The organism is Alkalihalophilus lindianensis, assembly GCF_032843265.1.
GTDB lineage: Bacteria > Bacillota > Bacilli > Bacillales > Bacillaceae_D > Alkalihalophilus > Alkalihalophilus lindianensis.
Window position 1 is genome coordinate 112,838 of record NZ_JAWJBA010000001.1, and the last position, 115,343, is coordinate 228,180.

The 115,343-nt window shown below is 39.5% G+C and carries 123 protein-coding genes (2 of these 123 running past the window's edge); 98 read left to right on the top strand and 25 right to left on the bottom strand.

The features are described 5' to 3' along the window. From gucD to RYX56_RS00835, 33 genes are all read left to right on the top strand, one after another. A protein-coding gene (gucD, locus tag RYX56_RS00680) for an alpha-ketoglutaric semialdehyde dehydrogenase GucD (protein WP_317120215.1) crosses the window boundary here: on the top strand, positions 1-159 show its final stretch. 1,305 nt of this gene lie to the left of the window's left edge; only the last 159 of its 1,464 coding nucleotides appear in the window; the start codon falls outside the window, past its left edge; it ends in the stop codon at positions 157-159. 94 nt (positions 160-253) lie between these two features. After that, positions 254-1,615: a glucarate dehydratase gene (gudD, locus tag RYX56_RS00685; protein WP_317120216.1), complete on the top strand. Its 1,362-nt coding sequence runs from the start codon at positions 254-256 to the stop codon at positions 1,613-1,615. Positions 1,616-1,627: 12 nt separating this feature from the next. After that, the gene (locus RYX56_RS00690) at positions 1,628-2,584 is read left to right on the top strand and encodes a hydroxyacid dehydrogenase (RefSeq protein ID WP_317120217.1); all 957 of its coding nucleotides are present in this window, start codon (positions 1,628-1,630) and stop codon (positions 2,582-2,584) included. A gap of 45 nt (positions 2,585-2,629) precedes the next feature. Next, a complete protein-coding gene (garD, locus tag RYX56_RS00695; protein WP_317120218.1) occupies positions 2,630-4,156 on the top strand; it encodes a galactarate dehydratase in 1,527 nt (508 codons plus the stop codon). 45 nt (positions 4,157-4,201) lie between these two features. Continuing rightward, positions 4,202-5,533, top strand: a complete 1,332-nt coding sequence (locus RYX56_RS00700) for a hypothetical protein (RefSeq protein WP_317120219.1) — start codon at positions 4,202-4,204, stop codon at positions 5,531-5,533. 291 nt (positions 5,534-5,824) lie between these two features. Beyond that, complete coding sequence (locus RYX56_RS00705) at positions 5,825-6,280, top strand: hypothetical protein (RefSeq protein WP_317120220.1); 456 nt, start codon at positions 5,825-5,827, stop codon at positions 6,278-6,280. 362 nt (positions 6,281-6,642) lie between these two features. Continuing rightward, positions 6,643-8,418, top strand: a complete 1,776-nt coding sequence (locus tag RYX56_RS00710; RefSeq protein WP_317120221.1) for a solute:sodium symporter family transporter — start codon at positions 6,643-6,645, stop codon at positions 8,416-8,418. Between the two features lie 3 nt (positions 8,419-8,421). Beyond that, positions 8,422-9,444: an inositol 2-dehydrogenase gene (iolG, locus tag RYX56_RS00715; protein ID WP_317120222.1), complete on the top strand. Its 1,023-nt coding sequence runs from the start codon at positions 8,422-8,424 to the stop codon at positions 9,442-9,444. Positions 9,445-9,467: 23 nt separating this feature from the next. Further along, positions 9,468-10,298, top strand: coding sequence for a sugar phosphate isomerase/epimerase family protein (locus RYX56_RS00720; protein WP_317120223.1), 831 nt, complete (start codon positions 9,468-9,470; stop codon positions 10,296-10,298). A 118-nt stretch (positions 10,299-10,416) separates the two neighbouring features. After that, positions 10,417-11,223 carry a 5-deoxy-glucuronate isomerase gene (iolB, locus tag RYX56_RS00725; protein WP_317120224.1) on the top strand — a complete coding sequence of 269 codons (807 nt, stop codon included), beginning with the start codon at positions 10,417-10,419 and terminating at the stop codon, positions 11,221-11,223. 67 nt (positions 11,224-11,290) lie between these two features. Further along, positions 11,291-12,286, top strand: coding sequence for a 5-dehydro-2-deoxygluconokinase (gene iolC / locus RYX56_RS00730; protein ID WP_317120225.1), 996 nt, complete (start codon positions 11,291-11,293; stop codon positions 12,284-12,286). 18 nt (positions 12,287-12,304) lie between these two features. Continuing rightward, complete coding sequence (locus RYX56_RS00735; RefSeq protein ID WP_317120226.1) at positions 12,305-13,168, top strand: class II fructose-bisphosphate aldolase; 864 nt, start codon at positions 12,305-12,307, stop codon at positions 13,166-13,168. Between the two features lie 18 nt (positions 13,169-13,186). After that, positions 13,187-14,647 (top strand): CoA-acylating methylmalonate-semialdehyde dehydrogenase, encoded by a 1,461-nt coding sequence (locus RYX56_RS00740; protein ID WP_317120227.1) that lies wholly within the window; start codon positions 13,187-13,189, stop codon positions 14,645-14,647. Between the two features lie 98 nt (positions 14,648-14,745). Further along, entirely contained in the window at positions 14,746-16,668 is a 1,923-nt protein-coding gene (gene iolD, locus RYX56_RS00745; RefSeq protein ID WP_439108446.1) for a 3D-(3,5/4)-trihydroxycyclohexane-1,2-dione acylhydrolase (decyclizing), read from the top strand. A 17-nt stretch (positions 16,669-16,685) separates the two neighbouring features. Further along, positions 16,686-17,582: a myo-inosose-2 dehydratase gene (gene iolE / locus RYX56_RS00750; RefSeq protein WP_317120228.1), complete on the top strand. Its 897-nt coding sequence runs from the start codon at positions 16,686-16,688 to the stop codon at positions 17,580-17,582. A gap of 4 nt (positions 17,583-17,586) precedes the next feature. Next, positions 17,587-18,636 carry a Gfo/Idh/MocA family oxidoreductase gene (locus RYX56_RS00755; protein WP_317120229.1) on the top strand — a complete coding sequence of 350 codons (1,050 nt, stop codon included), beginning with the start codon at positions 17,587-17,589 and terminating at the stop codon, positions 18,634-18,636. Positions 18,637-18,755: 119 nt separating this feature from the next. Next, on the top strand, positions 18,756-19,802 hold the full coding sequence (locus tag RYX56_RS00760) for a LacI family DNA-binding transcriptional regulator (RefSeq protein WP_317120230.1): 1,047 nt from the start codon (positions 18,756-18,758) through the stop codon (positions 19,800-19,802). Between the two features lie 115 nt (positions 19,803-19,917). After that, positions 19,918-20,385 (top strand): GNAT family N-acetyltransferase, encoded by a 468-nt coding sequence (locus RYX56_RS00765; protein ID WP_317120231.1) that lies wholly within the window; start codon positions 19,918-19,920, stop codon positions 20,383-20,385. A gap of 16 nt (positions 20,386-20,401) precedes the next feature. Next, complete coding sequence (locus RYX56_RS00770) at positions 20,402-20,632, top strand: membrane lipoprotein lipid attachment site-containing protein (RefSeq protein WP_317120232.1); 231 nt, start codon at positions 20,402-20,404, stop codon at positions 20,630-20,632. A 13-nt stretch (positions 20,633-20,645) separates the two neighbouring features. After that, positions 20,646-20,828 carry a hypothetical protein gene (locus tag RYX56_RS00775; protein ID WP_317120233.1) on the top strand — a complete coding sequence of 61 codons (183 nt, stop codon included), beginning with the start codon at positions 20,646-20,648 and terminating at the stop codon, positions 20,826-20,828. A 30-nt stretch (positions 20,829-20,858) separates the two neighbouring features. Further along, complete coding sequence (locus tag RYX56_RS00780) at positions 20,859-21,089, top strand: hypothetical protein (RefSeq protein ID WP_317120234.1); 231 nt, start codon at positions 20,859-20,861, stop codon at positions 21,087-21,089. Between the two features lie 12 nt (positions 21,090-21,101). Next, a complete protein-coding gene (locus tag RYX56_RS00785) occupies positions 21,102-21,326 on the top strand; it encodes a hypothetical protein (protein WP_317120235.1) in 225 nt (74 codons plus the stop codon). Between the two features lie 328 nt (positions 21,327-21,654). Then, entirely contained in the window at positions 21,655-22,863 is a 1,209-nt protein-coding gene (locus RYX56_RS00790; protein ID WP_317120236.1) for an efflux RND transporter periplasmic adaptor subunit, read from the top strand. Continuing rightward, entirely contained in the window at positions 22,847-23,536 is a 690-nt protein-coding gene (locus tag RYX56_RS00795) for an ABC transporter ATP-binding protein (RefSeq protein WP_317120237.1), read from the top strand. The genes RYX56_RS00790 and RYX56_RS00795 overlap by 17 nt, the downstream gene beginning before the upstream one ends. Next, complete coding sequence (locus RYX56_RS00800) at positions 23,529-24,755, top strand: ABC transporter permease (RefSeq protein WP_317120238.1); 1,227 nt, start codon at positions 23,529-23,531, stop codon at positions 24,753-24,755. Before RYX56_RS00795 ends, RYX56_RS00800 begins: the two co-directional genes overlap by 8 nt. A 125-nt stretch (positions 24,756-24,880) precedes the next feature. After that, on the top strand, positions 24,881-25,405 hold the full coding sequence (locus tag RYX56_RS00805; RefSeq protein ID WP_317120239.1) for a DUF1572 family protein: 525 nt from the start codon (positions 24,881-24,883) through the stop codon (positions 25,403-25,405). Beyond that, positions 25,402-26,073, top strand: coding sequence for an HAD family hydrolase (locus RYX56_RS00810; RefSeq protein ID WP_317120240.1), 672 nt, complete (start codon positions 25,402-25,404; stop codon positions 26,071-26,073). The genes RYX56_RS00805 and RYX56_RS00810 overlap by 4 nt, the downstream gene beginning before the upstream one ends. A gap of 9 nt (positions 26,074-26,082) precedes the next feature. Beyond that, a complete protein-coding gene (locus RYX56_RS00815) occupies positions 26,083-27,288 on the top strand; it encodes an MFS transporter (RefSeq protein ID WP_317120241.1) in 1,206 nt (401 codons plus the stop codon). A 268-nt stretch (positions 27,289-27,556) separates the two neighbouring features. Next, positions 27,557-27,724 (top strand): putative glycolipid-binding domain-containing protein, encoded by a 168-nt coding sequence (locus RYX56_RS25785; protein ID WP_369293540.1) that lies wholly within the window; start codon positions 27,557-27,559, stop codon positions 27,722-27,724. A gap of 163 nt (positions 27,725-27,887) precedes the next feature. Beyond that, positions 27,888-28,145, top strand: coding sequence for an RNA polymerase sigma factor (locus tag RYX56_RS00820; protein WP_317120242.1), 258 nt, complete (start codon positions 27,888-27,890; stop codon positions 28,143-28,145). 39 nt (positions 28,146-28,184) lie between these two features. Then, positions 28,185-28,466: a hypothetical protein gene (locus tag RYX56_RS00825; RefSeq protein ID WP_317120243.1), complete on the top strand. Its 282-nt coding sequence runs from the start codon at positions 28,185-28,187 to the stop codon at positions 28,464-28,466. Positions 28,467-28,670: 204 nt separating this feature from the next. After that, complete coding sequence (locus RYX56_RS00830; protein WP_317120244.1) at positions 28,671-29,213, top strand: RNA polymerase sigma factor; 543 nt, start codon at positions 28,671-28,673, stop codon at positions 29,211-29,213. Beyond that, entirely contained in the window at positions 29,206-30,498 is a 1,293-nt protein-coding gene (locus RYX56_RS00835; protein ID WP_317120245.1) for a DUF4179 domain-containing protein, read from the top strand. The genes RYX56_RS00830 and RYX56_RS00835 overlap by 8 nt, the downstream gene beginning before the upstream one ends. A 54-nt stretch (positions 30,499-30,552) precedes the next feature. Here RYX56_RS00835 and RYX56_RS00840 read toward each other — a convergent pair whose 3' ends face one another. After that, entirely contained in the window at positions 30,553-31,365 is an 813-nt protein-coding gene (locus RYX56_RS00840; protein ID WP_317120246.1) for an STAS domain-containing protein, read from the bottom strand. A gap of 217 nt (positions 31,366-31,582) precedes the next feature. On the opposite strand from RYX56_RS00840, the gene RYX56_RS00845 reads away from it, so the two are divergent. The 28 genes from RYX56_RS00845 to RYX56_RS00975 all read left to right on the top strand — a co-directional run bounded on the left by RYX56_RS00845 (position 31,583) and on the right by RYX56_RS00975 (position 53,986). Continuing rightward, on the top strand, positions 31,583-32,143 hold the full coding sequence (locus RYX56_RS00845; RefSeq protein WP_317120247.1) for a peptidoglycan-binding domain-containing protein: 561 nt from the start codon (positions 31,583-31,585) through the stop codon (positions 32,141-32,143). Positions 32,144-32,337: 194 nt separating this feature from the next. After that, positions 32,338-32,679 (top strand): YflT domain-containing protein, encoded by a 342-nt coding sequence (locus tag RYX56_RS00850; protein ID WP_317120248.1) that lies wholly within the window; start codon positions 32,338-32,340, stop codon positions 32,677-32,679. A gap of 284 nt (positions 32,680-32,963) precedes the next feature. Continuing rightward, positions 32,964-34,502, top strand: a complete 1,539-nt coding sequence (locus tag RYX56_RS00855) for a pyridoxal phosphate-dependent decarboxylase family protein (protein WP_317120249.1) — start codon at positions 32,964-32,966, stop codon at positions 34,500-34,502. Positions 34,503-34,515: 13 nt separating this feature from the next. Then, entirely contained in the window at positions 34,516-36,348 is a 1,833-nt protein-coding gene (locus RYX56_RS00860) for an IucA/IucC family protein (protein WP_317121284.1), read from the top strand. Then, positions 36,335-36,913 (top strand): GNAT family N-acetyltransferase, encoded by a 579-nt coding sequence (locus tag RYX56_RS00865; RefSeq protein WP_317120250.1) that lies wholly within the window; start codon positions 36,335-36,337, stop codon positions 36,911-36,913. Before RYX56_RS00860 ends, RYX56_RS00865 begins: the two co-directional genes overlap by 14 nt. Then, positions 36,879-38,195 (top strand): lysine N(6)-hydroxylase/L-ornithine N(5)-oxygenase family protein, encoded by a 1,317-nt coding sequence (locus RYX56_RS00870; RefSeq protein WP_317120251.1) that lies wholly within the window; start codon positions 36,879-36,881, stop codon positions 38,193-38,195. The genes RYX56_RS00865 and RYX56_RS00870 overlap by 35 nt, the downstream gene beginning before the upstream one ends. Beyond that, the gene (locus RYX56_RS00875; RefSeq protein WP_317120252.1) at positions 38,196-39,392 is read left to right on the top strand and encodes an MFS transporter; all 1,197 of its coding nucleotides are present in this window, start codon (positions 38,196-38,198) and stop codon (positions 39,390-39,392) included. 25 nt (positions 39,393-39,417) lie between these two features. Further along, positions 39,418-41,220 carry an IucA/IucC family protein gene (locus RYX56_RS00880; RefSeq protein WP_317120253.1) on the top strand — a complete coding sequence of 601 codons (1,803 nt, stop codon included), beginning with the start codon at positions 39,418-39,420 and terminating at the stop codon, positions 41,218-41,220. Positions 41,221-41,345: 125 nt separating this feature from the next. Then, a complete protein-coding gene (locus RYX56_RS00885) occupies positions 41,346-41,552 on the top strand; it encodes a hypothetical protein (RefSeq protein ID WP_317120254.1) in 207 nt (68 codons plus the stop codon). A 43-nt stretch (positions 41,553-41,595) separates the two neighbouring features. Further along, the gene (locus RYX56_RS00890; protein ID WP_317120255.1) at positions 41,596-41,730 is read left to right on the top strand and encodes a hypothetical protein; all 135 of its coding nucleotides are present in this window, start codon (positions 41,596-41,598) and stop codon (positions 41,728-41,730) included. Continuing rightward, the gene (locus tag RYX56_RS00895) at positions 41,723-42,169 is read left to right on the top strand and encodes a DinB family protein (protein WP_317120256.1); all 447 of its coding nucleotides are present in this window, start codon (positions 41,723-41,725) and stop codon (positions 42,167-42,169) included. Before RYX56_RS00890 ends, RYX56_RS00895 begins: the two co-directional genes overlap by 8 nt. Before the next feature lie 242 nt (positions 42,170-42,411). Continuing rightward, complete coding sequence (locus RYX56_RS00900) at positions 42,412-42,768, top strand: cupin (RefSeq protein ID WP_317120257.1); 357 nt, start codon at positions 42,412-42,414, stop codon at positions 42,766-42,768. 55 nt (positions 42,769-42,823) lie between these two features. Continuing rightward, entirely contained in the window at positions 42,824-43,024 is a 201-nt protein-coding gene (locus RYX56_RS00905; RefSeq protein ID WP_317120258.1) for a hypothetical protein, read from the top strand. 65 nt (positions 43,025-43,089) lie between these two features. Then, positions 43,090-43,662 (top strand): sugar O-acetyltransferase, encoded by a 573-nt coding sequence (locus RYX56_RS00910; protein ID WP_317120259.1) that lies wholly within the window; start codon positions 43,090-43,092, stop codon positions 43,660-43,662. 97 nt (positions 43,663-43,759) lie between these two features. Then, positions 43,760-44,179 (top strand): DUF1801 domain-containing protein, encoded by a 420-nt coding sequence (locus tag RYX56_RS00915; protein ID WP_317120260.1) that lies wholly within the window; start codon positions 43,760-43,762, stop codon positions 44,177-44,179. A 102-nt stretch (positions 44,180-44,281) separates the two neighbouring features. Beyond that, entirely contained in the window at positions 44,282-44,737 is a 456-nt protein-coding gene (locus RYX56_RS00920; RefSeq protein ID WP_317120261.1) for a MarR family winged helix-turn-helix transcriptional regulator, read from the top strand. A 2-nt stretch (positions 44,738-44,739) separates the two neighbouring features. Then, positions 44,740-45,084, top strand: coding sequence for a DUF1904 family protein (locus RYX56_RS00925; RefSeq protein ID WP_317120262.1), 345 nt, complete (start codon positions 44,740-44,742; stop codon positions 45,082-45,084). A gap of 32 nt (positions 45,085-45,116) precedes the next feature. After that, complete coding sequence (locus RYX56_RS00930; protein ID WP_317120263.1) at positions 45,117-45,851, top strand: sulfite exporter TauE/SafE family protein; 735 nt, start codon at positions 45,117-45,119, stop codon at positions 45,849-45,851. Positions 45,852-45,994: 143 nt separating this feature from the next. After that, positions 45,995-46,885 carry a TIGR01777 family oxidoreductase gene (locus RYX56_RS00935; protein WP_317120264.1) on the top strand — a complete coding sequence of 297 codons (891 nt, stop codon included), beginning with the start codon at positions 45,995-45,997 and terminating at the stop codon, positions 46,883-46,885. Positions 46,886-46,911: 26 nt separating this feature from the next. Continuing rightward, positions 46,912-47,445: a GNAT family N-acetyltransferase gene (locus RYX56_RS00940; RefSeq protein ID WP_317120265.1), complete on the top strand. Its 534-nt coding sequence runs from the start codon at positions 46,912-46,914 to the stop codon at positions 47,443-47,445. 223 nt (positions 47,446-47,668) lie between these two features. Continuing rightward, positions 47,669-48,994 (top strand): alkaline phosphatase, encoded by a 1,326-nt coding sequence (locus RYX56_RS00945; RefSeq protein WP_317121285.1) that lies wholly within the window; start codon positions 47,669-47,671, stop codon positions 48,992-48,994. A 190-nt stretch (positions 48,995-49,184) separates the two neighbouring features. Beyond that, on the top strand, positions 49,185-50,444 hold the full coding sequence (cypC, locus tag RYX56_RS00950; RefSeq protein ID WP_317120266.1) for a CYP152 family fatty-acid peroxygenase CypC: 1,260 nt from the start codon (positions 49,185-49,187) through the stop codon (positions 50,442-50,444). A 26-nt stretch (positions 50,445-50,470) separates the two neighbouring features. After that, positions 50,471-50,830, top strand: a complete 360-nt coding sequence (locus tag RYX56_RS00955) for a SpoIIAA family protein (RefSeq protein ID WP_317120267.1) — start codon at positions 50,471-50,473, stop codon at positions 50,828-50,830. Positions 50,831-50,963: 133 nt separating this feature from the next. After that, positions 50,964-51,365, top strand: coding sequence for a DUF4181 domain-containing protein (locus RYX56_RS00960; protein ID WP_317120268.1), 402 nt, complete (start codon positions 50,964-50,966; stop codon positions 51,363-51,365). Between the two features lie 115 nt (positions 51,366-51,480). Next, entirely contained in the window at positions 51,481-51,801 is a 321-nt protein-coding gene (locus tag RYX56_RS25790) for a DUF4181 domain-containing protein (RefSeq protein ID WP_369293541.1), read from the top strand. Positions 51,802-51,946: 145 nt separating this feature from the next. Continuing rightward, on the top strand, positions 51,947-52,225 hold the full coding sequence (locus tag RYX56_RS00965; protein ID WP_317120269.1) for a hypothetical protein: 279 nt from the start codon (positions 51,947-51,949) through the stop codon (positions 52,223-52,225). A gap of 24 nt (positions 52,226-52,249) precedes the next feature. Further along, positions 52,250-53,023 carry an SDR family oxidoreductase gene (locus RYX56_RS00970; RefSeq protein ID WP_317120270.1) on the top strand — a complete coding sequence of 258 codons (774 nt, stop codon included), beginning with the start codon at positions 52,250-52,252 and terminating at the stop codon, positions 53,021-53,023. Positions 53,024-53,242: 219 nt separating this feature from the next. Beyond that, positions 53,243-53,986 carry a PAS domain-containing protein gene (locus tag RYX56_RS00975; RefSeq protein ID WP_317120271.1) on the top strand — a complete coding sequence of 248 codons (744 nt, stop codon included), beginning with the start codon at positions 53,243-53,245 and terminating at the stop codon, positions 53,984-53,986. A gap of 56 nt (positions 53,987-54,042) precedes the next feature. On the opposite strand, the gene guaC is transcribed toward RYX56_RS00975, so the two are convergent. Continuing rightward, entirely contained in the window at positions 54,043-55,026 is a 984-nt protein-coding gene (gene guaC / locus RYX56_RS00980; RefSeq protein ID WP_317120272.1) for a GMP reductase, read from the bottom strand. 238 nt (positions 55,027-55,264) lie between these two features. Further along, complete coding sequence (locus tag RYX56_RS00985; protein WP_317120273.1) at positions 55,265-55,993, bottom strand: MerR family transcriptional regulator; 729 nt, start codon at positions 55,991-55,993, stop codon at positions 55,265-55,267. A gap of 172 nt (positions 55,994-56,165) precedes the next feature. On the opposite strand from RYX56_RS00985, the gene RYX56_RS00990 reads away from it, so the two are divergent. The 3 genes from RYX56_RS00990 to hpaB all read left to right on the top strand — a co-directional run bounded on the left by RYX56_RS00990 (position 56,166) and on the right by hpaB (position 59,253). Then, positions 56,166-56,660 carry a hypothetical protein gene (locus RYX56_RS00990; RefSeq protein ID WP_317120274.1) on the top strand — a complete coding sequence of 165 codons (495 nt, stop codon included), beginning with the start codon at positions 56,166-56,168 and terminating at the stop codon, positions 56,658-56,660. 18 nt (positions 56,661-56,678) lie between these two features. Then, the gene (locus RYX56_RS00995) at positions 56,679-57,578 is read left to right on the top strand and encodes a phosphotransferase (protein WP_317120275.1); all 900 of its coding nucleotides are present in this window, start codon (positions 56,679-56,681) and stop codon (positions 57,576-57,578) included. Between the two features lie 229 nt (positions 57,579-57,807). Next, on the top strand, positions 57,808-59,253 hold the full coding sequence (gene hpaB, locus RYX56_RS01000) for a 4-hydroxyphenylacetate 3-monooxygenase, oxygenase component (RefSeq protein ID WP_317120276.1): 1,446 nt from the start codon (positions 57,808-57,810) through the stop codon (positions 59,251-59,253). A gap of 67 nt (positions 59,254-59,320) precedes the next feature. Here hpaB and RYX56_RS01005 read toward each other — a convergent pair whose 3' ends face one another. The 3 genes from RYX56_RS01005 to RYX56_RS01015 form a co-directional block, all read right to left on the bottom strand. Beyond that, positions 59,321-60,934 carry a hypothetical protein gene (locus RYX56_RS01005; RefSeq protein WP_317120277.1) on the bottom strand — a complete coding sequence of 538 codons (1,614 nt, stop codon included), beginning with the start codon at positions 60,932-60,934 and terminating at the stop codon, positions 59,321-59,323. A gap of 185 nt (positions 60,935-61,119) precedes the next feature. Next, entirely contained in the window at positions 61,120-61,416 is a 297-nt protein-coding gene (locus RYX56_RS01010; protein ID WP_317120278.1) for a hypothetical protein, read from the bottom strand. 16 nt (positions 61,417-61,432) lie between these two features. Then, on the bottom strand, positions 61,433-61,708 hold the full coding sequence (locus RYX56_RS01015; protein WP_317120279.1) for a hypothetical protein: 276 nt from the start codon (positions 61,706-61,708) through the stop codon (positions 61,433-61,435). A 600-nt stretch (positions 61,709-62,308) separates the two neighbouring features. Here RYX56_RS01015 and RYX56_RS01020 point away from each other — a divergent pair. The 5 genes from RYX56_RS01020 (at position 62,309) to RYX56_RS01040 (ending at position 67,765) form a co-directional block, all read left to right on the top strand. Further along, complete coding sequence (locus tag RYX56_RS01020; RefSeq protein WP_317120280.1) at positions 62,309-64,093, top strand: L-lactate permease; 1,785 nt, start codon at positions 62,309-62,311, stop codon at positions 64,091-64,093. A 5-nt stretch (positions 64,094-64,098) separates the two neighbouring features. Then, the gene (locus RYX56_RS01025; protein WP_317120281.1) at positions 64,099-64,833 is read left to right on the top strand and encodes a (Fe-S)-binding protein; all 735 of its coding nucleotides are present in this window, start codon (positions 64,099-64,101) and stop codon (positions 64,831-64,833) included. 7 nt (positions 64,834-64,840) lie between these two features. Next, positions 64,841-66,301: a LutB/LldF family L-lactate oxidation iron-sulfur protein gene (locus RYX56_RS01030; RefSeq protein WP_317120282.1), complete on the top strand. Its 1,461-nt coding sequence runs from the start codon at positions 64,841-64,843 to the stop codon at positions 66,299-66,301. Continuing rightward, entirely contained in the window at positions 66,270-66,962 is a 693-nt protein-coding gene (locus tag RYX56_RS01035; RefSeq protein WP_317120283.1) for a LutC/YkgG family protein, read from the top strand. The genes RYX56_RS01030 and RYX56_RS01035 overlap by 32 nt, the downstream gene beginning before the upstream one ends. A gap of 68 nt (positions 66,963-67,030) precedes the next feature. Continuing rightward, a complete protein-coding gene (locus tag RYX56_RS01040) occupies positions 67,031-67,765 on the top strand; it encodes a FadR/GntR family transcriptional regulator (protein WP_317120284.1) in 735 nt (244 codons plus the stop codon). A gap of 70 nt (positions 67,766-67,835) precedes the next feature. Here RYX56_RS01040 and ulaA read toward each other — a convergent pair whose 3' ends face one another. From ulaA to RYX56_RS01055, 3 genes are read right to left on the bottom strand one after another with little or no spacing between them, the layout of a single operon-like run. Further along, entirely contained in the window at positions 67,836-69,098 is a 1,263-nt protein-coding gene (gene ulaA, locus RYX56_RS01045; RefSeq protein WP_317120285.1) for a PTS ascorbate transporter subunit IIC, read from the bottom strand. A 2-nt stretch (positions 69,099-69,100) separates the two neighbouring features. Further along, the gene (locus tag RYX56_RS01050) at positions 69,101-69,376 is read right to left on the bottom strand and encodes a PTS sugar transporter subunit IIB (RefSeq protein ID WP_317120286.1); all 276 of its coding nucleotides are present in this window, start codon (positions 69,374-69,376) and stop codon (positions 69,101-69,103) included. Between the two features lie 19 nt (positions 69,377-69,395). Beyond that, on the bottom strand, positions 69,396-71,465 hold the full coding sequence (locus tag RYX56_RS01055; RefSeq protein ID WP_317120287.1) for a BglG family transcription antiterminator: 2,070 nt from the start codon (positions 71,463-71,465) through the stop codon (positions 69,396-69,398). A gap of 262 nt (positions 71,466-71,727) precedes the next feature. Between RYX56_RS01055 and RYX56_RS01060 the strand changes: the two genes are divergently transcribed. From RYX56_RS01060 to RYX56_RS01075, 4 genes are all read left to right on the top strand, one after another. Further along, entirely contained in the window at positions 71,728-71,907 is a 180-nt protein-coding gene (locus RYX56_RS01060; RefSeq protein ID WP_317120288.1) for a hypothetical protein, read from the top strand. Between the two features lie 27 nt (positions 71,908-71,934). Further along, positions 71,935-72,132, top strand: a complete 198-nt coding sequence (locus RYX56_RS01065; protein ID WP_317120289.1) for a hypothetical protein — start codon at positions 71,935-71,937, stop codon at positions 72,130-72,132. 142 nt (positions 72,133-72,274) lie between these two features. Continuing rightward, positions 72,275-73,456, top strand: a complete 1,182-nt coding sequence (locus tag RYX56_RS01070; RefSeq protein ID WP_317120290.1) for an iron-containing alcohol dehydrogenase — start codon at positions 72,275-72,277, stop codon at positions 73,454-73,456. A gap of 259 nt (positions 73,457-73,715) precedes the next feature. Beyond that, on the top strand, positions 73,716-76,442 hold the full coding sequence (locus RYX56_RS01075; RefSeq protein ID WP_317120291.1) for a M14 family metallopeptidase: 2,727 nt from the start codon (positions 73,716-73,718) through the stop codon (positions 76,440-76,442). 377 nt (positions 76,443-76,819) lie between these two features. Here the strand turns inward: RYX56_RS01075 and lepB are convergent, their stop codons facing one another. Further along, positions 76,820-77,437, bottom strand: coding sequence for a signal peptidase I (gene lepB / locus RYX56_RS01080; RefSeq protein ID WP_317120292.1), 618 nt, complete (start codon positions 77,435-77,437; stop codon positions 76,820-76,822). A 106-nt stretch (positions 77,438-77,543) separates the two neighbouring features. On the opposite strand from lepB, the gene RYX56_RS01085 reads away from it, so the two are divergent. After that, positions 77,544-77,714 carry a hypothetical protein gene (locus RYX56_RS01085; protein ID WP_317120293.1) on the top strand — a complete coding sequence of 57 codons (171 nt, stop codon included), beginning with the start codon at positions 77,544-77,546 and terminating at the stop codon, positions 77,712-77,714. Between the two features lie 106 nt (positions 77,715-77,820). Here RYX56_RS01085 and RYX56_RS01090 read toward each other — a convergent pair whose 3' ends face one another. From RYX56_RS01090 to RYX56_RS01120, 7 genes are all read right to left on the bottom strand, one after another. Then, the gene (locus tag RYX56_RS01090) at positions 77,821-79,380 is read right to left on the bottom strand and encodes a sensor domain-containing diguanylate cyclase (RefSeq protein WP_317120294.1); all 1,560 of its coding nucleotides are present in this window, start codon (positions 79,378-79,380) and stop codon (positions 77,821-77,823) included. A 106-nt stretch (positions 79,381-79,486) separates the two neighbouring features. Beyond that, positions 79,487-80,293 (bottom strand): SDR family NAD(P)-dependent oxidoreductase, encoded by an 807-nt coding sequence (locus tag RYX56_RS01095; protein WP_317120295.1) that lies wholly within the window; start codon positions 80,291-80,293, stop codon positions 79,487-79,489. Further along, a complete protein-coding gene (locus RYX56_RS01100) occupies positions 80,290-80,676 on the bottom strand; it encodes a MaoC family dehydratase (protein WP_317120296.1) in 387 nt (128 codons plus the stop codon). Before RYX56_RS01100 ends, RYX56_RS01095 begins: the two co-directional genes overlap by 4 nt. Further along, positions 80,669-81,115 carry an FAS1-like dehydratase domain-containing protein gene (locus RYX56_RS01105; RefSeq protein ID WP_317120297.1) on the bottom strand — a complete coding sequence of 149 codons (447 nt, stop codon included), beginning with the start codon at positions 81,113-81,115 and terminating at the stop codon, positions 80,669-80,671. Before RYX56_RS01105 ends, RYX56_RS01100 begins: the two co-directional genes overlap by 8 nt. A 12-nt stretch (positions 81,116-81,127) precedes the next feature. Beyond that, positions 81,128-82,273 carry a thiolase family protein gene (locus RYX56_RS01110; protein WP_317120298.1) on the bottom strand — a complete coding sequence of 382 codons (1,146 nt, stop codon included), beginning with the start codon at positions 82,271-82,273 and terminating at the stop codon, positions 81,128-81,130. 5 nt (positions 82,274-82,278) lie between these two features. After that, a complete protein-coding gene (locus RYX56_RS01115; protein WP_317120299.1) occupies positions 82,279-83,751 on the bottom strand; it encodes an AMP-binding protein in 1,473 nt (490 codons plus the stop codon). 60 nt (positions 83,752-83,811) lie between these two features. Further along, complete coding sequence (locus RYX56_RS01120; protein WP_317120300.1) at positions 83,812-84,387, bottom strand: biotin transporter BioY; 576 nt, start codon at positions 84,385-84,387, stop codon at positions 83,812-83,814. 268 nt (positions 84,388-84,655) lie between these two features. Here RYX56_RS01120 and RYX56_RS01125 point away from each other — a divergent pair, with 268 nt between their 5' ends. From RYX56_RS01125 to ppc, 14 genes are all read left to right on the top strand, one after another. Then, on the top strand, positions 84,656-84,763 hold the full coding sequence (locus RYX56_RS01125; RefSeq protein ID WP_317120301.1) for a putative holin-like toxin: 108 nt from the start codon (positions 84,656-84,658) through the stop codon (positions 84,761-84,763). Positions 84,764-85,150: 387 nt separating this feature from the next. After that, positions 85,151-86,542, top strand: a complete 1,392-nt coding sequence (locus tag RYX56_RS01130; protein ID WP_317120302.1) for a M28 family peptidase — start codon at positions 85,151-85,153, stop codon at positions 86,540-86,542. A gap of 316 nt (positions 86,543-86,858) precedes the next feature. Beyond that, positions 86,859-87,137: a YwqI/YxiC family protein gene (locus RYX56_RS01135; RefSeq protein ID WP_317120303.1), complete on the top strand. Its 279-nt coding sequence runs from the start codon at positions 86,859-86,861 to the stop codon at positions 87,135-87,137. A 3-nt stretch (positions 87,138-87,140) separates the two neighbouring features. Beyond that, entirely contained in the window at positions 87,141-88,571 is a 1,431-nt protein-coding gene (locus RYX56_RS01140; RefSeq protein WP_317120304.1) for an LXG domain-containing protein, read from the top strand. 12 nt (positions 88,572-88,583) lie between these two features. After that, on the top strand, positions 88,584-88,919 hold the full coding sequence (locus RYX56_RS01145) for a hypothetical protein (protein ID WP_317120305.1): 336 nt from the start codon (positions 88,584-88,586) through the stop codon (positions 88,917-88,919). A gap of 329 nt (positions 88,920-89,248) precedes the next feature. Beyond that, on the top strand, positions 89,249-90,040 hold the full coding sequence (locus RYX56_RS01150; protein WP_317120306.1) for a YfjC family protein: 792 nt from the start codon (positions 89,249-89,251) through the stop codon (positions 90,038-90,040). Between the two features lie 11 nt (positions 90,041-90,051). Continuing rightward, positions 90,052-90,630, top strand: a complete 579-nt coding sequence (locus tag RYX56_RS01155; protein WP_317120307.1) for a PH domain-containing protein — start codon at positions 90,052-90,054, stop codon at positions 90,628-90,630. Beyond that, positions 90,615-91,454: a YfjC family protein gene (locus RYX56_RS01160; protein ID WP_317120308.1), complete on the top strand. Its 840-nt coding sequence runs from the start codon at positions 90,615-90,617 to the stop codon at positions 91,452-91,454. The genes RYX56_RS01155 and RYX56_RS01160 overlap by 16 nt, the downstream gene beginning before the upstream one ends. Continuing rightward, complete coding sequence (locus tag RYX56_RS01165; RefSeq protein ID WP_317120309.1) at positions 91,447-91,833, top strand: YwqH-like family protein; 387 nt, start codon at positions 91,447-91,449, stop codon at positions 91,831-91,833. The genes RYX56_RS01160 and RYX56_RS01165 overlap by 8 nt, the downstream gene beginning before the upstream one ends. Positions 91,834-92,073: 240 nt before the next feature. Further along, positions 92,074-94,317, top strand: coding sequence for a molybdopterin-dependent oxidoreductase (locus RYX56_RS01170; RefSeq protein WP_317120310.1), 2,244 nt, complete (start codon positions 92,074-92,076; stop codon positions 94,315-94,317). A gap of 138 nt (positions 94,318-94,455) precedes the next feature. Next, complete coding sequence (locus tag RYX56_RS01175; protein ID WP_317120311.1) at positions 94,456-95,535, top strand: endospore germination permease; 1,080 nt, start codon at positions 94,456-94,458, stop codon at positions 95,533-95,535. Continuing rightward, the gene (locus RYX56_RS01180) at positions 95,532-96,989 is read left to right on the top strand and encodes a spore germination protein (protein ID WP_317120312.1); all 1,458 of its coding nucleotides are present in this window, start codon (positions 95,532-95,534) and stop codon (positions 96,987-96,989) included. The genes RYX56_RS01175 and RYX56_RS01180 overlap by 4 nt, the downstream gene beginning before the upstream one ends. A gap of 2 nt (positions 96,990-96,991) precedes the next feature. Then, positions 96,992-98,167 carry a Ger(x)C family spore germination protein gene (locus RYX56_RS01185; protein ID WP_317120313.1) on the top strand — a complete coding sequence of 392 codons (1,176 nt, stop codon included), beginning with the start codon at positions 96,992-96,994 and terminating at the stop codon, positions 98,165-98,167. 393 nt (positions 98,168-98,560) lie between these two features. After that, positions 98,561-101,314, top strand: a complete 2,754-nt coding sequence (ppc, locus tag RYX56_RS01190; protein WP_317120314.1) for a phosphoenolpyruvate carboxylase — start codon at positions 98,561-98,563, stop codon at positions 101,312-101,314. Positions 101,315-101,358: 44 nt separating this feature from the next. On the opposite strand, the gene RYX56_RS01195 is transcribed toward ppc, so the two are convergent. Continuing rightward, complete coding sequence (locus RYX56_RS01195) at positions 101,359-101,571, bottom strand: YrzA family protein (protein ID WP_317120315.1); 213 nt, start codon at positions 101,569-101,571, stop codon at positions 101,359-101,361. Positions 101,572-101,698: 127 nt separating this feature from the next. Between RYX56_RS01195 and mtnN the strand changes: the two genes are divergently transcribed. Both mtnN and RYX56_RS01205 read left to right on the top strand, forming a co-directional pair. Then, on the top strand, positions 101,699-102,394 hold the full coding sequence (mtnN, locus tag RYX56_RS01200) for a 5'-methylthioadenosine/S-adenosylhomocysteine nucleosidase (protein ID WP_317120316.1): 696 nt from the start codon (positions 101,699-101,701) through the stop codon (positions 102,392-102,394). Between the two features lie 84 nt (positions 102,395-102,478). Continuing rightward, entirely contained in the window at positions 102,479-102,715 is a 237-nt protein-coding gene (locus tag RYX56_RS01205; RefSeq protein WP_317120317.1) for a YrhC family protein, read from the top strand. 280 nt (positions 102,716-102,995) lie between these two features. Here RYX56_RS01205 and RYX56_RS01210 read toward each other — a convergent pair whose 3' ends face one another. The 3 genes from RYX56_RS01210 to RYX56_RS01220 form a co-directional block, all read right to left on the bottom strand. After that, positions 102,996-103,568 (bottom strand): YIP1 family protein, encoded by a 573-nt coding sequence (locus RYX56_RS01210; protein ID WP_317120318.1) that lies wholly within the window; start codon positions 103,566-103,568, stop codon positions 102,996-102,998. A gap of 94 nt (positions 103,569-103,662) precedes the next feature. Continuing rightward, positions 103,663-105,312, bottom strand: a complete 1,650-nt coding sequence (locus RYX56_RS01215) for a sodium:solute symporter family transporter (protein WP_317120319.1) — start codon at positions 105,310-105,312, stop codon at positions 103,663-103,665. Then, entirely contained in the window at positions 105,313-105,591 is a 279-nt protein-coding gene (locus RYX56_RS01220) for a hypothetical protein (protein WP_317120320.1), read from the bottom strand. It lies immediately after the preceding gene. Positions 105,592-105,825: 234 nt separating this feature from the next. On the opposite strand from RYX56_RS01220, the gene RYX56_RS01225 reads away from it, so the two are divergent. Further along, complete coding sequence (locus tag RYX56_RS01225) at positions 105,826-107,295, top strand: MDR family MFS transporter (protein WP_317120321.1); 1,470 nt, start codon at positions 105,826-105,828, stop codon at positions 107,293-107,295. Positions 107,296-107,317: 22 nt separating this feature from the next. Here the strand turns inward: RYX56_RS01225 and RYX56_RS01230 are convergent, their stop codons facing one another. After that, complete coding sequence (locus RYX56_RS01230) at positions 107,318-107,932, bottom strand: NUDIX hydrolase (protein ID WP_317121286.1); 615 nt, start codon at positions 107,930-107,932, stop codon at positions 107,318-107,320. A 164-nt stretch (positions 107,933-108,096) separates the two neighbouring features. Between RYX56_RS01230 and RYX56_RS01235 the strand changes: the two genes are divergently transcribed. Then, complete coding sequence (locus tag RYX56_RS01235; RefSeq protein ID WP_317120322.1) at positions 108,097-108,537, top strand: MarR family winged helix-turn-helix transcriptional regulator; 441 nt, start codon at positions 108,097-108,099, stop codon at positions 108,535-108,537. A 227-nt stretch (positions 108,538-108,764) separates the two neighbouring features. Here RYX56_RS01235 and lplA read toward each other — a convergent pair whose 3' ends face one another. Further along, on the bottom strand, positions 108,765-109,754 hold the full coding sequence (gene lplA, locus RYX56_RS01240) for a lipoate--protein ligase (protein WP_317121287.1): 990 nt from the start codon (positions 109,752-109,754) through the stop codon (positions 108,765-108,767). 179 nt (positions 109,755-109,933) lie between these two features. Here lplA and RYX56_RS01245 point away from each other — a divergent pair, with 179 nt between their 5' ends. From RYX56_RS01245 to RYX56_RS01255, 3 genes are all read left to right on the top strand, one after another. Next, positions 109,934-110,644, top strand: a complete 711-nt coding sequence (locus RYX56_RS01245) for a DUF4397 domain-containing protein (protein ID WP_317120323.1) — start codon at positions 109,934-109,936, stop codon at positions 110,642-110,644. Position 110,645: 1 nt separating this feature from the next. After that, positions 110,646-111,203, top strand: coding sequence for a class F sortase (locus RYX56_RS01250; RefSeq protein ID WP_317120324.1), 558 nt, complete (start codon positions 110,646-110,648; stop codon positions 111,201-111,203). A 109-nt stretch (positions 111,204-111,312) separates the two neighbouring features. Further along, complete coding sequence (locus tag RYX56_RS01255) at positions 111,313-111,786, top strand: GNAT family N-acetyltransferase (RefSeq protein ID WP_317120325.1); 474 nt, start codon at positions 111,313-111,315, stop codon at positions 111,784-111,786. A 17-nt stretch (positions 111,787-111,803) separates the two neighbouring features. Here RYX56_RS01255 and RYX56_RS01260 read toward each other — a convergent pair whose 3' ends face one another. Next, positions 111,804-112,457: a phosphatase PAP2 family protein gene (locus tag RYX56_RS01260; RefSeq protein ID WP_317120326.1), complete on the bottom strand. Its 654-nt coding sequence runs from the start codon at positions 112,455-112,457 to the stop codon at positions 111,804-111,806. A gap of 162 nt (positions 112,458-112,619) precedes the next feature. Between RYX56_RS01260 and RYX56_RS01265 the strand changes: the two genes are divergently transcribed. From RYX56_RS01265 to RYX56_RS01275, 3 genes are all read left to right on the top strand, one after another. Then, positions 112,620-113,639 (top strand): STAS domain-containing protein, encoded by a 1,020-nt coding sequence (locus RYX56_RS01265; RefSeq protein ID WP_317120327.1) that lies wholly within the window; start codon positions 112,620-112,622, stop codon positions 113,637-113,639. Positions 113,640-114,164: 525 nt separating this feature from the next. Continuing rightward, complete coding sequence (locus tag RYX56_RS01270) at positions 114,165-114,524, top strand: nuclear transport factor 2 family protein (RefSeq protein WP_317120328.1); 360 nt, start codon at positions 114,165-114,167, stop codon at positions 114,522-114,524. Between the two features lie 16 nt (positions 114,525-114,540). Then, positions 114,541-114,732, top strand: a complete 192-nt coding sequence (locus RYX56_RS01275; protein WP_317120329.1) for a hypothetical protein — start codon at positions 114,541-114,543, stop codon at positions 114,730-114,732. 41 nt (positions 114,733-114,773) lie between these two features. Here RYX56_RS01275 and RYX56_RS01280 read toward each other — a convergent pair whose 3' ends face one another. Further along, positions 114,774-115,343, bottom strand: partial view of an MFS transporter gene (locus RYX56_RS01280; protein WP_317120330.1) — the end only. It continues 672 nt past the right edge of the window; the window shows 570 of its 1,242 coding nt (coding positions 673-1,242); its start codon lies beyond the right edge, outside the window — the gene reads right to left on this strand; it ends in the stop codon at positions 114,774-114,776.

Sequence of the window (115,343 nt, forward strand, 5' to 3'; positions counted from 1 at the left end):
GATATGGAAGCGGGTCTTGTGCGCGTGAATTCAGAAAGTGCTGGTGTAGAACTACAAGCTCCATTTGGAGGCATGAAACAATCGAGTTCTCATTCTCGTGAGCAGGGGCAAGCAGCAAAAGAGTTTTTCACTTCCATTAAAACTGTATTTGTTAAATAAGTGAGCGTGACCAAAAGGATCATTATTCCTTTTGGTCACGCTTGAACTAGTGTATCAATCTGTATTTCTTACATTATGTAGAGGTGGGATCGGGATGCAAATTCAACATATAAATAACGAAAAAGCAACATCAACTCCAATGGTAACAGAGCTAAAGGTAATTCCTGTTGCGGGTCACGATAGCATGCTCTTGAATCTAAGTGGAGCACATAGTCCATTTTTTACACGAAATATCGTTATTTTAACAGATAGCTCCGGAAATATTGGAGTAGGTGAAGTGCCAGGTGGAGAGGGCATTAGAAAAACATTAGAAGATGCCACTCCTTTAGTTGTTGGGAAATCGATTGCTAGGTACAATACCATCTTAAACAATATACGGACTCAATTTGCTGATCGTGATTCGGCGGGTCGCGGACAGCAGACATTTGATCTGAGAATTACGATTCATGCTATTACTGCGCTTGAGTCTGCTTTACTAGATTTGTTAGGTAAGCATTTACATGTACCCGTTGCTGAATTACTTGGAGAGGGTCAACAGCGAGATAAAGTAGAGATGTTAGGCTATTTATTCTATATAGGAGATCGCACTAAAACCGATCTTCCATATTTAAGTGATCCTAATGGCGAAGATGCATGGGCTGTGCTCCGTCATGAAGAAGCAATGACTCCTGAATCGATTGTTCGATTAGCTGAGGCTGCACATGAGCGCTATGGGTTTAATGATTTTAAGCTCAAGGGAGGCGTATTGGGCGGGGAAGAAGAGATGAAGGCTGTAACGGCACTTGCAGAACGTTTTCCAGAAGCTCGAATTACTCTAGATCCAAATGGTGCATGGTCGCTTGATGAAGCAATCAATCTATGTCGTGATAAGCATGATGTCCTTGCCTATGCAGAGGATCCTTGTGGTGCCGAAAATGGCTATTCCGCGCGTGAAGTGATGGCTGAATTCAGGCGAGCTACTGGATTGAAAACAGCTACGAATATGATTGCGACAGACTGGAGACAAATGGGGCACTCGATCTCATTGCAATCAGTTGATATCCCATTAGCAGATCCGCATTTCTGGACGATGCAGGGGTCCGTTCGTGTGGCTCAAATGTGTCATGACTGGGGGTTAACATGGGGATCACATTCGAATAACCACTTTGATATTTCACTTGCCATGTTTACACATGTCGCAGCGGCAGCACCAGGTGAGATCACGGCTATTGATACTCATTGGATTTGGCAAGATGGGCAAGAGCTCACTAAAAATCCATTAAAAATAAAAAATGGAATGGTTGATGTTCCACAGCAGCCAGGGTTGGGTGTCGAGCTTGACTTAGATCGCATTGAAGAAGCTCATAGTCTTTATAAAAGGGAAGCCTTAGGAGTACGTGATGATTCGGTTGCGATGCAATATTTGGTGCCAGGTTGGCAGTTTGATAATAAGCGTCCATGTCTAGTTAGAGACTAGGGAGATGAGGCTATGAGTTACAAGGTAGTGATAGCAAAGGGTGTTTCAGAGGTTGGAAAAGCATATCTACTAGAGAGGAACTATACAGTCATAGCTGATGCCACACCAGAGCGCATTCGTGATGAAATAAAAACGTGTGATGCTATTTTAGCAAGAACAGAGGTTTACACTCCAGAAATGTTAGAAGAAGCAAATCATTTAAAAGTCATTGCAAAAAACGGTGTTGGTTATGATAACTTTCCATTAGAAAAAGCAACGGAGCGAGGTATTTATATTACAAATGCACCTCATTCTAACGCAGTATCGGTCGCTGAGCATACGTTAAGTCTGATGATGGCCCTGGCTAAAAATCTACTAATCAGTCATTCAAACTTACAGATTGGAAACTTCGATGTGCGAAATCAAATCGTGAACTGCGAATTAGAAGGAAAGGTGCTAGGAATTATTGGCTATGGAAGAATTGGTTCGATCTTAGCTAATAAAGCGTCGAATGCTTTAAATATGAATGTGATTTGTTATGACCCTTATGTTAACCCAAAAGCAGTCATACCAGAGGTCAAAGTAATAAATCAACTAGAAAGGGTTCTTTCACGTTCTGATTTTATTAGCTTACATCTCCCTCTAACCAATGAAACAAAGGGCTTGATTAGTGGAAGAGAACTGAGTGTGATGAAGAAAACTAGCTTCTTACTGAATGCCGGAAGAGGTGGGTTAGTGAATGAAGCTGATTTATTCTTTGCTCTAAAAGAAAAAATCATTGCTGGTGCTGCAATAGATGTGTTTGAGGAGGAACCACCAGCTCCTGATCATCCGTTATTATCTCTAGACAATATTCTTGTAACGCCTCATAGTGCGGCTCTTACTGTAGAGGCAAAAGATCGAATGGCCCTTCATGCAGCAATTGGAATTGATGAAGTGCTATCTGGCAGACAACCAAGTTGGCCAGTCAATCAACCTGATCTATCATAGTGAATGGGTAACTAGATAAATAGAAAAATGGAAGGAGAGGATCTCATGACTGGAGATAAAATAGTAAATGAAATCCCACTCTATATCACAGTCCATTCTAACGATAATGTCGCAATCATCGTTAATCCAGGTGGTCTAAAAAGAGGAACTGAGTTTCCATGTGGATTGAAGTTAATAGAGTTTGTTCCTCAAGGACATAAAGTTGCTTTGCGAGATTTAGAGCCAGACGAACCGATTATTCGGTATGGGGAAGTAATAGGGTATGCAGAGGCTTCAATTCAAAAAGGGAGCTGGATAAAGGAGTCATTGATAGCTTTACCTACTGCACCGATATTAGATGAGTTATCACTAGCTACAAGAAAAGTTGATTCTCCTGCTCCTCTTGAGGGCTATACATTTGAAGGGTACCGTAACTCAGATGGAACAGCTGGAATCAAAAATATATTGGGGATCACGACAAGTGTTCAATGTGTAACGGGTGTTCTCGATTATGCAGTGGAAAAAATAAAGAAAACCATTCTTCCACAGTATCCAAATGTTCATGATATCGTCGCGCTCAATCATGCGTATGGGTGCGGAGTGGCCATCAATGCTCCTGAGGCAAAGATCCCCATTCGTACGATCCAAAATATCGCCACTCACCCTAATTTTGGTGGAGAGGTTTTAGTTGTTGGACTAGGCTGTGAAAAGTTACAGCCAGAGCGATTAAGTGACCAATCTAATATACTATCTCTCCAAAATCAACCCGGATTCAATTCGATGGTCAATGAGATTATTAAAATGGCAGAAGAACGTCTCGAAAAGCTTAATGAGAGACAAAGAGAATCGATCCCGGTGAAGGACTTAGTTGTTGGCTTACAATGTGGGGGAAGTGATGCGTTCTCTGGAGTTACGGCAAACCCAGCTCTAGGATATGCAGCAGACTTGCTTGTCAGAGCAGGTGCAACGGTACTGTTTTCAGAGGTGACGGAAGTTCGAGATGCCATTCATCTATTAACCGAAAGAGCAGTCAATAAAGAAGTCGGACGCTCACTCATTAAGGAAATGAGATGGTACGATCAGTATTTAGAAAAAGGCGATGCTGATCGCAGTGCGAATCCTTCTCCTGGAAACAAAAAAGGCGGGCTTTCAAATGTGGTGGAAAAGTCTCTTGGATCAGTAGTGAAGTCTGGAACGAGTCCGATATCAGGTGTTGTCCCTCCTGGTGAAAAAGCAACAGAAAAAGGGCTGCTTTTTGCTGCTACTCCAGCAAGCGACTTTGTGTGTGGCACCCTTCAATTAGCAGCGGGAATGCATCTTCAGGTTTTTGCGACTGGTAGAGGAACACCGTATAATCTCTCGATGGCCCCTGTGATTAAAGTATCCACTCGTAATTCTTTAAAAGAAGAATGGAATGATTTAATAGATATTAACGCAGGTACTATTGCGACGGGCGAAGCAACAATTGAAGATGTTGGTTGGGAACTTTTTCACTTTATTTTAGATGTGGCTAGTGGCAAAAAACAAACATGGGCAGATCAGTGGGGCATCAGTAATGACCTTAGCCTATTTAACCCGGCTCCAATTACTTGACTTTCAAATGCTTGTTAGCTGAATTTGTCGGGAAAGGGGGAGCTGGTGCGTAGTTATCTCATTTTAACGATGTGTTTATTATTTTTAATGTACTATTTTGTAAATAGTACATGGTTAGGATATCTCGTCGTTATCATTGCCATATTAGCGTTTTTAACGAGTGCGTATTATTCTCGTGGATTTCCTAGAATAATAGGGTCTATCATGATGGGGGTAGGGATTACATTAGAATTGAATAAAGGAGCAGGTATAGAAGGGGTAAGTCAAGGAGTGTTGCTTATTTTGCCCCTTCTTTGTTTGGTCACACTCTCTCCCTTGCTCTCTATGCCTTTAAAAATAAGTGGCTACTTCAAGTCTGTTGAATCCTTACTCCAAAACTTATTGCACCACCCTAAGAAGCTATTTTTTGGAATCACGAGTTCCCTATTTATTTTAAGTCCCATTTTAAATTTAGGCTCTATAAGAATCATTAGTGAATTTTTAGAAAACCTAAAACTACCTGCGGCTATGTCTGCCAAAAGCTACTTGATTGGCTTTTCATCTGCCCTTATGTGGTCCCCGTACTTCGCTTCGGTTTCTCTTGTTTTGTATTATTTAAATATGCCTGTTGGACGGTATATTTTATATGGGCTATGTCTATCCTTTCTTTCATTATTAATTGGCAATCTTTTATTTTTCGTGTGGCAGAAGAAACACTCTATTTCTACAAGTGGGCATCCTGAAAAAAGCTTAGACTGTACACATAAAAAGCAACTTGTGAAACTAGTTTTATTTGTTATCTTGATCATGATCTCCTCCTTAGCAATTGAATATGTGACGAAGTGGTCGATGGTTATTATCGTAAGCTTAATTTCAATCACGCTGCCTCTAATATGGGGGATCTTATCTAATGGTTGGAAAAAGCTCAACCCTTTATTAAAAGTCTATCGTGATCAATCTGTTCCGATGCTAAATAATGAAATCATGCTCTTTATGAGTGCAGGAGTATTAGCACATGCCATTCAAGGGACGACACTAGCAAATCGAATAAGTGATTCACTAACCATCATAGCGAATCAATCCTTCTTACTATTTGCTTTAGCTGTTATGGGTATAGTATTAGTCATCACATATATTGGCGTTCATCAAATTGCTGTTATTGCCGCTTTGGCCATGCAACTGAATGCTGATGAACTTGGAATTAGCAATCTAGCACTTGCAATGCTTTTATTACTTACCTGGTCCATATCTGCTTCTCTCAGTCCATTTTCAGGGCTAAACTTAATGGTGAGTCGCCTTGTTGGCATGACCGGAGTTCAGACAGGCTTACGAACAAATGGCGCCCATCTGATCGTTTTAGCCATCTTAGGTATAAGCTTTGTGATATTTATGAAATGAGTGAAGTAGATTGCTAATCTAAAGCTGTTTGATAAAGTCTTGTACCTTAATAGGTACGAGGCTTTTTGTTTTTTCTTCCCTCTATAAAACGAATTATGATATGTTTATAGGGAATGAATTCCAGTTTATTCTGTTAGGTATTGGTGGTTTACATTAATATTTCGGGATATGTCTTATTAATAATCCAAGTTTTCTACATTACTATCTAAACTTACTTAATGATTCTATTGGTTTGTCGGACTTGAGATTCCATTAAAAAAATCCAAAAAACCTAACATAGAGGTGAGATGATTGTTTAATGTATTCAAGAAGAAGCAAAAGAGAGAGGAAACAACTCAATATAGCCTTGTCATTATAACTGAAAAACTAATGGAAGATTCAGTGTATGATGAAGTGTTGAATAGGTTTGACGATCATGTAGGAAATATTGGCTTCTCCGGCAACTTAACGAGGGGTGTAGACAGAAGTGTTTATATCCAAAAAATCGAGGATCATATCAACATCACAGCCTACCCAGAGCCTTTCTTTGTAATCGTTCGAATTGACTTCGAGGAAATCAAGGAGAAAGAAAAAGCATTGGAGAAAAAACATAAATGGAAAAAGTTCTTTGATACGATCCCTTTAACAGAATACATAACGATCTATGATGAAGTCCATACAAAGCCTGAAAATATCGTTTTCCATACGGGTGATATGGATGAAGCGATCGCGTTTTTGAAGGAACAGGAACATACTCTTGATAATTAGAATCCTTGATCTCTCTTTTTAAAGGAGAGGTCAAGGATTTTTAAATTTTAAAAAAATAGATTGATTTTTTTAAAGTAAGTTACTATAATCTAGTTAAGCGCTTACTTTTAGAAAATTTAAACTTCTCATTAGTGTACTCACCTTTTGCAATAAATAGTGTATTTCCGTCTAGAAAGTGCTTGTATTAATGATTAACTTATGCAAATGAAGTTTGAATATATAATTTAAGCCATTTTTTTTGATGAGTTAATTAAGCGCTTTCCTAAATTGTCGGACCTAGATTCTATTAATTGTAGGAGAAGTAAGTGTAACTTTTTATGATGCAAGTTGCTTCTTAAATTAACACTTATAGGGGGGATTGGATGTTTTGGGTAATCTTAGCTTCATTTTTGATCTACACATTGTTTGTCATGTGGTTTTCATGGTACAAGACTAGAGGTACAGATTTAAGTAGTTCTGATGGTTACTTTTTAGGGGGAAGAAGTTTGACTGGGATTGTAATTGCCAGCTCCTTAATATTAACCAATTTATCTACAGAGCAAATAGTAGGATTAAATGGTCAAGCGTATAGTGAATCGATGGCGGTTATGGCTTGGGAAGTAACAGCCCCTCTAGCGCTAATCTTCATGGCAATCATTTTTTTACCGAGGTATTTGAAAACAGGGATTGCCACAATTCCAGATTTTTTAGAACAACGCTTTGATCTAAGGACAAGGCAAGTTGTATCTGTACTCTTTTTAATGGGGTATGCAACTGTATTTCTTCCAACAGTATTGTATTCAGGTTCGTTGGTCATTGATGGGATCTTTGGTTTAACAACCCTAACTAATTTAAGTACTTTTCAAATTGTGCTATTTATTTCACTAATGATTGGTTTAATTAGTTGTGGCTACGTTATTCTAGGGGGACTTCGTGCAACCGCTTACAGTGATACGATTAATGGTATAGGCTTAATAATTGGTGGCTTGACCATTCCGGTACTGGCGTTAATTGTTATTGGTAGTGGTAATTTCTTTGAAGGGGTAGGCCAGTTAATCGATGCAAATCCTACCAAACTTAATGCACTAGGGAATCATGAATCTCCTGTTCCATGGAGTATCTTAATTACTGGTATGTTTTTCAACAATCTTTTCTATTGGTGTACGAATCAATCGATTATTCAACGTTCATTAGCAGCAAGAAACTTAGCGGAAGGGCAAAAAGGTGTACTTTTTGCAGGCATATTTAAGATTTTCGGTATGACGTTCTTAGTTTTACCAGGCATTATTGCTTATTTGCTATATGGTAATACTTTAGCGAATGCGGATACTGCTTATCCAACGTTAATTACAGATGTAATGCCAGTCGTGCTCTCGGGTTTTCTAGCAGCTGTATTATTTGGAGCGATTTTAAGTTCATTTAATAACGTTATCACAAGTTCAATAACGTTATTTACATTAGACATTTTCAAGCCTATTTTCAAGCCAAACGCGAAAGAAAAAGAACTTGTTAAAGTGGGTCGAGTATTTGCTGCTTGTTTAGCAACAGTGGCTGTATTAATTGCACCTTTAATCATTTATGCACCAAGTGGTTTATTTTACTACTTAAATGAAATGAATGGGTTTTATAGCTTACCTATTCTTGCGATGATTGTAGTTGGTTTCTTCACTAAACGAGTACCAGCACTGGCTGCAAAAGTAGTGGTAGTCACTCATATCTTTTTCTATGGAATCAGTAAGTTTATCATTCCAGATGTGAACTTTCTATATGTATTAGCGGTGCTATTTCCACTTAATGTTTTAACAATGTTAATCATTGGTAGATGGAAACCGATGGAAGTACCTTATGAGATGCGTGATTCTCAAGTAGTCGATGTTACACCATGGAAACATGTTAAGTGGTTCTCAGCATTAATTGTTGTTTTAATGGTAGGAGTATATGCGCTATTCTCTCCAATTGGAATAGCTGCTGCTGAAGAGGGTTACTATTCACCATGGTCAGTTGTATTTCTTGGGCTTTCATTGTTGTTTGTTGCAGTTGTTATATGGTTTTGGCGTGATACAAATCATAAATTAGACAGAAAATTTAATTATGAGCAAGTAGACAAAAAGGAAATTGATTTTGAACAAACCATTACGATGGAGAAAAAGGGGTCTTAACGAATGAGTAAAATAACAGTTGGAATTATTGGTGCAGGTCGTATTGGACAATTACATGCAGACAATATCTTACGTTCAGATTTACTAGAAGTGAAATATTTAGCAGATGTATCAATTAATCACCTTAAAGGTACTCACTATGAAGATAATATTCCTGTAATCACTGAAGATCCTGAGAATATCTTTAGAGATCCTACAATTCAGGCTGTGTTTATATGTTCATCGACTGATACACATGCTGAATTTATTAAAAAGGCAGCGAGAGCAGGAAAGCATATCTTTTGTGAAAAACCAGTGAGCTTTAATGTTGAAGAAACGAAAGAAGCGTTAGAGGTTGTAAAAATTTCTAATGTGAGATTGCAAGTTGGATTTAATAGAAGGTTCGATAAACATTTTAAAAAGGTACGTGAAGTTGTAATGGAAGGAAAAGTAGGTCAACCACAGTTAATTAAGGTCAGTTCCAGAGATCCTCAAGCCCCCCCGGAAGAATATGTGATGCGTTCAGGTGGGATGTTTATGGATATGACCATTCATGATTTTGATATGGTTCGTTATCTTAGTGGTAGTGAAGTTTTAGATGTGACAGTGAAGGCTGCCAATTTAGTAGATCCGATGTTTGGTCGTCACGGGGACGTGGATACAGCTATTATTACATTGACGTTTGAGAATGGGGCAATCGCAGTCATTGATAATAGTCGTCAAGCTGTATATGGCTATGATCAGCGAATTGAAGTTTTCGGTGACAAAGGTACAGTAGCAGCTGAGAATGAAGCACAAACTAATGTTCAAATTTCTACAAAAGATTGTGTTTATCTCGATAATCCTAAACATTTCTTCCTAGACCGTTATAAAGAGGCATACATCATTGAGATTGAAGAATTTGCAAAGGCAATTAGTGAAGGTAAGGAAGTTGTTTGTACAGGTGAAGATGGTTATCGTGCAGAGCTCCTAGCCCTTGCAGCATCTATATCTTGGAAAGAAAAGAGATCTGTTTTAATGGCAGAATTATTAACTGTTGAAGTATAGCTTTTAGTCGAAGGAGGAGTTATATGAAAATTGCTTATAATCAAGCAACTACATTGCCATCATCCACCCTTAAAGATGATCTGCGTTTTTGTGAAGAGAATGATTATGATTTTATTGAAATACGTATTGATAAGCTTAAAGAATATCTAATAAACCATACCGTCGGTGACTTAAAACACTATTTTTGTCACTCAAAGATAAAACCTTTATCATTTAATGCAATCGAAAGTTTTACCTTTCAACACGAGACCAAATTTAATCTGTTGAAAGAAGATGTGCGTTTAGTTGAGTCTATTGGTAAGGAAATTGGATGTGATATGGTGGTGGCTGTACCTAGTTTTGATGTCGGTGATCGATCATGGAGTGAAATTAACCAAGAAACTCAAAGGTGTTTAAATGAATTTTTAAGCATTACGAATGAATCCCAATTAAGATTTGCAATAGAATTTGTTGGATATCCACATTGTTCTATTAATACACTAGACCGTGCTCATGAAGTTGTACGTGAAATGAATGACCCGAGGGTTGGGTTAGTCATTGATTGTTTCCACTTATACGCAATGAATTCTAACTTATCTATAATAGGTGAATTAACAAAAAAAGAACTGTTTTTATTTCATATTGATGATGCCGAAGATATTCCGCCAGGGATGATACGTGATCAACATCGAGTTTGGCCAGGAGAAGGAGTAATCGATCTTGAGAGAATTATAAAAGCAGTTAAAGATATAGGATTTGAAGGGCCGGCTTCAGTTGAATTATTTCGCCCTGAGTATTGGAATATTGAGCCACAAGAATGTATCAGAGTTGCTAAGATGAAAACCCAGGATTTGTTGAAGGAGTTAAACATTTAATCATCACAGAAAAAGTATTTGCATAATTCAAATTTATCAAGTAAGATATCTTTAAAGAAGTTAAGCGCTTACCTTTGTTATTTAGTTAAGCGCTTAACTAAATCTTGGAGGGATTGGAATGTCTAAGTTACTTGTTAAACCGCAAGCACCAAATCAGCAGGGGAAAATTCTAGACGTAACTCCTGAATCAGCAGGGTGGAAGTATGTAGGGTTTGAAGTATATACTTTGAAATCCGGTGAAAGCATTGAGAATCAAACGGAAGATAAAGAGATTTGCTTGGTATTATTAACTGGTAAAGCAACTGTTAAAACAAGGAATGAAGTTTTTGAAAAGGTCGGTAAGCGTTTAAATGTATTTGAGAAAATCCCGCCATATTCGATTTATATTCCTAATAATGATTTCTATCATTTAGAAGCTTTAACAGAAGTGAAGGTTGCTGTTTGTTCAGCTCCAGGTAAAGGAAACTACTCCGCTCGATTAATTGGACCAGAAGATGTTGGTATGGAAGATCGCGGTTCTGGAAAGATGTCACGTAAGGTTCATAACATACTACCTGAAACGGAAGAGGCCGATAGCCTATTAGTGGTTGAGGTTTTCACTCCAGATGGAAATACTTCAAGTTATCCGCCACATAAACATGATCAAGATAATTTACCAGAGGAATCATACCTTGAAGAAACTTATTATCATGAGCTTAATCCAAGTCAAGGGTTCGCCTTTCAACGAATCTATAATGATGATAGGAGCTTAGATGAAACAATGGCTGTAGAGCATCAGAATGTAGTATTAGTACCAGAAGGATATCATCCCGTTTCTTGTGTACCAGGATATGAATCTTATTATCTTAATGTCATGGCAGGCCCAATAAGAACATGGAAGTTTAATAATGAGATAGCCCATGAATGGTTGTTTGTAACAAAATAAATCAATGAAAAAAATTTTAAAATATAAGTTAAGCGCTTAACTATTTAAGCGGTTAGGAGGTATGATTATGTACAACTTAAATTATCAAGCTGATCGTCCGTTGGATTTGATAGGAGTCGGGAGATTATGTATCGATTTGAATGCAGACCAATTTAATTGTCCTATGGAAGAAACGAGTTCTTTTACAAAATATGTTGGCGGTTCACCTGCAAATATTTCCATTGGAGCTTCAAGGTTAGGTCTTAAAACGGGTTTTATTGGGAAGGTCTCAGATGATCAAATGGGTCGCTTTATTGTTAACTATCTAAAGAATGATCACATTGACACGACGAATGTAGCAATCGATAAAACTGGTGCTGTAACTGGTTTGGCATTTACTGAAATTAAGAGCCCTGAAGATTGTAGCATTTTGATGTATCGAGATAACGTAGCTGATTTAAAACTAAGTACAGATAACATCTCTGAAGATTACATTAAATCTTCAAAGGTATTACTTATATCAGGTACTGCTCTTGCAGCTTCTCCTTCAAGAGAAGCGGTGTTTCTTGCTCTAGAACATGCAAGGAAACATGGTGTAGTTGTAGTATTCGATCTTGATTATCGTCCGTACACATGGACATCTGATAAGGAGACGGCAACATACTATAACCTTGCAGCTGAAAAATGCGAAGTGATTATTGGGACGCGTGAAGAATTCGATATGATGGAACAATTCTATACTGAAAAGAACACAGATAAACAAACTGCTTCTAAGTGGTTTAGCCATCATGCCGAGATTGTGGTAATTAAGCATGGTGCAGAAGGCTCTATTGCTTATACCAAAGATGGTGAATCATATACAGGTGGAACCTTCAAAACAAAAGTGCTTAAAACTTTTGGTGCAGGGGACTCCTATGCATCTGCGTTTATATACGGATTAATGAATAAGTGGGACCTACCAAAAGCAATGGAATTTGGAAGTGCATCAGCAGCCATTGTCATTTCTCGCCATAGTTGCTCAGATGCGATGCCTTCTGTTAAAGAAATTAATAAATTTATAGATCATTCAAAAACGAATGTTTAAGAGAGAGGTGAAGTAAATATGCTTGTTACCCTTACAGATGTCTTAAAAGATAGCAAAGAAAAAGGCTATGCCGTACCTGCTTTCAATGTGTTTGGTTATGAGGATGCAAAAGCTTGTATATTGGCAGCCGAAGAATTAAATGCACCAGTTATTTTAGCGACAAATAAAGTGGCCATTTCTCATATGCCGATCACAATCCTAGGAAGCATACTTACGCAACTTGCTGAGTCCTCATCTGTCCCAGTGGTTGTGCATTTAGATCATGGTAAAGATTTTCAAACTGTAGCGCAAGCTCTGAAGGCAGGGTACAGTTCCATTATGTATGATGGCTCACAGTTGTCACTTGATGAAAATATTAAAACAACCAGAGAAGTAGTGAAGCTTGCACATGCGTTAGGTGTTCCCGTCGAAGCAGAAATTGGTGCAGTTGGTTATAGTGACCCTAATTTAGGAGTGAGGGCTATACTTACAAACCCTGAGGAAGCGAAAGTATTTGCAGAAGGTACAGGAGTTGATGCATTAGCAGTTGCGGTAGGAACGCTTCATCGTATGGAAGAACAATCAGCAGAAATTCGCTATGACTTAATAAATGAGATTGAAACGTTGGTGTCTGTGCCTCTCGTTATGCATGGATCGACTGGGATTCCAGATGAAGATTTGAAGAAGATAGCCAAGACGAATTTCGGAAAAGTGAATATTGGTACAGCACTTCGTATGAAATTTGGTCACTCGCTCCGTGAACAACTCGATAAGAATCATGATGTATACGACCGTATTGAACTTTTTGGCAAAGCGATGGACGAGGTGAAAGAAGAAGCAATCCAAAAAATGCGCTTATTAAATACGCAAAACTACCAACCTAATACATTAGTACTTAATTAAGAATATGGAGGGATTTTGATGACAACAACTACAGTGAAAACGTTAAAGAATTATATTGGTGGAAAATGGATTGAATCAAAATCAGATAAAACAGATGAAGTTGTGAATCCTGCAACAGGTGAAGTAATTGCTCATGTTCCACTTTCTTCTTCAGAAGATGTAGATTATGCAGTTCAAGTGGCTCAAGAGGCATTTGAAGAATGGAAAGAAGTTGCCGTTCCTAAGAGAGCACGAATTCTATTTAAGTATCAACAATTACTTGTTGACAACTGGGATGAGTTAGCAGGATTGATCACTCTTGAAAATGGCAAAAACTTAACCGAAGCAAAAGGTGAAGTTCAACGTGGTATTGAAAATGTTGAATTTGCCGCAGGAGCCCCAACATTAATGATGGGAGATAACTTACCTTCAATTGCTACTGATCTTGAATCCGGTGTATACCGTTACCCAATTGGAGTAATTGGTGGCATTACGCCATTTAACTTCCCGATGATGGTTCCCTGTTGGATGTTCCCAATGGCCATTGCGACAGGAAACACGTTTATCTTAAAACCATCAGAGCGTACACCGCTGTTAGCGAATCGTTTAGCTGAATTACTTGAGGAAGCGGGTTTACCTAAAGGGGTTTTTAATATTGTTCATGGTGCTCATGATGTAGTGAACGGTATTCTTGACCACAAAAAAATTGCAGCTATTTCGTTTGTTGGATCTCAACCAGTAGCAGAGTATGTGTATAAAAGAGGAACAGATAATTTAAAGCGTGTTCAGGCACTTGCTGGTGCAAAAAATCACTCGATCGTTTTACAAGATGCAAACTTGGAAAATGCAGCTACTCAAATTCTAAATGCGGCATTTGGTTCAGCTGGAGAGCGTTGTATGGCTGCCTCAGTAGTGACGGTAGAAGAGTCAATTGCAGATGAATTTGTTGCAAACTTAGTTCAAAAAGCTAATGAAATTACCATTGGTAACGGAGTAGATGAGGGCATTTTTCTTGGTCCAGTTATTCGTGAACAACATAAAGAACGGACACTACAGTATATTGAAGCGGGTAAGAAAGCAGGAGCCACATTAATTCGTGATGGACGAGATGACACAGCTGCTATGGAAAAAGGCTATTATGTAGGGCCAACTATCTTTGATCATGTAACAACAGAAATGCAAATCTGGCAAGATGAAATTTTTGCACCGGTCTTATCTGTTATTCGTGTAAAAAATTTAGACGCTGCGATCGACGTATCAAATGAATCAAACTTTGCAAATGGTGCTTGCATCTATACACGTGATGGTGGGTCTGTGCGTAGATTCCGCGAGAAAATTCATGCTGGAATGTTAGGAGTAAACCTTGGGGTACCTGCACCAATGGCATTCTTTCCTTTCTCAGGTTGGAAGGATTCGTTTTATGGCGACCTTCATGCTAACGGAAAAGACGGAGTTGAATTCTACACTCGTAAAAAAGTCGTGACTACTCGTTGGGTATAAAAAGGAAATGGGTTGTCGGGTAAAAAGGAGTCTTGACTCCTTTTATCCGGCTTTATTTTTACCTTCTAAAAAAACGTTATAAATATGAGGTGAGATCAATGAAATTAACAATGGCACAGGCTTTAATTAAATTTCTAAACAATCAATATATCGAAGTGGATGGGGAAAAATCACCACTCTTCAAAGGAATCTTCACTATATTTGGACATGGAAATGTACTAGGGATTGGTCAAGCGCTCGAAGAAGACCCAGGTTACCTTGAAGTGTATCAAGGACGTAATGAGCAAGGGATGGCACATGCTGCAATGGCCTTTGCAAAACAAAAGCATCAAAAGCAATTAATAGCGTGTACCTCTTCTGTTGGACCAGGTTCAGCAAATATGGTTACAGCTGCAGCTACTGCGAGTGCTAATAATATTCCTCTTTTGCTCCTGCCAGGTGACATTTTTGCTAGTCGTCAACCAGATCCAGTCCTTCAACAAATTGAACAAACCTATGATTCTTCTATCACTACAAATGATGTCTTTCGTCCTGTAAGCAAGTATTGGGACCGAATTACAAGACCAGAACAACTAATGTCTGCAATGCTTCAAGCTATGCGAGTACTGACAAATCCCAAAGAGACCGGTGCGGTGACAATTGCATTGCCTCAAGATGTTCAGAGTGAGGCTTATGATTATCCAGCATCTTTCTTTAAAAAGAGAATTCATAGATTTTCGCGAAACACCCCACTTATTGAGGAAGTAAAGGATGCAGTAGCTCTAGTTAAAGGTAAGAAAAAGCCACTAATCATTTGCGGTGGGGGAGTTAGATACTCAGAAGCTGCACAAGTTTTAAGTGAATTTGCTGAGACATTCAACATTCCTATAGCAGAAACACAAGCAGGAAAGAGCGCGTTATCTTCCACGCATTTTTTAAATGTAGGTGGGATTGGCGTGACTGGAAATGCATGTGCCAACCAACTTGCAAAACAAGCAGATCTCATTATTGGAGTGGGGACTAGGTTTACTGATTTTACTACTTCATCAAAGCAGTTATTTCAAGAGGAGTCTGTTGAATTTTTAACAATCAATATATCAGAGTTTCATGCAGGAAAACTAGATGCTACTAAACTCGTTGCGGATGCCAAAGTAGGTATTCAAGAGTTGACTTCCAACCTAAAAGAGATTGGCTATCAATCTACTTATACAGATGAGATTTCGACCTTGAAAAAAGAATGGGAAAATGAACTCGAGCGTTTGTACAACGTGAATTATCAAACTGAAGCATTTAAACCAGAGGTTAGTGGGCACTTGGATGAAGCTTTACCTGAATATGTAGAAGCACTAGACTCATGTTTAACTCAGACAACAGTAATTGGCAAGGTTAATGATTTGATTGATGAAGATGCAATCATTGTTGGAGCTGCTGGAAGCTTACCAGGTGATTTACAACGGATGTGGGTAGCACGAAAACCTAACACTTATCATATGGAATATGGGTACTCATGTATGGGTTATGAGGTTTCAGGAGCACTTGGGGTGAAAATGGCTGAACCTGAAAAAGAAGTGTATGCCATGGTTGGTGATGGTAGTTACTTAATGTTGCACTCAGAACTCATCACAAGTATACAAGAAAATAAAAAGATAAATGTACTTCTATTCGATAATGCTGGGTTTGGGTGCATTAATAATTTACAAATGGGTCATGGTATGGGAAGTTTCGGGACTGAATTTAGAAAGCGTAATCAAGATAATAGACTAAATGGTGAACTAATGTCAATTGATTTTGCGCGTTCCGCTTCTGGGTACGGGGTTGTAACATATACGGTTAAGACACTAGAAGAATTGGAAGCTGCTCTTGAAGATGCAAAAAAACAAACTGTTTCAACTTTAATCGATATTAAAGTTCTGCCTAAAACGATGACGGATGGCTATGATGCTTGGTGGCATGTTGGGGTTGCGGAAGTATCTAAGAAAGAATCGACTAAACAGGCTTATAAGCGAAAAGAATTAGATTTACAAAAAGCTAGAAAGTATTAATTTAGGAGGATACAAAGATGTTTACTGAGAATGCAGTTAAATTAGGGATTGCTCCAATTGGCTGGACGAATGATGACATGCCAGAACTAGGTAAAGAGAATACCTTTGAACAATGTATTAGTGAAATGTCTTTAGCTGGATTTATAGGTACAGAGGTTGGAAATAAATATCCACGTGATACAAAGGTATTGAAGAAAGCTTTAGATCTTCGTGGGATGGAAATAGCTAGTGCTTGGTTTAGTTCATATTTAACAACAAAGCCATTTGAAGAAACAGAAAAAGCATTTATTGAGCATCGTGATTTTTTGCTTGAGCTAGGGGCAGAGGTTATCGTGGTTTCAGAACAGGGGCGTAGCATTCAAGGAGATATGAATGTTCCCTTATTTGATGAAAAGCCTGTCTTTACAAATGAGGAGTGGATTAAATTAGCAGAAGGGCTTAATAAGCTTGGAAGATTAGCTAATGAGAAAAACATGTCGCTAGTTTATCATCATCATATGGGCACTGGTGTGCAAACGGCTAAGGAAATCGATCAATTAATGAGTATGACTGAAGAAGACTTTGTTTCTCTTTTATATGATACTGGTCATTTGTACTTTTCAGGAGAAGATCCTTTAGAAATATTGAAACGGCATTTAAAGCGAATCAAACATGTTCATTTAAAAGATGTGAGAGAAGAAGTCGCTGAAAAAGTAAAGGATAAGAAGATGAGTTTTCTAGTGGGCGTACGTGAAGGAGTGTTTACCGTTCCAGGTGATGGGAATATTGATTTCACAGAAATATTTATCTGTCTATCGAACTCTGCTTATAAAGGTTGGTTATTAGTAGAAGCTGAGCAAGATCCAGCAAAGGCAAATCCATTTGAGTATGCATTAATAGCTCGTCAATATATAAAAGAAACTGCAGGGGTGTGATCAAATGCAGAAAAGAAAAGTAAAAGTAGGAATTGTAGGACTAGGTAGATTAGGGTATCAACATGCTGAAAATTTATCTTTTCGTATACCATTTTGCGAATTGACAGCAGTTTGTAGTATAAATGAAAAGGAAGTAAAAAAGGCACAAGAAAACCTAGAAGTTCCCTATGGGTATACAGATTATGATGAGATGTTAACAAATAAAGAGCTAGATGCTATTTTCATTGCTTCTCCATCTGGATTTCACTGTGAACAAATTATAAAGGCACTTCGTGAGGGTTTCCATGTATTTAGTGAGAAACCACTAGGTTTATATATTGAAGAAACTCAAAAGGTTGAAAAGGTAGTAATGGAACATCCTGACCAAACTTTTATGCTAGGGTTTATGCGCAGGTATGATCGCTCATATGCTTTAGCAAAAAAGAAAATTGAAGAAGGGGCTATTGGTCAACCGACCCTCATTCGTTGCTATGGGATTGACCCTACCAAACAATTAGACGGATTTATAAAGTTTGCAACTAAAAATTACAGCGGTGGTTTATTTCTTGATATGTCTATCCATGACTTTGATTTAGCGCGTTGGTATTTAAGTGCAGAAGCAAAAGAAGTGTGGGCAGTAGGTGGAAGTTATTCTAGGACTGAATTTAATGAATTAAATGATGCTGAAACAGGCGCAGCAATGATTCGTTTTGATAATCAAGCTATTGGAATTTTTGTAGCGGGAAGAAATTGTGCACATGGCTACCATGTAGAAACAGAGATCATCGGAACAAAAGGTACACTTCGCATTGGTACAGTACCAGAGAGTGATCAAATTGTTTTATTTAATGATAATGGGGTCATTAATGAATGCTTTGATGGCTTTATTAGTCGCTTTGAGCAAGCATATTTAAGTGAAGTTGAAGAGTTTGTCAATTGCATTATTGAAGGGCGTCAACCAGCTGTATCAGTAAGAGATGGAGTTGAATCGACGAAGATTGGCTATGCGTGTAAAGAGTCATTTGAAAATGGTCAACTTGTACACGTGCAAAATGATCGATTTGTTTCAAACTAATCTTATACTTTAGGTTAATCTGCTTATTCTAGGCTGTTCTCATTACTAGAAAAGGAATATTTATGATATTCTATAAAAAAAGAACGGTGTAGGAGTAAAAGTAGAAATGAGGCAAGGATATGAAAGCAACTATATACGATGTAGCAAAAAAAGCAGGTGTATCCATCGCCACTGTTTCAAAAGTGATCAACAACACAGGGAACATGCGAGAGTCAACTAGACAACGTGTGATAGAAATTATGAAAGAGATGAATTACCGTCCCAATATGGCAGCGTCGGCCTTAACTGGTAAAGGAACGAAAACACTAGGGTTGTTAATTCCTGATATTTCAAACCCATTCTTCTCGGAGATGGCCCGAACGATTGAAGATCGTGCCCATGAATTAGGAATGAGCGTTATCATATGTAGTACGGATGAAAATGATGAGAAAGAAAAAAAGTATGTCGAGTTGTTAAGAGATAAAAATGTAGATGGATTTATTGTTGGTGCAAGCTTCAAAGATAAGCGCGTCCTACAGTCGTTAATTAAAGATCATATTCCTTTGGTTCTATTAACACATGATGATGTATCACTCGATATTACCAGAGTCTCCATCGATGACTTTAAAGGTGGTTATGAAGCCACTTCGCATCTTCTAGCTCAAGGTCATAGAAATATCGCCATCATTGCTGAACACGCTTACAGCAGTAATATCCGCATTACCGGTTATAAGGAAGCTCATAATATATACGGAGATACATGTAAGGAAGAGAACATTTTGAGGACTTTTGCATCGATTGAAAATGGAAGGTCTTGTTTTAACCAATTATTCAATCGCACAAATCCAAGTCCCCCAACTGCTATTTTTGCATGTAATGATCAACTTGCTATCGGTGTAATTCAAGGGGCTAAGGAGAAAGGAATAGATGTTCCAGTTGATTTGTCAGTAATAGGATTTGATAACACGATTTTAGCTACGACGACGGTTCCTGGATTAACTACTATATCTCAACCCATTTCTGAAATGGGGGAACGAACAGTCGATTTATTAGTAGAAGAAATTAAAAGAGGGGAATCATTGAAAGAAAGAGTCGTCTTTACCCCAGAACTGATCATTAGAGGAACTACATCCAAAGTAAATAAAAATAATAAATGGAAACAAAATATCTACCTTGAAAATGGATAACTCTGAAGTATAACTATTAGAAAGAACGGTCTTAATGACCGTTTTTTTGATTTTATAAATACAAAAATTAGATATTGATGTAAAATTAAACCAACATGAGAAAACAGGTGATTCAGTGATACGTGCATTTGAATTAGAGGATAAGGACTACATCATAAACTCGCATTATCAGGTATTTAATCGAGAGTTCCAATACGATTTATCGTTCAAAGCCTTTATTGCAAAACGTGTAGAGGAGATTGTAACTAGGTCCGATTCAAAAGAACAAATTTGGATAGTAGAGGTTGATGGTAAACAAAAAGGTTCAATCTGTTTGATGAAAAAAGACGAAGAAACAGCTCAGCTCGGTTTGTTTTTAGTAGAACCTACGCTTAGAGGAGCGGGATATGGCCAGCAGTTAATCGAAGTGGCAATCAATTTCTCAAAGAAGGTAGGGTTCAAAAGAATGATACTCTGGACCAATAGTGAATTAACTTCAGCTCGGAAATTATATGAAAGAAACCGATTTACGCTAAAAACCACACAAATTCAAACATTATCAAATAAAGAACTGATTGAAGAAATGTGGGAACTGACTTTATAGGAGAGGTCGATGCTAGTTGAAGAAAACAATCATGCTTCTGTTTACCTTACTTGTTCTAGCTGGGTGTAATGTAGAAGAAAACCCTGAAGATTATACCGTTATTTGGGGTGAATCACACAATGCAGACTTACATGAATCAGCTATTAAAAGGCTAGAAGACGCAAAAATTAAGTACCGAATGGATGAGAACAATCAAATGTTAATCAAGGAAAAGGATTTGAATAAGGCTGTGATGTGTTGTTCTTAGAGGGGAGTGAGAAATGAGAAACTATTCAAAAATCATACTTAGTGTTCTAACCATTTTAATTGTATTTGTTGGTGGTTTTCTAACAGCAAAATTGATCTATAATGTACCAACGAAAGAGATTTTGGCAGGGTATGATCACCCTGAACAAGAGGGAAGGATTGATTATCCAACGGTCATAACAGATATAGAAGAATAAGGGACAATCGATAATATACAGCAAATTTTGATGTATAGTGAACAAATTGACGTTGATCAGGTTAACCGAGAAGGTGTAGATGTCCATCTCATCATAAAGAGTCCCAAAGCTGCTATTAGTTTGGTGGACGCAAAGGTTTGGTTTGAGGTAGATGGTGCCCTTATAAAGATGGGTGAGGCAGATTACAGGAGAATAAATCATGTAGATGCTGAAGTATTAAAGCGTATGATTAATTATGTTAAAGTAATCTCAAAAGAGTAAGGGGGCTTTAAAATGAAAACCTTCTTTGTCGCTTTCCTCTCATTTGTTGTGATTAGTGGTGTGTTGTTGTTTGTTGGTTATTTCTTTCAAGTGAATCAACTGATGTTTCGTTTTTACAACGAAACGGCTACAGGCTTTGAAGCGGGGGGTTCGGTGATTCCGTTCATAGTCGCGATTATTTGCAGTTATTTTGTTGGGAGTTCTTATGAAAGGATAATGCAGAATAAAGTAGGTTAAACTAAGTGGTAATTAATTTTGGTAGGCTTATTTTTGAAAATGAATTATCAACTCAGCCTATACTTTTTGAAAGTATAGGCTGAACTGCTCTATTGCAAGAAAAGAATGATGGAGATTAATACAAAATCCTTATCAAGAAGAAAGGGAGACGGAAATTTTATACGGAGCGATATAACTATAAAGATTGAACCAAGCGTGGGACCTTTGCTTGGTTCTTTTTGATTTTATCAAAGAAACACTATTTGAATAAAATTCTATTGATAATATTTGGAATATAATAGATAATATTTCTAGTTATTTGAAATATTTTCTATTAGGCAGGGGTCAGATGATGAAGAAGAAAACAAGATTGATTGTTGGAATTAGTGCTTTAGGTCTCGTATTAGCTGGTGGAATTGGGGGAGGGCTTTACTTTACAGGAGATCGTGAAGTGAATGCGATGTTAGATGAACCTTGGGTCGAGCAAGTAGGTAATATGACGTTCTCCGAAGATTTCTCAGCTTCAGCTTTTTCAGGGAAGGTTGAGCCTGAAAAGCATGAAAAAATATACTATGAACCAGATAAAGGAACGATAGAGGAAGTGTTTGTTCAAGAGGGAGAGTTGATTGAAGAAGGAACCGAGCTTTTTGTCTATGAGCCACTAGAAGATTCGACGTTAGAACTCGAACAATTGAAGATGCAGCTTGATATGTCTTATCTTCAAATTAACCAGAGTGATAAGAAAAAGAAAAAACTAGAAAAGAGCTTGAAAGAAGCACAGGATGAAGAAGAGAAAGAGTTAATTCAAGAAGAACTGGACCAACTTCAATTTGACTTACGAATGAGTAATCTTGAAGCAGGTCAACTGCAAAAGCAAATTGCGAGTTTGGAAGAAGAAGCAGGCTCTACGGCTGTTGTAAGTAAAAGTAAAGGGATTGTGCAGTCAGTAAACCAAGATGTGATTGATGGAGCTAGCCTTGAACAGTCCCCAGGAGCCTTCATCCAAATTGTCTCGACTGGTTCCTACTTAATAAAAAGTCAAATTAACGAGTTTTTATTAGATTCAATTGAAGTAGATCAAAAAGTTAAAATTACCAAAAAAGTTGGAGGGGAGGAAGAATGGATCGGGACCATCAGGGAAATTGGTAAACTACCAGTTGGAGACGATCAAGGTGATCAGATGATGGATTATTACGGAGAATCAAACCCCCAATCCTCAAATTATCCTTTCACCGTTTTAATAGAGGACCATGAAGGATTAGAAATTGGTTTTCATGTGAATGTAGAACCGATCTCGGAAGAAGTGGGAAATCAAGCTTCAAATGTTGTACGAGTGATGCAGGATTTTGTAGTGTTTGATGAAGATACTCCGTATGTATGGCTAGTGAATGAAGAGGAAGAAGCAACCAAACAAGTTGTCGAAACAGGGGCAGAGTTTGAAGAGGATTATACGATTGAAATAGTAAGTGGCGTTACATTAGAAGATTATTTGGTCTATCCAGACGAATCTGTTACAGAGGGAAAGAAGGTAGCCATTTATCATGATTCATTTGAATAAGATTTACAAATCCTACAAGCTTGGTAAAGAGGAAATAGCGATACTAAAGGATATCAATTTGACGGTTGATTCAGGTGAATTCCTTGCCATTATGGGCCCTTCAGGCTCGGGTAAATCTACCCTAATGAACATATTAGGGTGTCTGGATAAACCAACTTCAGGTGAGTATCAGCTTGATGAGGCTGATGTGTTAGCTAGTCGCGATGGTTTGCTTGCTGATATTCGCAACCAGCAAATTGGTTTTGTATTTCAAACCTTTCACCTTCTACCAAGGCTAACTGCTTTACAAAATGTCGAGTTGCCCTTGATTTATAGCAAGGTTAAAAAGAAGGAAAGAAGAGAACGGGCATTAGAGGCTCTAGGTAAAGTAGGCTTGAGTGACCGAGTGTCCTTTTTGCCAACACGTCTTTCAGGTGGACAAAAACAACGAGTAGCCATTGCACGTGCGCTAGTTAACCAACCGAAATTCATTCTAGCTGATGAGCCGACTGGGGCACTAGATTCAAAGTCAAGTGCTCAAATCTTATCTTTATTTAAGGAGTTAAATGAAGAAGGCGTTACGATCATTATGATTACTCATGATCGTGAAGTGGCAGAAAAAGCAGATCGAGTCGTATATATTCGAGATGGTGAATTACTTTTAAGTGAGAAGGGAGTGATCCCAAGTGCTTGAGAATATTCGAATTTCGTTTCAATCTATTTTTGCTCATAAGTTACGATCAACCCTTACAATGCTCGGCGTCATAATTGGGATTGCTGCAATTATTGCTATCGTTTCAATGATTGAAGGCCAAAGCGAGGCACTAAAAAGCAATTTAGTCGGAATGGGTAACAATACGATTAACGTTGTGTATGAGGAAAGCAGCATGATGGGGGAAGGGTTTTATAACACCTCATCCTATCTTTCTGCTCCACCTGTAAAAGATGAGACGATTGAACAAATTCGCAGTCTTGATATGGTGTCTGGCATTTCGATGTATCACGAATCATGGAGTGCTCCTGCTTTTCATTTGACTCACTTTTCTTATCCCCAGTCGATTGGGGTAGATGAGGCATATTTTGACCTTTTTCCAGTGACGCTACTTGAAGGAAGACAGCTCACTGAAAAAGAGCTTTCAGGTACAGCGCAAGTGGTGATGATTAATGAAGATGTTCAAAGTGAGTTGTTCCCTGAAACAAGTCCAATTGGTCAATTTATTGAAGTGAAAGAGATGCCATTTCGTGTAGTGGGAACCTTTACGGATAAAAGTGAGGATAGTTTGTTTTATGGGGACTGGACGGAACCTAAAATGTACTTTCCAAGAGGTGTATGGCCACTAATTGAAGGCTTTGATGCGCCGACTCAGATTGCTGTTCAAGCAACATCATCTGAACATATTCAAGAGGCGGGAATGTTAGCTGCTGACTTTTTAAACAATGATTTATCAGCATTTGATATGGAGACGGCGATGTATAATGTGATGGACTTGCAGGCAATAGCTGAAGAAATCGCTGCTTTTAATATGGCGTTTGCGCTCTTACTGGGTGGTATTGCAAGCATCTCCTTACTTGTAGGTGGTATTGGCGTCATGAATATCATGCTCGTTTCTGTGACTGAACGCACGAGGGAAATCGGCATTAAAAAGGCACTCGGTGCTAAACGACACATCATCCTCATGCAATTTTTGACCGAAGCGATCGTGTTAACGAGTATTGGTGGTATACTGGGGATTGCTGGAGGGATAGGAATTGCGAAGATCATCTCAACCATTATCGGAATGCCGTTTATGATTTCCATTCCTGCCATTATTGGTTCACTTGTCTTCTCGATGCTAGTCGGGATTGTATTTGGAATCTTGCCATCTGTGAAAGCATCAAATTTACAACCTGTAGACGCTTTGAGATATGAATAATCGCGTAAGTAACCGGCTCAACTATGAGTCGGTTTTTTTCTATGATATTCTTTATCAAAAATATTATATGGTATAATATGGTTGTGTGAAATGTGCTTTAAGTCGACTACTAGGAGTGAGTATGTATGAAACAAACTCAAGGCGCGGATTTTTCAAGCGAGTACGTTAGAGTCGTAACATCGCGTTTTCTAGAAATGAAGAAGACAGCTGAGAAAGCATTTGAACAAGTGGAGGAAGACTTTCTTTGTTGGAGTCCGAATGAAGAGTCAAATAGCATCGCGGTAATTGTTCAGCATATGAGCGGAAATATGATCTCCCGTTGGACGGACTTTTTAACGACTGACGGAGAAAAGAAGGAACGTAATCGCGATCAGGAGTTCATAAATACCATTGAAAATAAGGAACAGCTTTATGAGGTTTGGAATAGAGGTTGGGGAGTCTTATTCCATGCATTAAAGGATTTGAAAGAGGAAGAGCTACTACATACCGTTTTTATCAGGAACGAACCTCATACAGTGATCGAAGCAATCGAACGGCAAATGTATCACTATTCCTATCATACAGGGCAAATCGTTTACATAACGAAGCAGGTAGCAGGAGAGGAATGGACGAGTTTAACGATTCCAAAGAAAAAGAGTAAAGACCTATGATCAAAGGAGTGCTATTTGACTTAGATGGGACATTGTTAGATCGAGATTCATCGGTTAAAAAGTTCATTCATGATCAGTATGATCGCTTGCATCTGCATGTGGGTCATATTCCAAAGGATGAGTACGTGGCGCGATTTATTGAGTTAGATCAACGCGGCTATGTATGGAAAGACAAAGTCTATCAGCAATTAATCAAGGAATATGGCATCACCGGAATGAAGTGGGAGGAGCTGCTTGAAGATTATCTAAATGATTTTAAGTTTCATTGTGTTCCTTTTCCCAATCTTACTGAGATGCTAGAACAATTAAAGAATCACAACCTTACACTAGGCATGATTACAAATGGAAGAGGGCAATTTCAGTTGGATAATATCAAAGCCTTAGGGATTGAACCGTACTTCGATCGCATCTTCATATCCGAATGGGAAGGGATGAAGAAGCCTGACCCGACATTGTTCCGACACGCTCTAAATACATTGAATGTTCAAGCGAATGAAAGTGTATTTGTAGGGGATCATCCAGGTAATGATGTGAGAGCTGCGAGGGATGTAGGGATGAGAGTGATCTGGAAGGAAGATCGTTTTTGGAGTCATGCAGATGCAGATGCCACTGTGAATGATCTATCTGAGATTCCTTTGTTAATCAAAGAGCTAATCCTAGCTCAATAGGAAGGTGCTATGATCAAAGATTTCAAGAAAATCGTTGTGGCTTTTTTTCTATCAGAGTTTGGGCGTGCTATGTACTTTGTCTCGATCACTTGGCTACTCTATCAATTAACAAATGATCCTATGTATACAGGGTTATTAGTTAGCTTAGGGTTTCTACCTGGTCTTGTTATGAATGTGTTTTTCGGTGTAGTGGTTGATCGCTTTGACCGTAAGAAGCTATCTGTGCTGGCTAACCTTCTAAGTACAACGGCGATGCTAAGCTTACTGATCTACTTTCTTTTTGGTGTCGTAGAGCCATGGTTTATCATGGGTGTACATATGGTACTACAAATGTCAGGCTCACTATTCCGTCCAGCCATTCAAGCCTTTATGGCCGAACGTTTTCCTAAAGAACAACTACCTAAGGTGTTTTCGCAATCGTCATCAGCTGCAATTGTTGGCGGATTATTAGGAGCCTCACTTGGTGGCCTAATAATTAGTATGATCTCGATATCTGGTTCCATGGCCATTGTCACAGGGAGCTTTGCGATTGCTTCCATAGCGTTACTTTTGATTCAACATGTGGCGAAAGAAAGAGCAGAGGCTGTAGTGGAAACATCAATCATTACTGACATCGTAGAAGGTTTCAGCTACCTAAAGCAGAATCGCTTCTTATTGGGCCTTTTTGTGATCATGTTCAATGGTCAACTTGTGTTTCATACAAGTTTAGGCTTTTTATCTGTGTATACGATCGATTATTTGCAACAAACAGCAGCCGTTTATGGATTATTAGATGCCACGATCTCCGTGGGCGGAGTAATTGCTGGACTACTTGGAACGTGGTGGTGGAAAGTAGGAAAGAACAGATTAGCCATCTACTCTTTGCTCCTCGTACTAATAGGGTTATTAGGTGTGGGAATGGCACAGGCTCTACCCATCGTTTTCGCCGGGATCTTTCTGATTGGTCTTGGGACAACGTGGATTCGAGTCTTGCTACAAGCCGTCCAGCAAATGGCGACGGACGCTAATTATCATGGAAGAATGGCTAGCTACCGCATGATAGGCAATCAAGGGTCGGTCGTAGTAAGTGCCCCCATTATTGGGTGGATTGCGGCAGAATACGGAGCGAATTATATTTATTTAAGTTTAATGCTTCCCATTTCTTTATGCATACTGTTTGCAATCTTTCAATCAAGGCAGAAATCATTCATCCAGATGACGAATCAAGCAGCCTGAAGAAGCGGAATTGGAGTGTTTAGTGAGACGTTTCTGACAATCAGGAACGTTTCTATTTGTAGAAGAAATAAGAATTTTAGAGGATTCTGTTGATAGGTTATAGAACGTGTAGGGAAGAGAAAATTTTTGAAGGATAAATCGCAAAAAAATTGTCCGTTTTTCAAACCAATTGATTCCCCATGACGCCTTTTTCAAATTCTTTGCCGATTAACCGAATGATCAATTGGGAGAAAAATAAGCAAAAACATTTTGATGTGGTTTTATATCTATTCCCACTTTAGAAACAAAAAAGGTCCCACAGACGTACACGTACTTATATCAGGAAGGTTCACTGAGATTTTTCCATTACCGTTGCTATTCTTATCAGACGACAATTAGTGTCGATGAAGAGGGCTTAGTCATCAGCTATCCGAACGTATTTCATAAAATGGTTTAATGGTTCATGTAAGTAGAGAGGGATTTGATATAGGTTCAACACTCGGATTTTTCGGATTCGAGTGTTTTTTTATAGAATTTGTAGAAGAAAATCCTTTTTTTGGAGCATCTTTTCACATAGCTTGTTGTCTATAAGTAGTAGATAGATAGAGGGGGTTAACGAAATGAACGATCATGAGCTCCTACAGGAGATTCTTGCAGGTGATCAGCATGTCATGGAAAAGCTTCATGAACGATATGTGGATCGCATTTTCCATTACATATACATTCAGACAAATAGCTATCATGATGCAGAGGAATTATTACAAGATGTCTTCTTCAAAGCTGCAAGGCAACTTGAGCGTTTTGAAGGGAGGGCTTCCATTAAAACATGGATTTTTAAAATCGCACGCAACATTGTAATTGACTATTATCGCAAGTAAAATAAAGAACGCCAATCGATTTCAATGGAGCAGGAGGTATTGGAGGACATTGTTGGGAATGATGAATCTGCGGAGAAGACCGTTCTTCGCACGATCCATATGGATGAAGTGCTAGAATTGATAAACTACCAAGCCAATACAGGTTATGGCTATGGTTATTATAGTGGAATGGAAGACGAATTTATTGATGGATACGTTCAACTATTTGAAAGCCCTAACGGATGGTATTACCATCACAAACATGCAGACAAAGAAGATTACAACGGGGGTGTGTACACACAACGCTTACGAATGTTTATTGATTCAATTGAATGGCATTAAGAAGTGTGGGAGAGTTGCGGTGATTCGCAGCTCTCTTTTTTTGCTTAATCATTTGAAATCAATGGTAAAATCAAGTTGGATTTTACCATTGATTTCAGTTAAGTGAAGAAGCTAAATGAGCGAGGTTATATATGAGAAATTTTTTTGTAATAAAGTGAACGTTTTCTGCTTGTGAAGACTCTTATAGGGGAGAGAGGTGAAGGGATGAATGTGAAAAGGCTGGTTGGCAAAGCGAAGAAGGGTAATAAAGAGGCATTGCTTCAATTAATCATGACCGAAAAAGACGACTATTATCGGCTTGCTCTCACCTATTTGGGGAATGCACATGATGCGATGGATGCCATGGAGGACATGATTGTAAAGCTCTACGAAAAAATCGATCAGCTTCAAAAAGAGGATGCCTTTTATAGCTGGAGTAAAATGATTCTTGTGAATCAGTGTAAGACCTTACTGAAAAAGAAAAAGAAACTGGTATTAATAGATGATTGGAAGACGAATGAAAATGGAGGAGAACCATCTACTACGAATGATCCTTACCAGCAAAGCATGCACCACATGGAGCTTCAGGAGCTATTGCTTTATCTAAATAAACACCAAAGAGAAGCGATTCAATTAAAGTACTTTCGCGACTTGGATTATGAAACGATTGCACGAATGACCGGAGTACCGATTGGGACCGTTAAATCAAGGGTCTCCCAAGGGTTAAAGAAAATGCGAGATCATATAGGAGGTGGCTTGAATGAATGAGATCGAAAAACGATTAGTGGAAGAACGAAAGCGGTTAGAATCAGTACATGCTCCTGATGAATTAGAAAGTCGATTACGGCATGCCCTAGGGCAGATACCTCCTAAAAAGAGAAAGCCGACTAAGTCAATTTGGAAGCTTGCGACGGTTGTGGCATTATTTTTTATAGTGATTGTCGGTTATCAATTCAATGGATTCGCTTATTACGGGAAGAAGCTTCTCGGATTTGAAGAGGTCGCCTCAGGGACGTTGAATGATTTAAATGATGCAGGAATGGGGCAAGTCATTGATAAAAAAGTTGAGCTTAAGGACGGAACGACTCTCGTGATTGATGGAGTGATGACGGATGCCAATCAATTGATTATGTACTACACACTTCATAATCAGACTGGACTACAGGGTGATGTGTACGAGATGATAAGCATCGATCGAATGACTGGTTTTTTAACGAATTCTCATGTAGAGAGTGGTACGTCGATCATGAATGATGACGGAACAGAAATTAAAGGAATGATGACATTTGAGCCAGTCAGTGCCTTTTCTAAACAATTAACGCTTCATTATTGGCAGTATGATGAGGGTAGTCTAGTGAATGAAAATCATTTAACTTTTGCCTACAATCCAAATCAAGCGATGCAAACTGAAATTAAACAATCAATCAATGAAACGTTAGAAGTCGATCGGGGGAGGATTACCTTTAAAACAATCACAGCGACGCCAACGGTTACGGTGATTGAAGGATCGTTGAATGTTGATAATTATGATCGTGTGGACTTTGCTTTTGAGGGAGTCGAGCTAATGGCGAATGGAGAGCGAGTTGAATTAAAAGGGCATAGCAGTAAGTCTACAATGAGAGGAAATGACTTTGATATTCGCTATGATGCATTACCGGAGCAACTCGATTCATTGGAGATAGTGATGAATAAATTTGTCGGGTATGCAGCGGTCGATGAAAAGATTTCACTTGCTCATGCCGAGAGTACACCACTTGTCCTCGGTGAAAGAGAACTACTTGTAAACGAAGTAGTAGCGACCGAACAAGGGATCGAAGTGAAGCTTGCTACGGATGATGATGTCATGCTTGATGGTGTATCAATTGAAGCTGAAGATCAATGGATTCCTCTTACAACGACACTCAATCAAACGTATTTTATCGATGAAAACGGCCGTGAATGGAAAGAGCGTACGCTTTTGTTTAAAGGACTGCAAGCGCCTGATTTTCTTGTGATTGAAGGTATGCACTATATGAAGGTGTATGATGTAGGATTTGAGATACCTGTTCAATAAGATGTTTCATAAAAAAACCGTTCAGATCATTTGTCTGAACGGTTTTAATTATAACTATATAGTTTCTAACGCTTGCTTCACACTTGAATAAGCCTTCATATTTTCCATATCTAATCCACCTTTGACAGATGTTAAGGCTAATTTAGGATTGATTCCCGTCGTAATAAGATCGATACCGAGTAAACGAAGAACACTCCCGATTTGGTGAATATGGTGGGCAGTTAGCTCATCCATTGTTGATATTCCAGAAAAGTCAACAATCAAATAGTCTAGGTTCAATTGTTGAACTTTAGGCACAACTTTTTCTAAAAGGTAATCTGCACGATTGGAATCGATTTTTCCCATCAATGGTAGAACAGCAATGGCTTCTCTCACTGGAACGATAGGAGAGGAGAGCTCCTCCATTTCCTTTTGCATTTCTTTTTTATATTTTTCAGTTAAACGCTCGTAAGCAATCACTGTTTTATCTAAGCTAATATCGAGCATTTCATTAATGCGTGTGAAGACATATAAGGAGTCACGTAAAGAGAGTTCAAATTGACTACTAAGTTCTTCTACCAATTCAGCAAATACTTCCCGTGTGGGTGGGTAACGAACGATAATATCAGAAATCTTCCCTTCAGCTACGACGATCGCTTCAGCATTCTGTTTACTCCATTCGATTAAGGCAGTAGGGACCCCTTTTTCACCACTTTCAAGCGTATCCCCTATAAATGACATGAATGTCGTATACATAGAAATGGCAGTAGCGTGTTCTTCCGTTGATATCGTCAGTTGAATCTTATTAAGCACATTTTCTACCACTTGCTCTGCAAGTAATGAAGCGTTCTCTTTAAAATGATTTGTAAGATTTGATAATGATGACATGGTTCTTTAAACCTCACTTTCTTGTTTTATTATAGTACAAGAAATACTAATGTAAAGGCTAATTTAGGCAATATGGACTCTATTTATATACCAATTATAAATGACTTATTTTACTTATTTACCAAAGTTTTATAAATATTTCAAAATAATTGAAACTTTCTCGAATGACCACGCGTCTTATAGTCGTAATCAAAAATTTTTATGGGAGATGATTTCTTTGAAGAAATGGAAAAAGGTATCGGCAGCGATTTTGACAGCTTCAGTTTTAATGGTTGGTGTACCTGCAGGAGTTGGCGCACAGGAGAATATTCCGTACATTTTTGATCTATCTCAATCTGGAACATTAAAAGAAGGTTCAAAAGGAGAGAATGTTAAAATCATGCAACGTGCATTAAATAGAGAAATGGGAGCGAAGTTAACAGAGGATGGCGTATATGGTCCAAAAACCAAAACAGCTGTGTTTGCGTTTCAAAAGTCAAAATCAGAATTAACGAATGATGGAATTTACGGACCTAAAACACATGCAGCTCTTTCAATAGAATTCAATACATTTGGGTTTGCAGATGAGGTATTAAGAGAAGGCAGTCGTGGTGAAGCGGTTAAGACGCTGCAAAGAGGGTTAAACGATATGAGCTACAATGTCTCAGTGGATGGCGTTTATGGACCAAAAACGAAAGAAGCCGTCATCAAATTCCAACAACGATTTCCTGATTTAGCGAACGACGGTATCTTTGGTCCGCGAACTAAGGATGTAATGGATAAAGTGTTGAACAGTTAAAACGAATGACTAGGAGAAGGAGCACCTGAATGCTTTCAGGTGCTTTTTTAGGTTATTGATAAGTGACCTTTTTTCTCCTTCTTTTTTCTCATATTTCAAAGTTGAAGATTTGAATGAGTGAGGAAGGGTACATAAATGTTAAGAAGCCATTAAAAGTAGCTTATAAGATTAAACAACTTAAGGAGGAAATGAAATTGAAACCATTATTTAAAGTATTCCACAACGACGAAACAATGGAAAAATCAATCGGCAAATTAAGAAAAGATGGTGTGAGGGATGATGATATTTATGTCCTTTCCCATGATAACGACCATGAAAGAAGAAGTAGAAAAGAAACTGATGCAAATAAGATCGGAGTTAGTGAAACAGGCGTCGGAACAGCCTTAAAAAATGTCTTCCGTAGCAAAGGAGATACACTTCGTTCCAAAATGAAAGAAATTGGCTTTGAAGCTGACAAAGCGGACGAACTAGAAGAAGAGTTAGATAAAGGGAAATCATTACTCGTGGTCACGAACCAAGAGAGAGTTGAATTTTAAAATTTAGCTAATCTGAAACTGCTTAGAGTGATATCTAGCATAATAAAAAGAACGTGTGTTGAATCTATTTTATCACACGTTCTTTTTTGTGTGTTAAGTCCCGTGCCAAAGTACGTGAATGAGAGTAATAAAAGTATTTTTTTAGAGAATGGGTGACAATCTTACTGAATTGCCAAACTTAATTGACAATGATTATCATTTCAACTAACATAGCCAACAAGAGTTATTGATAATGATTTTCATTATCTTTTATTTTAAAATAAGATTATCCAGGAGGTATAAGTATGGGACTAAGTCAAGTTGACCTTAGATATCCACTTACACAAGTTACGGAACATCAACATAGATTTGATCGCTATTTTCTACATAACCAAGTAGAAGGAATAGATTACTATCAATTGGCAATGAGATCAGCTGAGGCTGCTTTAGTCGAGCAGTATGCAACTAATGAGAAGCCTTATAGTGGACTAGCTCCTACTAAATTTGTACATATCTTCGACGATACATTTGATGAGATGTTACCAGAAGAGGGGGCTTCCATTGAGAATCTATTAAAAAAGGTGGGAGAAACGATTGTGGCTCATTCAATTCAAGTTGCTAACCCGAGGTGTTTGGCTCATCTTCATTGCCCGCCATTAAGTTCAGCACTTGCAGCAGAAGTGTTGATCAGCGGAGGCAATCAATCAATGGACTCGTGGGACCAAAGTGCTTCCGCTACAATCGTTGAAGAAAAAATGGTGCGCTGGTTGAGCGATTTATTTTTTAAAGAAGACCGAGCTGATGGAGTATTTACAAGTGGTGGGACGCAATCTAATTTGATGGGATTATTACTGGCTAGAGACCGCTTCTTACAACAGGAACTGAATTGGAATGCACAGCGAAATGGTCTCCCGATAGAAGCTAGTAAATTACGAATCTTGTGCTCAGAAGCTGCGCACTTTACCGTTCGTCAATCTGCTTTTTTACTAGGCTTAGGAGAGCAAGCGGTTATTCCGGTTGAAACCGATGAGCATCAGCGTATTTCCATCGAAAGCTTAAAGCATCACTTGAAGCTAGCAAATGAAGAGGGACTGCTTCCATTTGCCTTGGTTGCAACTGCTGGTACAACCGATTTTGGGAGCATTGATCCACTTAATGAATTGGCGAGAATAGCTGATGAGCATCACATGTGGTTTCACGTCGATGCAGCGTATGGAGGGGCGTTGATGCTAAGTGAGAACCACAAGCATAAATTAACAGGAATCGATCACGCTGACTCAATCACTGTTGATTTTCATAAATTATTTTATCAACCAATTAGTTGTGGGGCCTTCCTATTAAAAGATCGTGCAAACTTTGATTCTCTTAAACTTCATGCAGATTATTTAAACCCTGAAGATGATGAGGAAATCGGTATTCCGAATCTCGTGACTAAGTCGATTCAGACAACTAGACGATTTGATGCATTAAAGTTGTTTGTCTCATTTCAAGCCTTAGGAAGAAAGATATTTGCTGAGATGATAGACTATACGATTGATTTAGCAAAAGAAACAGCATCAATTCTTGATGATGATTCTCAGTTTGAACTAGTTACCCAGCCTGAGATCAATGCCGTGGTCTTTCGCTACAACCCCGAAGAAGAGAAAAGTGAAGAGGGGTTAAATCAAATCAATGCTTTTATACGGAGTCATTTGTTAGAAGAAGGCCAGGCGATTTTGGCACGAACCCGAGTAAATGAATCTGTTTACTTGAAATTGACGTTGTTAAACCCACGAACAACGATTGAGGATATTCATGCAATCTTTAACCAAATCAAGCAACTAGTACAAGTAGAAGCAAAATGATAAGGGGGACTTGATTATGAATACAAAGCAAATGGCTGAACATGCAACGATTCAATGCTTTTTAAACTGCTACTTAAGAGAGGCAGGTGGATATAAGCTCGTTCAAAAGAGTGATCTTGCAGGAGAAGTTGCGAATCGACTGAAAACAACGGACGTAGAGCAAGTAATTGATTGTCACCTAGCTCAGCAAGGAATTCACTTGTATATTCCTCTAGCTTATTGGTCGGTAACGGAGCGGCATATCTTTTCTTATCCACTCTATTATTCTTCAAGACTAGATGAGGTGCTTGAGCTAGATTACATCACACTAATCAGCCTACTTATAAAAGAGCTGAACCTAGTAGCAGGTATGACCTCTGGTGTGACGAGTCATCAAGATGAACTGATGTTACGAGTCATTTTAAGCTGCCAAAACATCGAGCATTTTATTCAGGAACGATTAGAGGAAAGTGATCGTCTTTATCAAGCAGATCAGAGTTTTATTGAAGCGGAGCAAGCATTAATTTTTGGACATCTCTTACATCCTACACCGAAAAGTCGTCAAGGGATTGCGGAGTGGGATGTACCGAGCTATTCACCAGAGCTAAAAGGGCAGTTTCAATTGCATTATTTCCTTGTCCATCACTCGATTGTCTACCAGCGTTCAGCTCTCCATCATTCAGCCGAGCATCTCGTGAAAGAACAATTGTTAGTAGACCCTGAAGTACCAAGCGATTTTAAAACGGAGTATTGTCAAAACGATGAGTACGTACTTTTACCGATACACCCGTGGCAGGCTGAATTTTTAATGAGGAATTCATCTGTTCAAAAGCTAATAAAGCAAGGGCTAATAAAGAGTGTAGGACGACAAGGCAAGAAGTACTACCCGACATCATCAGTACGAACCGTTTATCATCCAGAAGAGAAGTTCATGTTTAAGTTCTCCTTAAATATAAAAATCACAAATTCCGTCCGAGCAAATAAAAACATGGAACTCGAACGAGGGGTGGAAGTGAAGAATCTACTTAAGAGTAAGATTGGTTCGGAGCTAGGGGATCGTTATCCTGATTTTCAAATCATATGTGACCCGGCCTTTATGACAGTGAAGATAGACGGTGAGAAGGAATCTGGTTTTGAAGTCATTTTAAGAGAGAATCCATTTTATCTAGATCAGGCTTTAAATGCTACGCCTGTAGCTTCCTTATGTCAGGATTCAATGAATGGACAAACCTCAAGACTATCAGAAATCATTAAGCAATTGGCAGAGAAGGAAGGACGTACGACTGAGGAAGTGAGTGTAGATTGGTTCGAACGCTATCTTAATCGATCGCTCCAGCCGATTATCTGGCTATTTTTGAATAATGGTATTGCACTTGAAGCGCATCAGCAAAATAGTATCATTCAGTTAAAAGACGGTTATCCAGATCGCTTTTTTTACCGTGATAATCAAGGCTACTACTTTTCTGAATCGTATTATGAGCAGCTCAATCAGCTCTTACCAGGAATTAGCGAGAAGAGTAACACCGTTTGTTCTGACGCGATTGCCGATGAGCGTTTGCGCTACTATTTCTATTTCAATCACTTACTCGGCTTAGTAAATGCCTTTGGAGTTGGCGGGTTAATTGATGAGAGAAAGCTAGTAGATAAGCTGCGTGATCATTTGGCTGATATCAATATTCCTGAAGAGAACTCATCCCAACTGATTGAGAGTTTGCTAACGTATGAGACATTACCATGCAAAGCAAACTTGCTGACTCGCTTTCATGACATGGATGAATTAACTGGTTCACTTGAAACGCAATCAGTGTATATAGAGGTTAATAATCCCTTGGCAGAAAAGGAGTTGGTCAAAAATGAATCTCTTTGATGAGCAGATTGGATATGAAATCTCTTTTCGCGAAGTCGAGCTAGAGAAGGACTTAGAGAAGTTGCATCAGTGGCACCATCAAGATCATGTCATTCCCTTTTGGAAGCAGAACTTTATGCTGCCTGACTATAAGGTTCACTTACAAAAGCTTTTAGCTGATCAACACCAAACCTTATATATTGGTCATTTAGATGAAGAGCCGATGAGCTATTTTGAACGCTATTGGGCAGAGGATGATGTGATTGCCAATTACTATGACGCAGAAGTAGGAGATCAAGGGATTCATTTATTGATTGGTCCTGACGCCTTCTTAGGAAAAGGCTTAGCTCTACCATTAGTACGGGCGATGACGGCTTTGGGGTTTCAACACGCAGGAACAAAGAAGATAATTGCAGAGCCTGATATTCGCAATAAAAAAATGATTCATGTTTTTGAGAAGTGCGGCTTTAAGGCAGTTAAGGAAGTAGACTTGCCTGATAAAAGAGGCTTGCTGATGTTTTGCGATCGTGAGGAATTTTTAAGGAGGTGGGATGGTGTCTACTATATACAACCATCAGATGCTTGATGTTATTGGAATTGGGCTTGGACCATTTAATTTAGGTTTAGCGGCCATGATGGAAGAGAGCACAAATATCCAATCGCTGTTCTTTGATCAGAAGCCCCACTTTGAGTGGCACGGAGGATTATTAATAGAAGAAACAACTCTTCAAGTACCCTTTTTGGCCGATGTGGTTACGATGGCAAACCCTAAAAGTCATTACAGCTTTCTTAACTACTTACACGAACAAGAAAGGTTATATAAATTCTATTTTCTCGAGCGATTTCATATTCCGCGAAGAGAGTACAACCACTACTGCAAGTGGGTATCTGAACAACTATCAAACTGTCGGTTTGGAAAGAAAGTGACGTCGATTGAATGGGAAGAAGAAGGTGTTTTTAGAGTTGAAACAGAGGACGTTGAAACAGGAGAGTGTACGTACTATTATGCGAAGCACATTGTCCTTGGAATTGGGAGTGTTCCGAACGTACCTAAGAATATGGTAGGTCATTCAAACGAGCGAATCTTTCATTCAGCCCAGTTTCTACAATATCGTGAAAGATTACGCCAAGCTGAATCGATTAGTGTAGTTGGATCAGGTCAAAGTGCAGCCGAAGTGTTCTTAGAACTATTAAAGGAGCAGCCAATCTACAACTATCAATTAGACTGGTTCACACGCTCAAGAGGTTTCTTTCCAATGGAATACTCTAAGTTAGGCTTGGAACATTTCTCTCCTGACTATACGCATTATTTCTATAGCTTATCCCAAGAGAAAAAGGATGAGCAGCTGCCAAAGCAAGACTTATTATACAAGGGAATCAGTCCGACGACAATTTCAGAGATTTACGATCTTTTATATGAGCATTCAGTCGGAGGAGAGAACCCTCCTGTTCGGTTGCTTGCTAAAACTGAAGTCACTGAAGTAGTAGAGGTAGATACAGATGCAAAATTACAGCTGCAATGCAATCAATGGGAGCTTGACCAATCGTTTACTCACGAGAGCGAGTTTGTTGTCGCAGCCACTGGTTACAAACATCCGATTCCCAGCTTTCTTCGCAATGTGCAATCGCTTATTGATTGGGATGAGAAGGGCAGATATCGTGTCGGGGAAAACTATCAGTTGAAGCTAACGGATGATGTGGCCAATAACATCTTTATTCAAAATGGCGAGATGCATACACATGGAGTAGGAGCACCGGATTTGGGCTTAGGTGCTTATCGAAATGCAACAATCATTAATCAGCTAGCTAATCGAGAAATATTTCGAGTGCGTAAGCGTAATGTGTTTCAACAATTTGGGGTTCATTAAATGCCTTCTATGAAGGTAACGCAGACGGTGTTATTTCTTCTCATTTTCTACTTTGTTTTTGCAGATGTGACACTGTCACCCTATTATCCTCAATTTTTTTCAAAGGTGTTTGGGGTTAAGGATTTGGATTATACAGCGTTTTATATTTTTATTGCGCGTCTAACGGTCATCATCGCTGTGCCGATATGGGGAGTGCTTTCGAGATATATCGAAGTGAAGCACTTGCTTTATATAGGTCAATGGATTTCCTTTGTCATCCTTATTTTAATGGCGACTGCTCAAGATGCCCAGCAGTTTTTAACGTACACCATTTTTCTATTAGTAGGAAAAAGTAGCTTCTTTCTCCTCTATCCATTACTGATTGAATTAAATGGGCAAAAAAGGCGGTCGGCTGTTGTCGGCGCCTATCATATGGTTTTTCACGGTGCGATTATAGTAGGGACCTTATCAGGGGCATGGTTCATCCGCCTTGAAAACCCATTACTCTTATTCTACGGACTAGCAGTGGTGGAGTTGATGCTGTGGCTTCTTTCCATCTTTACTTTCCGGTCACTATCTACAAGAAAAAAAGCGGTGGCGAGGAAAGAAGCACCTACTTACTCTACGAAAAGGCAACTAGCTTTTTTAGCCCTAATGGGTGTCGTTATTTTTGCTTTTCACACAGCAAATAACATGATTCGTCCGTATTTCACCACCTATACAATGAATGATTTTCATCTCTCAATTGCTGAGAGCAGTGTCTTATTTATGGTTCCTAGTGCGATGGCGATACTTGCTTATCCGGTTATTCGAAAGTTTTACTCCAAAGAGAGAGTACCTTTTATTTTTCTACTGGCATTAGGCGTCTTAACAATTAGTCTTCTCGTTCAAGGAATGACGGGTAGTTTTATGGTGCTTGTGATCGGCCGAATTTTCTACGGATTTTTCTTAGCGATCGCCCAATCAGCTCTAGAACTTTATTTGTTTAATCGAAGCAGCAACCATTTACAAGTGTATACGGTTGCTTCATCGTTTCAAAATGCAGGGTTGCTAGTGGCACCATATCTCGCATCAGCGACTCTTACATCTTATAGCCTAGCTGCACCATTCGTTTTTGCAGGGGCCATTTGTTTAGGGACTCTTCTTGTGGCTCGTTTATCAATGTCAATTGAAGCAAAGCCACCTTTTCAAGAAAATAAAATGAAAGAAGCGATGTAACTAAATACATAAGGAGTGTGGAAGCATGAGACAAGATTATCAAGTTCAGGATATATTGACTGCGGAAATTTGGGATGAAGTAGGTTTGAGTTTACTTGCTAAGATGATTTCTGAATTTATGTATGAAGAGATTATCAAACCAGAGGTGGTAGAGGAAACGGGTGAACGAACTTTCTATCATCTGCCGCTTGCTAAAAAGGACGGAAAAGAGGTTCACTATCGATTTGAAGCGAAGAAACGTCTCATGAATAGCTATCGTGTGTATACAGAGTCGATTCAGGTGAACAGAAATGATCAATGGGAAAGGGCTCTCAACCCCATTCAATTTATCTTAGACATTCAAGAAACAGTTGGGATGAAGCCGCTGACGACTGGACATTTAATCAAAGAATACAATAATACGTTACTAGCAGATGCTCATATTCTACAGAAAAAGAAAACATCAGATGAATTAGTAGATATGGATTATGGAGAGCTTGAGGGTGAAATGGAAGGCCACCCATGGATCACTTACAATAAAGGGCGAATCGGCTTTGATTATCAAGATTATCTTGCGTATTCACCAGAACAAAAGAAGCAAGTGAAATTATCCTGGGTTGCTGTTGATAAGAAGTATGCGACATTTCATTCCGTTTCTGAAGTCCATTATGAGACCTTACTTCGTGAAGAACTAGGAGAGGGGCAATATCACTCCTTTATCGAACACTTGGAGAGTGAAGGATTAGATGCATCAACCTATTTCTTTTTACCAATTCATGAGTGGCAATGGAACAATGTCATCATTCAATATTTTCCGGGTGATATTGCTGAAAAAAGGATTGTCCCACTTGGAGCCGGTGAGGATAACTATCTCCCGCAGCAGTCAATTCGGACATTTGTGAATACAAGTGATAAACAAAAGCATCATGTGAAGTTGCCGATGAGTATATTAAATACGCTAGTCTACCGTGGACTTCCAGCTGAACGAACGGTAGTGGCTCCAATTATTACAGACTATATTCATCGCATTCGTGAACAAGACTTATTTTTAAAAGAGGAGTGCCGGATCATCTTGCCTGGGGAAGTGGCGAGTATGAATTATAATCATCCCTACTATTCAACTTTAGAGGGAGCTCCGTATCAATATCTTGAAATGCTAGGCAGTATTTGGCGCGAGAGCATCTATTCCTTCTTAGAAGAAGACGAACATGCGATTACATTGGCATCACTCCTGTATGTAGACGATGCCGGAAAACCGTTTGTAGCTTCCTTAATTGAAAAGTCAGGCTTAACAGTCGAGCAATGGACCAAGAAGTTATTTGATGTTACGCTACCACCACTTCTACATTTTCTTTATAAATATGGCACGGTCTTTTCACCGCACGGACAAAACACCGTCGTGATCCTAAAAGATCACGTCCCGCATCGTTTAGCAATGAAAGACTTTGTCGATGATGTCAATATTAGTGGAGAGGCACTGCCTGAATTATTGAATTTGCCAGAGGAATTAAAGCCAGTCCTTCGTAGTGAAGGAGCAGATGGATTGTGTCAGTTTATTTTCACTGGGCTCTTTGTATGTCACTTCCGATACTTAGCGGATATTATCGATGTTTATTACGCATATGATGAAGAGCAATTTTGGCAGTTGTTGCGAGAAACGATTCTTGCGTACCACAAACGTTTCCCGGAGTTAGAGGATCGTTTCCGACTGTTTGATTTACTACAGCCAACATTCACAAAGCTATGCTTAAACCGTAATCGAATGATTGATTATGGCTATGAAGACGATGATGATCGTCCACATGCATCTGAATTCGGATATGTCCGAAATCCTCTTTACAAAGATTAAATACCGAAGCGTTTCTGTTGTAAGCAGAAACGCTTTCTTTTATTTTGGTAAAAAGAAAATAATACCATTTAACCCAAGTGCAAGGGGATTCTTGGTATGATAGAACAATAGAAGAGGGGGTCAGGATGGATTCAAAGACGGTTGTTCATTATGTGTTGATTGCGGTATTCTTTTTTACATATATGAGGATTCTCAGCTTTATTGGGAACAGATTGATTCCTTTTCAGTCTTCACTTTCTGTGTTAATCGTGTCGGTATTGTTCCTCATTCTTGCGCTCGTTTTATCAGTGATGACTACAAATAAAATAACCGATGTTCTGAGGTCGAAGTAATAATATTAGAGCACTTAAACGAAAAAGAAAGATGGGATTAGAAATGTTTATCTTTTGGTTGATTGCTTTTCCGATTTTAATGTTTACATTATTTTCGATTGAAAAGAAACTAAGTAAGCTCAATGAACAGAATAGTGAGCTGATTGAATTGTTGAAAGGAAGAGATAAAGATGAATGAAACACTAACTCAATTAGGAGAAACGGTTACAGTGATCGCGAACTTAAAAGATCAAGAGGATTCTCAGCTTCTAGCCCCTATTAAACAGGGGAAGTGGTCTATTAGAGAAATTGTCGCTCATCTATATTATTGGGATCAATTCAATTTAGAGAGTATGATTCCCTACATGAATGATGGAGCGAGTTTACCTCCATTTCCAGACCATGATGCACATAATCAAGAGGCTATAAATGACGTACATGGTCAGTCTGTGTACGCTATTATTGATCAATTTGTAGCTGCAAGAGAAAAATTCATGGAACATTTAGAGAGCATAGGAGAAGATGTACGTTTTACGATTGGAGGGGGCAAACGAACGTTCTCCGTAGAAAGCTTTGCAAAGGTCTTTCTCAAACACGACATTCACCATTTGAAACAAATTGAAGAGAAAGTAAAGTGAAAAATAGGGGTGATTCGTGAAGAGACAAAGATGTTATAAATGCGGTGAGAAATTCACATGGGGTGAAATCTTCAAATCACTTTTGAGGTTGAAGGAAATATGATGCAGTGCCTGTGAAACAAACATTATCTAAATATGATTGGAGCTGTGTTAGTAGGGTTAGTATGTCTATTAATTACCCCGTTTGTGACGTTCTATGATGCTGGGAAAAAGTGAATAGGAATGATTGAGGAGGAAGAACTATGATCATTTATCGATTTGATAAAGAAGTAGGGAAGCAGGTGACTCACTTCGATTCCAATTTCATCATGTCAAAAATAAGTAGACTCGATCAACCAGTGCAGATCGGCTGCATGTATCTCGAAGAAGGCGGATTAATCGGCTTTCATCAAGCAACCGTTCCACAGCTTCTCTTAATTATTGAAGGGGAAGGGTGGGTACGAAGTGACATAGAAGAGAAGGTAAAGGTTCAAAAGGGAGATGCTGTTTTCTGGGAGAAGGGCGAAGGTCATGAAACCGGAACACACGAGGGACTGGTTGCGATTGCGATTGAATCTGAAGCATTAAATCCATCTGAATTTATGGTGGAAAGAGGATAAGGTCAACTGGTAAGATAGAAGAAGTCTTATTATTTTGATTGAAGTGAGGTTTCCTATGATTGATTATGGTGTGCGAGCTTTATCTGGATTTTTGATTCTAATGTTTCTACTATTTGTAGCTCCTCTTACTAACATTGAGTGGCTACAGCCAGGACATCCCTATCGTTTTATTATTGTGCCGATTGCATTAATTGGAGGCTGGGGTTGTTTGTTCTTATATAAGAAGGTAAAGAAACAAAAGACGGAGAACGTATAAGACAAGTTGCCAGCCATGTTGCTGGCTTTTATTTTATTTACATATAGAGCCTTGGAGGATTAACGATGAAAACAGAAAAACAAAAAATGCTTGATGGCGAATTATACGAGCCTTGGGATGCAGAGCTAATGAAGGAAAGGGAGAAAGCAAGGTACCTTACTCGGATGTTTAATCAGACAACAGAAACTGAGCATGAGGACCGTAATAGGGCAATTAAAAAATTATTTGGGTCAACGGGAGAAAATGTCTACATGGAGCCGAACTTCAGATGTGATTATGGCTACAATATTCATGTTGGGAATAACTTCTTTGCGAATTTTGATTGCGTTATTCTGGATGTGTGTGAGGTTCGTTTTGGAGAGAATTGCATGCTTGCCCCTGGTGTACATATTTATACGGCGACTCATCCTGTAAATCCTTTTGAACGTATTAAAGGACCTGAATTCGGCAAGCCAGTCTCAATTGGTGACAATGCATGGATTGGCGGCGGGGCCATCATTAATCCAGGAGTGACGATTGGAGATAATGTGGTGATTGCTTCTGGTGCAGTAGTCACAAAGGATGTTCCCTCAAATGTGGTAGTAGGAGGAAATCCGGCTAGAGTGATTAAAGAGATTGACATAGAGGATAAGAGCTAAGAGAATTAGTTGGAGGTTCTTGAAAAAGAGGAATTTCTTGATCAGCCCGAGAATCCTCTTAGGTGTGAACATTCGGATGGAGGGGGCTTTTTACACGATGTACGAACTGAAAACAAAAGAACACGATGGTAGCGTAATTGAGTTTATTGAGCAAGTTGACAACCCTAAAAAACGAGCAGATGCCTATCAATTATTAGACATTTTTACAGAAACGACTGGTTACGAAGCGAAAATGTGGGGGCCGAGTATTATTGGATTTGGCTCATATCATTATAAGTACAAGACGGGTCATGAAGGCGATGCGCCACTCGTTGGCTTCTCGCCACGTAAATCGAAAATCAGTTTGTATTTTGCCACCGGTGATCCAGATCGAGAAGCGTTATTAGAGAACTTTGGAAAACATACGACTGGAAAAGCATGTGTGTACATTAACAAGATTGCAGACATTGATGTTGATGTCTTAAGAGCCTTGATCAAGCAATCGATTTCATTTTTACAAGAGACGTATCCGGAATAAGTGCATGTTTGACCTGAGCCATTCTTCTGCCGGAGGTATGGCTTTTTCATTTGCAAAGATTGGTAGTATGATATAATTACCTAGGTAATGAATAATGAGGTGATGAAGATCGATACGAATCTTACGTTATTTCACAGACTAAACCAGATCTCACGTTTGCTAACAAAGCGAGCGAATCAAGCACTGCAACCATTTGATTTGTATAGCGCCCAGTGGACTGTCATCTATACGTTGAAAACGAAAGGCACGTTAACTCAACGTGAGCTGTGTGAGTATTTAGCTGTAGAGGCACCGCCTTTAACACGAAACGTTCAACGACTTGTGAAAAAAGGGTTAGTTAGACAAGTCTGTGGCAGAGATAAACGCACGAAAAGAATTGAATTAACCGAAGTGGCACAAGCCCAGTACCCAATTTGGGAACGGACGATGGCAGAAGTGAAACAGCAGTTGATGGATGGAGTTTCATCAGACACCGAAGAACAGTTAGACAAGCTCTTAGTAGATTGGTTAAGCACGATTGAACAAGAGACTTGTCATGAACAACGAGAGGAGAGGTAAGCATGCCATTTTTACGGTTTAAAGGGTTTGATAAAAGCGTACTAAAAGATGCGTCGACCGCTTTGGCGGAGCAAATGTCTATCATGGCGAATGTATCACCAGAAACGGTGAAGATCGAACTGATCCAAGTTGACCAAATTACTGAAACACCATGTTCAGTGGAAATTTTTATGTTCCAAAGAGAACAAGAAACGCATGACGCGATTGCAGCAATGATCGATCACTTACTGAAAGGTTATGGATACTCTAACATCCATATCTTTTATATGATTTTAAATCCGGAGCTTTATTATAAAGAAGGAATTCCGTTAAACGAGATTCCTCGAAATGTACAACTGACTTTTTAACCGTGACAAATACTTGATAGGGATAGATGTTCATGCTTTGGGAAATAATTTTTCTCTTTTTGATTGTGTTAGTAGGAGGGTTTATACAAGGTGTGAGTGGCTTTGGGTTTGGCTTAGTGGTGATGGGCTTTTTACCGCTTTTTCTTACGTTAAAAGAAAGCACCTTAATCGTGATTGCCCTACTCTTAGTTGCCTCCTGCAGTATTCTCTTGAAAATTTACAAATGGATTGATGTAAAAGGCTTAATCGTCATTGTAGGTTCAGCTCTAGTAGGACGAATTCTCTCCTTTTTTGTTCTAAGTACATATGGGGATATGGATATACTAAAGCAAATTCTCGGATTCTTTTTAATCGGGATGGTCATTTACTTATTTTTTAGTAAAAAGAGTTCGTCCACAGAAGCGAAAATGAGCCCAGTCATTCCAATTGTGCTAGGGTTTTTGGGAGGTTTTATTGGAGGAATATTCGCAGTTGGTGGTCCTTTCTTTGTGTTTTATTTTTTAATGCTCTATAAGGACAAGCATACATACCATGCCAATTTACAAGTGTCAGTTGTGATCACGAGTTTAATGACGATCATTCTACATGGTGTAAATGGAGATTTCCATTCGACAATGCTTAGCTATTTAATAGTAGGAATCATAGGTGTGTTTATCGGAACCGCACTAGGTATGAAGTGGTTTGAAAAGCTCCCCCGAACCTTTATAAAAAAATTAGCCATGTCCATCGTTTTGGTTGCGGCTTTAAATTTAATATTCGTTAGTTAAAGCAACAAGCGATCTTGAGTAGATAACTTAAGCTCGCTTGTTTTGTATTTATAGGTTTTTCCATGTTGGATATTGTTTTATAATGGAAGGGGTATAGGATCATCAACCAAGAATAGAAACAGACAGGATGGGAGACGGTCAACGTGAAAAAGAAAGTCGTACTAGCTGGTGGAACGGGATTTATTGGTCAGTATTTTGCTAAAAAATTTGAAAAGGAAGGGTACGAAATACATATCATCTCAAGGCAAGCACAGCATCTATCATGGAATGATCAAACCGCTATTGTAAAAGCGTTAGATGGTGCTGAACTCCTCATAAATCTTGCTGGGAAATCAGTGAATTGTCGCTATAACGAAGCAAATAAAAAGGCGATCATGGATTCAAGAACAGAGACAACAACCATACTCGGAGAGGCGATCATGGCATGCGATACCCCGCCAAAAGTTTGGATGAACTCAAGTACAGCAACGATTTATCGACATGCAGATGATCGTCCAATGACTGAAGATGGTGGGGAGATTGGTTCAGGCTTTTCTGTTGATGTGGCAACAACGTGGGAGGAAACGTTCTTCTCATTCGACTTATCAAGCACCAGGCAGATCGCACTAAGAATTGCGATCGTATTAGGAAAAGACGGCGGAGTGATGACACCTTACCTGAATCTCGTTAAATTTGGACTCGGAGGGATTCAAGGGTCAGGAAGACAGATGTTTAGTTGGATCCATGTTGAAGACTTATTTCAAATTGTTCTCTTCTTGCGAGGTAGGGAGGATCTAACCGGTGTATTTAACTGTGCAGCTCCAGAACCTGTTAGCAACCGAGAGTTAATGAGTCAGTTACGTACAACAATGAATGCACGCTTTGGTTTGCCTGCTCCAAAATGGATGCTTGAGCTTGGCTCCGTATTCTTAAGAACGGAAACAGAATTGGTCTTGAAAAGTCGTTGGGTCATTCCAAAGCGATTAGAGCGGGAAGGCTTTATATTTACGTATCCTACACTTCGTGAAACATTGGAGAATATTATTAACGAATGATGATGACATTTCAAAGGGGATAAGCTATGTTTACATCAAATAGAGTGCAACTACGCAAAATGGTTCCAGAAGATATTGAAAGGTATCATACATGGCGAAACGATATAGATGTGATGAATTCAACTAGTTTATCACTAGATATTTACTCTCTTGATGAAACGAGAGCATTTGTAGAGAACGTTATGTTAAATGCCGGCTCATCTAAAAGTTATCTGATTGAGGAGAAGGAAAGCAAGCTGTCATTAGGGGTTACTTCACTAATCCATATTGATTATAAAAATAGAAATGCTGAATGCATTATTGATATAGGAGAAAAAGATTACTGGGGGAAGGGTTATGCTACTGAAGCATTAAAGTTGCTGCTCGATTATGCCTTTCTCGAGCTTAATTTACACCGCATCTCATTGAAAGTATTTTCATTTAATGAAAGAGCGATCGGTGTATATTGTAAACTAGGTTTTAAACAAGAAGGGGTTAGCCGTCAAAGTTTATATAGAGAAGGAAAATGGCACGATATTATACATATGGGGATATTGAGAGAAGAGTATCACGTAAACTAATGATAAGGCATGTTTCTGTTTAACAGAGGCGTGCTTTTAATTTATTTAAACGATAGCTACCTTAGCTACTGCTTGTTCACTTTTTACATTGTAAGACTCTTGTAAAATAGTTAATGGATCCTTTATAAACATTTACGCTAGCTACATTAGGAGTTGATATTAACCTTCTATACTAAATACTGTAACCTAATCTATTACGTTATAGGAGGAGTTAGTATTGAAGATGTTTAAGAGATTTGTGGCAACGGCGTTATGCTCGGCTTTGGTGGTGTCAGGGTTCAGTTATGTTCATCATGTTGATGCGGGCCCTCCGCCTCATTCAAATGCGAAAGTAGAAAACGTGATTTTTATGATCCCAGATGGCTATTCCTCAAGCTATGCTACAAATTATCGTCATTATAAAGGGGAAGCAACGATCCTTGATTCGATGCTTGTCGGCATGATGAAGACAGATTCTGCAGACAATCGTGTCACAGATTCGGCAGCTGCAGGTACAGCGATGGCCACTGGTGTGAAAACGAATAATGGAATGGTCAGTGTAACACCTGATGGAGAAGCGGTGGATACCATTCTTGAAGCAGCTAATGATGCAGGGAAAACGACAGGGCTTGTTGCCACCTCTACCATTACCCATGCTACACCTGCCGTTTTTGGTGCTCATGTAGAAAGCAGAGGGAGCGAAGCTGATATTGCATTACAATTAATAGATGAAGTAGATGTTCTCTTCGGTGGTGGGAAAAATAACTTCTTACCTAAATCTCTTGGTGGACAACAAGCAGATCGTCATTTGATAGAGGAAGCGAAGGCGAATGGCTACCAGTTTGTTGAAACAAGAGATGAGTTACGATCTCTTAATGGAAAAGGCGACAAAGTATTAGGGTTATTTGCAGCTGGAGGCATGGCGCCAGAGTTAGATCGTGATGAAACAAATGAACCAAGCTTGGCAGAAATGACAAAGGGTGCGATTGATACACTTTCAAAGGATAAACAGGGATTTTTCTTAATGGTTGAAGGAAGCCAAATTGACTGGGCAGGACATGCACATGATGCAGCCTGGGCGATGAAAGACTCCGAAGCTTTTGAAGAGGCTGTAGAAGAAGCATTGGAATTTGCAAAGAAAGACCGTAAAACGTTAGTCGTAGTAGCTGGAGACCATGATACAGGTGGGATGACGGTTGGAGGATACGATGAATATCTATCTAAAGTGGAAATCCTTCATGATGTTACAGCTACTGGTGATTACATGAGCAGTCAATTAAATGAAGATCGTAGTAATGCAAAAGAGATTTTACGAACATATGCGAATATTGACCTAACTTCTGATGAGGAAGAGCGTATCCATACAGCAGGAGCGGACGATATTGCCTTTACGATTAACACGATTATTAGCGAACGTGCTTATGTCGGCTGGTCGACAACTGCACACTCCGGAGTAGATGTTCCTCTCTATGCTTTCGGACCGTCATCCGATTCATTTAGTGGCTTACTAGATAATACAGATGTACCAAAAAGGATTGCAGAAGCAATGAAAATTGATTTTGCTCAATAAAATAAAATCCTTTGACTAAACGCTTCTGTTTTTCAGCAGAAGCGTTTTTTACATACATACGCAATAGGATAGTGAGATAGATATCTTTAACACATACTAAGAGAATCGAAAAAACGTTTTAATCATCTTTAAAAGGGAAGAGGTTTACTAACATCATTTGATAATCATTTACATAACTGGAGGGAATATCATGACTGAACATCAAAGCATGCCAAAAGAAGGTGGATTGGATCATAGCTTAAAGCTATTAAAGGAAGGGTATCAATTTATTTTGAATCGTCGACATACGTTTCAATCTAATGTGTTTGAGACCAAATTATTGGCTGAGAAAGCGATTTGTTTAACAGGAAAAGAAGCGGCTAAGGTTTTCTATGACAATGATAAGTTTACAAGGGTTGGAGCTGCTCCTAAACGGGTTCAAAAGACGCTTTTTGGCGAAGGTGGAGTTCAAGGCTTAGACGGAGAAGAACACCATCACCGCAAACAAATGTTCATGTCACTTATGACAAAGGACTCGCTTCAAGAGGTCATTGAACTGACGCAAAATGAATGGAGTGAAGCTACAGCTAAGTGGGAGTTAGAAGCAGACAAAATTGTCTTATATGACGAAGCGAAGAAAATCCTTACTCAGGTCGCCTGTAAATGGACAGGAGTCCCTGTAAAAGAAGGGGAGCTTGATCAATTAGCTGAGGAACTTGGAGAAATGTTTGAAACGGCTGCAGCCCTCGGTCCTAGTCATTGGAAAGGAAGAAGAGCACGGTCTAAAATTGAAGATTGGATGGAAGAACTCGTACAAAAAGTACGGGATGAAGAAGTGAACCCACCGAAGGATAAAGCACTTTATACGTTTTCATTCCACCGTGACTTAGAAGGTAATTTGTTACCAAAAGAAGTTGCAGCTGTTGAGCTAATTAACTTACTACGTCCAATTGTAGCTATATCGGTTTATATTGGATTTACAGCGCTTGCGGTGCATCAATATCCAGAAGAAGTGGAAAAGCTTAAGTCGAACGATGATGATCACCTACAACGTTTCGTCCAAGAGGTTCGTCGCTTTTATCCGTTCTTCCCATTCACTGCAGCACGTGTGAGAGATGATTTCACATGGGAAGGATACGAGTTTAAAGAAGGTACGATGACACTCCTTGATTTATATGGAACGAATCATCACCCTGAAGATTGGGAGAATCCTGATCGTTTTGATCCTGACCGCTTTAAAACATGGGATGGCAGCCCATTTGATTTCATTCCTCAAGGTGGAGGCGAATTTGACATTGGCCATCGATGCGCAGGCGAATGGATTACGATTGATATTATGAAGGTGAGCTTAAGTCATCTCGTCAATCAAATGACTTATGATATGCCAGAACAAGATTTAGCCTTTAGCATGACGGATATACCTAGTTTACCTAAGAGTAAGATCGTGATGGACCATATAAAGCGTGTCTAACATCAATCTTTATGGAGGTGCTTCTTATGATTCGTAAACTTTCCACAAGTAAGGAGAACATTGTCGAGTATGAAGTCGATGACAAAATAACGGAAGAAGAGAACGAGCAAGTACTAGAGGAATTAAAAGGGTTGATTAATGAGTATGGTCAGATTAGGTTGCTCGTTCGCCTGAATGAAATGGCGGGAGTAGAACTTTCAGCCATTGATAAGAGAGTGAAATTTGCGAAAGAGCATTTATCTCAAATCGAAAAATATGCATTAGTTAGTGATTCCAATTTAGCAGAGTATGTATCTAAAGTAAGTGATAAAATGACGAATATGGATATGCGACATTTTGCAAAAGATGAAGAAGAAATGGCTAGAAGCTGGGTTCGGGACGACTAAATATTGAGGTGAGGAGCGTTTCTACTTTAGTAGGGACGCTCTTTTTGTGTACGCATTTTCTCAGATTATGGTAATGTTTAGGTAGAGCTACTAATTATGGGATAAACAAGCTGCAACAAGGGGGAAGGTCAGAGTGGGTTTTGAACTAAAGGACCTAGTCGTAATTGGTTTATTACTAATTCTTCTGAGTGCTTTTTTGGTCTGTGAGTTTTGGATGAGAAGAAGAAAACAACAATCATTTCGTGAACAATTGTTTAAAACGCAAAATATGCTTAAAGATCGGAACCAAGTTATATTAGTTGTGGAAATTCATTTATTTGTTGCTTTTATTGTATGTATGATTGTAAGTGTAGTAACAGGATTACTCATGCTACAATCTTTTATCATGCTAATGTTTTTCTCTATTCTCCATTTTTTACGAGGAATAGAGCATTGGAAGTTTAAAAGAAAAGTGAATGAATATCAACATTATTGGTTGGCTTCTTTCTTTACTTTCTGTAGTGCGCTTGTTATTTTGTTCGGTAGTATCATCTAACAAATGAATAGTGTTGAAACATCTTTATGCTTGAATCGTATATAGTGGAGCGCAAGGGAGCTGATCGTACTTTATATGTTACTTTTAAAAAATAATTTATTTTATTCTAGCTATTATTCTAGCTAAGCAAGTAGATAGGGGAGCTAGGAGACTTTTAAGGGTAGGGGATACGGACTCATTCAAGTTAAGCAAGAAATCACATAAGTGGATAGACAGTATTCTTTATCTAGCTTTCATCTTTTCAATGGTCATTGCGATGGACCTCTACCGTGAGTCGTTAATCTGGTTTATACTAATCCCTTTTTCTCTCCGGATAGCTTTTTTAACATATACAGAATATCGTTATAGTGCTGAACCAAAAGCATATAAGCTAAGGATGATTATGGGTGTGTATGGATTAATTGTGATTTTACTTGGAGTGCAGATTGCCTTTTAGATTAAAATTTCATAATTTGATAAGGTTCCAATAGACGTTTCTGCCCATACAGAAGCGTTTTTTCTATATGAGATTTACCCACACTTTTTGTAGAGGATTGACCTTTTAACTATGGTAAGATAAACGAATGAAGGAGGGATATTTTTTGAAGCTTTCTGCTAAGATTTTTTCGATTATTAGTGTGTTATTTGCTATTATCTTTATCTATGAAAGGCTTATGTCAAATACTACTTTGCCTATTCTCTTTGGGGAGATGCTTTGGTTTGCCCCATTAGTGATCTCCATATTTAGTTATATGATCGCAGTGACAATTAACAAAGGCTATAATAAATCTCTTAAACTAATCGGGTTTGCATATATTGGCATAGCAGTCGTAGGCATTTGTTGGTATTTTGTTGTCGTTGTGATGATGGTGACAGCTTAGGTCAAGTCATATTGGAGGACATGTATGAAACCATTGGAAGGGAAAATTGCGATTGTAACAGGGGTCAGTCGGCTAAAGGGAATTGGTACAGCGATTTGTAAGGAGTTAGCTGAAGCTGGTTGCCAGATCTTTTTTACATATTGGACGAATTATGATAAGGAAATGCCCTATGAGGTTGCTGTAGATGAGCCGATGATGATAAAAAAAGAGTTGGAGAAGTTGGATGTACAAGTGGCATGTATGGAACTCGACTTATCGGAGACGATCGCACCTGATCAGCTATTTCAACAAGTCCGGGCACAGATTGGAGCTCCGGATATCTTGATTAACAATGCCGCTTATTCTACCAATTCGGATTTTACTACTGTTACAGCAGAAGAATTAGATAATCATTATTTGGTTAATATTCGTGCGACGACCTTATTGAGTAGTCATTTTGCGCAAACGTTTACGAAAAAGAGGGGTGGCCGCATTGTCAATTTAACATCAGGGCAATTTCAAGGTGCGATGCCTGGTGAATTAGCCTATGCGACCACTAAAGGAGCCATTGATGCATTAACTCTCACACTCTCAGCAGAGGTCGGCCATTTAGGGATTACAGTTAATGCAATTAATCCAGGGCCAACCAATTCAGGATGGATGACGGAAGAAATCAAGCGTAATCTAAAGCCGATGTTTCCTTCTGGGAGAGTGGGAGAACCTAAAGATGCAGCAAAAGCGATTAAGTTCCTTGTCAGTGAAGATGCCGAGTGGATTACCGGTCAGGTGATTCATTCAGAGGGTGGATTTAATAGATAAGCACCAGAGGCGGTTGCAATTATACCGACCTCTTTTTTTATGGCAATTAATGGGTGAATGGATTCTAACCCAAAGAGTGGTAGCAAGATTACGCTTCTGCACGTTGATAAACCATATAAAAGTAACAATATAATAAAATAATGTAGATTTAGTGGTTTTAATGTATCATAATTAATGTAGAGATATTACTAGTAGGTTAAAGTAGAAATGAGGATTGCCATGTATCGTACAGCGCTTGATCTAATAGAAGAAAGCATCATCATTACAAATGGGCAATTAGAAATTGAATACATAAATAAAGCATATGAAGAATTATTCGAGGTGCAATCAAGTGAGGTCGTTGGCCTGCATCTACATGAATTATTTCCTGATGTGCAAGAGGATCTTCGGATTGCTACAGAATCAATCAAAACCAGGAAAGATGTCGAATACAAACACGTCCCTTTTCACTGGAAGGGCCAAGATTTAATATTGAAAGTCTATACGAAAGTTAAATTCCATGATGACGGCGAGATTCATTTACTGATTACAAAAATTGAGGACGTGACGGAGCAGGTCCGTGCATCGCAGAAGGCAGAAGAGTTAATTAAGCAATTGACGATCAATGTTATTCCCCTTACCAAGCAAATTGGGATTCTACCACTGCAAAGTGTTTTACATGATTCTCAAAAGGAAATCATTTTACACGATACGGTCATGCAATGCCAAGCCTTAAAGCTCGACTGTCTGGCAATTGAATTTTCTTCTCTCAGATCAATAGATGATGAACTAGCAGAAATTATTGATCACTTAGTCAATACGTTGGCATTTATGGGGGTCACCGTCTTCTTATGTGGCTTGCATCCTACCATTGTACCTTCCATCCATAAAAACTACTCTCACTTATCCAAATTCCCAACATTCTCAAAACTGTACCAAGCACTTAATTATTTCAAGAAAGTAGAAGCTGATAAAAGCAATTAAAACAAAATAAGCCAGCCTTCCTAAACGTAAGGGAGGCTGGCTTAAACTAACAATAATTAAAAACTTTTATCACCGTTAAAAATGGAATTCTTCACAACAACATAATCTACATGACGAATGGCTTCTAGCGTCTTACCACCTGCATAAGAGATAGACGATTGGAGGTCTTGCTCCATTTCAACTAATGTATCTTTTAGTGAACCTTTATGCTCGACAATCATCTTCTTACCTTCAACGTTTTTCTTTTCACCTTTTTGGAACTCTGAAGCTGAACCAAAGTATTCTTTGTAGAGCTTTCCGTCTTTCTCAATTGTAATACCTGGGGATTCTTCGTGACCTGCAAAAAGGGAACCGATCATCACCATTGAAGCTCCAAAACGAATTGATTTCGCAACATCACCATGTGTACGAATTCCGCCATCGGCAATCACAGGCTTACTTGCTGCCTTTGCACACCAACGAAGAGCGGCTAATTGCCAGCCACCAGTTCCAAATCCAGTCTTGATTTTTGTGATGCATACTTTCCCTGGTCCTATTCCGACTTTCGTGGCATCGGCACCAGCATGTTCAAGCTCTCTTACAGCTTCTGGTGTACCAACATTACCCGCAATCACAAAAGTTTCAGGTAAGTGCTTTTTAATATGTTGAATCATCTCTATCACTGCATTTGAGTGACCATGTGCAATATCAATGGTAATAAATTCAGGAACTAATTGATCTTTCGCTAATTGTAAAATGAAATCATATTCATCCGCTTTAACTCCGACGCTAATTGATGAAATCAATTCACGTGACTTCATATCTTGAATGAAAGCGACTCGCTTTTCAGGTTCAAAACGGTGCATGATATAAAAGTATCCATCCTCTGCTAACGCAACCGCAATCTTTTCATCTATTATCGTCTGCATATTCGCAGGTACTACTGGCATTTTAAATGTATGTTTACCTAATGTAACAGTTGTATCACACTCAGAGCGACTATCTACTATACATTTTGCTGGAATCAGTTGAATATCTTCGTAATCAAAAACATTTTCCATGGTTACACCCCTAAAAACGAATATTTGAATTAGATCAATAAAAAATCGTTCGTACATTTGGTAATTTACATCATTTTCTATGAAAAGTCAAAGCATTTTTGGAGATTCATTCATAAACAGAAATAGACTGAGCATAAAAATTCCTTTGATGGGGATCTATTAAGAATGACCTCATGGGATGATCATTCCTCATAAAAAAGCTATACAGATCAGAATCTGTATAGCTTCTAAATAGTGGTCACGCTTTTCTTTTATCCGCATAAATTCCCATCGCATCACACATAAACTGGGCTAGGCCCACACCGAATTGATCGATGTTTTTTGTGAAGCGCTCATCTTGCACATACATTTGTCCCAAGCCTTTAAAGGCGTCTAGCGAGTAGGTACCGATTTTATTTAATAATGTAAACCATTTCCCAATCGCTTCTTGTGCCTCATCAGTAGAAGGGTCTAAGTGGCGGATCGCTGCAAGCTCACGGTAGAGGTTATTGATCTCATCTTGCTTTTCTTTTGAGAATCCTTTTGCTTTCTTATTCGCTTCATCAACAGCGTGATCACCATAGCGTTCGCGAGCCTCTTGTTCATAAGGATTATCACTAAAGTCAAAGCCTTCAAATCTTTCTTTTTTCGTCATCTGAATCTCTCCTTTCATATGTTGAATCGTTTTTTCCACCGTTTTAATCATTTGATCAAGTCTGTGCCGTTTTTCTAACAACATTTGTTTCTGGATGATGAGCGCCTCTTCATGGTCAAAGGAAGGGTCATCAAGAAGACCCTTAATTCGTTTTAGAGAGAAGCCAAGCTCTTTAAAAAACAAGATTTGCTGAAGGGTCTCTAAGTTTGCATCTGAATAAAGCCTGTAACCAGAGTCCGTAATGGTCTCAGGTTTAAGCAAATCCATTTCATCATAATGATGGAGGGTACGTACACTGATGCCCACGAGTTCAGCGACTTCCTTTACTCTCATTTATATCCAACCTCCCTTCAGAAATCATGTTAAGCTATCACGTTACGTGAGTGTCAAGAAGTGATGTCATATTTATTTTTGGAAGAAGAAACATATTACTTCATCTGTTCGTCTTATTGATAGTAGCGCATTAATGGGTCTTTATCCTATTAAAATCAAGGCGGGTGGTCAAATGGAAATACATCCTATTTTAGTCGTCTGTTTCATTATTGTCGTTGTCGGACTGGTCGGCTACTTACAAGTTGATCGAGTTATTGTTCAACCGACGATAGCTGAGGAAGAACAAGTATTTAGAGCCCCTCCTGAAATAACGATCACGATTAATAATGAGACTTATGAAGCAATTCAGGGAACTTACAGCTGGACTTACAAAAACAAAGATGGCTCAATCACAGGGAGAGAAGCAGATTCGGATGTGCCTTCAAGGTATATGGTAGATTATGAAGCATGGAATGTTCAGGCAGATACAGAGGTCGAAGTGAACTTTGACCGTCAACCAATCGACTATCATATTAAGAGGTGGGATGAGGATACACATACTTCAGAAAGCCATGAGACGATCGATTTGACAGAGCAAGAGGGAATCGCAATTTATGAAATCGTCGGACGTTGGCCAGAAGGTACAGCGAGTTATGCGTTTAAGTTAAATGTAGAAGAAATAGAATAGAGAGCAGGATGTGACCGAATGAATTCATTTATGAAAGAAAGCATTACTTTTTTAAAACAAGCGACTTCTATCATTCCTATTAAGAAAGGATTTTCTAGTGACGAGAAATTTGTCATTAATGAGACGTATTTGCTAAGGGTCTTCCCGAGCATGGATCTAGATAAAAGAAGAGAAGAGTTTGAGACGATTGATCAGTTAAGCACGTATTCTTCTTATATACCAAAAGCGATTGAGTTTAATGTGCTTGAGGAGATTGATAGAGCTTATATGGTTCTATCTTATATTTCAGGTGAAGACGGAGAAGAGGCATTAGCTCAATTGACTCAAGATGAGCAATACGAAGCTGGCTTTAAAGCAGGAAGAGAGTTGAGAAATCTCCATCAACTAGGAGCCCCAGCTCATTATCCATCATGGTATGAAATTAAAAAGAAAAAGAGTGATCGCTACTTGCAAGAATTACAGGCTGTTGATGTGGATGAGAAAGTAAAAGAAATGCTAGCATCCTATATAAATAATCACGAATTTCTTATGCAAGGTCGACCTAATATGTTTCAACATGATGATTTTCATCCATCTAATCTACTCATTTGCGATAAACAATTTACAGGCATTATTGACTTTCAACGGATGGACTGGGGAGACCCGATTCATGATTTGCAAAAGTTAGGATTCTTTTCAAAACAGGTGAGTGTACCTTTCACAAGAGGAAACATCGATGGTTATCATCAGCATGAAGAGATCGACGAAACCTTTTGGAAACTATACGGGCTATACAGTGCGATGCATGTTGTATCTGCCCTTGTGTGGGGATTGAAAATGAGCCAAAAGCAATATGATCTGTTGTTAAGTCGCTCGATGGAAGTCATTAGAGATCATCATCAGTTTAAGGCTGATATTCCTAGTTGGTATGAGGAATGATCAAGAGTGATGAAACAATACACGAGGCGTAGCTGACTAAAACGGGAAACGAACGCTTAATTTGAGTCAGCTTTTCTTTTTGGTATGAACGATTTATATTTCTACGGTTTTACATACAAATTGTATTTAAGCCTTATTAAAGAATACTTTATAAAAACAGTAATAATGTAGTAAAGGAGCAGTTTTAGAAAGTACGCAAGAATAGAAATCTTGTGGTGAGGTGAAGTGATTGGGTGTTATCAACGGGTCGGAATACATCAAGAGAATTAATCAATTAAATAGTGAGGTGTGGATCGAAGGTGAGAGAGTAACTGGCAACATATCCGAACATGCTGCATTTAAAGGAATTATCAAGAGCCAATCAAGATTATATGATCTGCAACACAACGAACCTTTAAAAAAGATGATGACGTATGAATCTACAAAGAGTGGAGAACGAGTGGGTGTATCTTTTTTACTTCCAACAACTAAAGAGGATTTAAAACAGCGTCGTTTGATGATTCAGGAGTGGGCAAAAACAAATGCGGGAATGATGGGAAGAAGTCCTGATTATATGAATACGGTCTTAGTCTCACTCGTTGCCTCCAAACGAATTTTTGAAGAAAATGAAAATTGCTTTCCTGAAAACGTTCTCTCATTCTATGAAAAGGCAAGTGAAAATGATTGGTCGTTTACCCATACTTTTATTAACCCACAAGTCGATCGCTCACCCTATCATCTTTTCGATGGTTCTGAAGAGCTCATTGCAGCGAAGATTGTAGATCGAAACAAGGAAGGGATTGTGATAAAAGGGGCTAAACTTCTTGCTACACAAGGTGGAATCACGGATGAAATTATTGTGTATTCGATAGCAGGGATCATTGATAAGTCCTATTCATACTCATTTTCAATTCCGAGTAACTCACCAGGGCTAAAGTTTATTTGTCGTCAACCGTTTGGTCAGAGTGATTCAACCTATGATTCGCCTTTAGGTGCTCGGTTTGAGGAGAGTGATGCATTAGTGGTATTTGATCATGTATTGGTCCCTTGGGATCGAGTATTTTATTATGACAACATCGAGGTAACAGACACCTTGTCGCTAAAAGGAGCCTTTGCAAAACTAGCCTTGCACCAAGTCGTATCTCGCCAAGTGATAAAAGTAGAATTTATTCTCGGTGTTGCTCAAATGATGGTTGATACCATAAACTCAGGTAATTACCAACATGTACAAGAAAAAATTGCAGAGATAATCGTAGCCCTTGAGACGATGAAAGCTTTTTTAATTGCTTCTGAGGCCGGTGCGACAAAAGAGAATGGATACATGCTGCCTGACCTGAATCCATTATACGCAGCCATTAATACCTTCCCACGTTTATATCCAAGACTTACCGAAATCCTTCAACTTTTAGGAGCGAGCGGGTTAGTCTCAATTCCCTCAGAAAGAGATTTTCAGTCTGAAATAAGAGAAGATATTGATCTATACTTACAATCTACCACCAAGAGTGCAAAAGAACGGGTGAAGCTGTTTCGACTTGCTTGGGATACATGCATGAGTGCATTTGGATCAAGACAAACATTGTATGAGCGTTATTTCTTTGGAGATCCGATCCGCTTATCCAGCATGTTATACCAAACGTATAATCGAATTGACCTTATGGAACGTGTGGAGAATCAATTTTTATCTGAAGACTATTAGCTAAAAAAGGCGTGCTCGATCGAGTAGATGTAGCCACGCCTTTTTATGTTTGTATCAAATTGCTGCTCTACTTCAATTCAAGTCCAAACACCAACCCGCCGCGACTTGCCACGACGATATAGTTTTCATAAACAGCTGGGGTGGCTTCGATATTTGAACCAAGATTGACAACATCTTTCACTTTTCCCGTCGATCCTTCAGTAAGGTGCATATTTCCTGCTGAATCGGCTTGAATAAGCATTGCTTTCCCGTCCTCTGTATAGACATCAACAGGGGAGGACCAGGCGTAGTGATCCATAGTGAGTCGCCATTCTTCTTCCCCTGTTTTTTTATTCAAAGCAATCATCAACCCGCCGTGTAACGTCTCATAGCGCGCAATGGTGAAAATAACTAGATGCTCAATTTCTTCTTTTCCGACAACCGGTGTTGCGAGCATGCCGCCATTTACAGCTGAAAGGGAGTAGGCCGGGTATTCCTTACTCCAAATGATCTCCCCTGATAGACCATCTATTTTTCGAATCAAGCAGTTACCGAAGGAGCCTTGCTGGTCCACTTCCGTCCCTGTATACAAAAACGGATGGTTGTCTTCCGCCTCAACAACAATGGTGGCATCGGTATCATCCGTTGGCTCTAGAGCGAATAGCGGTTTATGTTCGACTAGATCAATCGCTAAAACACTGCCGCCATTATCAGCAAAATAAGCAATGTTTTTATAGATGGCAACCGAATTTTCAATACCTTGATAGTGATTTCCTTGCACGTTATAACGAGCTTTCATTATATCTGGATCGACGGAAATCGTCTTTTCTTGAACGTTAAATTTTGTATGGAGGTTGGCATGATAAAAGAGACCGTTTTCACCGCCAAGGACCAACTGATCACTTTTCCGGTTAATTAAGGCAGCGCCATCAAATGCACCCCAGGCTCGGTGTGCAAAAGGGTCAACGCCTTTAATGAAATGAAGTTCTGAGCCGTCGATTAAGCTGAAAATCCGGTAGCCAATCTCGCTCTCTGGTATCCCTTGCCCTACATAGAGCAAGGGATAGCCACGGGGGTCAATCGAAACCGATCCTTTAATCGGCCCCCCAACTTTTATAGGTGGACGAGTGGCTTCGCCGGACTTTAGTTCAGCAAAATAAACGGAGCCATCGAGAGATCCATAGATGACTTCTGTAAAATTTTCTTGCTCTTTAAAATGATCATGAATATTCATGATGTCCCGTACATCTGATTTCCATTTCACAATACTTGGTTGGCCCGTCCACCCAGCTCCGCCTCCCCATTTGCGGTGAGTAGCGGTTCGAAAGCTCCATGCTGTATCGAGAGTGTAAGAAGAAAGGGATACCTTCCCGTATGAAGGAGCCGTGCGGGAGTGATTGCCCCGAAAGGTCAGAATCCCTGGAATGTCTGTATAGGTTTCAGGAAATAAAGTCGCTTCAAAATCTACTTCTCCATTTACTTCATATGTTAGAGTAGGAAGAATTTCTTTTTCGATATCAATTTCAGCGTAGGATGGTTTTATAGGTAAAAGCTTCTCTCTTATGTCCTCCTGCTTTTGCGCATGGTTATGAACAATTAATTTTTCATCAGCAGCAACACGCTCGTTAACAAAGGTGATTTGACTACAGCCGGCTAAAAGAGCTAGGCTGAAGCCTGATATAAGTAAAGGTCGCCATCTCAATAAAATCTCTTCTCCTCTCAGGTGAACATATTCTAATATATTGTAAAGGAAGGTTAGAGAAAAAGGTGACGAAAATTGTAAGGCGAGTATAAAAATTCATTGTATAGGTTTGAAAGGGTAGGGAAGTGGGTAAAGGGGTGGGAAAAATGATTAGACCGAGCATGAGCGCGCTCGGTCTAATGAAGTTATCTTAAACGCCTTGAAACAGCTTGAATGAATCTTACTAACAATCCAACGATCCATATACTTAATCCGAACATCAGCATCAAGACCCCGATAAATCCAGCACCGTACGTTTTTGTTTCACCAGGATTGACTACGTTTTGTACATACCCTGCTGCGAATCCTAGAAAAGGAGCTAAAATGGCAATCATGGCTCCCCAAACAATCAGGTTGATTTTCTCTTTAGAATAAAGAATGAAGCAACAGATGTTTAAAAGGAAAACGATCGCAATGAACAACCAGAGGAGATGAATATCCATAGCAACCTCCTAATCTTTAATAAAACGCTGCCATTGTAAAGAACACGATATAAAATAGCAGCGGACCGCCCATCATGAGTAAGCCTACATGAAAATACTTCTTGAAAAAATGAATGATGAACCCGACAGCCCATAACACAACTGGAATTAAGTAGCCAGGGGCAATAAACATCGGAGCGTCATCACCGTACTCCCCAATAAACCCAGTTGCAAACCATAACGAAAGAGGAACAATAATAAAGCTTGTTACAATTAAAAGTACACGTAGCACCATAGCTAAAGTAGAATTCACCGAACCCCTCCTTTTATCTATATATTACCATTTATACGGTAGTGTTCCATTTAAATGCTTGGACGATATCGAATGATGTAGCAATATAAATAGAATAAGCACAACCACCAAGGTTGTGCTTTGTGAAGCTTATTTTGTAAATTGTGTTAGAGCCTCTACTTTTTCAGGTAAATGCTTTTGATCAAAATGGTGGAGCTCTTTGAAATTTGTGGCACTGAGAAGATAGATACGATTGTTTCAATATGATTCATCAGGTTGGTGGATGAAAATTAGACATTGGCATGCTACAAGATAGAACAAGTACAATGTAGAATTTCCTTGTTTATGCTTTTTCAAACTAACGCAAGCTAACAAAAAAGTACTTCCAACAAAACTCCCGATAATTCTAGCAAATCCCCCAATTATTTTGCCTGTACATCAAATAGATGAATAATAAGAGTCGGCACACCCAGCCAACGATCATTCCCCAAGAAATAATTCCCACTTTTTAAAATCTACTATTGAAAATTCATACTATTTCATATATATTGAAAGCACTTACATATAAGGTCATCAGATGACCTTATGATCGTTTTGTGGTATAAAGGGGAGGGAATGCTTATGGGATTAGGTATATTATCATTGTTTGCACTTATTCCAATTTTGACTGTCTTATTGTTTCTCGTTATTTTCAGGTGGCCAGCTAAGCGTGCGATGCCAATTGCTTTTGTTGTAACTGTGCTTGTCGCGTTGTTTGTTTGGGAAGTGCCGGCTAATCAAATTGCAGCCGCAAGTACAAAAGGCGTGGTGACGGCACTTGAGGTGCTATTTATCGTCTTTGGTGCCGTACTCATGCTCAATACGTTGAAAGAAAGCGGTGCAATTCAGACGATTCGTCAGGGGTTTATTGATATTTCACCAGACCGACGTGTTCAAGCCATTATTATTTGTTGGTTGTTTGGCTCTTTTATTGAAGGAGCATCAGGCTGGGGGACACCAGCTGCGGTGCTCGCGCCATTACTTGTAGCTATCGGATTTCCAGCTATGGGTGCTGTTATGGTGGCACTCATCATTCAATCAACTCCGGTTTCATATGGAGCTGTAGGGACGCCGATTCTGATAGGGGTTCAATCGGGCTTAACCGGTTCAGAAAATGTAACGAATGCCGCTGCGTCTCTTGGAATGACATTTGAAGCGTATATCAAAATGATTGGTGGTCAGATTGCGATTTTCCATGGTGTTGTCGGATTGTTTATCCCACTGATTATGGTAACGATGCTTACATTGTTCTTTGGAAAAGAAAAATCAATTAAAGCAGGCATGGAAGTGTGGAAATTTGCATTATTTGCCGGGCTTGCATTTACGATTCCGTATGCATTAGTAGCGAATTTCCTCGGGCCCGAGTTCCCATCATTATTCGGTGGATTGGTTGGTCTTGCCATTGTTGTTCCAGCCGCGAAAAAAGGATTCCTTATGCCAAAGCGTACCTGGGATTTTGAGCATTCTTCAAAATGGGATCCAGAATGGACGGGTACGTTATCCGCCACTCGTATAACAAAAGCAACGATTAGTCCATTTAAAGCATGGTTCCCTTATATTTTAATGGGATTTTTACTTGTGATCACGCGTTTGAATACCCTTCCGTTTGGGGATTGGTTAAAGATGGTAAGCATTAAAGTTGAAGGCGTATTCGGGACACCTATTGATATTGCGAGTACACCGTTTTTCTTACCAGGATTTATTATGGTATTAATGTCTATTATGGGTTATTTCTTATACAGCATGAATCAATCCACATACGGAACAGCCGTTAAAAATTCAACAACGATGATCATTAGTGCCGCTCCGGCTTTATTATTTGCCGTTCCGATGGTGCAAGTGTTTATCAACTCAGGAGTAAACGCAACAGGATACACAAGTATGCCACTTATGCTTGCTGAAGGGGTATCGGAGCTAATGGGTCAAAATTGGCCACTTGTTGCACCAGCGATCGGTGCACTTGGAGCGTTTGTAGCAGGAAGTAACACAATCAGTAATATGATGTTTGCGATGTTTCAATTTGGTACAGCTGAAAATGTTGGGATTAATCCTGCTACCATTGTCGCCCTACAAGCGGTCGGTGGAGCAGCGGGAAATATGATCTGTGTTCATAATGTTGTTGCCGCGTCTGCAACAGCTGGCTTAGTAGGAAAAGAAGGAACATTGATTCGTAAAATGTTGATCCCGACGTTCTATTATGTCTTCTTTGCCGGAGCGGTCGGTTACATTGCCATTAACGGAATTGGGCTCAATATCGGTACGTTAATGGCGGCAATGGTATTGACCACGATCATATTCATTATCATCAAAGAGAATCGTAGAGAGAAGCACATAGAGGATATGAAACAACAGAAGTTCGGAGGTTGATCGATATGAAGGTTTCATTATTTATCACGTGTTTAGCTGATGTATTTTATCCAGGAGTGGGGAAAGACACGGTTGAAGTATTAGAGAGATTAGGGTGCGAAGTTGATTTTCTAGAGAAACAAACCTGTTGTGGGCAGCCAGCTTTTAATAGCGGCTACCACAAGGATACAAAAAAAGTAGCAAAGCATATGATTGAGACATTTGCTCATTCAGATTATGTTGTGATGCCATCGGGATCTTGTGCATCAATGATTTTTGAGTACGGTGAGTTATTAGAAGAGGAACCTGAGTGGCAAAAACGAGCTGAGGATTTAGCGAATAAGACGTATGAGTTTACACAATTTCTCGTACATGTCCTAAAAGTAGAAAAGGTTGATGCTAGTTTGAATGCGAATGCGACCTATCACACCTCTTGTCATATGACTCGCTTATTAAAAGAGAAGGAAGCGCCTTTTAAACTATTAGATCAAGTAGAGGGGCTTAATCTTGAGACATTGCCAAATCGTGAGGCTTGCTGCGGATTTGGTGGTACATTTGCGGTGAAAATGTCTCCGATCTCTGAACAGATGGTAGATGAGAAAGTACGCCATATTGAGGAAACAAAAGCTGAAGTCCTAATTGGTGCTGATTGTGGGTGCTTGATGAATATCGGTGGACGGATTGAGCGTAACGGTAAACCAGTTAAAGTGATGCATATCGCACAAGTGCTAAATAGCCAAGAGAAAGTCATGAAGGGGTGAGTGGACAATGCCAATGAAAATCGGGGACCCGAATTTTGATAACCGAGTGGAAAAAGGGTTGAAAGATACCTTTATGAGGCAGGCAGTCACATCTGCTCAAGAACGACTGAAGATGGCTAAATCTAAAGCCGAAGATGAGCTTGGTAATTGGGAAGAATGGCGTAATCTATCAGAAGAGATTCGTACCCATACTTTAGAAAATATTGATTATTATTTGCATCAATTAAGCGAAAACGTCAGCAAGAATGGTGGATATGTTTTCTTTGCAGAAACAGCAGAGGAAGCCAATGCGTACATCAAGGAAGTAGCAAAAAAGAAAAATGCGAAAAAAGTGATTAAGTCAAAATCAATGGTCACTGAAGAGATTAGTATGAATCAAGCGTTAGAGAGTGTAGGTTGTGAAGTGATTGAGTCAGATTTAGGTGAATACATTCTTCAGATTGACGATCATGATCCTCCCTCACATATTGTGGCACCTGCTCTACACAAAAATAGAGAACAAATCCGTGAAACCTTTCAACAAAAAAAGGGCTACACGAATTCCTCTAAGCCAGAAGAGCTCACTCTTTTTGCAAGAGAGCAGTTACGTAAGGAGTTCCTAGAAGCCGATATCGGGGTCACTGGCTGTAATTTCGCTGTTGCTGAATCTGGTAGCATTTCGCTCGTAACGAATGAAGGAAATGCAAGGTTGGCAACGACTCTGCCCAAAACACAGATTACCGTGATGGGGATGGAGCGGGTTGTGCCGACTTGGGAAGAGCTAGATATTTTGGTGAGTATGCTTTGCCGAAGTGCCGTTGGTCAAAAGCTAACAAGCTATATCACAGGTTTAACAGGGGCAAAAGAAGAGGGCGACCTAGATGGTCCAGAAGAATTCCATCTCGTTATTGTGGATAATGGTAGATCAAAAATCCTTGGCACCGAGTTTCAATCGGCACTTCATTGCATTCGTTGTGCAGCTTGTATTAATGTATGCCCGGTGTATCGTCATGTTGGCGGCCACTCGTATGGATCCATTTATCCAGGTCCGATTGGGGCAGTGTTAACGCCGCTACTTGAAGGATATGATGATCATAAAGAATTGCCATATGCCTCAACTCTATGTGCAGCCTGTACGGATGCGTGTCCGGTTAAGATTCCACTCCATGAATTACTCGTTAAGCATCGCCGAAACATTGCGGAAGAAAAGCGTACGACTTTATCTGAAACGCTTGCTATGAAAGGGTTTGGAATGGTAGCGAGCTCACCATCGCTTTTCAATATGAGTACACGAACAGCTCCAATGATGCTATCCCCTTTTACCAAGGATGGTTCGATCAAGAGTGGTCCAGGGCCATTGAAGTCATGGACCGATATCCGAGATTTTCCGGAGAGTAAAAAAGAGAGATTCAGAGATTGGTTTAAGCAACGTGAGAGCAAAAAGGGAGGGACTCATCATGATTCAACATCGCGAAACATTTCTCAATAATGTAGCTGAAAAGTTAGGAAGAGAGCGTCGAACAACAGGAGTCGTTCGTCCGAATTATCGCTATAAGCCACAGCTTGATGTGATGAAAGATCATACACCTGATGAGCTCGTCTCCGTTTTGAAAACGCAGTGTGTAGCGATTCATACAGACTTTAAGGAAACGAAGCGCGACGGTTTGGAAGCTGTGATTGATGAAGTGCTTGGTGAGTTTCAGGCGACCTCTGTTATTACATGGGATGACCCAAGATTTAGCGAGTATGGATTGAGTCATTTCCAAGCAAGGGAAGAAGTTGACGTATGGGATACAGGTAGTGAGAGTCAATCGGTGGAACTCGCTGAGAAAGCTGATATTGGGATCACCTTTGCCGATTACACATTAGCTGAATCCGGGACGGTTGTCTTGATTAGTGATCAAGGAAAAGGACGTTCGGTCAGTCTGCTTCCAACGTATTATATTGCGATCATTCCAAAGAGTACACTCGTTCCTCGTATGACTCAAGCAACGACGGCGATCCATAAGATGTCTAAAGACGGCAACCGGATCCCTTCCTGCATTAATTTCATTTCTGGTCCTAGTAATAGTGCCGATATTGAGATGAACTTAGTCGTTGGCGTCCATGGTCCGATTCGAGCTTGTTATATTTTGGTCGTCGATATGTGAAAAGGAGGCTAGTAGTGCGATGCCACTGCTGGCCTTCCTGCGTTTATGCTATAATGAAGGTAACTGAAATGAACGAGGTGCAAGGAATGGCATTTAAACAGGTGCAAACAAAAAAGGTATCCGAAGTAATTCGTGAACAGCTAGAAGAAATGATCCGTGAAGGCGAAGTGAAGCCTGGAGAAAAGCTTGATTCAGTTGAAAAGTTGGCAAAAGAATTTAACGTCAGTCGTTCTGCTGTAAGAGAAGCACTTAGTGCACTGCGCGCCGTTGGATTGATCACGATTCGCCAAGGCGAGGGGACCTTTGTTAATAAATATGATTTCTCTAATATGTTCGCTCCAGTGACGGTGGAGCGGATTATCTCAAAGCAAGAGATGCTTGAGCTGTTTCAAGTACGAAAGATCATCGAAGTCGGAGCGGCAAGCCTTGCTGCTTTATACCGGACCGAGGAAGATCTTCAAGAGATGAAGACGGCTCTAGTGGAAATGGAGCAGGCTGCTGGAAATGAAGACCTCGGGGAGAAAGCAGATGTGAAATTTCATCTCGCATTAGCAAGAGCAACCGGCAATAGTATCTTAAAGGATATGATGCAGCAGCTATCAGATACATTAGGCAAAACAATGTATGAAAGCAGACGAATTGGCTTGTTTTCAGATAAGCCAACCTTTGACCGTCTACAAGTCGAACATGAAGCGATCTTTGAAGCGATCGAAAATCAAGACGCAAACAAAGCAAATGAAAAGATGTTAGAGCATTTGAAGAATGTGGAGAATACATTAATTGCTTATCATCAGGATAAATAAAGAACAAGCATCAGTCGAGTGACTGATGCTTGTGTTTGTTTGGTGAATCTCTACTTTTTAACACGTGTATTTAATTAAACAGACTCATAATCCATCCAAGTAAAATACCCACAATACCAAAATCGGAATCTCCAAAAGTTGTTCCCTCAAACCCTATTGAACCAAGGACAGGTAAAAGGAGAGCGGGTAAGAAACTAATCAGAATTCCATTGGTGATCGCTCCCAAAATAGCGCCACGTCTACCACCCATCGCATTACCAAATACTCCGGCAGCTGCTCCTGTAAAGAAATGAGGTACTAACCCAGGAACAATTAATGCCAGACCGAACACAGGTAAGATGAACATCGTTCCTAATCCTGCCATAAAACTAAAGAGAAATCCGATAATCACTGCATTTGGAGCAAATGGAAAGACAATAGGTGCATCCAAAGCAGGTTTTGCATTTGGAACAATTTTGTCAGCAATTCCTTTAAATGCTGGAACGATTTCAGCAAGTAGCATACGAACCCCTGCAAGAACAACATATACACCGGCTGCGAATGTAATGGCTTGCATGAGCGAGAAGATAATGAAGTTCATTCCCTCACTTAGTTCAGTTTCAACGTAACTGGCTCCGGCGAATAAAGCAACAATGATAAATAAAATGGCCATAGTTAAGGAAACAGCTACGGACGTATCTCTTAAAAATCCAAGTGATTTAGGTACTTTAATATCTTCAGTTGTTTTTTCTTTATTTCCAAAGTACTTCCCGATCGTACCTGATACAAAGTAACCCAAAGAGCCGAAGTGACCTAGTGCTATATCATCGTTTCCTGTTATTTGTCTCATGTATGGTTGAAGGATCGCAGGGAAGAATACCATTAAGGAGCCTAAAATAATCGATCCTGTTACGACTAAAGGTACGCCACTCATTCCACCTGTACTTAAAATAACGGCAATCATACAAGCCATAAATAGTGTGTGGTGTCCTGTTAGGAAAATATATTTAAATGGGGTAAGACGAGCAATAAGAATATTTGCCACCATACCAAATAACATAATCATGGCTGTTTCGGTACCAAAAGCTTGTTGAGCAACAGCTACAACGGCTTCGTTGTTAGGAATAACCCCTCTAATATTGAAAGCCGTTTCAAACATTTGTGAAAAGAAGTCAAGAGAGGAGATAAGCACTCCTGCACCTACCCCAAGAATGACAAAACCCATAATGGTTTTTAATGTGCCAGAAACAGTATCAGCAGCATTCTTTTTTTGGAGTAGTAGGCCTAGTAGGGCGAATAGCCCTACTAGTATGGCGGGAGTTCCTAAGATGTCATTCATGATTAATTCAGCCATTATTATCCCTCCGTAACGATGTGTTTTTGTAGTGCATCCTTCAATTCTTGCTGGTTTAACAAGTTAATAAGTGGAATAATCTTACGATTGCCATCATCTAAGTTTGAGATGATATCTTGAGAACCAATATAGTAATCTGCTGGTTCCGTTTTAGAAGTAGTTAGGTCAGTGTGAGAAACGTCTGCTTCAATTCCTAACTCACCTAAAGCTTTCTTTACATTCATTTCCACGATAAAACTACTTCCTAATCCATTTCCACATACAACTAAAATTTTCATTTGTAATTCCCCCCTGTAATTAATTTGAATAGCTATCTATTAAATTTTGAATTTCAATGACATCTTCACTATGAAGCAACTTCTCGATATTTCCCTCATCAGATAATAGGGTTGTTAATTGAGATAGGGCTTTTAAATGTGTTTCATTATCTGTAGCGGCTAATACGAAAAGTAGCGATGCTTGGTGCCTTTCTTCTTCGGAAAAAGCGATTGGCTCATTCAGCTTAAGAAGGCTCATACCTAATTTACTAACACCTGCTTCGGGTCTAGCGTGCGGAATAGCGACATGTGGTGCAATAATGACATAAGGTCCTAATTCATCAATGTTTGCGATCATCGCGTCAATATACTTTTGACTGATTGAGTTGTTTTCAAGTAATGGAGACGATGCAACCTCTACCGCCTCTTGCCAGCTACTAACTTTATCTACGATTTGAATAGATGAGCGATCAATAATTTCGTTTAGCATAGGTTTGTAAAGCTCCTTTATTTGTAGATGCTTATTAGAAAGAATGTGTTCAATCTCGATTAGCAATTGTTTTTCGTTGTGGATATGAGCGTGCTTTTCAATTGCTTGTAACAGTTGATTCACCTGCTCTGTTCTAGAAGAGGATTCTCTTTGGTATAACAACCTATTTACATTTGTTAAAAGACGTTCTTTTTCCACATCATTAAGAATCGCATTCACATGAAATGTAGGTAAGGTTTGTTTTTTTAGGGAAACGGTTGTAAAAATAAGTTCAGCATTATTTAATGTCTCGTCTAAAGATGTCACGACTTCAAAGTCAAGCGTTGAGAATAATGCTTCTAACTGACTTTTTAAAATTTGAGACGTTCCAATACCACTTGAACATACGATCAATGCGCGTTTTCTTGTCGCCGGTTGACTTCCTTCTTTTCTCATCCATCCACCAAAGTGCATCGTGATGTAGGCTATTTCATCCTCATTGATTTTTGTGCCAACAAAAGTTTCGAGATGAGAGATGACTTTTTTAGTGAGTTCAAAAACATCACCATACTTTTCTTTAATTGAAGCAGTTAAAGGGTTTTTAGCTAAAATTCCATACTTGAGGCGATAATAAGCTGGCCTGATATGAATTAGTAAATTTTCTTCAACTGCTCGGTAATGCTCAAACTCGATACATGAATATCTCTGGAAATCAATGACCATCTTTCTTACAACATCTTCGAGTCCGTTGACAGTGCCAAGAGGACTTTCTGATTGACTTCGTAAACTTAGCAAGAAAATCGTGAAATAAAAAATTTCTTCTTCAGGTACACGAATTTGATAGGAATTGAGTATTTCCTTACTTAGTAATTCAGCTCCCTTATAAGCGGGGCTTGACTGTAATGCTAGTTTTTCATCACTCTCTACTGAGATGTTTTGCTCTTGCTTGATACGCTGTAAGATAAAAGCGATATGCCATAAGAGCTCGCCAGTTGACTCTGGGTTTAGCTGAACATTTAATGTAACCTGCATAACTGTTAATAAGTCAGCATTACGCTCAACAGTTTCTAATAAACTTGGATTTGCTTTTTTCCAAACTGATATCAAATTCTTGGAAAATTCATTTTCATTTTGAAACTCAAAAGCATCAACAAACCATTTACGAAGCTCAAATTCAGGTCCATTAATAAAGTATCCTTTACTACGCTCAAAATGGATGGTTAGTCGAAATGGTTTTGACTGTTGCTTAATAGCTTTTAAATCATTTAGACAAGTATTTCGACTAGTTTGTGTTACAGCCATAAAATCTTTTAAATAAACAGGGTCACTACTAGTAAGAAGCATGAGTAGAATTAATTTCTGCCGCTCATTTGCAGTATAATAATAATGAACTTCTTTATTAATCTTCACAGAGTTTGGTATTTTTTCTTTTGCAGAGCTTGTTATAAAAATACCTACAGATTTTACATGTTGAACTTCATCAAGCTCATTTTCTTTTAGCCAATCATTTACTTTTTCAAGATTGTAATAAATTGTTCTTCTTGAAACACGCAAACTTTTGCTTAGCTCTAAAATAGACACGGGAGCCTCTTTTAGCACAAGAAGTTGCAGTAATTGGGTACTTCTTTGATCTAATGCCATATAAATCCATCACCTTTTCCGTATATGCTAGCTAGCTGTTAGAGATTAGGTAACTGAATTGAATTGCTTACTCTAATCATAATTGAATATAAAAAGTTTGGAAGTCCGAATGATGAACAACAGAGTGTGCAAAATTGGACTGATACAAACAATAATCGGATACTATAGGTTTTACAATGACAGCGTACTTTTCATTCGGTATGATAAGTAAAGAGATGTTATTATTTCTCAAAAGATCCTAGATTATTAGAAGGTGGTCAAATTGAATAAAAAACTTACTATTTTACTTTCGGTTATAGTCGTCTTTAACAGTATTAGATACATAATGGCGATCCAAGGCGGTTCAGACTCTAATTATGATTACGTCATGTTAGCTATTAACTTACTTGCCTTACTGTTTTTTGCATTCAGCTTACGAAATAAAAAGTGTGAAGAGAAGTAAGCTTTTACATATTGAAGGAGAGGTTGGATGAAAAAGAATCTACTAGTCATGTTACTGGTGCTTAATGTGGCGGTGCTTGTCGCTGTATTCCTCCTTGGCACCCAATCCTATTTTCATAGTAAAGAAGTACAGAGCCTTACAGAGGGGTGTCGCGAAGTTGGGGGAACACCTCTATTGGAAATTGACACATTTGTGTTAGCGTATTCGTTTTCTTGTGAGAAGTAAGAAAGGGTTCTATCGTTTTTTAAAGCATGAAGAGGGTTTGATAGTAACTAAATAGAATCTTTTTATTGAGTGAGTCTAAAGGTTTAAACTGATTAGATAGAATCCACTTTTAAAAACACAAAGATTGAAAGGTGGGAGTGCAATGAGTTTTTCAAAATTGGTTTTTACTCCATTAAGCTATGTAGGTTGGGGGTCTTTAGAGCAATTAGTACCAGAAGTGCAAAACTATCAACCAAATAAAATTTTAGTTGTTACAGATCCACTCCTTGTGAAAATGGGTATCGTTGAACAAGTGACTTCACCACTTGAGGGATCAGGCTATGAGATTACATTGTATACAGAGGTAGTACCTGAGCCGCCGTTACAAACGAGTGAGAAGCTTGTTTCATTTACAAGAGAAGGTCAATTTGACATGGTCATTGGGATAGGAGGTGGGAGTGCATTAGATTTGGCAAAGCTAGCTGCCGTCTTAGCTGTTCATGAGGGGGAAGTGGCCGACTACTTACATTTATCCGGAACGAAGAAGATAGATAAGAGAGGATTGCCTAAAATCTTGATTCCGACCACATCTGGGACAGGGTCAGAAGTAACCAATATTTCGGTCCTTTCGCTTGAAACGACTAAAGATGTCATTTCACATGATTACTTACTAGCTGATGTGGCAATTGTCGATCCGAAACTGACAATTTCAGTGCCACCGAAGGTAACTGCTGCAACAGGAGTTGACGCTCTTACCCATGCAATTGAAGCGTATGTTTCTGTCCATGCAAGTCCGGTAACAGATGGGCTTTCCCTACAAGCCATTCGCTTAATCGGACGTTCTCTTCAAATGGCCGTGCATAACGGGGAAGACAAACAGGCGAGAATCGATATGAGCAATGGAAGTTATTTAGCCGGTCTTGCCTTTTTTAATGCGGGTGTTGCAGGCGTTCATGCTTTGGCTTATCCACTTGGCGGCCAATTTCATCTTTCACACGGGGAATCAAATGCGGTGCTTCTGCCTTATGTATTGGCCTATATTCGTAGAAGCTGTCCTAAGCGGATGGTTGATATTTTAGAGGCATTAGGAGGGACTGCTTTCAGTTTATCCACTGAAGAAGCTTCGTATATATGTGTTGAAACGTTGAGGAATTTGATTGACGAAGTAGGCATCCCTTCTAAACTAGCTGACTTCAACATACCAGAAGCAGCACTAGATGGCCTCACGAGAGATGCGGCAAAGCAAAAGAGATTATTAGCCCGCAGCCCACTTCTGCTTAGTGAGGAAGACATTCGTATTATTTATCAAGCAGCTTTTGAAGGGGTTATTAAGGAACGATCATAGGAGATGGAGAGACTTGTGAAAGGTCTCTCTTTTTTTCGTTATACAAACAGGTGCATATATTATGCAGTCAGATAAACAATAAAGTCTTGTAATTAATTGTTGAAATAGAGTATTCTATGTCGTTCATTATACCTATTTTTGTATATTAATGCAGTTAAAAAGTACCTTTTGTCACTAAAGTTATTACGGATTCCGGAATGTTCTGCTATATTTTAATAGTTCAGAATCTATTAAACGGTGTGAAAGGTAGGGTAAATCTATGAATATAAAAAAGGTAATGATAGGCTGGTTAGCACTTGTTATGGCGATAACATTTGTTTATCCTACATCCCTTACGGCAACGGAACAAACGGTTGTAGAAGCTAGTGAAGTAATCGAATTAGACGTAAGTAGGTCACTCTTTTCTTTGACTGAATTACGCACAGTCGAAATAAGTGCGGATTTCGGTGAAGAGGTCGACCTAGAGCAACTTGAGATTCAGTTTGGTGGAAAGAGTCTTTCTGAGTGGAAGAAATGGAGTGGTGGAAGCAATTATGAGGGTGAGCCTTTCATTAACGTCATTGAAGGTCCTTCGTATGTGGATGGTACAACAGAGGTAGGGGCTACTGTAGAGTTTGGCTTACTTTATAATACGTCAAACCTTTCTAACCGTACGATTCGTACACAGTACCAAGACTTTATTGGAGACTATGAATTTGCATTAGTTGATCCGATAAGTGGAGAGAAAGCTGCAACGACTGTTACGTTAAATGTGTATGATGAATTTTTGTTTTATGATGAATTAAAGCCGGCGATTGATGAAGTGTTTGCTAGTGTTGAAGCAGACGGTGAGAATGATCGTTATCTTGAGTACCAAAAAGTAGGTGAGTCTGTTGAAGGGAGAGACATTCATTTTGTCATCCTTGCAAGAGACGAGGCAGCAGTGGATAAATACTTAAATGAAACATTGCCAACAGCGTTAGAAGACCCAGCACAGTTACTAGAGAAACTAGAAAATGGCACAATGGGAGATTACCAGATTCCGATTTGGTTTAATAATATTCACCCTGACGAAGTGGAAGGGGTGGACGCACAAGTTGAACTGTTAAAGAAATTTGCATTAGAAGATGAGGTTACATTTACAAACACAGATGAAAACAACAATGAGTCTCCAGTGACGTTACATATGGATGGCGTTCTTGATGATGCGATCTTTTTATACATGTTCACCAACAATCCTGATGGGCGTGTGGCGAACACAAGATCCAATGCTGAAGGATTTGATTTGAATCGTGATAATGCCAATCAAACGCAAGTTGAAACACAGCAAGTAAATGAACTCATTTCAAAGTGGACACCATTATCATTTGTCGATATGCACGGGTATGTTAATGGATTTTTAATTGAGCCTGGTACACCGCCTCATAATCCAAATTTTGAGTATGACTTACTGATTGATAATATGTTAGAGCAAGCACATGCGATGGGAAGAGCAGGTGTTGGAAGTTCTGATTTAACCTCTTATTTTATTGCGCAGCTTGAATGGGAGGACGGCTGGGATGATATGACACCAGCTTATACGGCGATGTATGCCATGCTTCATGGATCTCTTGGACATACCGTAGAGGTTCCAACATTGAGTCAAGATTCACTTCGTGCCATGGTAGGAGTGGGACTTGGATCCACTTTATACGTAACTGAAAATAAAGATGAGTTGTATAAAGAGCAACTTGAGATTTTCAAGCGTGGTGTAAACGGAGAAGATAACCGTGCTGTAGATGAGTACTTTGTTAACGCAGCCGGAGAGTCAATTGGGCGTGTACGAAATGGGGACGATAGTTTCTTCCCAGATTATTATGTGATCCCAACGGATGATAAGGCTCAGAAAAACATTCTTGAAGCTCATAAAATGGCTGAGTATTTACTTCGCAATGGAGTAAAGGTTGAAGAGACGACTCGTCAGGTTCAAGTAAACGGGACAACGTATCCTAAAGGCACGTATATTGTACCGATGAATCAAGCGAAACGCGGATTAGCTAACGCGGTTCTTTATAGTGGAGATAACGTATCAGACTGGAATGCGATGTATGACCCAGTGGTCGTAAACTTCCCTGCATTACGCGGCTTTGATATGGATGAAGTAAGAGAAGAGGGACTATTCAGTGGGAAGACAGCGGAGGTAGCTGAGGTTGTCGTTCCAACAAGTACAATTAAAGGAAATGGTCCAAAACAAATAATTAAAAACTCAACAAATGACACGGTGAAATTCGTCAACGCTGTTCTAGCTGATGGCAAGTCGGTTGAAGTGGCGACTGAAAGTAAAGGGAATATCGTAAAAGGTGATTACCTTGTAGAGACTGAAGACGTGCGTGCGTATGCGAATCAATATTATGTTGAATCTCATCCAGCAGGTAAAGGAGCAAATGTAGAAACACAATCCCTGACTCAACCAAAAGTGGCTGCTACAGGGTCTGATCAGTTACACTTCTCACTGAGACAGCTTGGGTTTGAACTAGTGGACGCTGGAGATGCCAATGTCATTGTAAGTGATGGAAGCAATTTTAATAGTGAACAGATTGCAGGAAAATCATTTATTGGCATTGGAGGTCGTGCTTTAAGAGTGGTTGAAGAGAGTGGCCTATTAACTGATTTTACAACGGCTCAAACGAGAGGGAATCACGAAGGTCTTGTAAAGGCCGATGTGAATGACCACCCATTAACAGCAGGCTATGAGGCAGAAGAGTTGCTTTATGTAACGACTGGAACATGGATTACAGACGTTCCGGAAGAGGCAGAGGTACTTGCTTCATTTAGTGAAGAGGATGATTTTTATCAAGCGGGATGGTGGCCAGGACATGAGGGAGCTAAGGGTCAAACGATGGCTTTTACTACTCAAGTGGAGAACACTACCTATACACTATTTGCCAACGATCTAGCCTTTAGAGGGCATACGGAACATAGCTATCGTCTATTAGCGAATAGTATTTTTCAATCAACATCAAATTAAATAAATGGAACCGCCGGGTGCTGTTAACCCGGCGGTTTTTTGATGAAAAAAAGTAGGTGAGATCCACAGATCCATCTACTTAGCTTCTATTTATATTTTATATTCTTTTACGGACCATTGTCGGTTAAGGTCTATGTTGGTATTAAGCTTTTGAGCGAATAACTCCGCTTCTACTAATTCTATGAACATCTTGTCATAGGGACTACTGGAATCTTTTAATGACTCCAACTCTCCTGCTTTGTCTCTTACAAGCTTGAACAAGTGAATCATCTCCTTTCACTAATCCAGCTATTATACGAGCTGTTTAACGATTGTCTCACAAATTTCAACAATAAGATACAGTAAAAGCTAAAATAAGTAGGTTATTACACATTTGCCTAAAAAGTCTCTGCTCGATGAAAGGGATAAAAGCGAGCAACAACCTTTCCGGTCACATGATCGATCGGAACAGGTCCGATATCACGGCTATCTGTGCTGCCATTACGATTATCTCCCATTACAAATACATGACCTTCAGGGATTTCGATTTCTTCGAAGTCTAGATAAATCGATTCCTTAATGTACTCTTCGTCCAATTTAACCCCGTTTCGATAAACAGAACCACCATTAATGGCAATGCGATCACCAGGTTCTCCGACAATTCGCTTTACCCAGTTATGTCTAGATCGTTCCTCGACATCAATGAATGCAGCAATCATCGGACTTTCGATAAAGGAATCGGCCAATGTCCGTTCATCCTCGACGCGGCTATCAATGATGACGATATCTCCTATTTCAGGTTCTTGTCCAAGTAAATACATCGTTTTGAAGGCAAATACTCGGTCACCTGCTTGTTGTGGATTAAAGTGATCGAGTCCTTGAAGAGTAGGCTCCATCGAACTACCATCTACCGTAAAAGGTTGAATAACGAATACGCTAAGGCAAACAGCTAGGACTAATGCCAGAATAATGGCCTTTATCCAGCTGAAAAATTCAATAAATAAGTTTTTGAACATGGTGTATCAGCATCCTTTAAGTAAATGTCCTCTTTTTATATTGTAATCGAACTCACTATATTTTGTAAGTTTAAATGTGCTAAAGTGAGAAAGATGGGGTGAAGAGATGAATCGCAATCAAGTATCAATTTTATTTTTTGTAGGAGCATTTGTAGCCGTTGTGATGGCTAGTGTATCTTATATTGTATCTGATTTAAAACTTGTGGAATCCGTTATGATAGCTTGTTTATCAGCCGTTGTAGGCGGTGTGCTCGGATATTATTTATTTGCTAGGTGAAGAGGGATGTTTTCTTTCGGAGAGCCATTAAAAGGTCGATCTGTAATAAGGATTTTTAAGAGAGGAAAAAAAGACGCTCTAGCCAAGGTGAGATGCACTTCAAAGGTTAGGACGTCTTTTTTGTCATGGCGACTTCACAGCGATTACGACCTGACTGTTTGGCGCGATAAAGCGCTTCGTCAACCCGCTGCATAAAAGTGGTAAGGTTTTCCGAGTCATTTCTGTAGCAACCGACCCCAGCTGAAAATGTGATCTTTTTACCAGACGGAGCAATCATATTAGCTAATGTGTACTTAAGTCGATGTGCCAGCTTTAAGGCTTCATCGACAGTAGCTTCGGGAAGGAGGATCATAAATTCTTCCCCTCCATAACGTGCGAATAAATTGTTTTCTCCAACAACCTTGCCCAAGGCTTCCCCGAAGAAGATGAGAATCTCGTCGCCCATTTGATGACCATACGTGTCATTAACCATTTTAAAGTAATCAATGTCGAGGATAATCATTGAAAAGAAAGGTTTCTCTTCTATCCAACTTTGGAGGGTAGTATCAATGTACCTTCTATTAGGCAGCCCGGTTAACGGGTCAGTTTGTGAATCTTTCATCACAGTTTGAAGTTGATCTTCTTGGGCATCGATGTATGTTTGGATCGTCTGATTGAGCTGAGTGGCTTCAAAGTACCAAGTAGAAATCGAAGGACGTTCTTTTGGTATTTTCTGGTTTTTTAGCATGTACGTTTGTAATGCTAACTGTCGCAGCGGAGAAGCGATTCGCTCGGCAAAAATAATGGATAATAAAACAGTAAAAAAGATAAAGGGGATTGAATACAACACCATATTACGGATCGTATCCCAAACCGGCTGAATACTGACATCATATGGAGTTTGGGAGACAATACCCCAGTTGCTTGTCGGGATATGAGAAAAGCCGGCGAGCATATCTTTCTCTTTTGTATTGGTAACCTGAAGAGTTCCGCTTTCACCATTCATTAATTTTTGCACGACAGGATTCTCTTGGGCATTTTCTCCGATTCTGCTACGCTCTGGGTGATAAATAATGACCCCATTATGATCAACAACATACACATAAGAGCCATCTTGTGAAAAATGTTCACCTAGGATTGATTCTATGATGTTGCTTTCTTGTAAGTAAACGGTTCCTGCAAGCATTCCCTCATAGGTTCCTGATTCTGTCCATATAGGACTTGAGATCAAGAGGATTTTTCGACCAATGGCTGCATCGTATAATTCAGAAATGACTGTTTCTTGTTTTTCAAGTGCTTCATTGATCCCAATAGAGTGGACATGATACCCTACCACATCCAAATCAGGAGCAGAGGTAATCACTTTGGCTTCTTTATCTACAATAGCAATCGAATTAAAGTAGTGACTACTTCGCAAAAACTGATCAAGAGAAGTTCTAAGTGCTTCCTGATTATCTAGTAAGGCCGCCATATCAAGGGCACGATTCTCTAAGCTTTCTTCCATTGCCTGTAAGGACTGGTCGGTAACTTGAGCAAGCTTTTCAGAATAAACACGATTAATTTCTTTTGTATGGGTAATTAAATTATTTTTTGATACATAGTAGCCGGCAAATAATGTGCTGGCAATCATGCCAAGGATCGTAAATGTGATAAGCAATAAGATCCAAAATCTCAAACTCATATTCATAATGGTACCTCATGTAATAGGATACAAAACGGTTGATTACTGTCTTGCTATGACTAACGTATCATGATTTTAGCCAGATTCCTACCATTAATTACAAGCGAAAGTCTTAACTGTTTATAAAATCAGCTAGTTCCATTTCTTCGGGTACTGAAGGTTGCCAGCGAACCACTTTATCTCCGTTTACCCCAAAGATTTCACCAGACTTTGAAAACTGTGGTTTTGTGAAAAGGGTGGTTACAAATCTTGCCACATCATCTGTAGAGCCGACTTCCCAATAAGAGGGAAGTTCCATCCCTTGTTCAGCTGCTTTTTTTCGAGCGCGGGTAATATGAGGTTCGGTCATCGACGTAAGGGCTGCCGGTGCAACTGCATTGACTTTGATATGATGTCGCGCTAACTCTTTGGCTAGTGTCCAAGTCATCCCGTTGATTGCGGACTTTGCCGCACTGTAATTCAATTGTCCAATTGTGCCGGTCAATCCGGCGGTTGAAGTCATATTAAGGATTTGTCCACCAGTCTCTTGCTTGATCACTTGTCGAATAAAAGCTCTCGTGCAGTAAAAGGTCCCATTTACATGAACGCTGATCACACTTTGAAACTCGTCATCTGACATTTTATAAGACATTCGATCATGCGTATTGCCAGCGTTATTGATTAAAATGGTCACTTTTCCAAATCTTTCTATGGCTGTATGGACCAGCTCTTCTCCTGTATGTGGTTCATTAACAGGAGAGGCAAGTCCGACTGCTCGTCCACCAAGTTCATTGATTTCCTCTACCACTTTCGAAACGTCAGCTTCCTTTCTACCATTTATGATCACGCCCGTTCCATTTGCCGCTAGCTGTCTCGCTAAGCTATAGCCAATGCCGCGCGTCGATCCAGTAATAATCGCCACTTGGTCTTGGAGGTTCATCGGGCATGCACCTCAAGTGAAATCTGCCCTTTGATAATTGTTTCGCCGTGTTGATTCTCGCCAGTAAAAACGATGGAAGTCGTTTGGTCAGTTATAGTCGCAGTGCCTTTAATTCTGAGGGAGTCTCCAACTAACAGTGGTTGGATAAATGAAGTTTCATAGCTTTTCACTAAATGAGTAGAGATCCAAGGTGATACTAGATTTGTACTGACTCCCATCGTGAACATTCCATGTGCAATTTGTTTAGGGAAGCCGGCATCTTGGGCTGCTTTTAGATCAAAGTGAATAGGGTTGTAATCATTTGATACAAGCCCGTAAGCCTCCAGTTGCTGTTGGGTGATTTCCTTGATGTGAATCTCTTCAAGTGAGGGTTGGTTAAGCATCGTCTTCACTTCCTTTTGGTAAAATGACGAGCGTAGAAAGGGCGCTCGCATGAACCACGCCGTTATAGTGAATTGATAGTTCGTGTTCAGCGATTTGCATCGGACCTCGTTTGTTCACTTTTGTTTTTAGGGAAAGTAATTGAATGCTGCATTGATATGTTCGGTTGGCAATCAGTGGTTGGTCATAGGAGAAAGCTTGCTTGCCGTGAACCAATACCCCCACATCATCTAACCAAGGCACCTCGAGATATTGCCAGAAAATAAATGGCATGGTAGGAGGAGCCGGGATGTCCTCATAGGATGCTTGTTTTGCAGCTTCTACCTTTGTATATAATTCGTTTTCGTTACAAATCGCGTCTGCATACGATTTAATCATTTCTCTTGTTAAGGTGATCTCGATCGGCTTTGTTTGTGAGTGGAGCCATTTTTCTGTAATCATCTCATTTCCTCCCTATTCGATTAATTCAACTAATGTAGCTAATCCGAGTCCGCCGCCAATGCCCAAAGTAGCGATTCCTCGTTTATAACGTTTTTCTTTCATCTGACTGAACAAACGTGTGATTAAAATTGCCCCGGATGCTCCGTATGGGTGCCCAAATGCGAGTGCACCGCCTTGTTGATTAACTTTTTCAAGGGGGATATTTAATTCTTGTAAGCTCGCAAGTACCTGCGAGGCAAACGCTTCATTAAATTCAATGAGATCAATCTCCTCCATTGTAAGCTGAGTGCGTTCTAGAAGTTTCGTTATAGCAGGGATAGGACCAATTCCGAGATAATGAGGGTCAACGCCTGCACTTGTTGTATCGATTACTCGTAATACGGGTGTTAAGCCAAGTTCCACGCATTTTTCTTCTGACATCATTAATACAACAGACGCTCCGTCATTCATGGGACAAGCATTCCCAGCTGTTACGGTGCCACCTTCTTTAAAAACGGGAGGGAGGCTGCTTAGTTTTTCCATCGATGTAGTAGGGCGTGGACATTCATCTCTAACTCGATCCCTTACAGCTACAATTTCTTCGTTAAAGTGACCCTGTTCCATCGACTGTACCGCTTTTTTATGACTCCAATACGCATACTCATCTTGCATCGCTCGAGTGATCGCGTACTTAGCTGCTACATTTTCAGCAGCCACACCCATATCCGGATCTCCTATGTCTTCTGGAGAGAAGCGTGCTCGTTGAAAGAGTTGCGGGCCACTAGGGTGGTGAAGCGTAGGAGGCTTTGCTAGTTTCCAAGGAGCAAGACTCGTGCTTTCCACACCACCTGCAAAATAGATCTCACCTGCTCCTGCTTGAATCAGTCTAGCTGCTAAGTTAATTGCTTCAAGTCCTGAGCCGCATTGACGGTCGACTGTCACTCCTGGCACGGACATAGGCAGTCCTGCTGTGAGTGCGGAAAGTCTCGCAAGGTTACCACCCGGTCCGACAGCATTGCCAAGGATCACTTCATCAATGGCTTCGACAGGAAGGGGATGGTCTTGAATGACTTGTTTAATAAGCGGGGCAACTAAGTGCTCAGGAGGAATCTCTTTAAACATCCCGCCAAGCTTTCCGATTGCCGTTCGTTTTGCTGATACGATCACAGCATGTCTCAATCTCTTCACTTCCTTTGCGTCTCTCGTTGTTGGAATTGCTCCATCACCTGTCTTCGCGCAATTTTCCCACTCGAAGTATAAGGGAAGAATGGTACTTCTATAAATTGACGAGGACATTTATACGTTGCTAAATGTGTTTTGCAATGCTGCTTCAATTGTTCTTCAGTTAATTGCATACCGTTACGCCAAGAGAGGATGGCAACTAGCTTTTCTCCCCAGTAATCATCAAGGAGGCCAATGACGATCACTTCATGAATCTCCTCTAGGGAAGAGAGTACTTGTTCTACTTCTTCAGGGTAGACGTTTAATCCTCCAGTAATGAGTTTATTTTTGTCACGACCTACTAATGTAATAAAGCCCTCCTCATCCACGTATCCAATATCACCAACTGTAGCCCATCCATTAGAAAATACTTCTTTAGTCGCTTCTGGTTGATTGAGATAGCCACTAAATAGGTGAGGGCTTCGCACATAAAGCATTCCTATTTCATTAGGAAGAGCTTCTGTCTGATCTCCTCTTTTTATAGACACCTCAACCCCTGGAAAAGGACGGCCGACTGATTCGGGTTTTACTTGGTTCGCCTTTGGATCAAGCACGCTCACAAAGCTGAGCTCAGAGGCACCGTAAAATTCAAAGACATCGGCATTCGGCATAATCGTTGCGGCTTTCTCCTTCAAATGAGGCTCCCATTTTGCTCCTGCAGAAATGACTCTATTTAATGAAAGTGTTTGTTGCAGCTCTTCAAACTGTTCCGCTAAAGCTTGAAACATCGTCGGAACAAGAAAGAGGGTTGTGATGTTGCTTGTGCATAATTGCTCATACACCATTCTCTCATTGAATTTTTTTGTGATGTGCAGTGTTGCACCGATATGTAAGGCATGTATGGCTGCATATAAAAAATGTGAATGGACAAGTGGACCAGGGGAGGAGATGACCTCACTAGAACTTAGGTTAAAGACTTGATTAGTTCCATTGAAGCTCTCGTACCAGGAATCATGCGTCCGTAAATACCCTTTTGGCTTACCGGTCGTACCGGAAGTGTAACCAATATAGAATAAAGAATCTTCACCAACCACAGGACCTTTTACAGTTGTATGTGAGTGTTTGATGAGATCCTCTAGGTAAGCTGTGGGATAGGTAGCTGAGAACTCTCTTATTCCATTCGAAATGATTAAATCAGGTTTGCAGTCATTCAAAATATGATCGACTTCCAGGTCACTCCATTTAGGGTCAAGTGGAATCGCTATAGCACCAATACCTGTGATTGCCAGGAAGGTAGCTAAAAAGGTAGCATCGTTTTGAACATGCATGGCTATTCTCTTTTTTATAGGGTTCTCTAGTGTACACAATACATTTTGTTGGATAGTTAAAATGAGTTGTTGGAAATCTTGGTAGCTAAGGTCAGCGCCGTCACAATGGATCGCTATTCTTTCGGGGAATGTAGCTGCTGTATGTTTGATTGTGTCGCCAATGATCATGATGTCCTCTCCTTTTCAAAAAGAAAGGGAATCCACCTTAATGGACCCCCTTTTCTCGTATTATGCAACTTTTGTTAATGTTGATTCTTTTGTTTTCTTGGTGATCAGAGGGTAGGCTTTCTTCAGTTGCATCGCAATCACACCAGCTAATACAGCTTTTGCAAGGTCACCTGGAATGTAGATAAGCGCTTGAAAGGCAGCTGTTGTCCAAGGAAGGCCCGTCATAAAGGATAAGTATGTCACTCCACCTGCGTAGACTACGATAATACCACCAACGATATTAAATAAGATAAATCGTCCGATATTCATTTTGTGCCAGTATTTCTCAACTAGAAATCCGATGATAAAAGCGGCGATCGGCCAGCTTAAAATGTAGCCACCACCTGGTCCAAGTAAGACGCCGATGCCTCCACGACCACCTGCTAGTAATGGCACCCCCATTGCTACAAGTGAAACAAAGACAACTAAGCTCATCCCGCCATATTTCGCTCCGAGAACAGCCCCTGCAAGCATCACACCAGCTGTTTGAGCCGTGATAGGAACAGGCGAGATTGGTAAGACAATCGGAGGGAGAATACCAAGAGCTCCAATCAAGGCAGCAAATAATGCCGCATACAACATCTGTTTTAAATTCATCTACGTCACCATTTTCTGAATAATATAAATGCTATGTATGAAGTTAGTATAAGGCGCAGAAAGAGGTATGTCAACTGATGTTTGATAGGTGTTTACAATCAGTCTTTAAAAGAGATTGGAGTTCACCTTCCTCTAGCTTTTGATCAAAAAGACCTAGCGAATGAATAGAAACGAACCTAGTAATAAGAACGTATGTTTGGTATAATAGCATTAGCAACTACTAGCAAGGTGGCGGCTGAACTCCCGTGGAGAGGGGGTGAGGCTTATTTTGACGATCTATGAAGCATTAAGTTTACTGGCCCAATTCTCAAGCATTCTTCTCGCCACATTAGCACTGACGGTCAGTATCATTGTGAGTCAACAAAAAAAGAAATAGCTACCCTGCCGCCAAGTAAGGTGAGCTATTTCTATGGCAATATCCAATTGGTCAGCTGCGCAAGGCAGCAAGTAGTTGCTAAGGCTGAGTGTAGATCACACTCAGTCTTTTTTTGGGTTGGTTTGATTTTTATATCTTCATTATACATGAGTGGACAAGGGTTAAGCAAAGGAAAATGAGGTGGAAAATAAGTGAATTAATATTATAAAGTTTAATTTAATGGATAGGTGATTCACCTAGGTCATTGTTATATTCTTTTCTTTAGCGTAACGAAATAAACTGGTAATAGGACCTAATTAAAGAAAGGAATATATTCCCTTATGTAATAGTCTGAAATATTGTACGATTCAGAATGTAAACTATTACTCTACTTGGAGGGAAATGTAAATGAAAAAGGCTATTCTATCTATTGCTCTCGTAACCTCACTAACACTTAGCTCAGTCGGTGTACAAGCTTTCGCTAGTCCCGCAGTTACGACTCAATCTGGGGTTCATAATGTATTAGATAACCGTGTAATCAACAAAATTAATGTCGAGAATATCTATAATACGATTGATTATCTCCAACAATCACCTCGTGTGGCAGCAACTGAAGAAGAGTATCAAGCTGTACTCTACATTAAAGAGCAATTTGAAGCGTATGGATATGAAGCAGAGATTCAGCCTTTTGAATTTTTTGGATTTACAGCTCCTCACACAGTGGATTTAATGGTAAATGGGACAAGCTTAACTCCTAATTCCTTTACATACACAGCAAGTGGAGAAGTGAATGCTGAACTTGAATATGTTGGATTAGGTCGTCCGCTAGAACTTGAGGGTAAGGATCTGGAAGGGAAAATTGCCATAATTCAGCGCGGTGAAATTAGTTTTGGTGATAAGGTATTAAATGCAGCGAGAGCGGGTGCGGCAGGGGTTATCATTTTTAATAATACAACTGGTGCATTAAATGGAACTCTTGGTGGTGCGAATGACGAATTTGTACCTGTTGTTTCGATCTCTCAAGCAGAAGGAACTGCATTAGTGAGTCAATTAGAAGGTGGCGAGTCGGTAGAAGCTTCTCTTACAGTACTTGGGGCAGAATCTGGATTACGTACGTCAAATAATGTGATTGCATCAAAAAAAGCCACAAACAAAAACAAAGATAATGGCAATGTGATTGTGGTTAGCTCCCATCATGACTCGGTACCAGGTGCTCCTGGAGCAAATGATAATGCTTCTGGAACAGCAATGGTACTAGAGTTAGCCAGAGCAATGAAGAATTTACCAACAGATACAGAGATTCGCTTTGCTACCTTTGGAGCGGAAGAGCTTGGACTAATTGGCTCTAGACATTATGTGAATACACTTCCAGAAAGTGAACTCAATCGAATTGCAGCCAACTTTAACTTAGATATGGTTGGGAGTAAGGATGCAGGAGATCTAGTGATGCGTACAGTGAACGGTCAACCGAATCTAGTAACGGAATTAGCACAATCTTCTAGCCTTCGTTTAAATGGAGCACCAACACCATTTTCACAAGGTGGAAGTAGTGATCACGTTCCATTCGGTGAAAAAGGTGTTCCAGCGGCTTTATTTATTCATAGTCCACTAGAGCCTTGGTACCACACACCAGAAGATACGATTGATAAAATCAGCAAAGAAAAACTTGAAGATGTCGCTCAAATTGTTGGAACGGCCATTTATGACTATGCAAGCTTTGACAATATGGGACCAAAACCTAAAAAAGGTAAGCCTCAATCAGTAGATACACATATGTACTTTGAAGAAGATGTACAATAACGAGCAAGCAAAACCAACCTCAAGCGGTTGGTTTTTTTGCGTTTAAATTCCTGACTGATAAGAATTGGAAATTTATTTTGTATTTTTATGGTAGAAAAAAAGAATTATTGGGTAAGAAGTAATTAGAGACAAAAGTCACCGATTTAATAAAGTATACTTAATATTTTGGTAAATTAGTCTTGTGAATCATAAGGGATGTAAGTCGAAGCTGGACATAATAGCACCCTAAGTATGGTTTTCATTTCCAATTAGATCTTTTAAAATGATAAATGTACTTATAAATCGTGGTGTGACAATGATAAAGGAGGACATTGGAGTGAGTGAAGAAATTAGCTTGAAGCCTCAACGAGTCAGAAGTAGAATGGATCGTTTATCCACTCGCTTAGATGCCGTCGTACCCGAATACAATGTATCATTTGATGGACGGACGGAACTTGATACCTTAAAAGAAGCGGAACAAAATATGCAAGCAATGGAGGCACTACTTCAATCCTATAAAGCCCTCTTGCAAAAGAATGTTGAACAAGTCTATCGAGTGGTGGATCAATACGAAGAAGCAGACCAAACTGTCTCGAGTCAAATTAAAGGGGGTTAGTCTATGAAAGTCTTAGATGCTAATGCTACCATCGAAAGCCTGCAATTATTAATTCAACAAGTTCAAGACCAGCAAGAGCAGTTAGGACCTGTTGAAGGCTGGCTCCAACATGAAACGACTTTCTTAAATGTCGAAGCTAAATTTAACGGAAGAACAGCGATTAATATCATTAATTACTTCACCTATTGTCATGGTCCTTTTGTAAAACTTCTTCGCACCGTACTCTCTGAATTTGAGAACACGCTTCAAGATACTTTAGATAAATTGAATACGTATTTTGAGAGTGACGAGCTTATTCGCGAAGACTTTTTACAAGATGGCGTTCATGGAAAGATTGAAAACTTAAAAGCTACCATGGTTAGTCTTGGTGAAGAGGTTAATAGCATAACTTCTATGTACAAGGATATCGTATATTTGCCCACTTTTAATTATAATGGAGTCATGGATGGGCTCTCTAATTCAAAAGCAAAGGTAGACTCCACGATTGAAAAGATTCATGAATTTGATGAAGAACAAATAACTAGTATGCAATATGTCGGGCAAGACATTACTCTTCTTCAAAACTACGTCACGAGTTTAGAAGAAATGTTTGTCAGTCAATCCATTTCAATTGAAAACTTCAGCAAGAGTATGATGAAGGACAACGATGATTTTAGAGAGGTGAAAAATACGCAAAATGTGCGTGAAGCGGACCAAGTATTCTCATTTGTAGGAGATAGCTCTACTTTATTTGGGTATGGTGACTCCGCATTTTTTGCGGGCCAAAATGTATTAGCTGCTACTTCAATTGGAATTGGTACTTATGCAGATATGACGAAGAATGGAAAGGCACCTTTACCTACTAGTCAATCAGCTCCAACATCCACTCCTTCAAAAAACAATTCCTTTCTTGATAAAACGAAGCAAGTAGCTGCCTCAGCTAAAAATAAAGCTGGAGTAGCCCTTCATAACGCAATGGCGAGTGAAAGAGCTCAAAATTTCGCTCGTACATTTAGTAAATATGAAATCGAGAAACATGCAGCGAAATTTGTTGACAATAAGTATACAAGGGCAGCTGGACCTGTAGGGTGGGGACTGACTATTGTAGGGAACTTTAGTGAATTCACGAATAGTGATAATCGTGATAAAACGGGTCTCGAAAAAACAGCTAGATTTGCCAGTGGTACATTAGTAGAAGCCGGTGGAGCAGCAGGAGGTGCGGCAGTTGGTGCAAAGGCTGGTGCGGCGCTTGGAACATTAATTGCTCCAGGAATAGGAACAGTAGCTGGTGGATTAATTGGTGGCGCAATTGGAGGTCTTGGCGGCGCATATGCTGGTAGTAAACTTTCAGAAAATGTGAAGGATCTAGCGGAATCTGGAACAAAGAAAGTTGTTGAGGTAGGAACAAATATTAAAAATAAAGTAACAAACTCTGTATCAAGTTGGTTTAAGTAGGAGGATCATTAGGTGGTTGTTTTTATACTGTTTTTAATTTTTATGTTTATTTTAATTGTACAGTTTGGAATGAGCTTGTTTGCCGCTTTATTTGGCAATCGTGTCATTTCTTTCATGGAGTTCACATACACTACAAATCCTGAAACAGGTTACGATCGATTTATGAACGGTGTGTTTTATGCACTTTATGGCGTACCTCATTTTTTTTATAAGAAGTTTATGATTAAACATTCTTACGGGAAAGCAAGAGTCTTATTTTTTATTTGGATGCTTGGATTTTTTATTGTTTTCTGTATTCTTGCAGGGACTGCTTCCATTCTAGCTGAGCGTTATTCTTACTTTCTTTAATACTAACTCGTAATGGAACAGACATACACTAAAAGTCCCAAAACTATATACGAGAAACTGATGAATATAGTTTTTTATGCACTATATGGTATTCCTCACTCTTTCTATACAAAATTAATGATACTGCTCCCTTATTGGTAAGCCAGAATCGTTTTTCTTATATGGTCTGTGGTTTTTGTGTTTTTAAGCTTGGTACTACTGGTAATCTATGATCTCATATTAGATTGGTTGGGAATTAATTTTTGTATTTACTTTAATTTATTTTATTAACCAAACATTGGAGGTTCTACTTATAGATTCCATAATAAAGTGAAAGTTGAGGTGTGAGAATGAACACGGTCTTAAAATGCACAACTGAAGAACTGATGCTACTTGTTAACTTATGTGGTTACCCAGATGTGGCAAAAGGGATTGGAGAGAGTTCTCTAGGAGAGAAGTCAGAGGATGCTTGGGAGGCAGTTTATGAAGGGGCTGCTCATCAGCTCATGCTCAAAGAGGTTTGGGATGTGCAAAAAGCTGCAGAGAATGAAGTGCCGTTAAATAAGGAATTGCAAACATTTATTCATCACTATGTTCAATCACAAAACATCATCCGTTCTGCTAATGTCACAACGAATGAAACATTACTCTTTCATGAAATGCCGAATGATAAATGGCTCATGCACCATGTTATAGCTGACCTGATTCATGAGTTCTTTTTTGTCGAGGAAAGTGATATAGAGAAACATATCTTACCTTTTAGTCGCTACAATCAAGTCGAAGGTGAAGCCCTCTCATCTTTTACGCTCACGGATCATCAATTTGATCTTCTTAGTAAAAAAGAGAATCTTAAAGAGGTGAGAAGTCTTGCCAAGTTGAAGAAGGAGGAAGAAGCTGCTTTTGATTTATTTGTTCATTCGATAAAAATAAATGACTGGTCTCTTCATAATAGCAGTCTCCTAAAAGTTGATGCTGAAGCTGGTGAAAGTTCGATAGAGGAAATTATGTTTCATGTACCATCGGAGTATGGAATCTGGGTGTTGAACTATGATGAGGACCTTGTTGTACATGCTTCAAATGTGAGTGCAAGTGAATTTATGAGCATGATTCGTAGTAGGTTACTATTAAAACAAGAGGCGTAGGAGGAGGTTATATGCTCTTTAAAACAAGACGGGATCTTCCTATGAATGCGATTACTGTTGCGATCATTGTATTCTTATTTTCCGTCCTTTACTTAAGCATCCGATTCGTTGACTTTACGCCGCTCATTTTATTTCTTTTCCTCATTTATTTGTTTTCAATATGGTTAGCTCTTTATTCAATCTTTCAAATTAGGTATTGGATAAGAGAGGAAGGGTTGTTTGTACAGATGGGACCGTTCCAGTCTACTTATCACTATTCAGATATGAAAAGAATTGATTATACAAAAGGATTAAGTCGATTAAGGCCTGTAAATGTTCATAGTTTTATGTGGGCAGTCGATGGAATCGAACTTCATTTTAAAGGTGAGGTCACGAAGATCCAATTATCACCTGAAAGACAAGGTGAATTCATTCAGGAATTATTTAAAAGAGCGCCTCAACTAGCCTATTGCTCGATTGAAGAGCAACGAGCTAAGCATAAAAGGCAAGAACAAGTAGAACAACAAGAAGTAGTGATGATGCCCCATATTGGGGGTACAGTAAAGGGTTCAAAGGTAGGAAGCTCATCAAGTGAATGGTTGAAAATGTGATGGGCGAAGAGGTGATTTCAATGGAGAAGATGAATTGGTCAACAGGAGAATTACTGACAATGATTGATCTATGCGGATATTCAACCACAGCAGAAGGAATGGGTGAGAGTATTTATCCTAACCGTACTAAGTTCTTTTGGGGAGACTTCTTTGAAAAGAGCGTTGAATCACTTATAGCAAAAGAATATTTATCAAAAGAAAAGTACACTGAAGGAGACAATCCCCTTACTCCGAAGCTACAACAATTTATAGAAGAGTACATGCAAGCTAAACGAGTGATTAGAGCCGCTAAGAGAGGTACCGATGAAACCTTCATTATTCGAGAATTGGGGGATGGTACCTGGATGAGAGAGTCTATCATATCCAAGGAAGCTCTCCATCGTTTTGATTTTAGTGATCATCTCGATTTGAAACAGGAATTAAAAGAGTTTTATCAATACGCACCTACCTCGCCACAAGTGTATGCTTCTTCCTTTCAAATAACGGATGCTCAGTTTGCTATGCTCAATCAAAAGAGAAATGGTAGAAGTGTTCGAGATGAAGCTAGTTTTAGTACTGAAGAAAGAGCATCATTTGACCACTTTATTAAAGATTTGAAAAAGAAGAATGGAGTGCTAAATAGTATTAGTTTGCTGAGGTTTGAACCTGAATATAATGAGTTACACCTAGAGAAGGTAATATTTCATCTCCCGAGTGATGAAGGGGTTTGGGTCATTCATTATCAAAATGCTGAGACTGTGCATGTCTCTTTACAAATATCAAACGAATGGCTACACATGATCGACTTTACATCATATATGATTGGAGGCGGGGACGTTGTTTGAGACGGAAGCTTCAGTGAGACAGAGTATAGCCGTATTATCAGGTGATATTAGTCAAATTCATGAGCAAATGCGACGATTGAATGAAGTGAGATCAACATTGCAGGGTCAAGAATCAGAAATGATTTCCTATCAGGACGAATTTAAGCAACCAGAGCTTGATTCATCTACATGGTATGGGAAATATGCAAATGAATTTGAAGAGATCCGAACAAGTGAAGTGTATGAGAAATACACCGATGTCACCTCTTCTACCTTTTCTACGTACTATAGCCAAATAGAGAGGGCACAGCAGTTCCTTTCCACCCAATTAGAATTGAAATCACAGCAACTTCAAAACAGGAGAAATCAGTTACAACACATGCAAAGTCAGCAAGTTTAAAGTACACATGGTTATGGTGGAACAAGCCTATTCTAAGATGGAACAGGCTTGTTTATTTTAAGTTCGTATTTTCTTAGTCAACATCACAATAGCAAACACTTTTCACCATTTGCTTCCACTCTTTTTTTATATATACGATAATGCTGATCTGAAACAAAAATAAGTTATAGCTTGCTATATATCTGAATATTCTATAAAATTATAATACTGACTAGTAGGTATGCTAGAGGAGGATAAACAATGGATGCAACAGAAAAGGTTCATTACAGAACGTGCCCTTTATGTGAGGCAACTTGTGGGCTTGAAATTCACACGAAAGGTAATGAAGTAACAAGTATTAAGGGAGATAAGTTAGATCCGTTTAGCGAAGGTTATTTATGTCCGAAAGGGTATCACTTAGACAAGTTATATGCGGATCCAGATCGGATTAAGAAGCCAATGATTCGTGAAGGGGATCAATGGCGCGAAGTGTCGTGGCAAGAGGCGTTTACCGAAGTGAGGAAGGGACTTCAATCAATCATAAAGCAAAATGGTCGAGATGCGGTGGCGACCTACCTTGGAAACCCAAATGTTCATAACTTAGCGGGTATGTTATATGTGCCTATTTTACTGAAGACATTAGGGTCTAAGAATCGTTACTCGGCTAGTACAATGGATCAAATCCCGAAACAACTAACAGCTGAATGGATGTTTGGCAGTGATTTCTCGATACCAATACCTGACATTGATCGAACCGATTATTTTTTAGTGATTGGTGCCAATCCTCTTGTATCAAATGGAAGTTTAATGACGGCTCCTAATATGCGTAAGCGAATGAGAGATCTCAGAAAACGAGGCGGAAAAATCGTTGTCATTGATCCTGTTCGAACCGTTACAGCGAAGGCTGCAGATGAGCATTATGCAATCACACCTGGCACAGACGCCTATTTACTAGTAGGGATCATTCAGACGCTTTTTGAGGAAGAGCTTGTTGATCTTGGTAGAGCAGGTAAGCATGTTAATGGCTTATCCGAAGTGAAAGAAGCTGTGAGAGGGTTCTCAATTGAAGCGTTGAGTGCTAAATGTGGCATTGAGGTAAAAGTCATTCGTAGATTAGCCAGAGAAATTGCCACTTCAGAGCATGCGGCAGTGTATGGACGGATGGGTACCTGTACTCAAGCATTTGGGACAATGAACAGCTGGTTGATTGATGTCATCAATATTCTAACAGGAAACCTTGACCAAGAAGGCGGTGTGATGTTTACAAGCCCAGCAGCCGGCTCCAAAAATGCTGGAGGTAAGCGTAAAAAGAGTGCCCGATATGGTCGCTTTCATTCTAGAGTGCGAAATTGTCCAGAGGTACTGGGGGAACTTCCGACCTCCTGTTTAGCAGAAGAAATTGAAACGGGTGGAGAGGGCCAAATTAAAGCATTGGTCACTGTGGCAGGAAACCCAGTGCTATCAGCTCCGAATGGTGAACGAATGGAGAAATCACTCGGTCAGCTAGATTTTATGGTGAGTGTGGACTGTTATTTGAACGAGACGACAAGACATGCGAACGTATTATTACCAGCGCCCTCAGCTCTTGAGCGTTCCCATTACGATCTTTCGTTTTATCAGCTTTCTGTAAGAAACATCGCCCACTATTCAAAACAAGTCTTTCCATTAGAAGAAGGACAGCTTGATGAATGGGAAGTGTTACTCCAGTTGACTGCAGCCGTCATGAACCAAGATGTAGGAGCTGACCCTGTGAGTGCATTAGATGATTATGCAATCATGCAGCTAATCAAAAAAGAGTGTGGCATTGAAAGCTCACCTTTAGCTGATAGAGATCCAAACGAGATATTTGCTCACTTATCAGTTAGAAAAGGCCCGGAGAGAATGCTTGATTTCCTTTTACGTACCGGAGAATATGGAGATTTCTTTGGTGAGAAGGCTGATGGAATATCGCTTTCGACGCTTATGGAAAATCATCCGCATGGCCTTGATTTAGGACCACTTAAACCTAGGCTGCCACAAGTGCTATCCACAGGATCAGGCAAGGTTGAGTTAGCACCACCATTACTAGTGAAAGATTTAGAGCGTTTGAAAGAAAAAAGAGATAGAGTTCAAAAAGGTTTGCTTCTGGTTAGTCGGAGGCAGCTGCAATCCAATAACTCATGGATGCATAATATTGGAGAATTAACAAAAGGAGCTAACAAATGTACATTACAAATCCACCCAACAGATGCGGCCCGTCATCAAATAGTAGATAAAGGGATCGCCTCGGTTAAATCAGTTGCCGGTCATATCAACGTCTCAGTTGAGGTGACGAGTGATGTGATGGAAGGCGTTGTTACGTTGCCACATGGCTGGGGGCATCATTTAGAAGGTATACAATTACGCAATGGAGAAAGGTATGCTGGTGTAAATTCAAATCGCCTAAGTGATGAAAATGAAATTGACCCGGTCTCAGGAAATGCCATCTTTAATGGAATTCCAGTGGAAGTGAGTATTGGTTCATAGTATGAGGAGACGTTGCCGGAATGCCGGCGACGTTTTTTTAAAATGAAGAAGGATCCTCACTTTTAATCAAATAGAATAGTGAGGGAATATTTAACACATGTTAAGTATGATAATGATTTATAGAGAGGAGGGTCATTCATGTTTTCACGGCTTCAAGTGATTTTCGTATTACTGTTATTTATCGGGATTTCAAATCATGTATTGATCCTTCCTCATCTCCTACAAGCAGCTAAACGTGATGCTTGGATTTGCGTTTTAGTAGGGTATGTCATTTTAATCTTATGGGCAATTGTCTTAAATAGCATTATCAAAAATAGTAAACAAAAAAAATTAGTTGTCTGGGTAAAAGAACGTTCGGGTAGCGTTATTGCGACTGGAGTTATTTCAATATTTATGGTCTATACCATTCTAACGGCTATTATTTCTTTTTACGATTTAACACAAACGGTCGATATCTATTTTTTACCTATCACACCAAAAGTAATGATTGTTTTTCCCTTTTTATTGCTTTGTGTGATAGCAGGATATAACAACTTAAAGACAATTGTCTATTTATCGACCTTCTTTTTACCAATTGTTTGGATACTAGGCCATTTTGTTGCTTTCTCAACAATGGGTGAAAAAGCTTATTCTTATATGTTCCCGGTTCTTACATATGGGAGTGAACCCATTATCAAAGGCACAATTATTGTTATGGGTGGAAGTATTGATTTACTATTCCTGTTGCTTTTACAACACCACATCAATAAAAGATTTACATTCGTATATATAGTAGTTCTTATCTCTCTTCTTGCTGGACTTATTCTTGGGCCTACTCTAGGTTCTATTGCTGCTTTTGGACCGAATGTAGCTGCTAACATGCGTTTTCCCGCATTTGAACAGTGGCGGCTCGTAATGATAGGAGAACATATATCACATGTCGATTTCTTAGCTGTATTGCAACTTTTATGCGGAACAACGATTCGAGTTTCTTTATGTTTGTTCTTTCTTTATGACATATTAAAAAGTCATACAAATCTAACGAAACAGATTCTTTTTCTGATAGTGAGCACAATCCTCGTGGTCATCTCCATTTATCCAGTAAGTGATATCTGGATGCAGACATTTCTTAGTATCTATTTTTACCCTGCTTCTCTTACCTTTGGCCTCCTCATGTCGTTGTTCCTTCTTATCATTAGTTATTTGCCGGAAAAGAAAGGAATGGAAAGTAAACTATGAAGAGAAAACTAACTCATGTAGAAAATAAGCACTCCATCGATGAGGATTTACTAGGCGGTTCCCTTACTTTAACTAAGCTGAAAGACTATTTTAGCGGGCTTTCTGATCTTTACTTTGTAGAAGTTCAACATGATGAACCAATTCTTTCTTTTTATTGTGAAGGAATGATTGATCACACTCAGTATAATGACTATTACCATGGTGTAATGAAGGAGATTAAAGGTCAGGAAACAGACACTTTTGATCAAGATCTAATACCGCCAATTATTCATATAGAGTCATTATCTACTTTAATTGAAAAAATTTTTTCAGGCTTTTTACTTTTCTATAAAGAAGGAGATTCTCATTTTTTTGGAATTAATATAGCTAAGATTCCCCAACGAACTCCGGAAGAATCAACTACAGAAGTGTCGATTAAAGGCCCAAAAGATTCATTTACTGAAGAACTACATGTAAATGTATCCCTTATTCGTAAAAGGTTAAAATCAGCACATCTCTATAATGAGTCATTTACAATCGGTTCAGAAAGTCAAACAAAAGTGTCGTTACTGTATCTGAACAACAAAATAAATCATGAGATGATTAAGGAGGTTCGTTCAAGATTAATAACGTTTCAAACAGAAGGTATTGTCAGTAGTGGTCAATTAGAACAGTGGTTATCTGATCGAAGTTTTACTTTGTTTCCTCTTTTCGATTATATAACTAGACCCGACTTCGTCGTAGAGTGCATGCTTCGCGGGAGATTTATTATCATAGTCAATGGTTCACCTTCCGTTTTGATTGGGCCAATTAATCTATTTGAACTGATCAAATCCCCTGAAGACGTACACTATCCCTATTTCTATGTAGCCTTTCAGAGGATCATTCGATTAACAGCCTTACTGATAGCGATGTTTTTACCAGGCTTCTGGATTGCGATCTCTTCGGTCAATATTGATCAACTCCCTTTCCCTTTACTCGCTACAGTTGTTATTGCTAGAGAAGGGCTTCCGTTCCCTTACGCTCTAGAAGCTCTTTTTATTCTAGGTCTATTTGAATTATTGAAAGAAGCAGGTGTGCGAATGCCTAAAGCACTTGGACAAACGATTTCAATTGTAGGTGGGTTGATCATAGGAGATGCTGCGATACGTGCAGGTCTTGCCTCGCCTGCTCTAATTGTTGTTATTGCTTTAAGTGCAGTAGCAACCTATACACTCGTTAATCAATCTTTAACTGGAACAGTAAGTATTCTACGTATTTATTGTCTGGGTATTTCAGCTTTCTTAGGGGTCTATGGCTTCTTTATTGCTGTGTTTAGTGTTCTCATTTACCTGTGTCATCTTGAGTCGTTTAAGGTTTCTTATCTTGAACCCATTTCATCTCTAAGCTTCAAAGAATATCTCTCAGCTTTATTGATTGATCCTTTTAAACGCAGGAAATTCACTGCACCGATGCTCGAGAAACGGAGAAGATAGCGATGTGGCAATTAGTGAAGATCTATTCGGTTGTTCTTTTGTTGGTATTCAGTTTTGTTCTAACTGGGTGCAATGACGTGAAGGAACTGCAGAATTCCAATTATGCAACGGCTATAGGTGTCGATTATAAAGATGGTAAATATGAAAGTTATATTCAAATGGTGAATTTAGATCAAGTCGCTACGACCGAGGGAGGGGGGCGAGGCGAACCTCAAATGTTGGTCTCTAAAGCTGTAGCCAACACATTTGAAGAAGCATTTTTTGAAGTTTATAAGACCGCTCAAGAACGAATCATTTGGGCACATGTCACCTCGATCGTCTTAAGTGAAACTGCCATAAATGAAGGGTTTCAACATATATATGACGCCTTAACAAGGTATTACGAGTTTCGATTAACTCCATGGGTTTTTGGCACAAATGATTCCATTGAAGAAGTGTTATCTATAACAGGTTTTTTTGCCAAGACATCTCTTGATACGATTATGCATAACCCAATTAGGAGCTATGAGCAAAGTTCAATGATTCGACCCATTAAATTACAAAGGTTAGCTAGAGAAATGTTCGAACCTTCACAAACGACGTATGTCCCTTCGATTACAATTGATCATACACAGTGGGATAAGAATAGAGAAGATGAACCTAAATTAATGATTAATGGAGCATTCTTTATCCAAAATCAACATTACAAAGGATTTTTTAATTTGGATGAGTTGAAAGGGCTTCGCTGGACTATACCAGATACCCAGCGTGCATCGCTTGTCGTCCCTGATGAGATCAATACGGAATTCGTATTAATCTTGAAAGACCCAACAGCGAAAATTAGTTCTGAGGTTGAGGGGAATTCCCCTTCGTTTGTGATCCATATAAAAGCTAAAGGGTATTTCACTAATCGCATGAATAATCACAATCTGCTGCTTGGAAAAATTATCGAAGACTCTAAAGAAAAGTTGAAAGATGAAATAAAGCAACTGTATCAATTAGGGATTGAAAAGAATGTAGATTTTCTTAATTTAGAGCATGAGTTGTATCGGAAGCATTCAACGGTCTGGAAGCAATTAAAAGAGGATGGCAAAATCATTATTAATGAGGACTCATTGAATAATGTGACAGTGGATCTCACTTTAAAACACACAGGGGCCGTCTTAAATAAAACATTGGATATAAAAAACATAGAATGATGTATAAAGGTGAAGAGCCAAAGGGACATACCTCTGGCCCTTCATCTATTTGGTCAGAAAAACCTAGTAATGATAAGGCTTTCAAGATAGTAACCTAAGCAGATTAATTGAGGATTTTTTATTCTATGGTAATATAATAAACAATCCGTGTTATGTAAGGGTTCCTAACGTCCAATTTTGTCGTTACAAAGGCTAGAGAATGCCGAATTGTCAGAAAAATATTTGCTTGTAAATGAATTTTCGGGTAAGATAATAAAAACCTATAGGGTATACCTCGTATCGTCGAGGGACGCTCGATGACCATTCGGGACTTATTGTGTCCCTGAAGGTCGGTTGGAAACCCGATAAACAGAGCGAACAAAATAGGTATGAATAGTATGAGGAGGTAGTTTAATGATTGAAGTTGCACATACGAACACTCTTTTACGCAATGATGTAAAAAAGCTAGGTAATATTTTAGGGGAAATTCTTATTCACCATGGTGGTGTTGACCTCTTAAATAAAGTAGAGTCTATTCGCGAGAAGACAAAAGCTTTACGCGAAGAGCATAACCCTGATACATATAACGCTCTGAAAGATGAGATTCGCACATTAGAACCACCTACACGCCAACAGGTGATTCGTGCGTTCTCGATATATTTTCATCTAGTAAATATTGCAGAGCAAAATCACCGTATTCGTCGTCAACGTCAGTATCAATTGCAAGAAGAAGGCGTGAGTCAGCCATTTTCACTTGAACGTGCAGTAGCAGCAGTGAAAGAGTTGAGTCCTGAAGATGACGTCATGCAAAAAGTGCTAAACGACTTATCGATTGAGCTGATTATTACCGCTCATCCAACAGAAGCAACAAAGCGTACAGTTCTTGAGACACAAAAGCGTATATCGATGATTCTACAAGAGTTTGATAACCCGCAATTAACGAAAAAAGAACGTCGCCGCCTTGAGGATAGCTTATTTAATGAAGTGACAGCCTTATGGCAAACAGACGAGTTGCGTCATCGTAAGCCAACGGTGCTTGATGAAGTTAAAAATGGTTTACACTATTTCAATCAAACGTTATTTGATGTGATTCCTGAGATCCATCAAGAGCTCGAAGTGCAGCTTGATGAACAATTCCCAAGTCATAAATGGTCGGTTCCTAACTTCCTCCATTTTGGCTCATGGATTGGGGGAGACCGTGATGGTAACCCGAATGTAACACCTGAAGTAACATGGGAAACGTTAAAATTACAACGCCGACTAGTCTTGAAGAAATACAAGGAGAGTCTTGTTGATTTAATGAAACGATTCAGTCAAACGACAACCCGTGTACAAATAAGCGAACAGCTCCTTCAATCTGTTGAAGCGGACGAGGCGAAGTATTTAGAAGAAGGCGAAGCATGGCCGATTGAAGCAGAGTTATACCGTCGTAAATTCCAAGTGATTTTAAAGCGACTTCGTGCTGTTGGGAAATTAGACTTGGGCTATGACAACGCAGAAGAATTTTTAGAGGATCTAACGTTAATTAAAGAGAGTGCCGAGCAGCATCAACCAGCTAATCGCACATTAAAAACGCTTCGCAAGTTAATTCGTCAAGTACAATTGTTTGGTTTCCATTTAGCAACACTCGATATTCGTAACCATAGTGGGGAGCATGAGGCTGCGATTACGGAACTCTTAAAAGCAGTTCAAATTACTGATGACTATGCCTCTCTTTCTGAGGATGAGAAGTTAAAAATTCTCGAAGATGTACTCAGTGATCCGAGACCGTTATTACTTCTAAAAGAAGATTACTCAAAAGAAACGCAAGAAGTGTTGAAAGTCTTTGATATGATCAAGCAAGCTCACCGTGAATTTGGTAGCCGCTCGATTGAAGTGTATCTTGTTAGTATGACGCAAGATTCAAGTGACTTATTAGAAGTTCTCTTGCTAGCTAAAGAAGCAGGAATCTATCGCTTGCATGCTGATGGAACGGTTGATAGCAGCTTACATGTTGCACCACTTCTTGAGACTGTTGATGATCTTGTTGCCGGTCCGCGTATTATGAAGACACTGTTTAACATGGACCTTTATCGTAAGCATTTATCAGAACGAGGTAATCATCAAGAGATCATGTTGGGTTATTCTGATGGAAGTAAGGACGGCGGAACGCTAACAGCGAACTGGAAGCTGTTTAAAGCCCAACAAGAAATTCATGAGATGGCGAAAGACTATCAAGTTCGTCTGAAATTCTTCCATGGTCGTGGTGGTTCTCTTGGCCGTGGTGGTGGGCCGTTAAATCGCAGCATTCTCTCACAGCCTGTTGAAACTTTAGGGGACGGGGTGAAGATTACCGAGCAAGGCGAGGTATTATCGTCTCGTTATTTACTAGAAGATATTGCGTATCGAAACTTAGAACAAGCTGCATCTGCCTTGCTTGAAGCGTCTGCTACTTCATCAATCAAAACAAAAGAAGGTCACTTCCGTAAAGAGGCTTGGGAAGAGGCGATGGAAGTAGCTTCTACTCATTCTCTGAAAAAATATCAATCGCTTGTCTTTGGCGATCAGGATTTCTTAACGTACTTCAAACAAGCAACGCCACTTGGCGAGCTTGGCGCACTGAATATTGGTTCTCGTCCAATGAGTCGTAAGGGTAGCCAACGTTTTGAAGATTTACGTGCAATTCCTTGGGTATTTGCGTGGACGCAATCACGTCAGATGATTCCAGCGTGGTATGCAGCTGGTACAGGATTGATTGCTTTTGCTGATGAGAGTGCAGATAATTTGGAGTTATTACGTGAGATGTACAAAAACTGGCCGTTTTTCAACTCTACGGTTAATAATTTACAAATGGCTCTTATGAAAGCTGACTTAAAGACAGCACAAGAGTACATGAACTTAGTTGAAGATAAGGAAATTGCCGATCGGATTTTTGGAGATATTAGTGCAGAATATGAGCGTACAAAAGAGGTTCTCTTAAAAATCTCTGAGAGTGAAGAACTACTTGATCACACACCTAATATCCAAGAATCGGTTCATAGACGTAACCCATATGTAGACCCACTTAACTTCTTACAAGTGGATCTTATTTCGAAAATGCGCTCAGAAGAGGAGCCATCTGACGAGTTAATGACCGAGGTGTTATTAACGATAAGTGGAGTTGCAGCAGGACTTGTGAATACAGGTTGATAAAAGAAACTAACCCCATCTTGGTTCGCCAAGACGGGGTTTTCCTATACTTGCTTCGCTTTAAAATGCACAACCGCTGTATAGATGGGTTGGCCAGTTTTAAAATGAGGGTAGACATGGTGATTCACATTGGCTACTTCTAGTAAGAGTGCTTTGTTCACATCGATTTTTTCATTCATGCGTTGTTCTAGTTCTCTAAGACTTGTTGCTTCAAAGCATTCGATTTTATCTTCAATTCTCTCTAGTTGGATACTCATCTGCTCCGCTCCTTCTCACAATTCTCTCGTTCAAATCATAGCAAATTCACCAGGAAAAGAAAATAAGTGAATTCAGTGCATCAGCTGTGTATACTAGGGAGAGAATCGTAAGGGAGTGGTGAAAGAAATGAGAATTGGAATTATTGGAGCAATGGATGAAGAGGTTGAATTACTTAAAAGTAACTTAATGAACCGTGAAGATAGAACGATTGCTGGATGTGAGTTTCATCATGGCCAGTTAAATGGTGTCGATGTTGTTCTACTTAAATCAGGAATTGGGAAAGTGAATGCAGCTGTAGGCACCACGCTTTTAATTGAATTATATAAGCCAGACCGTATCATTAATACGGGTTCTGCAGGTGGATTTAAAGAAGGGTTAAACGTTGGGGATGTCGTCATTTCAACAGAAGTACGTTACAACGATGTCGATGCCACTGTGTTTGGTTATGAATTTGGACAGGTGCCTCAAATGCCTGCTTTTTACGAACCAAATGAGGAATTAATTGCTGTTGCTGATCGAGCTGCCCAAAAGGTAGGCGTTAATACGGTGAAGGGCTTGATTGTGTCTGGAGATTCATTTATGAGCGACCACGCACGTGTGCTTGAGTTAAAAGAAATCTTCCCAAGTGCTCAATGTGCAGAAATGGAAGCTGGGGCTATTGCCCAAGTGTGTCATCAGTTTGAGGTGCCATTCGTGATTATCCGCTCGTTATCTGATATTGCAGGTAGTGATGCGAAAGTTTCGTATGAGCAGTTCCTCGAGACAGCTTCAGTAAACTCAGCGAAACAAGTTATCTTGATGGTAGAGGCATTAGCGGAATAAGTTTCCTCTGTTTACGGACATTACATCATCATCTCCTGTTCTAAACGTGCTATCATTATTGATAGAGTAGGAGGGGACATGATTATGACAGAGAAAAAGATGCAAGATCTACAAGCAAAAGTGGCTGATTATAAGCGCTTTGGATTTATTTTGCTGTCGTTGAGTGCCTTTTTGTTTATTGGATTAATTATACCAGCGGATGGACAAGCAATTTCACTACCTAGTGGCTTTATTGTAGGAGTTTTTGCCACATTAGGACTAGCGGTAGTATGCCACCGTTTAGCTATGAATGCACAGAAACAATTATATGAAGAAGAATAATAGATTGCGCTTCGATTGAGGAGGCGCAATTATTTTGTTTTGATTTGATCGTTCGAGCCGCATATGGGCGAAATGCTCAGGTTATGAGCGATCGAGCTATGCTTATGAGCGTTATTTTTAAAATATGTGCGATATGTACTTAAGTATGAGCGCTTTTTTCAATATAGGAGCGAATGCATACAATATGAGCGGGATTAGCAGATATATGAGTGGCTCTATACTGAACTGGACCCCGCCTCACCACACAAAAAAACGCCATGCTACAGCACGACGTTTCGACTTATGAGGCTGGCGGAATGACTAAATAATACACACATGCAAAGAAGATAAAGATGGCTAGTACTGATCCGTAAGAGCGGAATCCTTTAAATGATTGAGTCGCTTCCATCGCCCGAACCCCTAGTACATACATCCACGCAAGTCCTGCTAATAAGAGGACGACATGAATGACCGTAATCGAGAAGCCTGCTTGCATCCCAATTAACGTCGGCATCGCTAGAAAGCTAGGCACTAGGATAATAATCGAGATCCGGTAGAGCGATCGCATTAATCCAGGTCCTCCAAATCCTTTAGCCCCTGCCCATAATAAAAGAGTAAAGGCAAATCGAGTAAGAATAATCGTTATGATTCCAAAAACGATAAAAATAAGAGGGACAATGATGTTTCTAAGTAAAGGTGACTCGAAGCTACTAACATATTCGAGGTTGGCTTGAACTGAAAAAAGTCCATAAGCCGCCCCTAGTAAAACGACTAGTAGTAAGCCGATTCGATTCGTTTTAGGTGAATCAGCTAGCTCTCGAAAAGAATGGCCATCAAGCATTAGTGCTTTAGCAAGTAGAGTGAATCGATTCATATGGATAACTCCTATTCTCATTAACTATGTATAGATGTAAGCAGCAGTGCACACTATGTACACTGCTACTATTCACCTGAAATGTCAAGTGATTCTATAAATTCCAAGGCATAACGGCCCAAATGGCAACGCCTATGCAAATGATACTGATAATAGCTGCACCAAAGCGGCTGTTGTACCGAGCAGGGTTAACATCTGTCCAACCGTGGATACGCTCAACTAACTTATGATCTTCAGATGTTGATAGTTTGGATTGAAGTGAAGGCATACGGTTAGTGATGTATGAAACGACAATCAGCAATAAGAAGCTAAGAGGTACAGCTAACATTGCACCTGAGATTCCCATTCCATCAGTTAACCCGTGTCCACTAACGACTATAGTAGGGAAGACGAATGGTGAAACGACTACATAAAGACCACCGGCTACAACAGATGCTGCCATAGCACCAAATCGGTTAGCTTCTTTCCACCATACCCCCATTAAAATCAGTGGAGCATTGGTAACACCAGCTAAACCAAACGCCCACAGAATACTAACTACTAAGAAGTCCGGTGGATTGATTGCAAGAAGGACACTGGCAACCCCGCCGCCTGCAATAGAGAAGTAACCGAGTTTTACTTTCATGTTGTTTGTTAAATTGGGCTTTAGAGTTGTTACAATATCTTGTGAAATAAGAGCACCAATTGCTAGTAAATTGCCGCTTAATGTTGATAGACCAGCACTGATTGCACCAGCAATAACTAAAGCTGTTACCCACTCAGGGTTGTAAACTAAGTTTAAGATAATTGTTAATTTGTCTGCGTCTGCTTGAGAGATCACAACGCCTTCTGTTTGTGTAAAGAATACACCGGCGAAGCCCATAGCATACGTTGCAGAGAATACTAAACCAAGAACAAGTGCGAACCAAACCATTGCTTGACGAGCACTCTTAAGGCTTGATGCTGTGTAAATACGCATCGCTAAGTGAGGCAACCCAAGCGCCCCAATCGTGAATGCTGGAATTAAGGCGAAGTACCATTTTGATGAATACTGGTAATCAAAGAAAGTAGGCATCGCATCTAACATCGCTGGAACCATATCAGCATATAGAAGTGGCGGGAAGAACCAGCCAGACCCACCCATTGCTTTCATGATTGCTCCAAGTGGAACGATGAACATTAAAGCGATAATGACCATTTGAATCGCAGCGTTGTTTGTAGCACCAGACATCCCACCGATTGTCACGTACCCAACGATAAGGATACCTCCAATGATAAGACCCGTCATATAAGGGATACCAAGTAAGGTTTCAAACGTTACAGCAATCCCGATCATTTGACCTAACGCATACATAATAGAGACTAAAATCATAAATAGAGCTGCAATAATAGAGGCACTAACACCGTAACGCTCACGTACAAAGTGTGTAGGAGAGAATGCGCCCATACGACGTAAACTTGTACCGTAGATAATCGTTATTAATGGAATTGCTAAGATCATTTGAATCCATAAAAGAATAAAAGGTGCTTGCAGATTTAAGATAAGACCGGTAACACCGAGGAAGGTAGCAAGACTCATGTATGTAGAGGCCATCGCTAAACCATTTGTAATCGGTCCAACACCGCCACCAGCAGCATACAAGTCTTCAACAGATTTACTAGCACGGTTAGAAACCCAACCTACAATGTAAAATAGGGCAAATGTTGCAACGACAAAAATAATACCGATAATAGGATTGGATAATTGCCAAACTTGATCTTCCATTTAGCTAGCTCCCTTCTGAGATGAATTCGTAGTAGATTGGTTTTGAGCATTTTCATCTTCAATCGCTTGGTCGATGTGATTTCCCATTTTACCTGCGATGATTGTAAGGATGAGGACACCGAACCAACCGACTAGTATGGGAACGATATACATAATAGGGAACCCAAACAACATGCCATCAACTGGGAAGAGAGAAAAGAATAACCCCATGTGACCGGATACTAGAAAAAGGGCAGACATGATAATTGTAAACCATACTTCTTTTTTGTAAGCACTCATTCGTACACCTCATTTCATTTTGTTGGTAACGCTTTCAAGTTAGTTAAGACTGAACGCTCACTCAGTTTGATGAACGGCTGAGTTACCATTGTTAAGGTATGTATGTCACCCCCTTCCAAATAATTAGTCGTTCAATTCCTTGTCAATCTATACTAAAATTACATCATGTACGAGTGAATGTAAAGACTAAAAATTGAGAAAATTACATAAAGTTCGAAAAAGGGGACAGTTCATGTGAGTATTAGACAAACAAAAAGACCGATTGTGCTAGCGGCTGTTATTTTAGCAATGTTTATGGCGGCAGTAGAAGCAACAATTGTTGCAACAGCTATGCCTGGAATCGTCGCTGATCTTGGGGGATTCTCATTATTTAGCTGGGTATTTTCATCTTACTTGTTGATGCAAGTGGTCATGATTCCGGTCTATGGTAAGTTATCGGACCTTTATGGTAGAAAAGTCATTTTCACAATAGGGATCTCGATCTTCTTGGTGGGATCAATTCTTTGTGGATTTTCATTTTCAATGGAAATGTTAATTATTAGTCGTTTTATTCAAGGGCTAGGAGCAGGTGCTGTCCAGCCGATTGCAACCACAATTGTAGGGGATATGTACACAAAAGAAGAACGTGCAAATATCCAAGGCTATCTGGCAAGTGTATGGGGAATCTCGGCCATTATGGGGCCTTTATTAGGTGCATTATTTATCGAATACCTACATTGGTCTTGGATTTTCTGGATCAATGTTCCCTTCGGTGTGATTGCGATGCTCGGTGTTCATTTCTTTTTGCATGAGTCGGTCGAAAAGAAGAAGCAATCGATTGATTATAGTGGCGCCTTCTTGCTCTTTTTAGCAATCACTCCGCTCATGCTTGTTCTTATTCAAGGCGCTGTATGGGGATCACCACTTGTTGTCGTACTTGTCTTTGTTTCTATTGCTAGCTTTGCCCTTTTTATTTGTGTGGAAAGGCGAGCTGTGACACCGATCATGACGCTTTCTCTTTGGAAAAATCAACAAATACGCAATGCAAATATAGCATCCTTTTCAGCGGGGGCGATCTTACTTGCGGTCTCAACCTTTTTACCGACCTATGTACAAGGCGTGATGAATCAACCTCCAATCATTGCAGGACTAACTCTCACAGCCATTTCGATTGGCTGGCCAATCTCCTCAACGATTGCAGGAAAGTTAATGCTGAAAACAGGGTTTCGAGTAACTGCTTTAATTGGTGGGTGTGCGCTTGTCGTTGGAGGACTGTTTTATTTACTTTTACCTGTCATCAATCATCCAGTATGGGCTGGGGTAGGGTCATTTGTGATCGGTGTGGGGATGGGATTTTCAACGACTACATTCATTGTATCGATTCAATCGACTGTGAGCTGGAATGTTCGCGGTGAGGCAACCTCAATGAATATGTTCATGCGCTTACTAGGTGGTGCGGTAGGAGTGGCTTTTCTAGGAGGTTTGTTGAATCGACGTTTACAAATGGAGCTAGCAGATAAGCAAAGTGATTTATCATTTGAACCAACGATTGATTCTGTGAACCGTTTACTGGAAGGAGAACAACGATCGAATCTTACAAGAATCGAATTAGAAACTTTGCAGGTAGGGCTAACAAATAGTTTAAGCATTGTATTTTTGACGATTTTTATCCTTGCTTTGATTAGTTTCTTCTTTATATTACGGTTACCGAAAGAATCAACCTAACAACACAACCAACATGAGTGCATCATGTTGGCTTTGTTAAGGTGAGGAAATGATTGAGAACACGTGCTGTCAGACCCCATATCACATAGTCCTCATAGAAATAAAATAGCTCTTGGACTGATTGAGTTCGTCCATTGTACGTTCTTCTATTCGGGATTAAGTGAAAAGGGAAATCACTAGCAGGCTCAAACGTAATGCCCATCTCGTACATTTTTGGCTCTTGGTTATAAAGATAATTAAGAGGGACAGTGAAAGTAGCCGCTACTTCAGCTTCATTTGGTTGAATCTTGCTAATATCCTCTACTTTTCCTACAAAAGGATAAATCACACCTCGAAAAGGGGTGACTAAGTAATCAAGCGGAGCAATTACTTCGACTTGGTCTTCATTGACTCCTAGTTCCTCTGACAACTCTCGAACGGCTGCAGCCTCTGCATTGAGGTCGGTTGAATCGATTCGACCGCCAGGGAAGCAAATTTCGCCAGGTTGACTTTTTAAGTGTTCTGAACGGACTTCAAATAACACGGATAGCTCATCATCTACTTCTACTAGCGGTAATAGAATAGCAGAATGTTTGGCCGTTTTTTGTCCAAGGACTTCAGGTTGCCTGCCTTCTAATTTTGATACAATGGATGACACTGACAAGATAGATCCTCCTTTCAAACGTCTGCTAATGCCTTATATAACGTCTGTTTAACTAGTATAGTATAGCATATCCCTCTCTATGAACAGTTGTTGCAAATAATAGAGGGTTCTTGTACACTTAGACCGTATCTTAAAATTAAGATAAAAGGAGAGAGACGATGGCTAAAACAAATGATGAGCTCTCATTAAAATTATTTGTTGTTTTATCACGTGCCCACAGTGCAGTGATAACGGAAGTAGAAAAAGACATTCGTAGCTATGGGTTGAATCCAACAGAGTTTGCTGTATTAGAATTGCTCTATCATAAAGGAGATCAGCCTTTACAAAAAATTGGTGAGAAGATCTTAATTTCAAGCGGAAGTATCACCTATGTGGTTGATAAACTTGAGAAGAAACAGCTGCTCACTAGAAAGCCATGTCCCAATGACCGTCGAATAACGTTTGCGACATTGACGGCTGAGGGAGTGAAGTGGATGGATGATCGCTTTGATGACCATAAAAAACGAATTGCGACGATTTTGTCTGGACTTGACGTTGAAGAAACTGAGCAAGTCATCAATTTACTTAAAAAGCTTGGCTTGCAGGCGATGCGAGCGTAAGCTTTTTTTGTGGAAAATAGTTTCTTGAAATAATCTGTCAGAAGATATGACAAAAAAGCTGATATTGAATAGGGAGTGCGATAAGATGAACTCAGGAAAGGTCATAGACCTAGCTTCCATAATGTTCTCTCTACTCTCCCCATTGTTAGCGGTTCACTTAGGTGAACCGCCCTTTTTTTGTGGTTGGATCAATTGTTTACAGACTCACTTCTTAAGCGTTAGCCTCTTTAATACAATAAATCAATAAATTCATCCTTTGATAGGTTACCAAAGTAAGTGGTTAGATCGACTTCAGCTAGTGCGTCATGCAAAGCATCAGTTTCATATTTTGTTCCAACTAGCAAATGACTTAGCTCATCGACATCGCCAACACCAAAGAAGTCACCATATATTTTACATGCTTCGATTTTCCCTTTTCGTACATTTAAGCGGACATCTATCGAACCGATTGGAAAGCGCTTTGAGCGTGTTAAGTCAAACGTAGGGGACTTCCCGAAATTCCAATCCCAATTCCGATAGCGTGCACGAGAGATATTATCAATCTCCTTCCAATCATCCTCCGTTAATGTATATGTCGGGATCTCATTCTCTACATCAAAAATGTATCGTAGTAAAACATTTTTGAAGTCATCCATCGTTAAAGGTTCGTTTAGAAATTCTGTAATATTAGCGACACGGCTTCGGATTGATTTAATGCCTTTTGAACGTATTTTCTCATCTTTGACATTTAATGCAGAGACGACATGCTCGATCTCTGAATTTAACATTAACGTGCCATGGCTAAACATACGCCCTTTTGTCTGAAATTGGGCGTTGCCAGATATTTTTCTCTCACCAACATGAATGTCGTTTCTTCCACTTAGTTCAGCATCAACGCCTAATCTTTTTAGGGCTGTTACAACAGGCTCGGTGAATTTTTTGAAGTTATGAAAGGACTCACCGTCATCTTTTGTAATGAAGCTGAAGTTTAAATTACCAAGGTCATGATAGACTGCTCCACCGCCTGAGAGTCTTCTCACAACATGAATATTGTTCTCTTTGACATAGCCTAAGTTGATTTCTTCTATGGTGTTTTGATTCTTACCGATGATGATCGAAGGCTCGTTCACATAAAAAAGAAGATAGGAATGATCGGGGTCCAAGTGTTTTAAGGCATATTCTTCAATTGCCAAATTAATGCGTGGGTCTGTAATCCCTGTATTATCGATAAATTTCATCATGAATTGATCATCCTTTCAAATGAATTCCTCTTTCAGTATAGTGTTTGTTTCACAAAGAGTCTAATAGCTTGTTTCTTTCCTTGTTTTACCTTTCACTCATTCAACCTCAATATGCATAGGATGCAACTCCTGTTGGAAAAGATATGCATGGACCAAATAAAAGGAGATGAGATGAAATGAAAAAAGTCGTTAGTTTTGCGTTGTTTGTAATCATGATGGTGACCTTCGCTAGTATGACAATGGCAGAAGGAGAGGCAATGGTACGTGTATTACACGCCTCACCAGATGCTCCTGCTGTTGACGTGTATGTAAATGATGATCTTGTGGTAGATGGAGTAGGGTATAAAGATGTCACAGATTATCTAGCCCTACCTGCTGGGACCCATACGATTGATGTTTATCCATCAGGCGATCAATCTACTGTAGTCATTACTGAACAAGTAGCTGTAAGTAGTGGCCAGTCTTATACACTTGGTGCAATTGGGCAGCTTGAATCGATTCGCTTAACAACGATGCTGGATGACCAAGAAGTGACTGCAGGAAATACGAAGGTACGCGTAGCTCACTTCTCACCAGATGCACCGGCTGTGGATATAGCGACTGATGCAGGGGATATTCTATTTCCGAATGTTGCATTTTCAGCAGTGACGGATTATGTAGAGTTACCAACTGCGACGTATAATCTTGACATTCGTGGCGCGGGTACAGCTGATGTCGTAGAAGAATTATCAGAGCTTGAATTAAAAGATGGAATGGTTTATACAGCCGTGGCTGTTGGTTTGTTAAATGGTGAACCTGAATTTGAAGTGATCCTTCTAAATGATGCATTGCCAACCCCAGATGAATTACCTAAAACAGGACTAGGTGGAGCTTCTGAGATTCGTTAAGATGAAGAAATGGCTTTTCTTTTTAGTTGTATGCTTGCTCACATTAGTGGGGCAGCCGGACGTAATGGTTGCCAGGGAAAGTTTGACCGGCTATTCTCCTCTACAGCTGAAGATACCTTCTTTATCGATCCAAGCTCCTATTGAACCGATTGGAAGGGAAGAGTTAGATGACATTCCTCCAGAAGGTGAGAAAGTATTCTGGTATAAAGATGGGGTGAATCCAGGGGCGTCAGGAAACGCAGTAATAGCTGGTCATTTTGATGACTATGAAGGTCCAGCCGTTTTTTACTCCATCGATCAATTAAAGCTAGACGATTTACTTTATATTGTGAACGAAAAAAATCAAATTTTGACTTATCAAGTCGATGAGATGAAGACATTCAAAAGAGATCATGCGCCAGTGGAGGCCATCTTTCAGGGGAGTAGTCAATCAAAGCTAAAGCTGATCACATGTTCAGGCTATTATAGTAAAAAAGAAAAAACACATACGCATCGAACCATTGTATCAGCAACATTAGTTGGTAAGACGCATCCTTACACACCATTAACCGGGCCTTGAAAATAAGGCGCGGTTTATTTCATTTCTAGCCTGTTCTTTAGTTGTTGGATAAGCTAGAGAAAACGTATAATAAAATGAGTAGAAGGATTTCAGGAATGGAGATGATGATATGGAAATGAGAAATGTAACAGAGGCGGATTATGTTCGTGTCATTTCGGTCATCGATGATTGGTGGGGCGGTCGCATGATGAGTGATTTGCTGCAGCGTTTGTTTTTTATCCATTTCCAAGAAACGAGCTTTGTTATTGAAGAAAAAGGAACGATTATCGGTTTCTTGATAGGATTTCCTTCTCAAACACTTCCAAAGGTTGGATACATCCATTTCGTCGGCATTCACCCTAAAGCGAGAAAGGAAGGGTATGCGCGTATTTTATATGAAGCATTTTTTGAAAAAGTAAGGGAGCTTGGATGCGAAAAGATCGAATGTATTACATCACCTGTTAACAAAGGCTCTGTAGCATTTCATAAGCGAATAGGCTTTAAGATAAAAAGGGGAACAACGAGTGTAAATGGACTCCAAATTTATCAAAACTACGATGGACCCGGAAAGGATCGCGTACTGTTTGAGAAAGAACTTTCATAATAAAACAAACCAAAGCTCTACGTAAGGGCTTTGGTTTGTTTTATTAATTGTATGATATGTGGATACAATTGAACACATAATGTAAACCAAACAATGGAGATACTAATGGCTGCAATGATGTCAGATGGGTAATGAGCTTCAAGAACCATACGACTTAAGGCAACAAGGACAATGCATAAAAAAGCGATGCTATAGGTAATAACACGTAAGGAACGATTTCTTATGAAGAGATAGCTCAGGTACATGATGAAGGCAAAAAGTAAAACGGTTCTCATCGTATGACCACTAGGAAAACTATAGGAAGCCATTTCAAAGGTGTGCCCAAATGCTTCAATGTATCGCATCTCACCTGGACGTTCCCGTTGAAATAATAGCTTTAAGCTAAGGTTCAATGCGAGGCCACCAAAGACAATTACTCCCAAAAGAAGGGACATCATACGTTGTTTTGTGAAAAATAATAGGCTCATCAAAATAAACGTTAAACCAAGTATCACCTCACCAGAACCGAGCTTGGTGAAATAACCCATAAGACTTTGTGTTGAAGTTGAAATGGTTGTCTCTAACCATAGCAATAATTGTTTGTCATAAACATTTGAATCAATCAATAAAACTGTAAATAAAAATACGGTGATCATCAAAGCATATAGTGAATAGAAAAGGTAATGTTTCATAATGGCCTCCGAAATTGTTTAAAGGAAATCGTAACAGAATTTTAAAAATTTGGCTAGTCATTTATGGAGTATAGTATACTAGGTACTATTAATAGGCATTTGCTACACTAAATATAAACAGTTGAAAACGTTCATACAAATCACAAGGAGGTCCCTTAAGTTATGGAAACACCAAGAATGAATGTGAGTGGATTAGAGTTTGGCTGGGATATTGAGAAAGGTCAATTTCTTTTTGAGGGGGAGGATGCTGTCCTATTTTGGATTTCTTCTGCTATGAAAACCTTCTTTGATACAATTGAAGAAGTGTCTGGAAAAGAAGCGACGAGTGTGGTGCTAGAGACCACAGGATACCGACAAGGAACCGTTGTAGGTGAATATTTCGAAAAATTAAATGCCCGTGAACGTGACTTTGCTGAAACTCTGACCAAGACATACGCCTCTGCTGGCTGGGGAAAGGCCACGTTAAAGGAATTTAATTTAGAGGAAAAGCGAGTCGTTATTCATCTAAAAGACGATTGGGAGTATAAAATAAATGTTGCCCAAGGGAAAGAGAAGGGTGGAAACTTCTTACCAGCTCATTATGCAGGGATTTTTACAGGTATTTTTGGGACAAACATTTGGTACAACAAGCTTCAAAGCCAGGTGGAAGGTCATGAGTACACGATTGTTGAATACTATCCCTCAAATGTGACTGTAACTGAAAATATTCATGAGCTTATTCGCAACCGAGAAGAACAAGAAATTATGCAGCTTGAAGCATTAGTAGAGGACAAGACAAAAGAGTTAAAAACACTGATTAAAGCCTTATCATCCCCAATGATTCCAGTTCTTGAAGAAGTAGTGGTTGTGCCATTACTCGGGAAGTATGATGAAGATAGAACGGATGAGTTGATCGAAAAAACATTACATAGCTTACCTAAGCACAAAGCGAAATTTCTTATTTTAGACTTTACGGGATTAGATGCAGAAGTAGCCCCGTTGTCTGCAGATTTGATAGAAAAATTAGTGTCAGCGACATCTTTAATTGGAACAAAGACCATCCTTGTTGGGATTAAGGCTGAACTAAGCATGTCGATTACAAAATCGGGTATTAATTTGAGTAAATATGATTGTTTCCAAACGCTTGAGCATGGCATTTATTATGCATTGGCAGAAAAAGGACGTAAAATCACTTCAATGTAAACAAGCATTAGTCTCCTCTGTGGGACTGATGTTTTTTTGTGTTTACCAAAACGACTAAAGGCAAAGCGAGAATTTGTTGGTAAAACAAGGGATATCGCTTGTATTTGGCGAATAGATAAAGACAACTAAGCTGAATTGGAGGTTTGGTCGATGGAAAAAGTGGTTTCTTTTGAGATGAGCAGTCAGGACTCTGAGAGGTCCGCTGCATTTTAAGCGAATGTTTTTGGTTGGGAAATAAGCCAACCTAATTGGGGTTATTACCCGGTTACATTAAAGGATCATACCGAAATAATTATTAAGAGAGGAATTGCAAAAGGTCCTCAAGATTTTCCGCACGGTAGGTACCCGAATTCAAATTGAAGTGGAGTCTATTGTGTAGACGATAAAACAAGCTTTGGAACAAGATGCCCAACTTGTTAGAGAGAAGATGGAATTCGATGAATATTATTTAGCTTATTTAGTTGATCCGGTTGGTAGCGGATTTAGGCTAGTCGAACAAAAGTAACATTTAATTGGAGGGGTAAGATGAATAGCATTCACACAATAAAAGAAACGATTTTACGCTTAGAAGAAAAGCTACTTCAACGAGAAACGAGAACTTCCCCAGAAAAGCTTAAAGAGCTGTTAGATGAGGAGTTTTTAGAATTTGGTAGCTCAGGACATGTTTGGGTGAGGGACGATTGTTTAGGAGACGGAGGAGTCGGGGTTGTGAAGATGACCATTCATGATTTTGAGGTGCGCGAATTAGCACCGGATGTAGTCCTAGCCACTTTTCGTGTCTTTGATGAGCACCGCGTTATTTACACTTTAAGAAGTTCTATTTGGAAAAAAGTTGAGGGGAACTGGAAAATGATCTTTCATCAAGGTACATTAACGAAATCTTAGATCGGTGGTTATCGAAGTGCATGTTTCAAATAAGAAGAAAACAGTTGTGATCGTCGGGATTTGGCTCGCATCATTAGGGGTTGCCCTACACCCGATAATGGATGTTGGATTTCCAGAGTCCGCTACCATGTTTTCGATCCCCATCCTTATAGTAGGAGCAGCCTTGTTGATTGGGTCTCATTTTGTAAGTGAGAAGGAGAAGAAGTAGAGCGCTACCCTAAATACGTTGGGGGAGTGCTCTACTTTTTGTTAAGATGATTGTTTCATTAAAGCTGGGGGTTCCTTATGATGAGCAATTTTTTGAGTAAGGAAGGTCACGGCTCCAATACAGAATAGGAAGATACCAGAGGCTCTTAGTACGGGATGGATCGAAAGGATCTCGACAAGGAACGCACCAACCAATGGAGCAATAAGAATGCTTAGGCTAATAATGGAGTTATAAAGACTTGAAACACGAGCAATCGTTTCCCCATTTGTCTCTGTTTGAATGACGTATTGAGCAACGATCATTTGCAACCCCGCTCCAAAGCCCAATACGATCGCCATTAATAATGGTCCTGATAAATGAAACTCAGTCGTTAAAAATCCAGCACTCAATAAAACAATTCCTAAACAAAGAAAGCTAATGATTAGTAAATAGGTGGGGTAAGGCAATTGTTTGTACCTTGATAAAAAGACAATGATAAGTACTGAACCAATGCCTACAAATGACATGATCCATCCCATGATTTCAGGTCGGTCTGGTGCGAGCATTCGAAATAAAATAGGAAATTGAACATCAACCATTTGTACAGCGAAAAAACCTAGGAAGGAATAAAA

Bases quoted from the DNA above. Each gene is read 5' to 3' on its own strand.
- gudD (WP_317120216.1), top strand. From the start codon at position 254: ATGCAAATTCAACATATAAATAACGAAAAAGCAACATCAACTCCAATG.
- RYX56_RS00690 (WP_317120217.1), top strand. From the start codon at position 1,628: ATGAGTTACAAGGTAGTGATAGCAAAGGGTGTTTCAGAGGTTGGAAAA.
- garD (WP_317120218.1), top strand. From the start codon at position 2,630: ATGACTGGAGATAAAATAGTAAATGAAATCCCACTCTATATCACAGTC.
- RYX56_RS00710 (WP_317120221.1), top strand. From the start codon at position 6,643: ATGTTTTGGGTAATCTTAGCTTCATTTTTGATCTACACATTGTTTGTC.
- iolG (WP_317120222.1), top strand. From the start codon at position 8,422: ATGAGTAAAATAACAGTTGGAATTATTGGTGCAGGTCGTATTGGACAA.
- RYX56_RS00720 (WP_317120223.1), top strand. From the start codon at position 9,468: ATGAAAATTGCTTATAATCAAGCAACTACATTGCCATCATCCACCCTT.
- iolB (WP_317120224.1), top strand. From the start codon at position 10,417: ATGTCTAAGTTACTTGTTAAACCGCAAGCACCAAATCAGCAGGGGAAA.
- iolC (WP_317120225.1), top strand. From the start codon at position 11,291: ATGTACAACTTAAATTATCAAGCTGATCGTCCGTTGGATTTGATAGGA.
- RYX56_RS00735 (WP_317120226.1), top strand. From the start codon at position 12,305: ATGCTTGTTACCCTTACAGATGTCTTAAAAGATAGCAAAGAAAAAGGC.
- RYX56_RS00740 (WP_317120227.1), top strand. From the start codon at position 13,187: ATGACAACAACTACAGTGAAAACGTTAAAGAATTATATTGGTGGAAAA.
- iolD (WP_439108446.1), top strand. From the start codon at position 14,746: ATGAAATTAACAATGGCACAGGCTTTAATTAAATTTCTAAACAATCAA.
- iolE (WP_317120228.1), top strand. From the start codon at position 16,686: ATGTTTACTGAGAATGCAGTTAAATTAGGGATTGCTCCAATTGGCTGG.
- RYX56_RS00755 (WP_317120229.1), top strand. From the start codon at position 17,587: ATGCAGAAAAGAAAAGTAAAAGTAGGAATTGTAGGACTAGGTAGATTA.
- RYX56_RS00760 (WP_317120230.1), top strand. From the start codon at position 18,756: ATGAAAGCAACTATATACGATGTAGCAAAAAAAGCAGGTGTATCCATC.
- RYX56_RS00775 (WP_317120233.1), top strand. From the start codon at position 20,646: ATGAGAAACTATTCAAAAATCATACTTAGTGTTCTAACCATTTTAATT.
- RYX56_RS00780 (WP_317120234.1), top strand. From the start codon at position 20,859: ATGTATAGTGAACAAATTGACGTTGATCAGGTTAACCGAGAAGGTGTA.
- RYX56_RS00785 (WP_317120235.1), top strand. From the start codon at position 21,102: ATGAAAACCTTCTTTGTCGCTTTCCTCTCATTTGTTGTGATTAGTGGT.
- RYX56_RS00790 (WP_317120236.1), top strand. From the start codon at position 21,655: ATGATGAAGAAGAAAACAAGATTGATTGTTGGAATTAGTGCTTTAGGT.
- RYX56_RS00795 (WP_317120237.1), top strand. From the start codon at position 22,847: ATGATTCATTTGAATAAGATTTACAAATCCTACAAGCTTGGTAAAGAG.
- RYX56_RS00805 (WP_317120239.1), top strand. From the start codon at position 24,881: ATGAAACAAACTCAAGGCGCGGATTTTTCAAGCGAGTACGTTAGAGTC.
- RYX56_RS00810 (WP_317120240.1), top strand. From the start codon at position 25,402: ATGATCAAAGGAGTGCTATTTGACTTAGATGGGACATTGTTAGATCGA.
- RYX56_RS00815 (WP_317120241.1), top strand. From the start codon at position 26,083: ATGATCAAAGATTTCAAGAAAATCGTTGTGGCTTTTTTTCTATCAGAG.
- RYX56_RS00820 (WP_317120242.1), top strand. From the start codon at position 27,888: ATGAACGATCATGAGCTCCTACAGGAGATTCTTGCAGGTGATCAGCAT.
- RYX56_RS00830 (WP_317120244.1), top strand. From the start codon at position 28,671: ATGAATGTGAAAAGGCTGGTTGGCAAAGCGAAGAAGGGTAATAAAGAG.
- RYX56_RS00835 (WP_317120245.1), top strand. From the start codon at position 29,206: ATGAATGAGATCGAAAAACGATTAGTGGAAGAACGAAAGCGGTTAGAA.
- RYX56_RS00840 (WP_317120246.1), bottom strand. From the start codon at position 31,365: ATGTCATCATTATCAAATCTTACAAATCATTTTAAAGAGAACGCTTCA.
- RYX56_RS00855 (WP_317120249.1), top strand. From the start codon at position 32,964: ATGGGACTAAGTCAAGTTGACCTTAGATATCCACTTACACAAGTTACG.
- RYX56_RS00865 (WP_317120250.1), top strand. From the start codon at position 36,335: ATGAATCTCTTTGATGAGCAGATTGGATATGAAATCTCTTTTCGCGAA.
- RYX56_RS00870 (WP_317120251.1), top strand. From the start codon at position 36,879: ATGGTGTCTACTATATACAACCATCAGATGCTTGATGTTATTGGAATT.
- RYX56_RS00875 (WP_317120252.1), top strand. From the start codon at position 38,196: ATGCCTTCTATGAAGGTAACGCAGACGGTGTTATTTCTTCTCATTTTC.
- RYX56_RS00880 (WP_317120253.1), top strand. From the start codon at position 39,418: ATGAGACAAGATTATCAAGTTCAGGATATATTGACTGCGGAAATTTGG.
- RYX56_RS00885 (WP_317120254.1), top strand. From the start codon at position 41,346: ATGGATTCAAAGACGGTTGTTCATTATGTGTTGATTGCGGTATTCTTT.
- RYX56_RS00890 (WP_317120255.1), top strand. From the start codon at position 41,596: ATGTTTATCTTTTGGTTGATTGCTTTTCCGATTTTAATGTTTACATTA.
- RYX56_RS00895 (WP_317120256.1), top strand. From the start codon at position 41,723: ATGAATGAAACACTAACTCAATTAGGAGAAACGGTTACAGTGATCGCG.
- RYX56_RS00900 (WP_317120257.1), top strand. From the start codon at position 42,412: ATGATCATTTATCGATTTGATAAAGAAGTAGGGAAGCAGGTGACTCAC.
- RYX56_RS00905 (WP_317120258.1), top strand. From the start codon at position 42,824: ATGATTGATTATGGTGTGCGAGCTTTATCTGGATTTTTGATTCTAATG.
- RYX56_RS00910 (WP_317120259.1), top strand. From the start codon at position 43,090: ATGAAAACAGAAAAACAAAAAATGCTTGATGGCGAATTATACGAGCCT.
- RYX56_RS00915 (WP_317120260.1), top strand. From the start codon at position 43,760: ATGTACGAACTGAAAACAAAAGAACACGATGGTAGCGTAATTGAGTTT.
- RYX56_RS00920 (WP_317120261.1), top strand. From the start codon at position 44,282: ATGAAGATCGATACGAATCTTACGTTATTTCACAGACTAAACCAGATC.
- RYX56_RS00925 (WP_317120262.1), top strand. From the start codon at position 44,740: ATGCCATTTTTACGGTTTAAAGGGTTTGATAAAAGCGTACTAAAAGAT.
- RYX56_RS00930 (WP_317120263.1), top strand. From the start codon at position 45,117: ATGCTTTGGGAAATAATTTTTCTCTTTTTGATTGTGTTAGTAGGAGGG.
- RYX56_RS00940 (WP_317120265.1), top strand. From the start codon at position 46,912: ATGTTTACATCAAATAGAGTGCAACTACGCAAAATGGTTCCAGAAGAT.
- RYX56_RS00945 (WP_317121285.1), top strand. From the start codon at position 47,669: ATGTTTAAGAGATTTGTGGCAACGGCGTTATGCTCGGCTTTGGTGGTG.
- cypC (WP_317120266.1), top strand. From the start codon at position 49,185: ATGACTGAACATCAAAGCATGCCAAAAGAAGGTGGATTGGATCATAGC.
- RYX56_RS00955 (WP_317120267.1), top strand. From the start codon at position 50,471: ATGATTCGTAAACTTTCCACAAGTAAGGAGAACATTGTCGAGTATGAA.
- RYX56_RS00970 (WP_317120270.1), top strand. From the start codon at position 52,250: ATGAAACCATTGGAAGGGAAAATTGCGATTGTAACAGGGGTCAGTCGG.
- RYX56_RS00975 (WP_317120271.1), top strand. From the start codon at position 53,243: ATGTATCGTACAGCGCTTGATCTAATAGAAGAAAGCATCATCATTACA.
- guaC (WP_317120272.1), bottom strand. From the start codon at position 55,026: ATGGAAAATGTTTTTGATTACGAAGATATTCAACTGATTCCAGCAAAA.
- RYX56_RS00985 (WP_317120273.1), bottom strand. From the start codon at position 55,993: ATGAGAGTAAAGGAAGTCGCTGAACTCGTGGGCATCAGTGTACGTACC.
- RYX56_RS00990 (WP_317120274.1), top strand. From the start codon at position 56,166: ATGGAAATACATCCTATTTTAGTCGTCTGTTTCATTATTGTCGTTGTC.
- RYX56_RS00995 (WP_317120275.1), top strand. From the start codon at position 56,679: ATGAATTCATTTATGAAAGAAAGCATTACTTTTTTAAAACAAGCGACT.
- RYX56_RS01010 (WP_317120278.1), bottom strand. From the start codon at position 61,416: ATGGATATTCATCTCCTCTGGTTGTTCATTGCGATCGTTTTCCTTTTA.
- RYX56_RS01020 (WP_317120280.1), top strand. From the start codon at position 62,309: ATGGGATTAGGTATATTATCATTGTTTGCACTTATTCCAATTTTGACT.
- RYX56_RS01025 (WP_317120281.1), top strand. From the start codon at position 64,099: ATGAAGGTTTCATTATTTATCACGTGTTTAGCTGATGTATTTTATCCA.
- RYX56_RS01030 (WP_317120282.1), top strand. From the start codon at position 64,841: ATGCCAATGAAAATCGGGGACCCGAATTTTGATAACCGAGTGGAAAAA.
- RYX56_RS01035 (WP_317120283.1), top strand. From the start codon at position 66,270: ATGATTCAACATCGCGAAACATTTCTCAATAATGTAGCTGAAAAGTTA.
- RYX56_RS01040 (WP_317120284.1), top strand. From the start codon at position 67,031: ATGAACGAGGTGCAAGGAATGGCATTTAAACAGGTGCAAACAAAAAAG.
- ulaA (WP_317120285.1), bottom strand. From the start codon at position 69,098: ATGGCTGAATTAATCATGAATGACATCTTAGGAACTCCCGCCATACTA.
- RYX56_RS01050 (WP_317120286.1), bottom strand. From the start codon at position 69,376: ATGAAAATTTTAGTTGTATGTGGAAATGGATTAGGAAGTAGTTTTATC.
- RYX56_RS01055 (WP_317120287.1), bottom strand. From the start codon at position 71,465: ATGGCATTAGATCAAAGAAGTACCCAATTACTGCAACTTCTTGTGCTA.
- RYX56_RS01065 (WP_317120289.1), top strand. From the start codon at position 71,935: ATGAAAAAGAATCTACTAGTCATGTTACTGGTGCTTAATGTGGCGGTG.
- RYX56_RS01070 (WP_317120290.1), top strand. From the start codon at position 72,275: ATGAGTTTTTCAAAATTGGTTTTTACTCCATTAAGCTATGTAGGTTGG.
- RYX56_RS01075 (WP_317120291.1), top strand. From the start codon at position 73,716: ATGAATATAAAAAAGGTAATGATAGGCTGGTTAGCACTTGTTATGGCG.
- lepB (WP_317120292.1), bottom strand. From the start codon at position 77,437: ATGTTCAAAAACTTATTTATTGAATTTTTCAGCTGGATAAAGGCCATT.
- RYX56_RS01085 (WP_317120293.1), top strand. From the start codon at position 77,544: ATGAATCGCAATCAAGTATCAATTTTATTTTTTGTAGGAGCATTTGTA.
- RYX56_RS01090 (WP_317120294.1), bottom strand. From the start codon at position 79,380: ATGAATATGAGTTTGAGATTTTGGATCTTATTGCTTATCACATTTACG.
- RYX56_RS01095 (WP_317120295.1), bottom strand. From the start codon at position 80,293: ATGAACCTCCAAGACCAAGTGGCGATTATTACTGGATCGACGCGCGGC.
- RYX56_RS01100 (WP_317120296.1), bottom strand. From the start codon at position 80,676: ATGCTTAACCAACCCTCACTTGAAGAGATTCACATCAAGGAAATCACC.
- RYX56_RS01105 (WP_317120297.1), bottom strand. From the start codon at position 81,115: ATGATTACAGAAAAATGGCTCCACTCACAAACAAAGCCGATCGAGATC.
- RYX56_RS01115 (WP_317120299.1), bottom strand. From the start codon at position 83,751: ATGATCATTGGCGACACAATCAAACATACAGCAGCTACATTCCCCGAA.
- RYX56_RS01120 (WP_317120300.1), bottom strand. From the start codon at position 84,387: ATGAATTTAAAACAGATGTTGTATGCGGCATTATTTGCTGCCTTGATT.
- RYX56_RS01130 (WP_317120302.1), top strand. From the start codon at position 85,151: ATGAAAAAGGCTATTCTATCTATTGCTCTCGTAACCTCACTAACACTT.
- RYX56_RS01140 (WP_317120304.1), top strand. From the start codon at position 87,141: ATGAAAGTCTTAGATGCTAATGCTACCATCGAAAGCCTGCAATTATTA.
- RYX56_RS01150 (WP_317120306.1), top strand. From the start codon at position 89,249: ATGAACACGGTCTTAAAATGCACAACTGAAGAACTGATGCTACTTGTT.
- RYX56_RS01155 (WP_317120307.1), top strand. From the start codon at position 90,052: ATGCTCTTTAAAACAAGACGGGATCTTCCTATGAATGCGATTACTGTT.
- RYX56_RS01160 (WP_317120308.1), top strand. From the start codon at position 90,615: ATGGTTGAAAATGTGATGGGCGAAGAGGTGATTTCAATGGAGAAGATG.
- RYX56_RS01170 (WP_317120310.1), top strand. From the start codon at position 92,074: ATGGATGCAACAGAAAAGGTTCATTACAGAACGTGCCCTTTATGTGAG.
- RYX56_RS01175 (WP_317120311.1), top strand. From the start codon at position 94,456: ATGTTTTCACGGCTTCAAGTGATTTTCGTATTACTGTTATTTATCGGG.
- RYX56_RS01180 (WP_317120312.1), top strand. From the start codon at position 95,532: ATGAAGAGAAAACTAACTCATGTAGAAAATAAGCACTCCATCGATGAG.
- RYX56_RS01185 (WP_317120313.1), top strand. From the start codon at position 96,992: ATGTGGCAATTAGTGAAGATCTATTCGGTTGTTCTTTTGTTGGTATTC.
- ppc (WP_317120314.1), top strand. From the start codon at position 98,561: ATGATTGAAGTTGCACATACGAACACTCTTTTACGCAATGATGTAAAA.
- RYX56_RS01195 (WP_317120315.1), bottom strand. From the start codon at position 101,571: ATGAGTATCCAACTAGAGAGAATTGAAGATAAAATCGAATGCTTTGAA.
- mtnN (WP_317120316.1), top strand. From the start codon at position 101,699: ATGAGAATTGGAATTATTGGAGCAATGGATGAAGAGGTTGAATTACTT.
- RYX56_RS01205 (WP_317120317.1), top strand. From the start codon at position 102,479: ATGACAGAGAAAAAGATGCAAGATCTACAAGCAAAAGTGGCTGATTAT.
- RYX56_RS01210 (WP_317120318.1), bottom strand. From the start codon at position 103,568: ATGAATCGATTCACTCTACTTGCTAAAGCACTAATGCTTGATGGCCAT.
- RYX56_RS01215 (WP_317120319.1), bottom strand. From the start codon at position 105,312: ATGGAAGATCAAGTTTGGCAATTATCCAATCCTATTATCGGTATTATT.
- RYX56_RS01220 (WP_317120320.1), bottom strand. From the start codon at position 105,591: ATGAGTGCTTACAAAAAAGAAGTATGGTTTACAATTATCATGTCTGCC.
- RYX56_RS01235 (WP_317120322.1), top strand. From the start codon at position 108,097: ATGGCTAAAACAAATGATGAGCTCTCATTAAAATTATTTGTTGTTTTA.
- lplA (WP_317121287.1), bottom strand. From the start codon at position 109,754: ATGAAATTTATCGATAATACAGGGATTACAGACCCACGCATTAATTTG.
- RYX56_RS01245 (WP_317120323.1), top strand. From the start codon at position 109,934: ATGAAAAAAGTCGTTAGTTTTGCGTTGTTTGTAATCATGATGGTGACC.
- RYX56_RS01250 (WP_317120324.1), top strand. From the start codon at position 110,646: ATGAAGAAATGGCTTTTCTTTTTAGTTGTATGCTTGCTCACATTAGTG.
- RYX56_RS01255 (WP_317120325.1), top strand. From the start codon at position 111,313: ATGGAAATGAGAAATGTAACAGAGGCGGATTATGTTCGTGTCATTTCG.
- RYX56_RS01260 (WP_317120326.1), bottom strand. From the start codon at position 112,457: ATGAAACATTACCTTTTCTATTCACTATATGCTTTGATGATCACCGTA.
- RYX56_RS01265 (WP_317120327.1), top strand. From the start codon at position 112,620: ATGGAAACACCAAGAATGAATGTGAGTGGATTAGAGTTTGGCTGGGAT.
- RYX56_RS01270 (WP_317120328.1), top strand. From the start codon at position 114,165: ATGAATAGCATTCACACAATAAAAGAAACGATTTTACGCTTAGAAGAA.